Origin of the sequence: Pelagibacterium sp. (assembly GCF_035555455.1) — a bacterium.
Lineage (GTDB): Bacteria > Pseudomonadota > Alphaproteobacteria > Rhizobiales > Devosiaceae > Pelagibacterium.
Map to the genome: position 1 here is coordinate 1 of NZ_DATMGM010000006.1, position 103,178 is coordinate 103,178.

Here is a 103,178-nt window from a genome sequence, read left to right on the forward strand (position 1 = left end):
ATGGGCAAGGAAAAATTCAATCGCGGCAAACCGCACGTCAACATTGGCACGATTGGTCACGTTGACCACGGCAAGACGAGCCTGACTGCTGCGATCACCAAGGTTTTGGCCGAGAAGGGTGGCGCGACGTTTACGGCGTACGACAACATCGACCGTGCACCTGAAGAGAAGGCGCGCGGGATCACCATTTCGACCTCGCACGTGGAATATGAGACGGAAAACCGTCACTATGCGCACGTGGACTGCCCGGGTCACGCTGACTATGTGAAGAACATGATCACCGGTGCGGCGCAGATGGACGGCGCGATCCTTGTGGTTTCGGCCGCTGACGGCCCGATGCCGCAGACGCGCGAGCACATCCTGCTTGGCCGCCAGGTCGGTATTCCGGCGCTTGTGGTGTTCCTCAACAAGGTCGACCAGGTGGACGACGAGGAACTGCTTGAGCTGGTCGAGCTCGAAGTGCGCGAGCTGCTGAGCTCGTACGAATACCCCGGTGACGACATTCCGATCACCAAGGGTTCGGCGCTGATGGCGCTTGAAGACAAGCGTCCGGAAATCGGCCGCGATGCGGTTCTGGCGCTGATGGACACCGTGGATGCCTACATCCCGACCCCTGAGCGTCCCAAGGACCTGCCGTTCCTGATGCCGGTTGAAGACGTGTTCTCGATCTCGGGTCGCGGTACGGTTGTGACCGGTCGCGTCGAGCGCGGCATCATCAAGGTCGGTGAAGAAGTCGAGATCGTTGGGATCAAGCCGACGATGAAGACGACGGTGACCGGCGTTGAAATGTTCCGCAAGCTGCTCGATTCGGGCGAAGCTGGCGACAACATCGGTGCGCTGGTGCGTGGTGTGGATCGCACCCAGGTTGAGCGCGGCCAGGTGCTGTGCAAGCCGGGTTCTGTGACCCCGCACACCAAGTTCGAAGCCGAGGTCTATATCCTGACCAAGGAAGAGGGTGGCCGTCACACGCCGTTCTTTACCAACTACCGTCCGCAGTTCTACTTCCGCACGACCGACGTGACGGGTGTTGTGACGCTCAATGACGGTGTCGAGATGGTGATGCCCGGCGACAATGTTAAGATCAACGTCGAGCTGATCGTTCCGATCGCGATGGACGAAAAGCTGCGCTTCGCGATCCGCGAAGGCGGTCGTACCGTCGGCTCGGGCGTCGTGTCCAAAATCGTCGCATAATACGCGAAAACAAATGAGAGTGCGGTGCGCCTTAGCGCGCGCCGCGGTCCTTTTTTCGGGATAGAACACAATGAACGGTCAGAATATTCGCATCCGGCTCAAGGCGTTCGACCATCGCGTGCTCGACAATTCGACCCGCGAGATCGTCAACACGGCCAAGCGCACGGGCGCGCAGGTTCGCGGTCCCATTCCGCTGCCGACGCGAATTGACAAATACACCGTCAACCGGTCGCCTCACGTCAACAAGAAGAGCCGCGAGCAGTTTGAGATCCGGACGCATAAGCGCCTTCTCGACATCGTGGATCCGACGCCGCAGACGGTCGACGCCCTGATGAAGCTCGACCTCGCCGCCGGCGTGGACGTGGAAATCAAGCTCTAAGTCAAAGCGTATTCGACGTCTTTCGCTTTGGTGGGTCCTCTTGAAAAAATGACCCGGAAAGACGCGTAAAAAAGAGAAGGTAACAACCGATGCGTTCTGGATTGATCGCACAGAAGCTGGGAATGACCCGCATCTTCACAGATGACGGTGCTCATGTTCCCGTTACCGTCCTGGCGCTGCAGGGTTGCCAGGTGGTGGGCCAGCGGACGCAGGAAAAGGACGGCTACGTGGCGCTGCAGCTCGGCGCCGGTTCCGTCAAGGTCAAGAATGTGAACAAGGCCCAGCGCGGGCAATATGCCGCCGCCAAGGTGGAGCCGAAGCGCAAGGTCGTCGAGTTCCGTGTTAGCGAAGACAACCTGATCGAAGTCGGTGCTGAGCTTCAGGCAGACCACTTCATCGAAGGCCAGCTCGTGGACGTCACGGGTACTTCGATCGGTAAGGGTTTTGCGGGAGCGATGAAGCGCCACAACTTCGGTGGACTTCGGGCTTCGCACGGTGTGTCGATCTCGCACCGTTCGCATGGTTCGACCGGTAACAGCCAGGACCCCGGCAAGGTGTTCAAGGGCAAGAAGATGGCCGGTCACATGGGTGATGTTCGCGTTACGACGCAGAACGTCAAGATCGTGAAGACCGACGTTGAGCGTGGGCTGATCATGGTCCAGGGTTCGGTTCCGGGCGCCAAGGGCGGCTGGATCCAGATTCGCGACGCCGTCAAGAAGGCGGCGCCGGAAGGTGTTGCACGTCCCGGTTCGTTCAAGGCTGTCGCAGCTGCAAATGGGGAAAGTGCATAATGGAACTCCAGGTCACAACCCTTGAGGGTACTTCGGCCGGCAAGGTGACGCTCGACGAGACCGTTTTCGGTCTTGAGCCCCGCGCCGACCTCATCCAGCGCATGGTGCGGTATCAGCTGCTCAAGCGCATGGCCGGCACGCACGACGTCAAGAACCGTGCGGAAGTCGCTCTGACGGGCAAGAAGTCCGTTCGTCAGAAGGGCAGCGGCGGTGCGCGTCACGGCTCGCGGCGCGCCAACATCTTCCGTGGTGGTGGCCGTGCTTTCGGTCCGACCCCGCGCAGCCATGCGATCGATCTGCCCAAGAAGGTGAGGGCACTTGCCCTCAAGCATGCCCTGTCCGCCAAGGCGAAAGCCGGCGAACTGGTCATCCTCGACAAGGCGGTCGCCGATGCCCCCAAGACCAGCGCGCTGCGCGAGGTTTTCGGCAAGCTCGGCTTCAACAATGCGCTGATCATCGGCGGCAACGAACTGGACACCAATTTCGCGCTTGCAGCGCGCAATATTCCCCAGATCGACGTGCTTCCGGCCCAGGGCATCAACGTTTACGACATTCTGCGTCGTGAGAAGCTCGTCCTGACCCGGGATGCTCTCGCCGCGCTGGAGGGCCGGTTCCAATGAGCGCGCTCAAGCATTACGACATCATCCGCAATCCGGTCGTGACTGAAAAGTCCACGATGGCTTCGGAGCACGGCCAGGTCGTTTTCGACGTGGCGATCGATGCGACCAAGCCCGAGATCAAGGAAGCCGTCGAGGCTCTGTTCTCGGTCAAGGTCAAGGCGGTCAACACGATCGTGCGCAAGGGCAAGGTGAAGCGGTTCCGCAACATGCTCGGCACCCGCAAGGATGTCAAAAAGGCTATCGTCACGCTTGTTGACGGCCAGTCCATCGACATCTCGACCGGCTTGTAAGAAGGCGGGAAGGAAGAGTTCAAATGGCTTTGAAACATTATAATCCGAGCTCGCCAGGGCGCCGCCAGCTTGTCGGTATCGACCGTTCCGATCTGTGGAAGGGCAACCCGGTCAAGAAGCTGACTGAAGGCCTGAGCAAGTCCGGTGGTCGCAACAATCACGGGCGCACCACGGTGTACTCGCGTGGTGGCGGTCACAAGCGTCGCTATCGTCTGGTTGACTTCAAGCGTAACAAGTTTGACGTCGTCGGCACGATCGAGCGCCTCGAATACGACCCCAACCGCAGTGCCTTCATTGCGCTGGTGAACTACGAAGACGGTGAGCAGGCCTACATCCTTGCGCCGCAGCGCGTTGCTGCAGGGGACAAGGTGATTGCGTCGATGAATTCGGTCGACGTGAAGCCGGGCAACGCGATGCCGCTCGAAAAGATGCCGGTTGGCACGATCGTGCACAACATCGAGCTCAAGCCCAAGAAGGGCGGCCAGATGGCGCGCTCGGCGGGTGCTTATGCTCAGTATGTTGGCCGCGACTCGGGTTGGGCGATCCTTCGCCTCAACTCCGGTGAGCAGCGCCTTGTGCACGGCACCTGCATGGCGACCGTCGGTTCGGTTTCCAACCCCGAGCACTCCAACACCTCGATCGGCAAGGCCGGGCGTGCGCGTTGGCTGGGCCGTCGTCCGACTGTTCGTGGCGTTGCCATGAACCCGGTCGATCACCCGCATGGTGGTGGTGAGGGCCGGACCTCGGGTGGTCGTCACCCGGTTACGCCGTGGGGCAAGCCTACCAAGGGCAAGCGCACCCGCACCAATAAGGCGACGGACAAGTTCATCGTTCGCTCGCGGCACCTCAAGAAGGGCAGATAAGCTATGGCACGTTCCGTCTGGAAAGGCCCGTTTGTCGACGGGTATCTGCTGAAGAAGGCAGACAAGGTCCGGGAATCGGGCCGCAACGAAGTGATCAAGATCTGGAGCCGTCGCTCTACGATCCTGCCGCAGTTCGTTGGCCTTACCTTCGGCGTCTATAACGGTCAGAAGCATGTTCCGGTGAGCGTCACCGAAGACATGATCGGCCACAAGTTCGGTGAGTTCTCGCCCACGCGCACCTATTACGGGCACGCGGCCGACAAGAAGGCGAGGAGGAAGTAACCATGGGCAAGCAGAAGCGTGAGCGCACGCTCAAGGATACTGAGGCCAGAGCAGTGCTTCGCATGCTGCGGACCAGTCCGCAGAAGCTGAACCTGGTCGCTGCCCAGATCCGCGGCAAGAACGTGGATCGGGCCCTCGCGGAACTGGCTTTCTCGCGCAAGCGGATTGCCATTCCGGTCAGGAAGGCGCTGGAAAGCGCCATCGCCAACGCCGAGAACAACCACGGTCTGGACACCGATGCTCTTGTGGTATCGGAAGCCTTTGTCGGCAAGGCACTGGTCATGAAGCGCTTCAAGCCGCGGGCTCGCGGACGTGGCGCTCGCATCGAGAAGCCGTTCTCGCACCTGACCATTGTCGTCCGTGAAGTCGAGGAGGCCGTCTGATGGGCCAGAAAGTTAATCCGATCGGGCTTCGCCTCGGCATCAACCGCACCTGGGATTCCCGTTGGTACGCCAACAAGGGTGAGTACGGTTCGCTGCTGCAGGAAGACCTCAAGATTCGCGAAATGCTGGAGCAGGAGCTCAAGCAGGCCGCCGTTTCGAAGATCGTTATCGAGCGTCCGCACCGCAAGTGCCGCATCTCGATCCACTCGGCTCGTCCGGGCATCGTGATCGGCAAGAAGGGCGCGGATATCGAGAAGATCCGCAACAAGGTCAAGAAGTTCACCAACTCGGAAGTGCACATCAACATCGTTGAAGTGCGCAAGCCGGAAACCGATGCGACGCTGGTTGCACAGGGCATTGCCCAGCAGCTGGAACGCCGCGTTGCCTTCCGTCGGGCCATGAAGCGTGCCGTGCAGACGGCAATGCGGATGGGCGCGCAGGGCATTCGGGTGAACGTGGGTGGCCGTCTCGGCGGTGCGGATATCGCACGGACCGAGTGGTACCGCGAAGGCCGGGTTCCGCTTCACACTCTTCGTGCCGACATTGACTACGGTGTTGCCGAAGCCGAGACCACCTACGGGATCATTGGCATCAAGGTCTGGATCTTCAAGGGCGAGATCATGGAGCATGATCCGATGGCTCATGAACGTCGCGCTACCGAAGGTGGCGACTCCGGCGGTCAGGGTCGCCGCGGTCCGGCTGCGAGCTGATAGGACTATAAGAAATGCTGCAACCGAAACGTACAAAGTTCCGTAAGGCTCACAAGGGCCGGATCCATGGGGTCGCCAAAGGCGGCACCACCCTGAATTTTGGCGAATATGGCTTGAAGGCTCAGGAACCTGAGCGTATAAGCGCCCGCCAGATCGAGGCAGCACGCCGTGCGATGACTCGCTACATGAAGCGTGCTGGCCGTGTCTGGATCCGGGTATTCCCGGATTTGCCAGTGTCGTCCAAGCCGACTGAAGTCCGTATGGGTAAGGGCAAGGGGGCTCCAGAATTCTGGGCCGCTCGCGTCAAACCCGGTCGGGTGATGTTCGAAATCGACGGCGTAAGTGAAGAAGTTGCGCGTGAAGCTCTGCGTCTGGCGGCGATGAAGTTGCCGATCAAGACGCGGTTTGTCAGCCGCATTGCAGACTAAAGGACGTTTGAGCGATGAAGCCGAGCGACGTTAGGGCCAAGACGGTTGATGAACTCAAAGATGAGCTCGTGAGCCTGAAGAAAGAACAATTCAACCTGCGTTTCCAGCGCGCTACCCAGCAGCTGGAGAACACTTCGCAGGTCCGCAAGGTCCGCCGCAATATTGCGCGTGTGAAGACCGTGCTGGCCGAGAAGTCTGCGGCAGGCCAGTAAGGAGTCAGACATGCCCAAGCGTATCCTGCAGGGGACTGTGGTCTCCGACAAGAATGACAAGACGGTCGTGGTCAGCGTCGAACGCCGCTTCACCCACCCGATCCTGAAGAAGACCGTTCGCCGGTCCAAGAACTATCATGCCCATGACGAAGCCAATGTGGCCAAGGTTGGGGATATTGTTCAGATCGAAGAATGTGCTCCGATCTCAAGGAACAAGCGCTGGACGCTCGTGAGCCAGGCGTAAGCGCGAGCTAATAAAGAGATCAAGTGCCGTGCCGGCTGCCGGACGCGGACCAATGATAAAAGAAGGCAACCAGTCATGATTCAGATGCAAACAAATCTCGACGTGGCCGACAATTCGGGCGCCCGTCGTGTTATGTGCATCAAGGTGCTGGGCGGTTCGCATCGCAAGTATGCGTCTGTTGGCGACATCATCGTGGTGTCGGTCAAGGACGCGATCCCGCGCGGCCGCGTCAAGAAGGGCCAGGTGATGAAAGCAGTGGTGGTTCGCACCGCTTCCGATATCCGCCGCCCCGATGGCACCGTGATCCGTTTTGACCGCAATGCGGCGGTCATCATCAACAATAACAAGGAACCGATCGGCACGCGTATTTTTGGCCCGGTTCCTCGCGAGCTGCGCGCGAAAAATCACATGAAGATCATTTCGCTCGCGCCGGAGGTGCTGTAATGGCTGCCAAAATCAAGAAGGGCGATAAGGTCATCGTCCTCACTGGCAAGGACAAGGGCAAGACCGGGCAGGTGCTCCAGGTCATCCCTACCGAGACCCGTGCGATCGTTCAGGGCATCAATCTGGTCCGTCGCCATCAGCGGCAGACGGCCAGCCAGGATGGCGGAATCTTCACCAAGGAAGCTTCGATCCATCTGAGCAATATTGCGCTGCTCGACGCCAAGGACAACAAGCCGACCCGCGTCGGTTTCAAGATCGAAGACGGCGTGAAGAAGCGCGTCGCTAAGCGTTCCGGAGAAGTGATCGATGGCTGAGATCTATATTCCGCGCCTGCGTACCCATTATGACAACGTGGTGCGTGCCGGTCTCACCGAGACCTTCAACTATGCCAACCCGATGCAGATCCCGAAGCTTGAGAAGGTCGTTCTCAACATGGGCGTCGGGGAAGCGGTTGCGGATTCCAAGAAGGTGAAGGCCGCGCAGGCCGATCTTGAGAAGATCGCCGGCCAGAAGCCCGTGATCACTCATGCCCGTACGTCGATCGCAGGCTTCAAGCTGCGCGAAGGCATGCCGCTCGGGGTCAAGGTTACCCTGCGCGAAGCCCGTATGTACGAGTTTATCGATCGCCTGGTGAACGTCGCCCTGCCGCGCGTTCGCGACTTCCGGGGCCTGAACCCCAACAGCTTCGATGGCCGCGGTAACTTTGCCATGGGCATCAAGGAGCACATCGTGTTCCCCGAGATCAACTATGACCAGATCGATCAGGTCTGGGGCATGGACGTGATCGTCTGCACCACTGCACAGACCGATGATGAAGCGCGTGCGCTTCTCAAGGCGTTCAATTTCCCGTTCCGCCAGTAAGCGGATAACGGGAAGAGAGACGAAAGAGAGATTTGGATGGCTAAAGTTAGCTCCATCGAAAAGAACAAGCGGCGCGCCAAGCTCGCCAAGCAGTACGCTGAGAAGCGTGCCGCGCTCAAGGCGAAGACCCGGGACGAATCGCTCAGCTTTGAGGAGCGCTTTTCCGCTCAGCTCAAGCTGGCCGAACTGCCCCGCAATGCGTCGCCGGTCCGGGTTCGCAATCGCTGCGAAGTGTCGGGTCGCCCGCGCGGCTATTATCGCAAGCTGCGGTTGAGCCGTGTCGCGCTGCGTGAACTCGGTTCGATGGGCAAGATCCCTGGCCTGGTCAAGTCGAGCTGGTAAGGAAAAAACAAGATGACTATCATCGATCCGCTTGGCGATATGCTCACTCGTATCCGCAACGCGCAGATGCGTCGCCGTGATAACGTTCGTACGCCTGCGTCGAGCCTGCGCGCGAACGTGCTGGAGGTCCTCAAGACCGAAGGCTTCATCCGCGGTTATTCGGAAGTGACCGGCGAGACCGGCATGGCCGAGTTCAGCATCGAGCTCAAGTATTCGGATAGCCAGCCGGTGATCCGTGAATTGCAGCGGGTGTCCAAGCCCGGCCGTCGTGTGTACGCGTCGGTCAAGAACATTCCCGTAGTCGGCAATGGTCTGGGTGTTTCGATCCTCTCCACCCCCAAGGGTGTGATGGCGGATCACCAGGCACGTGCTGAAAATGTTGGCGGTGAGGTCCTCTGCCGCGTCTTCTAAGGCGCGAAGAGGAGACCCCACCAACTAGAAGACGAAAAGGCTAAGAAAATGTCGCGTATTGGCAAACAGCCGGTAGCCCCGGTCAGCGGCGTGACGGTTACGGTGGATGGCCAGACGGTCACTGCCAAGGGTTCGAAAGGCGAACTCTCGGTCGTGCTTGTTGATCTGGTCAAGCCCGAGATGACCGAAGAAGGGGTTCTCGTCACACCCGTCGACGAGAGTCGCGAGGCCCGTGCGGCCTGGGGGATGTCGCGGACCCTTGTGCACAATATCGTCGTCGGTGTTTCCACCGGGTTCGAGCGCAAGCTCGCAATCTCCGGCGTTGGCTATCGCGCCCAGATGCAGGGATCGGACCTCAAGCTGTCCCTGGGTTTCAGCCATGAAGTGATTTTCAAGGCTCCGGACGGGATCACGCTTGCATCTCCGACGCAGACCGAGATCATCGTCACCGGGATCGACAAGCAGCAGGTTGGCCAGGTCGCGGCCAACATTCGCGAGTTCCGGCCGCCGGAGCCCTATAAGGGCAAGGGTGTGCGTTATGCGGACGAAGTTATCGTCCGTAAGGAAGGCAAGAAGAAGTAAGGATTGGTCGAGATGGCTAAGCTTTCTGGTATCGAACGCCGCAAGATGCGTGTTCGCCGGGCATTGAAGGCCCGGGCCAACGGTCGTCCGCGCCTGTCGGTCTTCCGTTCGGAGAAAAATATTTCTGCGCAGATCATCGACGATGCGAATGGCGTGACGCTTGCGTCCGCTTCCTCGCTCGAAAAGGATCTCAAGATCGAAAATGGCGCCAATCAGGATGGCGCAGCCCAGATCGGCAAGGTGCTCGCTGAGCGTGCCACCAAGGCCGGCGTGGGCGAGGTCATTTTCGACCGCGGCGCATATCTTTTCCATGGTCGGGTCAAGGCCCTGGCCGATGCAGCCCGCGAGGGCGGGCTGAGCTTCTGACAAGCTCAGCCAGAACCGAAATTACGAAGAGCTGGTAACGATGAGAGACTTTCAAGAGCGCGACAGCGAGTTTGTAGATCGCCTGGTGCACATCAATCGCGTGGCCAAGGTTGTGAAGGGTGGCCGGCGGTTCGGTTTTGCCGCGCTCGTGGTCGTCGGTGATCAGAAGGGCCGGGTCGGCTTCGGCCATGGCAAGGCGCGCGAAGTGCCGGAAGCCATCCGCAAGGCCACGGAGCAGGCCAAGCGTCAGATGATCCGTGTTCCGCTGCGCGAAGCCCGTACCCTGCACCATGACGTTCATGGCCGCCACGGCGCTGGCAAGGTGATCCTGCGTACGGCTCCGGCCGGTACCGGTATCATCGCCGGTGGTCCGATGCGCGCTGTGTTCGAGACCCTTGGGATCAACGATATCGTGGCCAAGAGCCAGGGTTCGGCAAATCCCTACAACATGATCCGCGCCACGTTCGACGCTCTCAAGAATGTCGACAGCCCCCGTTCGGTGGCGGCCCGACGCGGCTTGAAGGTTTCCGAGCTGCAGGCCCGTCGCGGTGAAGCAGCCGTCGAGGCCTGATAGGCCGCGCGAGGAGAATGATTATGGCTAAGAAGACCATTACCGTAGAGCAGATCGGCTCGCCGATCCGCCGTCAGGCCGACCAGCGCGCTACGCTTATCGGGCTTGGGCTCAACAAGATGCATCGCCGCCGTGAGCTGGAGGATACGCCTTCGGTTCGTGGCATGATTTCCAAGGTCGGACACCTGGTCCGGATCGTGGACGAGAACTAGATTTTGCCTGGTAGCATTGCGGAACGGGCAACCGTCAACGCAATGCACCGAAAGGATTTGTCACATGAAACTCAATCAGATCGCTGACAAGCCCGGTGCCAATAAGACCAAGGTTCGCGTCGGACGTGGCCTCGGTTCGGGCCTTGGCAAGACCGGCGGCCGCGGCGTCAAGGGCCAGAAGTCCCGCTCCGGCGTGTCCATCAATGGCTTTGAAGGCGGGCAGATGCCGCTTCACATGCGCATGCCGAAGCGTGGCTTCAATAATGCGTTCGCCAAGAAGTGGAATGCCGTGCGTCTTGATCGCATCCAGACCTATATCGATAGCGGCAAGCTCGATGCCAAGGGTGTGGTGGATGTCAACGCGCTCGTCGCGGCTGGCGTGATCCGCCGGGCCAAGGACGGTGTCCGTCTGATCAATGGCGGCGAGTTCAAGGCCTCCAAGGTGACCTTCAAGGTCGATCACGCTTCTGCCGGCGCAATTGCCGCCGTTGAAGCGGTCGGCGGAAAAGTCGAAGTCACCGGCAAGCCGGTCGAAGCTGAATAATCGATTGCGACTTTGGAGCGCGCCCTGCAATCATCCCGTACCGTGGGGATTGCAAGAGGGCGCGCTCTGACTATATCTGAGCATTGTCTTGCATGACGACTCCGTCGAGGAGACGTACTAGGGACAATTCTTCGGACCATCGCGGTCCGGTCCTGCTCTACAAGCTACTTCAGAGGGAGCCGTCATGGCGTCTGCAGCCGAGCAATTGGCCCGTAATCTGAGTTTTTCCACCTTCTCCAAGGCCAAGGAACTTCAGAAGCGGATTTTATTTACTCTTGGCGCGCTGCTCGTTTATCGACTCGGCACCTATATTCCGATTCCGGGGATCGATCCGGACGCGTTCGCCTCGACGTTCCAGCAGGCGCAGGGTGGAATTTTCGGACTGTTCAACATGTTCGCCGGTGGCGCTGTCGAGCGCCTGGCGATCTTTGCGCTGAACCTCATTCCCTATATCACGGCCTCGATCGTCATCCAGGTGATGACAACGGCGTCGCCGCGCCTCGAAGCGCTGAAGAAGGAAGGGGAGAGCGGTCGCCGCAAGATCAACCAGTACACGCGCTATCTCACGGTCGTCTTCTGTGCGGTTCAGGCCTATGGCATTGCCATCGGGCTGGAGGCCAGCGAGGGCGTCGTCGCCGATCCGGGCTGGTTCTTCCGCATTTCGACCGTCATCACGCTGGTCGGTGGCACGATGTTCCTGATGTGGATCGGTGAGCAGATGACCGCGCGCGGTGTGGGTAACGGCATTTCGCTGATCATTTTCGCCGGTATTGTCGCCTCGCTGCCCGCCACTCTGGCCCAGACGCTGGAGTTGAGCCGCACGGGTGCATTGCCCACGCTGGCCGTGGTCGGCATCCTGGTCGGTGCTGTGGTGGTGATCACGGTGATCGTGTTCTTCGAGCGCGCCCAGCGGCGCCTTCTGATTCAGTATCCAAAGCGCCAGGTCGGCAACAAGATGTATCAGGGCGATACGTCCCACCTGCCGCTCAAGCTCAACACGGCTGGCGTTATTCCGGTGATTTTCGCCTCGTCGCTGCTGTTGCTTCCCGCGACGATCGCCACCTTCTCTGCACAGGGCGATGCGCCGGTGTGGTTGCAGTATATTTCTGCCGTGCTTGGACGCGGGCAGCCGCTCTATCTGGGGCTGTTTGCGGCGATGATCATCTTCTTCTCGTTCTTTTACACGTCGATCGTGTTCAATCCGACCGAGACGGCCGATAACCTCAAGCGCTCGGGTGGCTTTATCCCGGGCATCCGTCCGGGCGAACGGACCGCCCAGCATATCGACTATGTCCTCACGCGCGTCACCGTGGTTGGCGCGATCTATCTGACAGTGGTTGCCCTGATCCCTGAAGTGTTCCTGAGCCAGCTCAACATTTCGGCATTCCTCGGCGGCACGTCGCTGCTGATCATGGTCACGGTGACACTCGATACCGTCAGCCAGATTCAAAGCCATCTGATTGCGCAGCAATATGAGGGCATGGTCAAGAAATCGCGTCTAGGGGGACGCAGACGATGAGACTGGTACTATTGGGCCCTCCGGGCGCAGGCAAAGGAACGCAGGCGCAGATTTTGGTGGAGACCTATTCTATCCCGCAGCTTTCGACCGGCGACATGCTCCGGGCCGCTATTGCGCAGAAGACGCCCCTCGGCCTCGAAGCCAAGGCGATCGTCGATCGCGGAGATCTCGTGTCGGACGACATTGTTTCGGGCATTATTTCCGAACGCATGGATCAGGCCGATTGCGCTAATGGGTTTGTGCTCGACGGGTTTCCGCGCACTATCGCCCAGGCCGAAGCGCTGACCCATATGCTCGACCGCAAGGGTCTGCATCTGGATGCGGTGATCGAGATCAAGGCCGATCCCGACGTTCTCGTCGAGCGGATCATCAACCGTGCCAAGGAAAGCGGCGGGGCGCGGTCCGACGATAACGAAGAGGTGCTGCGCAAGCGTCTCGGCGTCTATACCGAGCAAACCGCCCCGCTGGTCAGTTTCTATGACACTCGGGGGCTGCTCAGGTCGGTGGATGGAATGGCACCGATCGAAGAGGTGACCGCTGCCATCAAGGCCGCGATACACCAGGATTAAGGGTTGGAGCTTGCGGACATGGTTGACTCCAGGCCCGTAAGCCCTTAGAACCGCGCCCAGTCTCAGAAATTTCGAGGGCTGGATTCGGTTCCTTCCGTAAAGAGAGGGGGATCGAATGCCGGTCCCTTGTTGTTGAACGACACAGGGCATTTGTGCCCTCATATCAAGGAGATCCAGCATGGCTCGTATTGCTGGCGTCAATATCCCGACGAACAAGCGCGTGATCATCGCGTTGCAGTACATTCACGGGATTGGGCCGAAAATGGCCTCGGAAATTTGCGAGAAAGTCAGCATCCCGGCCGAGCGCCGCGTGAATGAGCTGACTGACGCAGAAGTGATCCAGATCCGCGAAACCATCGACCGTGACTATCAGGTCGAGGGTGATCTGCGCCGTACGGTTGCCATGAACATCAAGCGTTTGATGGATCTGGGCAACTATCGTGGCCTGCGTCACCGTCGTGGTCTGCCGGTGCGCGGTCAGCGTACCCATACCAACGCACGTACCCGCAAGGGTCCGGCAAAGCCGATTGCAGGCAAGAAGAAATAAGCGGAAGCGGGGTGGCGAATGCGACGGGAAACCGTTTGGTGCATTCGCTATTCTTTTTCGCAAGGTGTAGCCGCTGGCATGACGGCGGCGCTAGATATCGACCAGAGGAAGTAAATGGCTAAAAGTGAAACAACCCGCGTTCGTCGTCGCGAGCGCAAGAATATCAGTGCTGGCGTTGCACACGTGAACGCCTCGTTCAACAACACCATGGTTACCATCACCGACGTGCAGGGCAACACGATTTCGTGGTCGTCCGCCGGAACGATGGGGTTCAAGGGCTCGCGCAAGTCGACGCCCTTTGCTGCCCAGATGGCCGCTGAAGATGCTGCCAAGAAGGCGCAGGAACACGGCATGAAGACCCTTGAGGTCGAAGTTCGCGGTCCGGGTTCGGGCCGTGAGTCTGCACTGCGGGCTCTCCAGGCCGCAGGTTTCACTGTTACTTCCATCCGGGACGTTACATCCATTCCGCATAATGGCTGCCGTCCGCGCAAGCGTCGTCGCGTCTAAGTGAATCGAACCCCGGCAGGGCCAGTCGGGGTTCGTTTACCGTTTGCGGCATGCGGCCGGGCAGGGCCGCGATTTTGAAAGGAAGTTGGACGTGATGATCCAGAAAAACTGGCAGGAACTGATTAAGCCGACCAAGCTCGACATCGTTCCGGGCAGCGATTCCGCGCGCATCGCCTCCGTGGTCGCCGAGCCGCTTGAACGCGGCTATGGCTTGACCCTGGGCAATACGTTGCGCCGTGTGCTGCTCTCGTCGTTGCAGGGTGCGGCCATTACCGCCATCCAGATCGATGGCGTCTTGCACGAGTTCTCGTCGATTCCGGGTGTGCGCGAGGACGTAACCGACCTCGTGCTGAACATCAAGGAAATCGCCATCAAGATGGAAGACGAGGGGCCCAAGCGCCTCACGCTTTCCAAGCAGGGGCCGGGTGCCGTTACGGCAAACGACATCAAGACCACCGGCGATATTGAAGTCCTCAACCCCGACCTCGTGATTTGCCATCTCGACGACGGCGCTGAAATCAATATCGAATTCACCGTCAACACCGGCAAGGGCTATGTGCCGGCGGACCGGAACAAGCCCGAGGATGCGCCGATTGGCTATATCGCCATCGATGCGCTGTTCTCGCCGGTCAAGCGGGTCTCTTACAAGGTCGAGAAGACCCGTGAGGGGCAGAACCTCGACTTTGACAAGCTGACCCTGCAGATCGAAACCAACGGCGCTGTGACGCCTGAGGATGCGCTGGCGTTTGCGGCGCGGATCGTTCAGGACCAGCTGTCGGTGTTCGTGAACTTCGAAGAGCCGACCAAGGAAAAGGCCGAGGATGCTACGCCGGAACTGGCGTTCAACCCCGCGCTGCTCAAGAAGGTCGACGAACTCGAACTGTCGGTGCGTTCGGCCAACTGTCTCAAGAACGACAACATCGTCTATATCGGCGATCTCATCCAGAAGACGGAAGCGGAGATGCTTCGCACGCCGAACTTCGGGCGCAAGTCGCTCAACGAGATCAAGGAAGTGCTGGCCCAGATGGGTCTGCATCTTGGGATGGATGTCAACAACTGGCCGCCTGAAAACATTGAAGACCTCGCCAAGCGTTACGAAGATCATTATTGATTTTCCGCTCGGATATCAGGAACTTAGGAGAGTACCATGCGCCACGGTAAAGCCGGCCGCAAACTGAACCGGACCTCTTCGCATCGCAAGGCGATGTTCAAGAACATGTCCGCTGCGCTTATCAAGCACGAGCAGATCGTGACCACTTTGCCCAAGGCAAAGGAACTGCGCCCGATCGTGGAAAAGCTGATCACGCTGGGCAAGCGCGGTGATCTGCACTCGCGCCGCCAGGCCATCGCCCAGATCGGCGATGAGGCCATGGCCAAGAAGTTGTTCGAAGTTCTCGGACCGCGCTACAAGGACCGCAACGGGGGCTATACCCGTGTTCTTAAAGCAGGATTCCGCCACGGCGATAACGCGCCGGTCGGTGTGATCGAGTTCGTGGACCGCGATGTGGATGCACGCGGGCAGGACTCGGGCCCGACTGCGGATTTCGTCCGCGAGAGCGAAACTGAAGCAGCATAAGCGCTTCAGACAGACATGAAAAAGGCGGCCTCCGAGCCGCCTTTTTTGTTGCCCGAAATCGGGGAAAACGCTCCGAACCTTTGGGTAAAATGTATGGAGTTAGTAAAAATCAGGCGCCAATTGCCTGTCAGATGGCCACAAAATCAACGGCTCGAATGGCCTTGGGCAAAAAAGTGGAAATTCAGTCCGGGCGATGGAGGTTCCACGCCGAATAGAGGGCGGCCAGCTCGTGCCGATCATGGCAGAAGACACAGGGGATGCCGAGGCTGAGAACGTGCTCGCGGGTGCCGCCTGCCTTGTTACGTGTTTTCCAGAGCCAGGCGATCATTTCCAGTTTGACCGAGTCATGGCCACCGGCAAGGCCGCCGGGCCGGCGGCGCGGGGAGAGGCTGCGCCGGACATAACGGAGCGTACGGATGAGGAGGGTGTCGTCGAGGACGATAATGCCGGTGGTGCGCTGAAGGCGCTTTGGCATCAAGATGGAATAGGAGCCGTCCATGATCCAGGCGGGCTGGCTAATAGCCGCATCATGAAGGGCGGCGAATTCGCTATCGGGACGCTGCTCCCAATCGGTATGGGGCAGGTGGCGAAGCCGGTCGAGATGGATCGCGGGAACACCAAGTTTGGCACCCAGCGCTTCGGCCAGGGTTGACTTGCCGGAATTGGTGGGGCCGAGCACCATGATGCGCGGCCCCAGAGTGTGCACCGGGGGATACCCCGCCATCAGACGAGGATATCGTCGACCCAATAGAGGTCGCGGCGGTCGAAGCCGTTGAACGGGGTGAGGGACGCCTGGGTGTAGGCACCCATCAGCCCGAACTCGATGTAATCGTCCTCGGCAATGGATTCGGGCAGGATGAAGCTCTGGGGCAGCATGTCGTAGCTGTCACAGGTGGGGCCGAAAATGGTGAAGCCCCAGCTTTCGCCGGTGAGGATGCGATCGCCGCGCCAGACGCGCAGCGGCGGCATGAACTCGACGATCATGGCCTCCATCAGCGAGCCATAGACGCCATCATTGAGATAGACGGACTGTTCGCCCCGCTGGTGCTTTACGCGCAGGAGCAGGGAGGTCGATCCGGTGACAAGGCCGCGACCGGGCTCGGCGATCAGTTGGGGTTTCGTCGACCCGAAGGTGTCGGCAACGGCTGTGCGAATGGTGTCGAAATAGACATCGAGCGGAGGCGCGGAACTGGACGGATAGGTGGCGGGGAAGCCGCCGCCGACATTGAGTCGGCCAAGTTCAATGCCCGAGGCCAGTGCGATGCGGCCAGCCGCTGCGATATGGCGCTCATAGGCATAGGCATCCTCGCACTGGCTGCCGACATGGAAGCACAGGGAGGTGGAATAGCCCATGGCCTTGGTCAGCGTGCAGATCGAGATCGCGCCATCTTCCATGACCCCGAACTTGGTGCCGAAATCGTAGGATTTGAGCGCCTTGCCGGCCTTGAAGCGCACGGTCACCTCGACGTCTTCCGAAGGGGGGATGACGGCAGCGAGCTGATCGAGCTGGGCCACGTGGTCGATGGTGAACGAGCGCACCCCGAATTCCTCATAGGCGCGGGCGATTTCGCGCCGCGACTTGATGGGGTTGTTGTAGTGCATGGTGGCACCGGGGGCGTATTGGTTGATGAGCGCCATTTCAGTATTGGACGCGACATCGTACGCCGTGAGCCCTTCACGGTGCATGATTTCAAGGATATGCGGGGACGGATTGGCCTTGACCGCATAGGTCAGAAGGCCATCGAAGCCCGATTTGAACGTGTCGATGGCGTTGACGAGAAGACGTTCGGAAAACAGGAAGCTGGGATTATCCGGCTCCTCTGCGGCAATCAGTTCAGCAGTGTTCGCATAGCGGCGAGACGGTGCACGACCCATTGACCTTGATACCTTGTACCGGGGGTTGAAAGCGCGGGTGTATAGGCTGCATTGCCCCCCTCTGCAATGCCCATTTATGCTGGACGAACTCCGGGGGCTGACGCGATGTTGAGCACGTTTGCGTATCCGACTCAACGGGGGGATGACGCAGACGGTTCCCTGATCGGGCATGTGGGGTGAATCGGAACCGGCAGAGCGGCCATCTTACCGGATTGTCACTTGATTGCGCGTTTTTGCAGCCTAGACTCCAGCGTCTGTTTTGCCGAACCGACCCTGGCCGGTCCTGTGCCCGATTTGCGGATGGTTGCCCATGTTTCGACAGATTCTCATAGCCCTTGTGATTGCCGCCGTGCCGCTGGCGGGTCATGCGCAGGCCGAGCGGCAGGTGCCCCAGAGCCAGGAACAGGTGCAGCTCTCCTATGCACCCATCGTGCGCGAGGTGGCTCCAGCCGTGGTCAATGTCTATGCCACGCGGGTGGAGCAACGCCGCACCAGTTTCGGCGATCCGTTCTTTGACCAGTTTTTCGGGCGCTCGCCCTTGTTCCAGCAGCGGCCCCAGACGTCGCAATCGCTTGGCTCGGGGGTGATCGTCGATGAAGCGGGGATGATCCTGACCAACAATCACGTGGTGGACGGAGCCACCGATATCCGCGTGGTGACCAATGACGGGCGGGAATATCCGGTACAACTGGTGCTGGCCGATGCGGCGACCGATCTGGCGGTGTTGCAGGTCAACGCGCCGGACATGCGGTTTCCGGTGGTGGAGTTCGCTGATTCCGATCTGCTCGAAGTCGGCGACCTTGTGCTCGCGATCGGCAATCCGTTCGGGGTGGGGCAATCGGTTTCGAGCGGGATCGTTTCGGCGCTGGCGCGCACCGGCATGGGCATCACCGATTATCAGTTTTTCATCCAGACCGACGCGGCGATCAACCCGGGCAATTCGGGTGGCGCGCTGGTGGATATGAACGGGCGGCTGATCGGGATCAATACCGCCATCTTCACCCGCTCGGGCGGCTCGCAGGGCATCGGCTTTGCCATTCCCTCCAACATGGCGCGGGTGATTGCCGTTGCGGGCGAGGGGGGCGGAGAGATCGTGCGCCCCTGGCTCGGGGCGCAGATGCAGATGCTGGATGGCGATCTGGCGGCGAGCCTGGGGCTGGCGACGCCCCGTGGCGCGCTGATCACCGATGTGGCACCCGACAGCCCGGCAGCCGAGGCGGGGCTTGCGCCCGGCGACGTGATTACCGCCATCGATGGGGTTGAGGTGCAGGACCCCGAGGCGCTGAACTATCGGGTGGCCACCAAGACGCTGGGGGCAACCGCTACTCTCGCCCTGTGGCGCAATGGGGCCGAGGCCACGGCTGATCTGGTGCTGGCCGCGCCGCCGCCCGCCAGCGATCGTCAGGTGACCATTGCGGGCAATACCCGCTTTGCCGGCACGGTGGCGGAAGAGCTGACCCCCGCGCGGGCACAGCAATTGGGGCTGGGCTTTTCGGCGCAGGGGGTGGCGGTGACCGACGTGCAGGCGGGGAGCCCCGCCGCAATGATGGGGTTGCGGGTGGGCGACGTGATCGTCTCGCTGAACGGCATGGAGATTCGTGATATTGAAACCTTCGAATCCGTTGCCAGCCAGCGGCCCCGTTCCTGGCAGATCATTCTGCAACGCGGCGGGCAGATCATCCGTTCTGTGGTGAGCGGCTGACGCCACAGCGCCGCCAAGAGAGGACCATGAGCGATCTTTTTTCCGATGGCCTGCCATCGTCGCGCCCGGTGGACGAGCCGGGCACCGACCGTCCGCTGGCCGACCGGTTGCGGCCCGCGACGCTCGATGAGGTGATCGGGCAGGCCCATATTCTGGGCCCGGAAGGCACGTTGCGGCGCATGCTGGCTTCGGGCCGCATGGGATCGCTGATCCTGTGGGGCCCGCCGGGGACCGGCAAGACCACCGTGGCGCGGCTCTTGGCCGACGCCGCCGATTATCGGTTCGAGCAGATTTCGGCGATTTTTTCCGGGGTGGCGGACCTGAAATAGGTGTTCGAGGCGGCGCGCATGGCGCGTCGGGCCGGGCAGCGCACGCTGTTGTTCGTCGATGAAATCCATCGCTTCAATCGGGCGCAGCAGGACAGCTTTCTGCCGGTGATGGAAGACGGCACCGTGGTGCTGGTGGGGGCGACCACCGAAAACCCCAGTTTCGAACTCAATGCGGCGCTGTTGAGCCGGGCGCAGGTGCTCAAATTCGGCAGCCTCGATCGCGACGATCTGGCCGCTTTGGCGGCGCGGGCCGAGGCAGAGCTGGGGCGCGAGCTGCCGCTCGATGCGGATGCGCGCGAGGTGCTGATCGGACTGGCCGATGGCGACGGCAGGGCATTGCTGGGGCTGGTGGAGGAAGTCGTCGCGGCGACGGCAGAGGACGAGGTGCTCGACCCCCAAGGGCTGGCGCGGCTGGTGCAACGGCGGGCCCCGATCTACGACAAGAGCCAGGATGGCCATTACAACCTGATTTCGGCGCTGCACAAATCGGTGCGCGGATCGGACCCGGATGCGGCGCTGTATTATTTCGCGCGCATGGTGGATGCGGGCGAGGACCCGATGTTTCTGGCGCGGCGGCTGATCCGCATGGCGGTCGAGGATATCGGCATGGCCGATCCGCAGGCGCTGCCGATCTCGATTGCCGCCAAGGACGCCTATCACATGCTCGGCTCGCCCGAGGGGGAGCTGGCGCTGGCCCAGGTGGCCGTGTATCTGGCGACGGCCCCCAAATCCAACGCGCTTTACAACGCCTATAACCGGGCGCTGGCGCTGGCGAAAAAAACCGGCTCGCCAACCCCGCCCATGGCGATTTTGAACGCGCCGACCAAGCTGATGAAATCGGAAGGGTATGGCGAGGGCTATATCTATGACCACGATACGCCGGAGGGGTTTTCCGGACAGGAATATTTTCCTGAAACGATCGGGCGACAGGATTTCTACCACCCGGTGGAGCGCGGCTTCGAGCGCGAGATCAAAAAGCGCATGGAGTATTTCGGCAAGCTCCGGGCGGCGAAACGCGGGGGGTAGGGGGAGGGGGGCGCGTCGTCCCGGACCGGAGCGACAGCGTAGCGATCGGCAGACACCGCGATTCTCCCCGGCGCTGCCGGTTACTGGATCCCGGATCAAGTCCGGGATGACAGGGGTGGGGGCAGAGGCACCTTTGAATCGACGCAGAGTTGCGCCATATTGGGTCCATGACATTGACGCTGGATATCTCCGAGAGCCTGAAGGCGCGCGTCGATGCGATTGCGCGGCGCTCGCGCCTATCCGCGTCTGAGGTGATCGCTGACGCTCTGGAGAATGGCTATTCTCTGGAATGGCAGGAACAGTATCTCGATCGGGTAGAGGCCGGCTTGGCTGCGGCGGACGCTGGGGACTTCGCCAGCGAAGATGATCTGGCGCGGGTTCGCAACAAGCATCGCTCCGGTTGATGCGGGTCCGGTGGACGCGACCGGCGCTGGCCGATCTCGAAGCCATCGGGGACCATATTGCAGCGGACAGCCCAGACGCCGCCTATCGCCTGATCAACGGGATTATCGATCGTGTGGACAGCATCCTTTCTGACGCACCCGCTGTGGGGCGGGAAGGCAGGGTGGGCGGCACGCGGGAACTGATCATGCCTAAAATGCCGTATATCGTCGTTTATCGCTTCGATGACAGTGTTGAGATTATCGCGGTCCGACATACAGCGCGCCGATGGCCGGAAACGTTCCGACGCTAAATGTCTCATGACGCTGGCCGCAATTCCCGCTAGAAGAGCCGCGAAAGAACGGGGTTTTTGTCGATGAGCGGCGTACAATTGCGGGAAGTGGCGCGGGATGAGGATGGGATGCGGCTGGACCGCTGGTTTTCCATCCATTTCGCGCAACTCAGTTTCGGACGGCTGCAGAAGCTTTTGCGGTCGGGGCAGGTGCGGGTCGATAGCGGTCGGGTGCAGACCAATACACGGCTGGCGGCGGGGCAGATGGTGCGGGTGCCGCCGCTGGGCGATGCGCCGGAGCCGCAAGTGCGCCAGCCGCGCATCAATGAAAAAGACGCCCAGTTCCTGCGCGACCTGATCCTTTATGAGGATGAGGAGGTGTATGTGTTCAACAAGCCCCACGGTCTGGCCGTGCAGGGCGGGTCGGGCACCAAGCGCCATCTGGATGGTATGCTCAAATCACTGCCCAACAAGAAGGGCGAGGCCCCGCGGCTGGTGCATCGGCTGGACCGGGATACGTCGGGGTGTGTGCTGGTGGCCAAGACACGGGCGGCGGCGAGCCATTTCGGCACTGTGTTCCGCTCGCGGTCGGCCCGCAAGATCTATTGGGCGGTGACGGTGGGCGTGCCAAATCCGCGCCAGGGCCGCATTTCATGCTTCATGGCGCGGCAGGCGACGCAGGATGGCGAGCAGATGGTCGTTGTCGAAAATGGTGTCGATGGCGCGCAGCATTCGGTGAGCTATTATTCGGTAACCGATACGGCGGCCAACCAGTTTGCCTGGGTAACCTTGAAGCCGGTAACCGGACGCACGCACCAGTTGCGGGTGCATATGATGGAACTGGGGACGCCGATCGTCGATGATCCGCGCTATAACCAGCTCGACAACTGGAACTGGGAGCGCCCGGACGATCTGGGACAAGGGCTGCATCTGCATGCGCGGCGGCTGGCACTGCCGTTGCGCAATGGCAAGCGGCTGGACGTGACCGCCCCGCTGCCGCCGCATATGCGCCAGACATTTGATGTGCTGGGGTTCAACGCCGACCAGTATGATGTGCAGGATTCCGATCCGGAAGAGGAGGGGTACTGATGCGGGACTTTCTCGAAGACGCCATCCAGCATCAGGATGCCGGGGCGGGGCGGGCGCAAAAGGACGCGCTGCGCGAACTGCCCAAGCGGTTTTATACCGATGTGGGGGTGACAGAGGCGGACGGGGCCTATGCGGTGACGCTGGACAACCGGCCCACCAAGACGCCGACCGGCAAGCCCGTGCGTGTCACCAGCGAGGCGCTGGCTGAGCAGATGCGGGCGGAATGGGCGGCGCAAGGCACCCATATCGACCCCGACCTGATGCCGCATGTCAAACTGATCAACTCGGCCACCGAAGGCGGCGCAGAGGCGCAGCCCGCGCTGGTTGACGAGGTCATCACCTATGCCGGCAACGACATGCTGCTCTATCGCGCCGATACGCCACGCGAACTGGTGGAGCGGCAGGAGCAGGTCTGGGACGATGTGCTGGTGCGGCTGGCGCGGCATTTTTCGGTGAGTTTTCAGCCAACGGTGGGGATCATCCACAAGGCGCAGGCGCCGGAGATGCTGGAGAGGCTGCGGGCGTCGCTGACAGAACTCGACTACCTTGCCGTGACCGCCATGGTGTCACTGACCGGGCTGACCGGCTCGGGGCTGCTGGCCATCGCGCTGCGCGAAGGGCTTATCGACCGCGACGCGGCTTGGGCGGCAGCGCATGTGGATGAAGACTACCAGATTTCGCTGTGGGGTGAGGATTTCGAAGCCTCGGAACGGCGCAAGCACCGCCGGACCGAATTCGACGCGGCGGTCAATGTGCTGGATGCTTTGAAATAGGCTGGAAATCCCCGGTCAGGGCGTCCAGCCCGGCAGGGCAATGGCCTGCTCAATCCAGCGTGTGAGAAGGGATTCGTCGAACGGGTCGGTCTCATAGACATCGAGCCAGCGGACATCCTGGCTGCGCTCGGTGCCGCCGGGCGGGATCGGATCGAGGGATTTTCCGTCGAAAAACGTGACCTTCACATATTTGGTGAAGACGTGAGTTGAAAGAAAGTAGCCCTTGCCGGGCGCGGCATAGAAGGGCGAATTCCAGCGCACGGCCTTTTGCACATCGGGAACCGTCTTTTCGATGAGGGTGTCGAGGCGCTTGCCGAAGCCGCTTTTCCACCCCGGCATGGCGGCGATATAGGCCTGCACCGGGGCATCGCCATCGGCCTTGGCGATCTGTGGATTGCCGCCCGAAAGCAGCACAACGGGCTTGTCGGGCGGTTGGGCCATGATCGCTCCTTATCTTGTCGTGCTTTTGCTTGCCTCAGCCTTCCGCCCGGACAACAGCCTTTTCGAGATTGGCCAGATGCTGGGTCCAGCCGGCGCGGGCGCCATGGAAGGCCTGCTTCTGCTCGGGCCCGAAGCCAACCTGCTCAACGCGTAGATGGGTGCCGTTGTCTGTCGGGGTGAGGGTGAAGGTCACCACGCTTCTGAGGTCAAAGGCGGGGTCGGAGTTTGGATGATTCCACGTGTAGGACAGGGATTGATGGGGATCGAGCGAGAGCACCTCGCAATCGACGCCGCCCCAATCACCGCTGAGGCGGAAATGTCGCCCGACCTCGGGCTGGAAGTCATTTTTCATCAGCCATTCGGCGATCATTTCCGACTGGGTGAGGGCGCGCCAGATCTTTTCCGGCGGATAGGCGATTTCCCGTTCGATGACGACGGAAAGTGCTTCGGGCTGGGGCTGGGTCATTGATCCATCCTTTCGAGGAGGTTTTCGAGGTTGTCCAACCGGCTTTCCCAGAACCCGGTCATCGAACTGGTCCAGTCGATCAGCGGGGCGAGCGCGCCGGGCCGGGCGCTGTAGTGGGTATTGCGGCCAGAGGGGCGGTCGAGCACCAGACCGGCCTGCCGCAGGACGCCAAGGTGGCGCGACACGACAGGCTGGGACACCCCCGCATGGGCGGTGAGCGCGGCGACCGTCTGCTCGCCCTCACGGCACAGCCGCTCAAAAATGGCGCGCCGTGTGGGATCGGCGAGGGTGCGAAACAGAAGGTCGGGCGTGGCGGACATCAATCGATACCTGACTGGCTATGCGTTTATTGATAGCCGGGCGGGTATGGATCGGTCAAGAAAAATGCGAATGACGGGATGAAAATTGAGTGGTGCTGCCAGATTGATTTGAACTGACAAGCAGTTAGGCGGGAGCGTTGAGCTTTCGATTCACCAGCCAGTCGGCGATATCAGGGGCAATCTCGCGCAAGGGATCAAGCACGAAAGCGCGTTCATGGGCGAGCGGATGGGGCAGGGTGAGCCGGTTGCTATCGAGCACCAGCCGGTCATAGGCGATGACGTCGATATCGATGATGCGCGGGCCCCAGCGCTCGCGACGCACCCGACCGATCTGCGCCTCCGTCGCAAGGCAGAGATCGAGCAGGTCGAGAGGGGACAGGTCGGTTTCGATCAGGATGGCGGCATTGTGAAAATCCGGCTGATCGGTCTTGCCCCAGGGCGGGGTGATCAGCATCGTGCTGCGCGCCACCAGGGTGATGTGGGGGTGATCAGCCAGAGTAGCGATGGCGAGATCGATCTGGCGGGCCGGGTCTTCGAGATTAGCGCCAAGGCTCAGCGCAGCGCGGGCCATCAGACCTGATCCCGCGTCCTGAGCATTTCGATGGCGGCTTCGCCCACGACGATGGGCAAGGGCGCTTCGGGCTTGCGCACGCGGATGCGAATCCAGTCGAGACGCTCGAAACGGGCAAACAGCTTTACGATGATATGGTGGCCCAGCGCTTCGATGAGCTTGAAGCGCTTTTCCTCGAAGGCGTCGCGCACCTCGTCATAGACATGGGCGTAGGAAATGGTCGATTCGACCTCATCGGTGAGGGCGGCTTCGCTCATATCGAGGCCAAGCTCCAGATCGATGCGGAAGCGCTGGCCGAGCTTGTTTTCTTCCAGCATCACCCCGTGATAGCCGTAAAAGGCGAGGCCGCTGAGGACGATCCGGTCCCGATTGGAAAAGTCAGCCATTTTCGGTACTCCCGCCGTTCGGGCCATAGAGCGTGGCAGCGGCGACGCGCAGGGCATCGCGGTTTTCCCGCACATCATGTACCCGGAAAATGTGGCCGCCTTTCAGGTAGCCGATGGTGGTTGTGGCGACGGTCGCCGCGACCCGCTCAGCGGGCGGCACGTCGAGCAGCTTGCCCAGCATGGATTTGCGCGAGGTGCCGACCAGAAGCGGAAAACCTAGCGCGTGCAGTTCATCGAGGCGGCGCAGCAGGGCGTAGTTTTCCGCAAGACTTTTGGCGAAGCCGAAGCCGGGATCGAGAATGATCTTTTCGCGGGCGATGCCGGCCTGGGTTGCGATGGCGATGGAAATATCCAGCCAGCGCTTCATCTCATCGATCAGATCGCGCGCGGTGTCGCGTTCGGTGTCCCAGTGCATGATGATGACCGGAGCCCCGTGATGGGCGGCGACAGCGGCGATCTCGGGATCGTGCTGGAGGCCGCGCACATCGTTGATGATCGATGCGCCGGCCTGCACCGCCTGATCGGCGACCAGAGCCTTGCTGGTGTCGATCGACACTGGCGTTTGCGAGCCTGACGCGGCGAGGGCATCAAGCACGGGCATGACGCGATCGAGCTCTTGCTGCACCGGAACCGGATCGGAGCCGGGGCGGGTGCTTTCGCCGCCGATATCGAGAATATCGGCGCCTTCGGCGACCATGGAGCGCGCCTGCGCGAGGGCTGTCTCGATGGTGGAATATGATCCGCCATCGGAAAAGCTGTCGGGGGTGACGTTGAGAATGCCCATGACGAGCGGAGTGCGGCCCAGCGAAAGGCTGGAGCCGCGCAACGGAACGTCATAGCGAAGATGGGTCACTGCACCGATCCGGCGGGAATGGCGTAGAGGTCATATTCGTCGGAATCGACCACCTTGACCGAGATCATATCGCCGGGTTTGACGCCGGAGGCGTCCTCGACGATGACGTTGCCGTCGATTTCGGGCGCATCCCATTGCGAGCGGGCGATGACCCGGTTTTCCTCGGGCTCGACATCATCGACCAGCACATCGATGGTGCGGCCAACCTTGCCGGCGAGGCGCTCGGCGGAGACGGTTTGCAGGGCCTCCATCAGGCGGCCATAGCGCTCCTGCTTTACCTCGTCGGGCACTTCGGGCAGGCCCAGATCATTGGCGCGGGCACCGGTCACCGGCTCATAGGGGAATGCACCGGCGCGATCGATCTTGGTCTCGCCGACCCAATCGAGCAGCATCTGGAAATCTTCTTCCGTCTCGCCGGGGAAGCCGACGATGAAGGTCGAGCGGATGGCGAGGTCGGGGCAGATTTCGCGCCAGCGGCGGATGCGATCGGCGGTCTTTTCCTGATTGGCCGGGCGGCGCATGGATTTGAGCACCTGCGGCGAGGCATGCTGGAAAGGGATATCGAGATAGGGCAGGATCACCCCATCGGCCATCAGCGGGATGACCTTGTCCACATGCGGATAGGGATAGACATAGTGCATCCGCACCCACGCGCCGAGCTGGCCAAGTTCTTCAGCCAGCGTCTGGAAGCGGGCTTCGACCTGGCGGCCGCGATAGGGGGAGGTGGCGTATTTGATATCGACGCCATAGGCCGAGGTGTCCTGGGAGATGACCATGATCTCCTTGACGCCTGCCTTGACCAGCCGTTCGGCCTCATAGAGCACCGAAGCGATGGGGCGCGAGACCAGATCACCGCGGATGGAAGGGATGATGCAGAAGGTGCAGCGATTGTTGCAACCCTCTGAAATCTTGAGATAAGCATAGTGGCGCGGGGTGAGGCGCAGGCCCTGTTCCGGCACCAGATCCACATAGGCGTTGGGCACGGGGGGAACCGCGGCGTGCACCGCTTCAACCACCGCCTCATATTGCTGCGCGCCGGAAATGGCCAGGACGCCGGGGTGGGTCTTGCGGATCAGCTCTTCCTCGCCACCCAGACACCCGGTGACGATGACGCGGCCGTTCTCGGTGATGGCCTCGCCGATGGCGTCGAGGCTTTCGGCCTTGGCGCTGTCGAGAAAGCCGCAGGTGTTGACGATCACCACATCCGCGCCCTCATAAGAGGGCGAGAAGCTATAGCCCTGCGCGCGCAGGGTGGTGAGGATGCGTTCGGAATCGACCAGTGCTTTGGGGCAGCCGAGGCTGACAAGTCCGATCTTGGGGGCGTTCTGCGGCGCGCTCATGGGCGGGCGTCACTTCCTTATCGATGGCGAAGTGCGAACGGCGCCGAACCGGGTTTCGGGCAGCGTCTCGTGGCACGATACTCGCATGAATGTGTGCGTTTCATAGCGAAAAGCGCGAAAAGGTCAATCTTTGCCCGCAGCACGGCAGGGCTGCGCAGGGGGCAGAGCCTATTGATTCGGGAGATTTATGCGCTGGAGGCGAAAAGGTCGCAGCCGCGCCCTATTCGGTCTTGCTCTCTGACACGGGATCGATCTTTGGCGCGTCCGGGTCGGGCACGAAGGTCGGGTCTTCCGCCGCCGGAGCAGGGGAGAGGGGTGGCGCGGGGGTGAGCGGAGCCGCTGACGCAGGCATCGCAGGTTCGGGTTCGGGCTCAGGCTCGAAGGAGTCGATTTCCTGATCGGCAAGTTCCTCGATCGCCTCGCGCACCTCGTCGATCAGCGACGCGGAGGGGCGGGCCGGGGTGATGTCGTCGGCCTCAGCGGCGTGGGTGCGGAAATAGACGATCACAGCTTCGCAGGCGATGCGCAGCACGGTGATGGCCAAAAGGCCGAATACGGCGATTTCCAGCAGGCCCCACAAGCCGTTGCCGAAGCCGAAGCGGAAGGTGGCGAACACATGATTGATCGCCCACAGAACGATGGAAGCGAGGCCGAGCAGGTAAACAATGGTCACCAGCCGCGGCGAAATGATCCGGCCCAGATTGAACAGGACATTGCCCGTGGCCAGCTTGCGCAGATCGTCGAACCGCATGTCGAGGTTTCCTCGCGTTCAGGAATCGCAAAATTTCGTGGGGCACCTTGTCGCGCTCACAGCGACGAGGCAACCCTTACCGGGCCAAAGTGCCGCTCGAAAGTGGATTTGAGCACCGAATCGACTTCGTGCAGGCTCACCAGATGGCCCAGATCCTCAAAGCTCGTCACCCCATGCTGGCTGATGCCGCAGGGGACGATGCCCGAATAATGGTCGAGGTCGGGGCTGACATTGAGCGAAATGCCGTGAAAGCTGACCCAGCGGGAAACGCGCACGCCAATGGCGGCGATCTTGTCTTCGGCGAAGGGGCCCTTTTCCGGCCGGCGCACCCAGACGCCGATGCGGCCATCGCGCTTTTCGCCAATGATATTGAAGGCGGCGAGGGTGTCGATCACCCAGTTTTCCAGCCCCGAGACGAGGCAGCGGATATCGCGTCCGCGCTCGCGCAGGTCGAGCATCACATAGACGACGCGCTGGCCCGGGCCGTGATAGGTGAACTGGCCGCCGCGCCCGGCCTCATAGACGGGAAAGCGGTCGGGAGTGAGCAGGTCGCCCGCTTTTGCTGAGGTGCCGGCGGTGTAGAGCGGGGGATGTTCGAGAAGCCATAGCGCCTCGCTCGCCTCGCCCGAAGCAATGGCCCTTGCGTGCTTTTGCATGGTGTCGAGGGCGGTGGGATAGGGCACCGGGGCATCGGCGATCACCCAGTGTGCGGGGCGCTGGTCGGCGCGCAGCAGTTTTGGGGCGCTCGTGCCCGGCGCGGTGCACTGAGCTGTTAACGCTTCACTAACCATGATGGGGCGATGCTCGCAGCCTGCGTCTGGGCGGCCAGGCTTGCCGCTGCGCGTTATCCCCATTCTGAGCCGGGTTATTCATGAATACGGTCGAAACCATCGAAGTCGATGTCTCCGTGGAACTGGGCGCTGCCATCCTGCCCATCCACCATCTGTTGCGGATGGGGCGGGGCGCGGTGATCGAACTGGACGCGTTTGAACACGATCCCATGCGCATTTACGCCAACAATACCCTCGTCGCCAAGGGCGAGGTGCAGGTGGATGACGGCCAACTCAATGTGGTGGTGACGCAAAAGGTGATCAAGCCCGCCTGAGTAGCGAAAGAGGGCGGATAAATTTTTATCCCCAGTTCTCGTAAATAGCCTCTTGAGGGACCGGGAACCATTTGCTACATGCAGCCTCGCTTCGTCCAGCGGACGCAAGCATTCCCCAGACAGTGCGGTCGTGGCGGAATTGGTAGACGCGCAGCGTTGAGGTCGCTGTGGGGTAACACCTGTGGAAGTTCGAGTCTTCTCGACCGCACCAAGTCTCTGGGTTCCTTGTGAAATCCCAAAGACATAAGCGATTTCAATGAGTTGTAGACGCCCGATCACTACAAAGGGCGCTACAAATGAATATCCTGATGACCAGCCTGACTAGAGCGAAAAACGGTGATTGGTTTGCCCGCAAAGGTATCCCAGCCGATGTTCGTGATTCCTATCAGCAGGCCTATGGTGTTCGCCAAGAGGAGCGCTTCAGGTCTCCCGCTGGAATTTCCCAATCCAAGGCCAAGATCGAATTTTCGGAATGGCTTGCAGAGATCGAGGGGCGAATCGGACGGCTCCGTGGTTCGCTCGCTGGGGAGGCGGAAGAGCTAACCCATCGGCAACTTCATGCCTTAGTTGGACGCTGGTACGATTGGTTCATCGCACAACATGAAGATGACCCGCTAACGCCGGACGCATGGAGCGATCTATACGAGCGGTACGAGGAGGTCCTGAGGGCCTTCGGCGGCAGCGGAGAAAACTCTTCTGAGACAGCGGAGCGTCAAGAAAACTTCGACCCACGCGAAACCGCGATTGTTCAAGGCCGTGTGCAGGAGCTAGGACAGGTACTCACTTTCCTTGCGCTGGAAGCTGTCACACTTACGCCCGCATCCCTTAGTGCCTTTGTGATCGCGGTAGGGGATGAACTCGGCGCTGTCTCAGCGCTGCTCAGGCGTAGAGCTGGTGGCGACTATCGCCCTGACCAGCGCCGAGAAAAGTTTCCCCAGCATTCCCCCCTTGGAAACTCTCAGGTGAAGACTTCGGGCTGGACGGCTTGGGAGGCCTTCGAAGCTTGGGTAATGGAGAGGAAGCCAGCTGCATCGACCGTTAATCGTTGGCGCGGTGTCTTTGAACACCTCAACACGTTTTTAGACGGTCGGGATATTGCCACCATGACGGGTGACGAGGCCGTGCGGTGGAAAGATGAACTGATGGCGGGAAGTCGGGAGGGCCGGACCGTTAACGAGGTTTGGCTGACGGCAGCGCGCCGAATCTTCAATTGGGTGAAAGACCAAAAGAGAATTCAGGAAAACCCGTTTGATGGCATCAGGTTGGCAGTAGCGCGAACTGGTCAGAGCAAGACTGAGTTTCGCGAAGAGGATGCGGAAGCGATTCTTAGGGCCAGTCTGACGTTGAATTCGAAGCGGATGGCACCCCACCTCAAAAAAGCAATCCGATGGGTGCCGTGGTTGTGTGCTTATACCGGCTCGCGCTCCGGTGAAATGACCCAGCTGCGCAGGGAGGATGTTGAGGAGCACAAGGACGGCTTCTGGATGCTGCACATTCGAACGGCGGCAGGGGCGGTCAAAGGCAATGTAGAGCGCACTGTGGTCCTCCACGAGCATCTTATTGAGCAGGGTTTCATCGAGTTTGTTCAGGCTTCCAAGCCGGGGCCACTCTTTTACGATGCTGCCATCGCCAAGGCTCAGAAGATCGTAGACCCTCTAAATCCACCTCGCCCTCTCTATGTGCAAACCCGTCAGAAACTCGCTGATTGGGTACGGAAGCTTGGCGTGAAGGACCCGGGGGTAGGGCCCAACCACGGCTGGCGGCATACCTTTAAGCGGAGAGCGGCAAGGGCCAAGATCGAGCAGCGTCTTCGGGACGCGTTTTGCGGTCACAGTGCTGGTCACGTAGGCGCGATTTATGAACTGCCCACGGTTGAGGACTTGGCCGAAGCAATCCGAGATTTTCCGCGCTACCCCGTCGAAGCGCCTAAGCGCTCCCGCTGAGTCCTCTGGTGGGCGCATAGGGCGGCTTTTGGCGCGGCGCGGGCTTACCCTGCCGTGGCCTCTCCATGACTCTGCGTGCCTTCCTGAGGGCTTCTGCGGCTTGTCCTGAGCTGCTCCCTCATGGTGCCCGATGACGGGCAACACCACCGCGACCAAAGAGGTTTTCCATGCGCGGTATCTATTTCTACATTGCCACCTTCATTCAGAACGGACGCACGGAAGGCTGGGACGTTGCGCGCGGGATAGTACGCCTCGACTGGCATCAGTTCTGCTACGATCACTACGCCCACTTCTTCGACGAAAAGATGCTCCGGGCCGTCTATCTCCGGCTGCCATTCACACGGTTCAGCACGTACATCGAATGGGTTGAGGTCAATGTGGGCTTTGGCCATGAGCGCCTCTCGCCGCATGACTGGGAATTCTACCTGGGCCGCATTCAGGGGTGTATTTCAGTGACGCCGAAGTGGAACGCTCCGGTGCAGTAGTTACCGCGTGGCACCGTGGGCGGGTGTTTTTCTCATAGTTACGAACAATAACCCCTCACCTAAGGCGACAGTGACGCGTTTCGAGCCAAGGATTACCCCCCACCTACAGCCACAGTAGCCGCGAAACCGGCCGCACTGTGTCGAATTCACTTTCGCGAAAACAAATCAGGGTCGTCCGATGGGGCGGCCCTTTTCCATTTTAAGGCCTGAAAATGACAAACCAGAAAACAATTGCCGATGACGCTGCAAGACCGCTGCAGCCCGCATCTTGGACGGAAACAAGCGGCGACGTAATCCTTCGCGTCCGCAGGGCCGTACTTGCCGATGCCCGCAGTCTGGCCCCACGGCTACGGGAGGCTGATGTGCAGGCGGTTATCGCAGCAGGAGCGACTGACCCGCTCTCGTCACTCATCTCCGGTCTGGGCGAAGCGGCTGACGCCTTCACGGTCGCAGACGGAGCTGACACGCCAATTATGATGTTCGGCGTGGTTCCTCACCCATTTATCCATGAGACGGGCCTGGTGTGGGCTCTGGCCTGTTCCCAGATCGATGCCCATCGACGCCTCCTTTTATCAGAAGCGCCGAAATGGATTGAGGCATTCCATCGGAAGTACCCACGCCTAGCCAACTACTTGGACGAGCGGAATACCCCATACCGGCGATGGCTTAGCCGGGTTGGCTTTACGTTCTCAGAGCCCGTTCCCGGTTTCGGTCCGGGACGCCTGCCATTCCTCCCCTTTGAGCGTATCCAGAATGGAGGCGAACATGTGTGAGCCACTGATGATGGTTTCGCTCGCGATTGGCGCGGCTCAGTCCGTGGTCCAATACGCTGGCGAGGTGCAAGCCTACAATGAACACGAGCAGTGCCGCTTAGACAACCGCAGGCGCGCCGAAGAAGATACCCGTCAGCAATACAACGCCAATCTCACCCGTGTTCTCCAAGAGCAGGACGCTATGGGGGCTGAGAAGGCTGCCGTATCACGTGATGCCCGCGCTGCCCGCGCAAGGGCCACTGTGGCGGCTGGAGAGAGCGGCGTATCGGGCCTGTCCGTTGATGCTCTCTTGCGGGACTTCTACGGGCAGGAAGGCGCTTACACTGACCGGCTGGACGAACAGGTCGAATGGACCACACGACAGCTTCAGTATGAGCAGCAAGGCATCCGCGCAGCGGGCGAAGGCAAAGCGAACGCCGTTCCGAAGGGGACCAAGCCCAGCTTCTTTGCCGCAGGTCTGCGCATCGCCGGGGCCGGTCTCGACTCCGTCAATTCCTATAACCGCATGACAGCAGGTGCCCGATGACCAACCGAGTAACTGGCCTGCGCCGGATGGGCGTTCAGTCCCCCGGTGATAAACCGAACAGTGGCCGCATACCGGCCCCCTCAGCTGGCGAGATGCGGGCCCCGAAGCTTACCCCTACGGCCCGCCCGGTGAGCACCTACGCGCGTCCTGAAGCTCCCCAACAGGGCAACGAACTGCTCGCCTTTGCGAACGCCTTGGCCACCATCAGTCCCTCGCTCAATAACTACCTCCAGGAGGAGGGCTCCCGGAAGCAACAGGAGATGGAGGACCTCGCCAATCGAAGGTTCGCCGGAATGAGCTTCGAAGAGGCCCAATCGGCAGTCGAGGCGGGCACCATACGGGAAATGGAAAACCCGTGGTTCCAAGCTGCCTTTATGAAACAGTATGGAGAGCGGCTCGCCTATCGTCGCATCAATGAGCTGACCCAAGCCTATGAGACCGACTTCGACAAGGTGGGCGGGGACCTCGATGAGTTCATCTCAACGGCCATGAGGGCCGACCTCGACCAGTACGGCGACAACCGGTTCTTTGTCTCCACTTACAATCAGCTCATGCAGAACTTCAATGCGAGGGCGCAAGCTGGTCAGGCAGAATATAAAACCGGGCTGATGGTCAACGAAACCCAAGGGGGTGTCTTCGATACCTTCCTCGGGATGACCCGTGAAATGCTCGCCGAGGGCTCAACCCCGGAAGAGGTCTTCAATGCCATTCGGGGCCGCTATGGCGAAAACCAGCAGATGCTCCATGTCTCGTTCAAGGACCAAGATGCGGAACTGCTCAGGGTCGCTTCAGCGCTGGCCGAAGAGGGCAATTACGAGATGGTTCAGGCCATCCTCAGGACACCTCGGAGGGGTGAGGACGGGACACAACTGGGGGCCTTGGGGGATAACCGAGACTTTGCCGCTGATGCCGCGAGGATATTGCGGCGGGCAGAAACGGTGATGTTCGACGCCAACCAGAGGGTGTCACTGGAGAAGTGGTTAGAGTTCTCAGACGCCGCCAATGATGGGCGGATGAACCGCGAGGAGCTTCTAGCGCACCATGAGGCCAACCCCGGTGCCTTCTCTGATGAACGTGTTCACGCGCTCATTAGGACCAATGACAATGCCGTTGAACAGGCACTAGAACAGCAGCGCCGCGAAACTGATCGCCTAGCTGACATCGCCGCTGCGCAGCATTCCGAGCGGTCTTTGCTGGAAGTCGGAATGGAGGCTGCAAAGGTCGGCAGGGCAGCATGGCTGGGCGATACGTCAGTTCTCACAGAGGCGGGCGGAGAACGCTCCATATCCGGCGACCAGTGGCGCAAGCTGGTGGCCAAGGAAATCGAAGACAGTCTGGAACGCGAAGTGGAGGCGGGCCGGAGCACCCCTGAGGAGGCATTCGGCAGGGAAGTTGAACTCTTATCGATCAACGGCCTGACCAACGAACGTTGGAGGAACATGCTCGCAGCCGCCCCGGTCTCGGCAACAGTATTCACAACCTCCGGCGGTGCATTGCCTGATAATCTCGCAGCATCGTTGGACCTCTATATGCGGCTCCATGCCTCCAATCCCCGCTTGCTGGCTAATCATATTGGAAACGAAACCAACATGGAGTTTTTCGAGGCGTACCGCATCGCCAGAACATTCATGGGACAGGACGAGGGACAGGCCATAGCTATTGCTCAGCAGGCCACCAATGACCCTGACCAGTTCCGTGGAGCTGCCTTCGCGCAGACTGCCCTGCAAATCGAGCAACAGGTGCAGGGGCTGGGCAGTGAATGGTGGCATGTTGGACCGATGAGAACCGACACCCGAAATGCTTATGCGGTCGGTACGGAAATATCTCGGATTGCCAACCTCTACGCCGCCCTCGGACTTCCTGCGGTGAACTCCGTGAAGGAGGCCAAAGAGCGGTTCGAGGCGACCCACACCAACATCAATGGGTGGTGGATTAACACCTCGGACAGGGAGCTCCCCCCTCGGTTCGGAGAATGGGCAGGAGACATGGTCAACACCTACGTGCAGGACTTCCCTGATGAAGGGTGGGACGCGGGTGAGCTTACGGTGGTCCCAGCGTCCAATGGCACCGGGGCGTGGATGATCGTTCATGGACTTACGGGAATGCCTGTGGAGGACGTTTCGCGGCGCTACTTCACGCTGGAAGACCTCACCGGTCACCAGCAAGCCCACGAACAAGCTCAGCAACTCCGCATTACGCGCACCACGAACGCGAGAAACGCTGCCCGCGAACAGGGGCTCAGCCCTTCGCCTGGACGTCCCGGCTTCTTCCAGAACCACACTGGCGTGTTCCGCGCCGAGTTCGATGAGGGAAGCGATGAGCCCACCCTCGTTCCTCTTGAGAGACCCCAAGGCCCACAGGGAACTTGGGACTGGACCGAGCCCGACTGGCCTAACACAACCCACCGATAAATCTTAATGGCCCCTGCGCTTCGGCGTGGGGGTTTTCTTTTGCTCGCTCAAGGGAATTTACGATGCAGCACAATCAATACCCAACGCCGCCTAATGGGCACCCTGAGGGCCCCGACGAAGCCATGTCAGGACGCGATACCGAAGTGTCCATTGAAGGCCGTCATTACGTTCTTGCCACTGATGGGGCCTGCAAGGGTAATCCCGGCACTGGCGGCTGGGGCGTGGTCATCCAGCTTCGGGAGGGGCTCACAGTCCTCCGGCAGCGCTGCCTTGCGGGGCAAGAGCTGTTTACCACCAACAATCGCATGGAACTCATGGGCCCCATTCGTGGACTGACCGGTCTCAAGGAAGCCATTCCAACGGTCGTGATCAGCGATAGCGAATATGTCGTGTTGGGCATGAGGGGCCGCCTAGAGCAATGGGAAGGCCAAAGGCTGGCGGAACTTCGGTGGTTCAGTGAAGAACCGCGATCTCTGGGAGGAACTGGACGCTCTTCAGCAGGGGCGCTCATCGCTGGAATGGCGCTGGGTGAAAGGCCACGCCCTGCACGGTCTTAATGAAACTGCCGATACGCTGGCTAGCAATGCCGCTCGTGGCGCGTACTTGGAGGGAGACAAGGCTATCAGGAAGGAGCACCCCACGTGGTTCAAGTGACGGAGGGCCCGGACGCCATAATCGGAGAAGAAGGCGTAGCGGCTGACATGCGTATGCTCGAAGCGTTACCGCCAGATGCCGGACCAGCTCCCGCACGAGTGCCACCCAGCGCCCTTATAGAGCTAGACATTTTCCAATCTCGCACAGCCATCAGCGGGTATCACGTCGATAGCCTTCTGCGCGGCCTACAGCACAATGCCGACCTAACCCCTGTACTCGCGTTGCGTCGCGGCGGGCGGCTCTTTCTAATCGATGGGAGGCACCGAAAGGCGGCATACGAGTCCGCTAAACGGCACGATGGCATTCCCGTGGAGATATTCACCGGGCCCATCGAAGCCGCCATTCTGGAGGGCCAGCGGCGCAACCAAATGCACACCCTGCCGATGACCAAAGACGAAAGGATGGATTGTGGTTGGAAATTTGTGAAGCTCGATGCGACCCGGCAATGCCGCTTCTCGCTTGCAACGATAATGGCCAGCGCGGGTATCGGACGCGGACAGGTCACCACTATGCGACGAGTGCTCCGAGACCTCGGGCCTGACGGCCATCAGCATATGCGCTGGAGAATGGCACTAAAGGCATACCAGAAGAAACCCAATCCCGATTACACCGAAGAGGATATTGAAACGATGCTCGATGCGGATGCCAGAGCACTGGCTGACAAGATGGTCCGCACCTTTGGGACGCGTTATGCGGACCGCCCAGAGGTCATGGTAAGGTTCATCGAATACTACACCGGAAGACGCGTTCAGGAGGTGAGCAGGTTGCTCCGGGAACGCAACCCCGTGTCTGACGAACTGGACGAAGACGAAGACTTCTAACCCGCAAAGGTGCCAATCGTTACGGGTGCCAAATTGGCACTTTTGAGCATGTTGTGGGTGTGGATGATGCGAACTTGCTATTCAGCTCCACACCCACGACACCTTGCGTAATTATTAGGCAGGCGCGCTACAGCCAGCATTCTGAGGCATTGAGAACAGCTACCTCGCCGCTCTACCCCTCACCTGACGAAGGGTACTGTTGATAGTCTCTTCAAGAAGCAGCAGCCCTCTCTCTCGGCCATCTCGCCGCTGATGAGACTACCCTGCTTCGGATGCAGGGAAGCGATAAACTAGGACGGGCGTGCTCCCGCATTCTGTCTGAAGATCAGGTTCGTACGGGACCGGTACGTACCGACAGAGGCTTGAGAAACCTGCTCATGACCTCCGAGAGTGGCCCCGCGCGGCGCTCTAGGCCGCAGAAGGAAGCCCATGTCTGACCTTAAAACTTTCAACTCCTCTGGCCTTGAGCTGCGCGTCCTGATGATCGAGGGCGAGCCGTGGTTCCTCGGGGCTGACATTCTTCATGTCCTTTATGGAAAGGCGGGAGGAGTCTCCCACGCCTACGATGTCATGGACGCAAGTGAGATTTCCAAAGTGAAACGGTCACACTTTGGGATGCGTGGAGGCAAGCCGCTCAACCTCATCTCCGAGTCCGGCCTCTACAAGCTCATCATGCGCTCGGACAAACCTGAGGCCCGCAAGTTCCAGGATTGGGTAACCCGTGAGGTCCTCCCGTCCATCCGGAAGACAGGCGGTTATCTCCTCAACGAGGAAGCACGGGACAGCGCAAGGGCGGATGATCGGTAGGGGAATGCCGCTGCCCGAGGGGTTCGCTCAGGTCTATATGTAGTAGGGGGTGCGGCAGCAATGACCATGCATGCGGTAGGTCAATTACCCCCCACATTAGGGGGACCCGGGGTTACATATACAGGGTACTGATGCGGTGTTTGTGGTGTCGTGAGCGGGTGCTGAGGGGTATTCACTCCCCCACCTTCCCACCGGTCAATTCTACTATAGACGCCCGATAGGTTACCTTTCTTCAGCTTTACCTGCCTTTGCTTTGAGATCGGCTTCCTTCGCATCCAGCCAATATCCAAACATCCTTCGTATCCGCCCACTCTTTAAGGTACGGATGTCGGAGAGGTAAATCGTGTTAGCCATAAACAACAGCATCAGAAGCCCGGCCATAAGCCAGGTAATTGAGGATGGTCTATAAGCGTTCAAGATGCCTCCAAGGACGACAAAAACAAGAACGAAATTGGCTATCGCTAACATAATTCGCATGATTTCCCCCGTAAGTGCCCCGAATGTTTTGTCGAAAATTTGCGAGAAGGCAAGATCATATAGCTGATCAGAGCGTCCCCCCGTGGGGTCGGTTGCGCTGCGCTACTCTGCACGATATGCAACTTCTATGCGTAGTATCTTCCCAACCATCGCGATGGCGCTTGCTCTCCAGCACACCGCTCAGGCGCAAGACTATGTACACGACTGGGCCATGGAGGCATCCTTCGGCCTGACCTGTGCAATTCAAGACGGGAGTGCCGAACGTATTCGTAGGTGGGCAGGGTATGCTGTCGCCATGACTGCGGTTATGGACGATGTTTATGAGGGGTACGTCTTCGGAGACACCTATACCAAGGCCTTGACACTCCTTGGCGTTGACGGTGCCGATTGCAGGGGTTTTCCAAAGGACCCACCCGTTTTTCCGTAAGCTGTTCTAACGCGCCTTAGGGCCATACCGAAACCCCCTAGCAATTCGTCCAACGATGCCCCAGCAATTCCGGGCGTATCCAAAGCCGCTTGACGATATACCGTAAACAACTGTATTCGGTATGCCATATCAAAATGAGGAGTGCCCACTATGACCAAGCGAGTTGCCCTCTATCTTCGCGTCTCTACTAACGAGCAAACCACCGATAATCAGCGCCGTGAGCTTGAGGCCGTTGCCCAACGGGCGGGGTGGGATGTGGTGGAGGTGTTCGAAGATGCTGGAGTGTCGGGGGCAAAGGGGCGCGATAAACGGCCAGCGTATGACGCCATGCTCAAGGCGGTGACGCGCCGCGAGGTGGATATGGTAGCAGCGTGGTCGGTGGACCGGCTGGGGCGCTCGATGCAGGACCTTACCGCGTTCTTAGGGGAACTGCATGGGCGTGGTGCTGACCTCTATCTTCACCAGCAGGCACTAGACACCACCACGCCCTCAGGTCGCGCGATGTTCGGCATGATGGCCGTGTTCGCTGAGTTCGAGCGGGCGATGATTGTGGAGCGGGTAAATGCTGGACTTGCGAGGGCTAAAGCACAGGGCAAGCGCCTAGGGCGCCCAGGGCATAGCGAGAAAATGGAAGCCAAAGTTCGGGAACTCCGCAGCCAGGGAATGGGCATCGTGAAGGTGGCCAAGGCCCTCGGAATTGGTGTCTCGGCAGTTCAGCGCATCGACAAGGCAGTAGCAGCGTGAGGTTCGCCGCAATTGCAATGCGTCTATCTGGCGGGGCGTGTCTATTGGTTTTGCCGAACATGACAAGGGGAAACGGCAATGGACCTTCAGGGTAATGGTGTTGTGAGTGGACCTGTTCGGGTCCGAGACCATTCCACCTTCCACGGCACCGTAATTGGGGGCGTCCTCGTGGAGGGGCAACTCACTCTTCATGGGTTGATCACGGGAGACCTAACGGTAATACCGGGAGGACAGGTCACTGTTCTTGGAACAGTCCGGGGAGCCGTGATCAACGAAGGCACGGCTCACATTCTAGGGACAGCGGGAGACGTTCGGGCCTCCTCCAGTAGCAGCACGGTTGTTGAACCGGGGGCGGTTATCCATTCTCGCAATGCCAGATCATAGGTAGCTGGGGCGAACTGTTTGGTACATGCACCCTGAAAATCGGGCCAAGAACTTTGACCGTAAAAGACTTAGCATACGCTCCCACATTGGATGCGGACCAGCACCCAACGCTCTACCATTACTGCTCCACCTCGACGTTCCTCTCAATTATTCAAAGGAAATGTCTGTGGCTGTCAGACGTGAACACGATGAACGATTTCGGGGAGGTCCATTGGGCCTACGATAGGTTCATCGAAGCAGCAAACGCAGTACTGGACCAAGTTGGCAGGGACTTCGTGGAACTGGTGGATGAGGTCATAAGCACTAGCCGGCTGCGTTTGCTACCCATGCTATGCGCGTTCTCGACGGACGGAGATGTTCTTAGCCAATGGCGCGCATACGCCGACGATGGCAGTGGAGTTGCTATAGGGTTTGATGCCAAAAAGGTGGGAACCCTTTCCATCCGTATCGCGCCCATTGAATACTCTAGGGAAAAGCAGGTGGAGCATTTTCGTACTTGGCTCCTCGCTGCTCATGAAGTTCACACAGACGTCCCCGAAAAAGAGAAGAAAAAGTTCCTTTTCGAGATGGGCACCTTCTTCTCGATGGATATGGCCTTCTACAAGAACCCGGCCTTTTCAGAGGAGAAGGAGGTTCGCATCCTGCGGGCTCTAGATGCACGAGTAAATGATCAGGGCCAATGGACTTTGACGGACAATGGAGGGTCCGGAGAGAGGGTGAGCAAGAAGAAGCTCCCGGTGCATTTTAGGGCTGCGCGAAATGGCGGTGTTGTTTCTTATATTGAGCTGCCTCTAAGCGGCTTAGGAGCGGAGGCGATAACGGAGATCGTCGTGGGGCCTAAGAGCTCGAATAGCGGGAACGAAATCTCTATGGCGCTCAATGCAGCTGGCTTTCGGAACGTACGCATTTCGGCAGTCCACTGCCACATATAGATGACGGTGCGGCAGCCTCGTAAAGGGGAAGGCATGGGTGACTCAATCAAGGGCGGTGCTAGGCCGCATCTCGGGAATAACGTGGCGGATCGAACCGCAGCATTGGCCCGCTCACTGGCTGGCAGTGCGCCGATTGCTGGTCCGTTCCTCGCGGAGCTGATTACGGCGGTCATTCCGAACCAGCGTTTGGACCGGGTAGAGGCGTTCCTGGCGCATCTCGCGGCAGAGCTTGATCGGCTTGGGGCTGCCTCCAAGATAAACCATGAGGGAAGCATCCCCCTTGTTGAGGAGGGTATCGCGCAAGCAGCCCGTGCTTTCACAGATGAGCGGAGGCAGTTTTTGGCGAGATGCGTGGCCAATGGCATTCACGCAGAAGAACTAGGGAAGCTCAAAGAGCTAAAAATCCTGCGCATCCTTGGAGAACTCGGAGATGATGACTTGTTGCTTCTGGATGCCAACAATGAGCGGCACGGCTGGACGAAGCTGGAGGCCATCCGTCCACCATTTGCTTCCCTAAGTGCCTCGGATGAGGCTCACATTCGCCATGAACTGTACCGAGCATCTTATCGCAAGCTAGAGGCCCTTGGGCTCCTGAATTTCAGTATGAGCAAAGGCGAGTATGACATGCCCCAATACGACCACGATGGGCAGTTGAAGGGGCATCACTATGTCAGCTCGCTCGGGCGAATGGTGCTGGCGCGGGTGGGGCTCACTGACGAAGAAGTTCAATCCGGCGCGCCTGCTTGACCATCGCTACAAACCCCGCTACAAATCCCCTCATCGGCGGGCGGAAAAACTCAATGAAATCAACGGTCGAGTGGCGAAATTGCTGTTTCTTCTCGACCGCACCATCTGCTCTCTTGTGAGGGCAATGATTCTCCAATTTGCTATCTCGGCCGTAGCGCGTGTCAGGTTCTGGCGTGCGCGGTTTAGCGTTTGAGTCCCGTCTTCCGGAACGGAAAAGGGGATGGCGTCGTTTTTCCTGATTGGGAGAACGGAGAGACGCGGTGGCGCCACGGGCAGTGTGGAAGGGTTCGATCAGGGTAGCGGAGGTGGTGTGTCCGGTGGCGATGTACACCGCGGCGTCCACGTCCGAACGCATCGCGCTGCATATGATCAACCGCAGGACGGGCCATCGGCTGCGCCGCCTTTATGTGGACGCCAAGAGCGGGAAGTCCGTCGAGCGCGAGGATCAAGTCAAGGGCTATGAAACCGGCGCCGGCAAATATGTAATTCTCGAACCGGATGAAGTCGCCGCGGTGGTTCCTGAAAGCGACAAGACGCTGGCGATAGAAGAATTTATCGACTGCAAGGCCATCGAGCCGACCTATTTCGACAAGCCGTACTACCTTTTGCCCTCCGATGAGGTGGCGCAGGAGACGTTCGTGCTCATCCGGGATGCGCTGCAAAAGCGCAAAGCCGCCGCCATCGCCCATGCGGTGCTGTTCCGGCGGGTGCGCGCGGTGCTGATCCGCGCGCATGGCAAGGGGCTGATCGCGACGACGCTTAACTTCGATTATGAGGTGCGTTCGGCCAAAGAGGCGTTCGAGGGCATTGCCAAGAGCAGGATCGATCCGGAAATGCTGGAACTGGCGCAGCACATCCTGCGGACCAAGGCAGGCACCTTCGCGCCGGAGACATTCGACGATCGTTACGAGGCGGCGCTGGCGGACCTGGTGAAGGCCAAGATCGAAGGGCGCAAAGTCATCCCGCTGCGCAGGCCGGAGCCGACCAAGAAGAACGATCTTCTGGAGGCGTTGCGGATGAGCGCAGGGGGAAAGGGCGACGGCGGTGGCGGGCGGAAGAAGGCGGGGTGAGGAGGGTGGCTGGGCATGGAGACTGGCCGGAAGCTCGGAGTGTACTGGATCCCGGATCAAGTCCGGGATGACGGGGGTGGGTGGGGCCGGCTGTGGGCAATAGTCTATCGTTCTTGGTCATCCTGAGCGAAGGTCCGGGATCCAGTATGCTCAGGGGTGCTTATTGAGGCTCAGCGCACCCCTCATCCCCAGCCCTTCTTCGTCTCAAATCGCTCCACTGGAGCGATTTGTGGCTGCGCCGTCGCCTCGAAGTCCCTCAAGGGGAGAAGGGGGCTCATGTGGCGGCGCTTGGGCCTTAAGCTCAGCTCAGCGCATAGCCCCTGCTGCTTGCGGAGGAGGAGGCTGCGTGTGGCAGCGCCTGCGCTTTCTTCCCTTCTCCCCTTGAGGGAGAAGGTGGCCGCGAAGCGGTCGGATGAGGGGTGTGCAGGTGTTTCGGGGGCGCATGCCATCTGTAGGAAACAGTCTCGCTGCCGGTTACTGGATCCCGAACCAAGTCCGGGATGACAGAGGTGGGTGGGGGCGGCTGCGGGCAATAGTCTATCGTTATTGGTCATCCTGCGCGAAGACCCGGGCTTCAGTATCTTCAGGGGTGTCTATTGAAGCTCAGCGCACCCCTCATCCCCGGCCTTCTTCGTCTCAAATCGCTCCACTGGAGCGATTTGTGGCTGCGCCATCGCCTCGAAGTCCCTCAAGGAGAGAAGGGGGCTCGTGTGGCGGCGCCTGGGCCTTAGGCTCAGTTCCGCTCCGCTCCGGAGGCGCGGGCGGAGGCGAAGGCTGAAAGGGGCTCAGTTAGCGTTTTGGTTTGTCCTTGCCCTTTTCTTCGAGGCTTTTTTTGAGGGCGGACATCAGGTCGATGACATTGCTGGCCGCTTGGGGGGCAGGGGTGTCGGCGGGCGGGGCGGTTTTGGATTTCTTTGGCTTTTTGGATTTGATGATGTCCAGCAGCCGATCCTGAACCGGGTCGCGGACCATGGACTCCGACCAGGGCACGGTGCGTGAGGCGACGAGACGTTCCACCATCTTGAGCAGTTTGGCGTCCGGCTTGTCGTCGGGAACCTCCTTGAAATAATCGGTTTCGTCGCGCACCTCATCGCCGAAGCGCAGGGTCCACAAGATGATGCCCGCATCCCAGGGCTGGAGCATGACGGCGCGCTCGCGATTTCCAAGGACGAGGCGGGAAATTCCCACCACATCGCTTTGCGCCATGGCTTCGCGGATGACCGAAAACGCCTCTTCGCCGACCTCATCGGCGGGCACAACGAAGTAAGGGCTATCGTAATAGACCCACTCGACGGCGTCGGACGGAACAAATTCGCCAATGTCGATGGTGCGGGTGCTTTCGAGCTGGACCGCATCGAGGTCGTCGTCTTCCAAAATCACATAGTCGTCTTCGGCCCGCTCATAACCCTTGGTCTGGTCGGCATCCTTGACGATCTTGCCCGAGACGGCATCGACATAACGGCTGGCGATGCGGTCGCCGGTTTTGCGGTTGAGGGTGTGGAAGCGCACCTTCGCGCTGGAGGTGACGGCAGGCGACAGCGTCACGGCACAGGTGACGAGGGAAAGTTTGAGATAGCCCTTCCAATAGGGTCGCGTTGCCACCTTGCGCCTCCGAAAGCCGGTCTCATGCAAACGCCGGAGGGGGCCGGGTGTTCCCGGAAAGGCTGGAAGCAGGCCGACCCGGGGAACGCCCCGGGCCGGTGCTCAAAACAGCGAAATGCAATCGAAACGCTCTTAGCGCTTGTGATCCTTGTCGGTGCGTTCGTGTCCGGACGCGGATTTTTGCGTCTGGCTGTGGCCGCCGGCGCTCTTTCCGGTCTGGGTTTCGCGTTTCTTGTCGTCGTGATCACGGGGGGTCTGGTTATTGGGCATAGCTTATTGCTCCACCATCACTGATGGCCGAACCGTTCGTCCATCTGGCCGGAAAACACCAGACAGAAGCCGTCGTTCCATCACATCGGACCCGGTGCGCGCGGAAGGCAGGATTTTCGCGGGTTCCTCGGACAAGTCCGTATCTCACAGGTTAGTCGGTGCCGAGGACAGGCGGCTATAGTGTCAGGGGGCGCGGGCGTGGCCCCGGGTGCCGGTCCAAAGTGTTGCACAATTGCAGCGGTGGACCGGCGACGTGGGAGAAAACCGAGGCGCAGCCGCAGATGGCGAAATTATGGTGAGAGAAGTTTTAACTCTTATGGTTAATCTTCGGTGCGTTGTTGATTCCACTGCTTGGGTAGCGAACGATGAGTATGAGCCGCCGCGGGTTCCTTGTGGGCCTTCCGCTTCTGCTGGCCGCGTGTTCCACAACCACACGCCCCACCACGTCGACAGTTTCCATGGTGAGCGCGTATGGTCCGGTCGCCGATGAGAAATTCCCGCTTCCCGGGCTGAATGCAAGGCTGATCCAGCCGCATCTGCGCCGGCAGGAAGTTGCGTATGACACCCGTCATCCCAAGGGATCGGTGGTGATCGATACACCGGAGCGGTACTTGTACTACGTGCTGGGCGAGGGGCGCGCCATACGCTACGGCGTTGGCGTGGGGCGCGAAGGGCTGGCCTTGCGCGGCAATGCCTATATCGGGCGCAAGGCCGAATGGCCGAGCTGGACGCCGACCGCCAACATGCTGCGGCGCGACCCGGAATTGAACGGACCCTACCGCAACGGTGTGCCGGGCGGTCCCAACAATCCGCTGGGAGCGCGGGCGCTGTATCTCTATCGCAACGGCAACGACACCATGTTCCGCATCCATGGCACCAATCAGCCCCAATCGATCGGGCTGGCGATGTCGTCCGGGTGTATCAGACTGATCAATCACGATGTCGTTGATCTCTATGAGCGCGTGAAATCGGGCGCGCAGGTTTACGTCATCCAAGCGTAAGACGCGGCGATCACGGAGTCTTTGAAACGGCCTTTCACTTCGCGGTGAGGGGCCGTTCTGTTTTGAAGGGGCGGCTGAGGAATTTGCTGTTGGGCACGCCGAAGCGCCAGGGCAGGTCAACGGCCTTGGTGATGCCAATGCGGGGACCGGTGACGAGCGGGCCCTCGACCGGCGCGGGAGCAAAGCTGAAGGGTGCGGTGCCAAGGTCGGTGCCATCGAGGCGGGCGTCGACAGCAAGGGCCTGGCTGAGACGACCGGGCCCGGCACAGAGCAGGCGCGGATCGTCCAGGCCGCGCCGGGCCGCCATCAGGTCGAGCCCTTGCGTGGGCACCAGCGCGCGGATCAGCACCGCGTGACCGGGACGGCAGACGAAATTGAGACACCAGTGGATGCCGTAGATGCGATAGACATAGACGGTGCCCGGCGGGCCGAACATGGCGCGGTTGCGTTTGGTGGGGCCACGAAAACTGTGGGACGCCGCTTCATTTGGGGCATAAGCCTCGGTTTCGACGATCCGGCCGCCGACGCCATCGACCAGCAGCATCGCGCCGACAAGCCGGCGGGCGACGGCAACGACATCATCGTCGAAATAACGCTCAAACGCAGGGGCAGGCTGGGCCATGCCACGCTGATAGCTCAGGCGTCGGCGATTGCAAAGCCGATCGTGGGAGAGATGCCGGCGAGGCGAACGGTGTTGCGGCCCTCGCGCTTGGCAGCGTAGAGGCGCTCATCGGCCTGTTGGAACAACTCTTCGAACTGGGCGCGGTTTTCAAAGACTACGCCCCCGACGCTGACGGTGAGGCGGTGGGCAAGTCCATCGGCGACGAAGGGAATGGTTTCGACGGAGCTCCGCAGTCGTTCGGCGACGATTTGTGCGCCGAGCCGGTCGACGCCCGGCAAAAAGACGCCGAATTCCTCGCCGCCGAGCCGCCCAACGGTGTCGCCGGTGCGGACCGAGGAGCGGATGGCGCGGGCAATCAGGGTAAGCGCAACGTCGCCATTGTGGTGGCCAAAGCGATCATTGACGTCCTTGAACCTGTCGGCGTCGATGACCAGTAGTGCGCCGCAGATGGTGCTGCCTTGGGGAACCAGGGCGTTGAGTCGGGCTTTTACGAGGGCGGTGAAGGCTCCGCGATTGAGGCAGCGGGTGAGGCCATCGGTGGCGGCGAGGACGCCCAGCGACCGGTTGACCGAGGCCAGTTCGCGCAGCTTGAGGGAAAAATAGAAAAAGAACGGCGTGGCAAGGCCGAGCGGCACGACGATGGCGGCGGAAAACGCCTCGCTGCGAACATCGGCGGTGAACCGGGCAAACGTCACGCTGTTATAGACCACGGCGACCAGCACGCAGAACAACGGGCCCAGCAGCGTCCAGGCCATGATGGTCACCCAGCCCTGTGCAGAATGCGCCGTCTTCATGCCTGCCTCCTTGTGGGCATGATGGTGCGCGCTGGTCGGATAAGGGGTGGCTTATTTAAGCCTGGGCAAAATTGCGTAGGCCCCACCATCAGGGTTGTGGAAATGACACCCCGGATATTGTAGGCAAAATTCGGTTTGGCCGACGAGTCGGCAACCGACAGGGAACGAGAGTTGCGATGGAATCACAAGCATCCGCCGCCCCGGTGACGGACCCGTCTTTCGAGAGCATTTATGACGCCGATGGGCAGTTGCGGCGCGATTGGACCGACGCGCTGCGGGCCGAACTTGAAGCCAGCGACACCGAGGCGCTGCGGGCGCGGATTGCGCCGCTGCATGAGTCGGAAACCGGCGATGTGATCGAGGCGCTGGCTCCTGATGAGCGGGTGCAGCTGGTTCTGCTGCTGGGCGACGCCTTCGACTTTCTGGCCCTCACCGAAGTCGATGAATCCGTTCGTATCGAATTGATGGACGAATTGCCCAATGCGCAGATCGCGCGCGGCATGGCCGATCTCGACAGTGACGACGCGGTCTATATTCTCGAAGACCTCGAAGAAGACGACCGCAATGAAATTCTGGAACAGATGCCGGCCTTCGAGCGGCTTTCGCTCAAGCGCAGCCTCGATTTTCCCGAGGATTCCGCCGGGCGGCGGATGCAGACCGAATTCATTGCCATTCCGCCGTTCTGGACGGTGGGGCAGACCATCGACTACCTGCGCACCAATGACGATCTGCCGGACGAATTCTATCAGATCTATGTGGTCGATCCGGGGTTCAACCTTTTGGGGACCATCCCGCTCGACCGCATTCTGCGTGTGCAGCGGGCGACGCGCATCGACGCCATCATGGAGGCGCAGGTACGCCAGATCGATGCCATGCTCGATCAGGAGGAAGCGGCGCACATCTTCGAGCGCTATGACGAGATCGAAGTGGCGGTGGTCGATGAAAGCAAGCGGCTGGTCGGGATCCTGACCATCGACGATATCGTCGACGTCATCAATGAAGAAGCCAATGAGGATATCCACCGGCTCGGCGGGGTCGGGGACGAGGATATTTCGCGCACGGTGCCCGGCGTGGTGCGCAGCCGTGCCACGTGGCTGCTGGTCAACCTCGGGACGGCAACGCTTGCGTCGGTGGTGATCGGGCTGTTCGATGATACGATCCAGCAAATGGTAGCGCTGGCGGTGCTGATGCCCATTGTCGCCTCAATGGGCGGGGTGGCCGGAACGCAGACCATGACGGTGACGGTGCGCGCCCTGTCGCAAAAGGAACTCGACAAGAACAACGCGCGGCGCCTGATCCGGCGCGAATTGCTGGTGGGGCTGACCAACGGGATGATCTTTGCCGTCCTGCTGGGGGCGATCACCGCGCTGCGGTTTGAAAACGTGGCGCTGGGGATCGTGATCGGCATGGCCATGGTGCTCAATATGCTGGTGGCCGGAGGGTGCGGCATCCTTATCCCCATGGCGCTGGAAAAGCTCAAAGTGGACCCGGCGGTGGCGTCCTCGACCTTTGTGATGACCCTGACCGATATCATTGGATTCATGGCATTTTTGTCGCTGGCGGGACTGTGGTTCGGGCTGTTTTGAGGATGCAATCCTGCCTCGGTTTCGGCGCAATCGCGCAATCGTGGCTCAAAAAAGGCTTGCGGAGCGGCGCTCATATCGTTAATCAGGCGTTATCGGTGGCAGGTGACGCAAGAAGGAACCGCCGCCGTGAGTGCAACAGGACAAGGAGCCTTGCATGCGTAGCCAATCCAAGGCCGTATGCTGGCGAGCCGCGAGCTGGACATTCGTCTGCCTCATCTCGCTCGGTTTCATCGTCTCGGTTGTCGCCGGTGCCTAGGGCCTTTCGGTGACAGACAGAGTCGGATAGGACAATGGGGTGCCCGGAAACGGTCACCCCATTTTCTTTTGTCCCGGACGATCATGCATATCATCAAGCTCTGTGTCGGTATTTCTTCGGTCGAGGAGCTGGCCGAGTGGCGGGCCCAGCGCCGGGCGCAGGGGCTTGGCCGATCTGACGGGCTCATCGTGCACCGGACCCGGATGATGCCCAAGCGCGCCGATGACATCATCGGCAAGGGCTCGCTGTATTGGGTGATGTCGGGGGCGGTGCGCTGCCGACAGCTGATCGTCGGGCTTGAAGCGGCGACCGACGCCGAGGGCCGCAAATGCTGCAACATGCTGCTCGACCCCGAACTGATCCGCACGGTTCCCTATCCCCGCCGTCCGTTTCAGGGCTGGCGCTATCTCGAAAGCAAGGATGCGCCGCCGGACCTGGCGCGGGCCGGCGAGGAAGAGCCGCCCGAGGGCATGGCCGAGGAACTGGCGCAACTGGGGCTGCTGTAGCCGCCAATCGCTGAGGGCTATTGCGCGCGTTAAAACCGTGGAACCGCCGGGTGGCCGACCCGTTGATTGGGGGCAACCAGCAACGGAGATGTGCCATGGACCCCAGAACAGACAACGGACTGCGCGCCCGCGATCTCGACCGGCGCGAAACCGGAAACCTGATCGGCAGCGACAAGGTGGAAGGGACAGCGGTTTACGGGCCCGGCGAAGAAAAGATCGGCAGCATCGAGCGGGTGATGATCGACAAGCCCAGCGGCAAGGTGGCCTATGCGGTGCTCAGCTTCGGGGGCTTTTTGGGCATTGGCGACGACCACTACCCCATCCCGTGGGCCAAACTGACCTATGATGAGAGCCTTGGCGGATATCGGACGGATATTTCCCGGGAAGACCTCGACGCCGCGCCCCGCTACGAATCCTCGGAGGATTTCGCGTGGGAAGACAAGGAGCGCGCCATGGATATCTACGCCTATTATGGGGTGCCGCCGTACTGGATCTGAAGGATCGAGCGCTGACGAATCACGAGGCCGGACGCCACGAGACGTTCGGCCATTCGTTTATAAAATCTAAATAAAATTCAATCTATGCTGGCGCAATGAGGGCAAATTCGCACTTGTTTCTGTGGTGCGAAGCACCCATCCTTGACCAAAGACCGGGGGGCGGTGTGGGGGCGGAGACAGTAAATGCAGCGAACCAACGCTCATGTGATCGTGCTTGGGAACGAGAAGGGCGGATCGGGGAAATCGACGACCGCTATCCATCTGGCGGTGCATCTGCTCTATGAGGGCTATCGGGTCGCCACCATCGATGCGGACAGCCGGCAACAGACCTTTACCGCCTATGTGCGCAACCGGCGCGACTGGGCGGCGGCCCATGGACTGACCGTCCCGCATCCGACCCATTTTCACCTGCCGCAGACCCGCTCGGATTCCGCCGATGAAAATGCGCGGCTCGAATTCGAGATGTTCCGGCAGGCGGTGGCCGAAGTGGAAGGCGAGGTCGATTATCTCATCATCGATACGCCCGGCTTCGATACGCATTTGTCGCGCATTGCCCATTCGCTGGCCGATACCCTGATCACCCCGCTCAATGACAGCCTGATCGACCTTGCCGTGCTGGCAAAGACCGATCCCGAGAGCGGCAAGCTGATCGAACTGAGTCATTACGCCAGGCTGGTGCAGCGGGCGCGGCGGGAACGCATGGCCATCGATGGGCGGACCATCGACTGGGTGCTGGTGCGCAACCGCATTTCGATGCTCAATTCGCGCAATACGCGGCTGGTGCAGGCCGGGCTGGAGAGCATTTCGCAGCGCGTGGGGTGCCGGGTGGCGGACGGAATCGCCGAACGGGTGATCTTTCGCTCGCTGTTTCCCATCGGCATGACCGTATTCGATCCGCTCGACGAGGCCATGCTGGGCGGGATGCCCACCATGAGCCATATCGGTGCGCGGCACGAATACCGCCAGCTGGTGGACGCGCTGCATCTGGGATTGCAGCCGCAGAGCCCACGGGCTGAGAGCAGCAAAAAAACCGATCGCGAGACCGAGGCCGTTCCGGTTTAGGCCTTTTCCAGGATTTCAGACCAGCAGCGATTGCGCGCCATCGATCCAGATGGGGGTTCCCGATATGTGGCGGGATGCGTCGGAGGCGAGGAAGCACACCAGATCGGCGATGTCCTCGGCCTTGCCCGGCTCGCCATCGGTGAGGGGGATTTCGCCTTCGGGAAAGATTGCCGGGACTTCGGCTTCATCCACATTGTGCCGTCTGGTGTTGTCCTCGATCTGGCTTTCGATCGCCCCCGGGCAGATGGCGTTGACGCGTATCCGGTGTTTGGCCAGTTCGAGCGCGGCCATTTTCGCAAAGGCCAACTGGCCGGCCTTGGTGGTCGCATAGGCGGATGCGCCCGCGCTGGTAAAGGTGCGGGTGCCGTTGATCGACGAGGTGATGATGATCGAGCCGCCCCGTGTCTTCATCAGCGGAATGGCATGATGGAGGGTGAGGAAGGTGCCACGCAGGTTGATGGCGTTGGTGTGGTCCCAGTCGGCGACGGACAGGTCCTCGATGGGTGCCCAAGTGCCGTTGATGCCGGCATTGGCAAAGACGATATCGAGGCGGCCAAAGGTTTCGGCGATCTGCTCGAAGGCGGCCTGCATTTCATCAGGGTTGGCAATGTCGGCGTACAGGGGCAGGGCGCGGCGGCCTAAGGCGCCGATTTTCGCGGCGACGGCATCAACCTGGCTCTGGGTGCGGCTCAGCACCGCGATATCGACGCCTTCGGCGGCAAGCTTGAGGGCGCTGGCCTTGCCCAGTCCCGATCCGCCACCGGTAATCAGTGCGATCTTTCCGTCCAGTGACATGCGCCACCTCCAAGCTCGCTACTTAGCTGGAAAACGCATCAAGGACGGCAACGTTCCGAGGGCAGGGCGGCGGGATCGGATCAGTCTTGGTGAGGCAGATACATACGCAGGGCGCGTTGGCCATTGGGGCCGAACACATCGACATCGATGGAGACGCGGGGCAGAACCATGCGCCGGGTTCGGGCCGAGATGGCCAGCACCACCGAGAGCATGTCGGAGACGCGGCGACCAACTGGCTTGCGCGGTTCCAGGCCCCGGGCCAGCGCGCGCAACGCGTCATCGCGAACGGCTTCCTCGGATGAGGCAAAGGGGGAGCGCGGTTCGAACCGGGCGAGATCGGAAAGGCGGGTCAGGTCGCTCATTGGGCTACTCCATACATGCGCCAATTTGCCGGAGACGGTTTCTTTGGAGCCTTGATGCAACGGGGCGCTCCAGCGTCTGGTTCCCGGAGCGGTCGCGTGATGGTCTCGATCGCTCCGGATGGGGTCTGTCTCGCGTGTTATCCTTGTACGGTCAGGCAGTTCATCGAGGCTGCCGAGAGGGCGTCGCAGGTGGTGCGGGCCTGGGTGCGGTCGGCAAAGCCTGCGAATCGGGCGCGGTAGAACGTGGTGCCGTTGCGCTCGAAGGTTTCGACATAGCCGCGCAGATTGGCCAGATGATCGTAGGTTTGCGTTGCTTCGCTCAGCATACGGTTGGCGTCATTCTCGGTATTGGCGGCGCCCACCTGCACCACCCAACCGCCGACCGGCGTGGTGGCCGCGCTTTGGGTGCTCATGGGATCGACGGCCAGACCTGCGGGGCGGGCAATCGGCGCGGGGGGAACGAGAACCTGTCCGGGTTGCAGGGTGCCGATGTCGGACGATGTGGGGCCGAGCTTCATGGTCTCGGCGATCCAGGCGCCAATCGGATCGTTGGCGGGATAGACCGGTTGATCGGCAGGCATGACGCCGGTGGCGACATAGGTGGCCTGATCGAGTGCGCTGTCGCCCGGGCGGGTCGGGATATCGGTGGCCGATACGACCTCGAAGGGAATGACTTCGGGTTGGGCAGGTGCAGCAGGCGTCGCCGCGGGTGCGATGGCAGCGACCTGCATGGCGGCCTGTTCGGGGGTGATGACCGGCAGCAGAGCGACCGGACGCGCCGGTGGCATGCGATTGAGCGGTACGGCGGCCCCGGCGGATGCGACCGCGATGCCGTTGCCGAGCAGGGCAGGGCGCGGAATCATGGCTTCGCGCCAGTAATCGCCCTGGCGCGCCTTGGGCAGATAGGTGCGAACCAGTTCGGCGACCCGGGCGTTACGCGCCGCGCCGGTGTTGAAACCGAGGCCGATGACGACCACATGGCGGTTGTTGGAACGCGCGGCGGTCATCAAATTGTAGCCCGAAGCGTTGATATAGCCGGTCTTGATACCATCGACACCATTCTGGCCGAGCAGGGCGTTGTGGTTGCCGTAGGTCTTGCCGCCATAGGTGAAGCTGCGGGTCTGGAAATATTCGTAATAGTGGGGGAAATGCAGATAAATGGCGCGGGCCAGGGTCGCCTGATCCGCCGCCGTGGTAACCTGGCCGCTGTCGGGAAGGCCAGAGGCGTTCTTGTAGGTGGTGCGGGTCATGCCCAGCGCACGGGCTGTCTGGGTCATGCGCTCGCCGAATTTGCTCTCGGTGCCGGAAATGTTTTCGCCAATGACGCGGGCGACGTCATTGGCCGAAAGGGTGACCAGCGCCTTGATGGCGTCCTCGACCTTGATGGTCGATCCGCGCTGCACGTAGAGTTTGGTGGGGACGGCGGCGGCGGCGTGGGCGGACACGGACAGCTTGCTATCGAGCCGGAGACGGCCAGCCTCAAGTTCCTGGAACAGGATATAGAGGGTCATCACCTTGGTCAGCGATGCGGGATAGCGCAGATCGTTGGCCTTGTCCTGATAGAGGACATTGCCGGTTTTGGCGTCGACGGCGATACCGGCAAAGGCACGCGGGACGCTTTGGGCAGAGGCCGGAGCCGCTACCGTCACAGCCGCTATGGCGGCGATGACCATTGCCAGGGCGAAACGTACAAAACGGACGCGCGCGGAATCGATACGCAGAAGGGTCGGCACCCGATACTCCAACTCTTTACTGGACCGGTACGAAAAACGCCGCACCGTTTACTCAACCTAGAGGCCGCAGGCGCCTTTCCCCCAAAGGCAGCCGCACGACCCGACTTTCGGGACGTTACCGGGGATGCGGTTACAAATAGGTAAAGTGCGTAAAACTTGAGCCAAATTTCTTTGGGGATGGTTCACAGCTCGTTGATCCGGTTTTCGCCCCTTAACATGGCCGGGATTTTGCCTACATAATGGAGCCATCCTGCCCTTCTCGAACTGGGATCTATATCTGTGAAGAAGCTTGTCTCTCCTCCTCGACATGACCTGCCCGGCGGAAACGGTCCGCGCGTGCAGTCTTTCGTGCCGCCGGCGGTCCGTGCGGGGCCGGAGGACGGAGACCGGGACGCGGACGGCCAGAGCGGAGTGGCCACCAAGACGCGGCCCAAAACGAAAAAGCCCAGTCTCTATCGGGTTCTGCTGCTCAACGACGATTACACGCCGATGGAATTCGTCGTGGCTATTCTGGAGCAGGTGTTCAACAAATCCCGCGAGGAGGCGACGCGCATCATGTTGCACGTCCATAATCAGGGTGTGGGGGAATGCGGTGTGTATCCGTTCGAGGTGGCCGAAACCAAGGTCACCCATGTGATGGATGCCGCCCGTCGCAATCAGCATCCGCTGCAATGCGTGATGGAAAAGCAATAGGATAGGACCAAGATGCCTTCATTCTCCCGAGGTCTGGAAAAATCACTGCATCAGGCCATGAATCTGGCGCGCGAGCGCAGCCATGAATTTGCGACGCTCGAACACCTTCTGCTCGCCTTGACCGGCGACCGCGACACCATTGCGGTCTTGACCGGGTGCGATGTCGATATCGAAGCCCTGCGCTCGGATCTGGAGGAATTCCTCGACGAGGAACTCGATAGCCTGATCGTGGCCAACGGCCAGGACGCCCGGCCAACGGCGGCGTTCCAGCGCGTGATTCAGCGCGCGGTGATTCACGTCCAGTCGTCAGGGCGCGAGGAAGTCACCGGGGCCAACGTGCTGGTGGCGATCTTTGCCGAGCGCGAAAGCCATGCGGCTTATTTCCTCGAACAGCAGGACATGACGCGTCTCGACGCGGTCAATTTCATTTCGCACGGCATCGCCAAATCCGGGCGCGGGACGGAACGCCCGGTGCGCGGCGCCGATGAGGGTGGTTCGGGCTTTACCGAGGAGCACGAGCGCGGCGGCGGCACGGGCGCGCAGCAGAACTCGGCCCTGGCCGAATTCTGCATCAACCTCAACGACAAGGCCAAGGCGGGCAAGATCGATCCGCTGATCGGGCGCGCGACCGAAATCGAGCGCACGATCCAGGTGTTGTGCCGCCGCTCGAAGAACAACCCGCTCTATGTGGGCGACCCCGGCGTGGGCAAGACCGCCATCGCCGAAGGTCTGGCGCGGCGCATCGTGGAAGGCGACGTTCCCGAAGTGCTGAAATCGGCGATCATCTACGCCCTCGACATGGGCTCGCTGCTGGCCGGCACCCGCTATCGCGGCGACTTTGAAGAACGCCTCAAGGCGATCATGAAGGAGCTTGAAAAGAAGGATAACGTCATCCTGTTCATCGACGAGATCCACACGGTGATCGGCGCCGGGGCGACCTCGGGCGGGGCGCTCGATGCCTCGAACCTGCTCAAGCCCGCGCTGGCTTCGGGTGCGATCCGCTGCATCGGTTCGACCACCTACAAGGAGTATCGCCAGTTCTTCGAAAAGGACCGGGCGCTGGTGCGCCGCTTCCAGAAGATCGACGTCAACGAGCCGACCATTCCTGACGCTATCGAGATCATGAAGGGTCTGCGTCCTTATTATGAGGACTACCACAAGCTCAAATATACCGACGATGCGATCACGGCGGCGGTCGAGCTTTCGGCGCGCTACATCAACGACCGAAAGCTGCCCGACAAGGCCATCGACGTTGTCGATGAAACCGGTGCACGGCAGATGCTGGTGGCCGAGGACAAGCGCAAGAAGCTGATCGGGGTTGAGGATATCGAGGCGACGGTGGCCACCATTGCGCGGATTCCGCCCAAATCGGTGTCCAAATCCGATACCGAATTGCTGAGCAGCCTTGAGACCAACCTCAAGCGCGTGGTGTTCGGGCAGGACAAGGCGATCGATGCGCTGGCGTCGGCAATCAAGCTGGCGCGGGCCGGGCTGCGTGAACCGGAAAAGCCGATCGGCTCGTATCTGTTCACCGGACCGACCGGCGTGGGCAAGACCGAAGTGGCCAAGCAGTTGGCCGATACGCTGGGCGTGGAACTGCTGCGCTTCGACATGTCCGAATATATGGAGCGTCACACCGTCTCGCGGCTGATCGGCGCGCCTCCGGGCTATGTCGGGTTCGATCAGGGTGGGCTGATGACCGACGGCATCGACCAGCATCCGCATTCGGTGCTGCTGCTCGACGAAATCGAGAAGGCCCATCCGGACCTGTTCAACATCCTGTTGCAGGTGATGGACCACGGCAAGCTGACCGACCATTCGGGCAAGCAGGTCGATTTCCGCAACGTCATCCTGATCATGACCTCGAACGTGGGCGCATCAGAACTGGCGAAGTCGCCGATCGGATTTGGTCGGGTGCGCCAGGAAGGCGATGATGAGGAAGCGATCAACCGGATGTTCACGCCGGAGTTCCGCAACCGGCTCGATGCGATCATCTCGTTCGCGCCGTTGCCGCCTTCGACGGTCAACCGGGTGGTGGAGAAGTTCATCCTCCAGCTCGAAGGCCAGCTTGCCGAGCGCGGCATCACCATCGAGCTGACGCCGGAAGCATCCGACTGGCTGGCGGTGCGCGGTTACGACGAGAAGATGGGGGCCCGGCCACTGGCGCGGGTGATCCAGGAATACGTCAAGAAGCCGCTGGCCGAGGAAGTGCTGTTTGGTCTCTTGCAAAAGGGCGGTTCGGTGAAGGTCACCGTGGTGGGCGAGGGCAGCGAGGCGCGCCTCGAACTGGTCTCCCTGCCACCGCGTCCGGCGCGGCCCAAGGCAATCACCGGCCCCAAGGGCGGCAAGAAGCCGACCCGCAAGGCCAAGCCGAAAAGCGCCGAACAGGACTCCTGACTGCGACATTTTATCCGGCGCCCCCTGGGGCGCCGGATTGCTTTTGCACTGGCGATGGCCTGATTTAATATGATAAACTCACTCATGTTAAATCAGGAGATTGACATGCACGTGTTGAAATCTGTCGCGACTGCCTTGGCTCTTGTCGCTTTCACGCTCCCCGCCGCCTTTGCCGCCGATCACCGGATCGAAATGCTCGACCAGGGCAGCGATGGCGAGTTCATGGTGTTCGAGCCCGCTTTCCTCAAGATCGAGCCGGGCGATACGGTGACCTTCGTGCCTACCGATGCCTACCACAATGCGGCGACCATCGAGGGCATGCTGCCCGACGGCGCCGAGGCCTTTGCCAGCCCGATGAGCGAGGAAGTGACCATCACCTTCGACGTGCCGGGCCTGTATGGCATCGAGTGCGAGCCCCATTACATGATGGGCATGGTGGCCATGATCGTCGTGGGCGACCCGGTCAATCTCGAAGCGGCCAAGGCCGTCGAGGTTCCAGAGGGCGCGCAGGATCGCATCAACGCGCTTTTTGCACAGGTTGAAGCACAGTAATCCCCAACCGGGCCCCAATCACCAGCCGGCCGCCGGACATCCCCGGCGGCTGGTTGTTTTTTGCGCGGTCAGCGCGCGGTTACGCACAGAATATCCCTGCAATCGTCCACAGGGTTTTCCACCCGCCGCCGCCTGATTGCGGGCACCGGCAGGACAATGGAAAAGGGCCCGTTGCCATAAAGGCAAACGGGGCCGCGAAACTGGGTGATTATAGACCAGAGCATTTCGCTTGCGCGGCCCTCCGGGTCCGAACCGCAAAAGTGGTGTCCACTTTTTCTAGAAACGCTCTAGCCTTACGTCTGATGAAGTGTTTCAGCGCCGCAGGACGAACACCAGGGCTGCGCCCAGGCAGACTCCAACCAGGGCCGGCAGGAGCACCGCGCCGAGGGGATACCCTGCGTCGCTGGCCTTGAGGCCGATCCAGATGACCGCCGCGAGCGTGGCGACCAGCATGATGATAGACAGCCCGCGACCGGGAAACGGTACGCCAAGGGCATTGTCTGGCTTCTGTGTGTTTTGGGCAATGTCAGTCATGCGAATCCCATACACCGATTGCCATCATGGCGTCCAGAGCCCAGATCGCTCATCCACGCGCCAATTCAGGACGTCACGGCTGGTTTGTTACAGTGGTGGAAGACGGGATTGGAGAGGGGGTGCCGGCACGGTTGGCGGTAAACCCCATCGCGACGAGAACGGCAGCGCCATACGCTGCCGTCAGCAGCCACAGCATTCCAATTTGAGGAATGACCTCCTGCACCGTAGCCCCCATCTGATTGATGCGGACCATGCCGGGAATGGCTGAGGTGCTGGGGGCGGCAAGCGCTATGGTCTGCACCCATTCGGGCAACATCTCCATGGGCCAGGCCACGCCGGAGAGAAAGAACAGTGGCATGCCGATGGCCATCATGGCGAGAATCGCCCATTCGCGTACGGGCAGGGCCATGGACAGCAAAAGCCCCAGAAAGATCGTCGACAGAATGAAGGGAATGCCAAGCGCAAACAGGTCCAGCAAGCCGCCAATGCGTGGCACCCCCAGAATCAGCGGCAGCAGCACCAGATAGGCGAGCATCCACACGCTGTAGAGCACACTATAGGCTGCAATCCGGGCGCTGAGCGTGATGAACGGCCGGGGGCCGCGATTGGAAGCTGCACCACCCGTATTGAGCAGAGCGACGCCGATCAGCAGGGTCTGCTGCAAAATCAACACCACCGAAGCCGGTACGACGTAGCTGGCATAACCGCCCTGCGGATTGAACAGGGGGACGGCACTGATTGTCATCGGCTGAACGCTGGCAGCGGCCATGGCGCCATTGCCTTGTGCAATCAGACGCCCGGCGCTGATCTCTGCGCCCATCTGCCGGGCAGCCGAGGTGATCGCCGTCATCGTTGAATTGTACAACAGGAAATAGCTGGCGTCGCCATAGGCGGCGATCGGAGCGGTGCGCCCCGCAAGGAGGTCGCGCTCGAAGAATTCGGGAATGACGGCAATTGCAAAGGCCTGCCGGTCCTGCAACGCGCGGGTAGCAGCGACCATGTCAGGCACTGAGCCAGCAATCATGACCGTGTCATAGCTATCGATCCGGCGCAGGAGTTCGCGGGAGGTAACGGAATTGTCCTGATCGACCACCACGATGGGCACTTCCCGCACGACTTCCCCCAGATAGGGCTGGGGATAGAGAACGCCATAAAGAATGATACCTATCACCATGACCGAGAACGCGGCGGGGTCCTTGAAGATGGACGAGAAGGCATCTGCGAAGGCTGTAAGCCAGGTTTTCATGCCGCTCTCTCCTCAAGGATGCGTTGGCGGGGTCTGCGCACAAACAGCATGACAGCGGCCAGCGCTACGGTAATCAAAGCCGCCCATCCAAGCGCACCAAGGGCAGACAGCGAGATATCGAGCGGGGCCCCGCGCAACATCTGGTCAACTCGCAGGTCCGTATACCAGGTGAGTGGCAGGAGCGCGCTCCACAGCGTGGCGAAGCCCCCCATCGCCAGACGGGGGAAGCTGATGCCGATGAAACCCAAGGCGGGGGCCGTGAGAATCCCGGCTGCGCCCAGCGCCATAGGAACCGTGGGGGCTGCCAGCCCGATGACAACGCCAATCATCTGATAGGCGAGGATGAACAACAGGCCGCCTGCCAGATAGAGCGGCATGCTGCCGTTGAACGGGGTTCCATAGACATAGAACAGCAACGCATCTCCGGCGGCCAGTACCGCCGCGAAAATCGCCGTGTAGGGCAGGAGTTTGCCGAGCATCGCCGGGACCATGCCGCCCCCCAGGCGTAACATGATCCACAGCCCGCCGGGCTTTTGCCTTTCCAGTGCCACAGCATAAGCAGTTGCCGCGCAGATGAATATTTGCAGCACGGCTGGCATCAGCGCCGCCAGAAGAAAATGGACATAATCGAGGGTGGGATTGAACAGGGGGCTTTGCTGCACGGGAATGGGATTGGCCGCTTCCATCGCCTGATGGACCGTCTCGCCCTGGCCGACGCGCATGGACACACCGATGCTCGCGCTCACATTGGCCAGCGCCGTTTGTACTCCACGGGCCACTGTGCTGCCGGGGGTCATGAACTGGTTGTTGTAGAACACCACCACTTCGGGACTGCGCCGGGCGCGTACATCGCGCTCAAGTTCGGCCGGAATGAGCACAACACCATAGGCCTTGCCGCTGAGCAGCAGCTGGCGCGCCTCGGCGAGTTCGAGCGGACGCTGGGCCACGGAAACTTCCGGCATGGCGTCCACCGCCTGTACGATCTGGCGCGAGAGGGCGCTGCGATCGAGGTCGACCACCGCGACCGGCAGATCAGTCGGCACTCCGACCCTGAATATCGATGCAAGCATCAGAAAGATCAGGATCGGAAAGACCAGAACGAAAAACCACAACGCGGGACGGCGGGCTATGCGGCGCACTTCGCGCCGCGCGACCAGCAGCCATCCGGTCTTGAGAGTTTGATCAGCGGCCTGCATGAGCTGCCGTCCAGTCGATGACAGCGCTCATGCCCGGACGAAGCCCGGCGAGGGGCGCGGCGGGACGGGCGCGGATCTGGAAGGTGCGCAGATCGAAATCGCCGGTGGCGCGGGTAGCCCGCCAGTTGGCATAAGACCCAAGGGCGCTGATCGATGTAACGTCGACTGCAACATCGGTTGCGCCGATCGCCGGGATATCGACCAGCAATGTATCACCAACCTCAAGGCCGCTCAGAAAATCTTCGCGCAGGTTGAAGGTCAGCCAGACGTCATCGAGATCGATGATCGACAGGAGCGGGGCACCGGCACCGGCGAGCGCGCCAACTTCTGCGACGCGGCTCACAACCTCGCCGGAGATCGGCGCGGAAACCGTCAACTCGCCTACATCGGTGCGAATCTGGTTGAGAGAGGCTTGTGCCTGCTGAACCTGGGCTTCGGCAACGGCGCGCTCCTGCGGGCTCGCACCATTCTCGGCGAGGGTCAGGTTGGCCCGTGATGCGGTAACCCCGGCCTGGGCGGCGGCGAGAGAGTTTTCAGCGCTTTCCAGCTGCTGCTGGGACGCAACGGAGCGCTCGGTCAGGGCGGCGAGACGGTCATAGGTTTGCTGGGCCAGTTCCAGATCGGCTTCGGCCTTGGCCAGTTCCGCCTGGCGCGCTTCGATGACTTCCGGGCGAGTGCTGTTGATCCGGTCGCGGTCAGCTTCTGCAACCCGTGCTGCCGCCTCGGCAGAGGCCAGACCTGCCATGAGCTGGGGGCTGTCGAGTTCGACCAGCACTGTACCGGCTTCTACCCGCTCGCCCTCATTGACATGAATGGAGGCAACCTGACCCGACGCGCGCGGCGCAATGTCGACCCGTGTGGCCTCGACCTCGCCCTGAACCAACACTGTGGCAGGAGCGAGAGAGGCCCATATGGACACAGCTGCAACGCCGGCGAGGGCAACGACAACGACGATAAGGGCGATTCTGGACTTCATGGTGATTATATCCTTGCTGTGGCTTGAACGTATGTCGCTTGATATCTTGATGTCAAGTGATATACATAGTGGCCAGGCCGGAGTTTAAAGACACATACCATGAGGCATGCACAAAGAAGGCGAGCAACGCGTGAGGCGCTTATCGACTCGGCAACCGCCGAAATCGCTGAGAGCGGAATTTCCGGCGCTTCGTTGCGCCGCATCACAAAACGGGCAGGTTATACGCAGGGGGCGTTCTATTCGAACTTTTCCACCGCCAACGACTTGTTCGAAGCGGTGCTGGAACAGCGTATGAGCAGCCGGATGGGCAAGATGGAAGCGATTTTGACCAGTGATGGTTCCCTCGAATCCGTCGTTGAGCGTCTTGAAGACTGGCTGAAATCGATGCAGCAGGACAAGGCAGGGATGCTGGTGATGCTGGAATTCCAGCTCCATGCCCTGCGGGACCCTGAATTTGGCGGGACTTACAATCGGATGCGCGCTGCGCAGCATGATCTGATCTCGCGGGCGATCGATACTCTTCGTGCCGAACGCGGGATCGAACTCAAGCTGCCCTCAACGATGATGGCCCTTGGATTTTCTGCATTATGGTCCGGCTTTGCCATGCAAGGCGACGGTGCCGGCGATGGTGACACCGACACCCTGATTGGCGCGTTTATCCGGGCTTTGATCTGATCGGGTCGATCAGAACGAAAGCCGCAAGCCGGTCGAGACCACATGCCGGTCAGTATCATAGACCGCGACGGTGGAATCCGTGCGCTGGTAATTGTAGCGAGCAAACAGATTCAGCCCATCCACGTCGAGAACGTCGAAATCGAGCCCGATGCTGAAATCGTGCCCGACATCGATTCGATCCTGCGGGAAAGCAATAGGGCTGGCGGCATAGAAATCCCGGGTGACCGAATAGCTCGCCGCCAGAGACAGAGTCTCGGTCAAGGGGCCGTCCAGCGAGAGGCGGGCGCCGATGCCCTTGAAACTGTGCATGGCGGCAGATTTTTCGGTAAAGTGCCCCAGAACAGCGGCGCCCAGTGTCCAGTCATTGCCAAGATCATAGACAAGGCCAAGCTGGGTCGAACCCTTTAGCGCATCCTTGTTCGTATCATGGGGAAAGGTCTCGAACCGCAAATCGGCACTGCCAACGATATCAAAGCGTTCATCCAGAGCCGTTCCACCCGATATTGCCAGGCCAGCGGTCACAGAGTGTGAGCCATTTGCGGCGAGGGTGTAGAGCAGGTCTGGGCCAAGGCTCAGGCTCCAGTCTTCACCGAGCAGGATATAGCGGCCCGAAAGGGCGATGCCTGCCTTGTCGTGATCATCCGACCATTGATCGTGAAGCGCAGCATCGATGCGCAGGTTGATCCGCCCGGCGCTGTCATTGGTGAACTGCTGCAACACACCATATTCGGCGGCGAGGCGGGTGAAGGCGGTGGCGCGCGCCCTCGATTCAGGAGACATGGTCAGTGGAATTGTGACGCCTCCGATCACGGCGTCGACAACGGAATGATAAGTCCCGTTGTTGACATTGCTGTCGAAGCCCCGCGTTAGCGAAACCGAGCCCCCAAAGCGCGGAGCATAGGTTTCCTGTACCGGGCTTTCGATTTCCTGTTCGGGGACCACCGCGACAATCACCGGGACCTGCGGCACGGTTATCGGTTCGGGAGCGAACAGAAACGCCTCGATATTGGCGATTTCCTCAATTCGAGCGCTCAGGATTTCGCTGTCGGGTTCGAGAACCAAAGCGCGGTTGAAATATTCCGCCGCCTCGCCCACCTTGCCTTGTTCCAGATGGCAATCGCCATAAAGCATCAGCGCAGGTACATATTCGGTTTCGGGCCCCGCTGCGATATCGAGCACCATGCATGATTCGATGGCCTGTCCTGCGGCAAGAAGTTCTGCTGCCAGCCTGATGGTCAGAAGATCGGGAGTCTCAGCGGCCGGGACAGACTGCTGGCCTAATGCGATTGTCGGGGCGCTTGCTGCACCTGCGGCCAGCGCCAGGGAAACGATAAAGGACTTCATGGGTTTGTCCGCGCAGCAGCGAACTCGCCGCCAGCATCGCCTGCTACCTCGTGTTCAATAAACCAGTCTCCCCCGATTTCCTGCCCATTTGGGCCGAAGAAGTAGCCTTTTCCCCCAAAGTTCGCGTCGTCGTCGCTATCAAATTCGACGCCGTCAAAAAATGACTCTGATTCCAGATACATATCGAAATATTCGGCTACGTAGTCCGGGTTGCCATAATAGCCTCCGACGTTGAGGGTGCCGACATTTCCAAAATTAAACTGCCCTGAAAACATAGGGTCTTCGTCAAGATTCAAGTTTAAATCAACGGTTCCGGTAATGTCATTTCCGCCGAAATCTTTGCCGCGAGCAATGCCGCTATACAGCCCTGCTCTCACACCAACGGCGTTGGCATAGGCAATGGACTCACCCGCAGAGTAATAGGGAAAGCGCGCGAAACGATCTTTCTCACGCTCATCTAGAAGGCGCGCAATATACTCGTTTTGAAGCGCCTGCCTGCGGGCGGCTTCGGCCTCGGCCCGTGACCGTTCGAGTGCAGCCGTCTGCTGTCGAAGGGCTTCCTGGAGTTGTCTGGCGCGCTCAGCGGCCTGCAACGCCGCCTGTTGGCGCGCCGTCTCGGCTGCCTGGCGGGCAGCCAGTTCCGCTGCCTGCCTTGCGCGCTGCATCGCTTCGAGTCGTAACCGCGCTTGCTCTTCAGCTTGCTGCTGCGCGGCACGGCTGGCTGCTTGTTGCTCAGTGATCAAATCGCGCAACTGCTCTTCTCGCTGCTGGTGCGTTTGCGCGCTATTGTGCGGGCCATCGGAGGCAGTCGCTTCACCACCAGCGTCAGGAGAAGGGGGCAGGCCCAGCAGCGCGCGCAGTGCTGCTTCAGTCACTATTGGTGTAGCGGCTCCAGCCATCTCGTCGATTATATTGCGCAAATTCGCCATGGCCGCTGGAGGCAACGCCCATGATTCGGTGTCGACATCCGCAAAGCTCGGACCTCCGATTGAGCCCGTCATCTCAGATATAATGGCTGCCAACAGTTCCGGCGCGAAAACGGGCTCTTGGCCAGCGGCAGGAAAGAATCCCATTTCGGCCAGCGCCTGGGCACGTTGGGAGGCGGCGTTTGGAGACGGTGGGTTCTGAGCTTCTCCGGCTGCAACTGAAATTGTGTATTGACCGGTGGCTGGATCTACCGCGACAAAGAAGTTGGTTCCGTGAGCCTGTGTGCTGACACAGGCTGTGCAAAGAAACAGCGCGTTGCGAAGTAATTTCATGATGAGGAGCCGCCCACTCTAAATGTGCGTTAGGTTTGACTGCTCTTCAAAGGAAATTCAAGACCAATTGCTCCATTAAAGCACGGAGGAATGGTAAGCGCTCTCTTTAGGTATTGGACTATATTCCAGCCGGCGATACGGGCGGCATCGCAGCAGCCCGTATCGCTGGGTTATGAATTAGCCGCAGGTGGGCCTGACGAGGTTGCCGATATCACTGACTTCAAGATTGAGGCGGTCGGGCCGGTAATCCTGTGTAACGGGCTGGCCCGGCGCGATCACCCGCACAGTGCCGGACGTGGCGATAGGCGATCCGCCGACCCGGACATCCTGCGCGGTGCTGCCGGTGACGGGCTGGCCGATCTTGTTCATCAAGGCCCCGGCGCCGCAATCGAGAGGCGGGGGGAGGGACGTATCGGGCGGGGTGATCGAACTCGAACAGGCGGCCAGAGCGAGGGTTGCCGAAAGCGAGACCGCAGCCAGCGCCAGTTTTTTTGGATAGATGAACATCATAACTCCTGTGTCCGGTGCGAGGAACAAATCCCAGCGCGTACCCTGACAACGAAAAAAGGCCGGGAAACGATCCCGGCCTTTTGGGTCATGGAAGGTGTCGGGCGCGCGCGCCGCGCTTGCGCCGGCCATCCCGGGCCCGGCGGAAATAGTAGGAATAGCCCTCCCGGGCGTCGCCGCGCAGGTCCTGATATATGCCCGATAGCATCAGTCCGAAATCGCGCAGGTTCTCGCGCCACTCAGGTTCGGGAGCCGATATCGCGGCGTGTATGCGCCGCGGCCGCTGCCGGATCAGAACCGAATCTTGTTTGTGGGCCATCAAAACCCCCGTGATCGTTACTCAATCGTTGCCAATATAAGCATGGTGAATGCAAGGACAATGTTCGGCGCTCGTCCCGTGTTCCACATTTTCATATGTGCGGGCCACCGGCTTTCAGACCTTTTGACCGTTCCATGGCAGGCTGAAATGGGATAGGGCCGTGCCAGCAAAGGCAAATTGCCTGGAAAAATCGCTGATCCTGCAGGCTGGGAGGAAAAGTTCATGCGCCAGATTATTCGTGTGGCGGCTCTTGCGGTTTTGGCTGCGCTGGCGGCAACGCCGACGCTGGCCCAGCGCACCGACATCGTCGTCGGCCTCGTTCTGGAACCGCCCCATCTCGACCCGACATCGCATGCGGCGGCGGCAATCGACGAGGTGGTCTATTCGAATCTGTTCGAAGGACTGACCCGCTTCGGCCCGGATGGCGATATCCTGCCGGGGCTGGCCCGCACCTGGGACATCTCCGAGGACGGGCTCGTCTATACCTTCCATCTGGCCGATGGGGTGACGTTCCACGATGGCAGCGCGATGACGGCTGACGATGTGGTGTTCTCCCTCGATCGCGCCCGGGCCGAAGATTCGATCAATGCCCAGAAGTTCCTGTTCGCCGATATCGAAGCCGTCGAAGCGGTCGATCCCCTGACCGTGGTGGTGACCCTCGACCAGCCCAACGGCAATTTCCCGTTCAACATGGCCTGGGGCGATGCGGTGATCGTGGCGCCCGACAGCGCCGACACCAATGCCACCAATCCGATCGGCACCGGCCCGTTCCGTTTCGTAAGCTGGCGGCAGGGCGACAGCGTGACACTCGCGCGCTACGAGGACTATTGGGGCGAGCCGGCGCTGCTCGACCGGGCCACGTTCCGCTTTATCGCCGACCCCACCGCCGCCTTTGCTGCCATGATGGCCGAGGACGTTGATGCGTTTCCCGTGTTCCCGGCCCCGGAGACTCTTTCGATCCTTGAAGCCGATCCGCGCTTCAAGGTGGTGGTTGGCACCACCGAAGGCGAAGTCATCCTCGCCATGAACAACCATCGCGAGCCTCTGGACAACATCCTTGTTCGCGAAGCCATTGCCCATGCCATCAACCGGCAGGACGTGATCGACGGGGCGATGTTCGGATACGGTACGCCGATCGGGACCCACTTCGCGCCGCATCATCCGGCCTATGTCGATCTGACGGCTCTGTCGGCCTATGATCCAGAGCTGTCGCGCGACCTGCTGGCGGAGGCCGGGGTCAGCAATCTGCGCCTGTCGCTGGCGCTGCCGCCGCCGGTCTATGCGCGGCGCGGTGGCGAGATCATTGCGGCGCAATTACGCGCGGTGGGCATCGAAACCGATATCGTGAACATCGAATGGGCCCAGTGGCTCGAACAGGTGTTCGGCAATGGCGATTTCGATCTGACGGTGATTGCCCATACAGAGCCGATGGATATCGAAATCTATGGCCGCGAGGACTATTATTTCGGCTATGGCGCGCCTGAGTTCCAAAAATTGTGGGACGAACTCAATCGCACCAGCGACACGGACGCGCGCAACGCATTGCTGGGGGATTTGCAACGCAACATCTCGGAAAACTACGTCAACGCCTATATCTTCCAGCTTGCCAAGGCAGGCGTGGAGCGGGTCGAACTCGAAGGGCTGTGGCTCAATGCGCCCACGCAGGCGACCGACCTGACCAAGGTGTACTGGGCCCGTTGATCGGCTCGGGGAGCAGGACGGCACCGTGCTGAGCTTCGTTCTGCGGCGCGCTTTCACGCTGGTGGCCACATTGATGGCCGCCAGCGTCGTCATTTTCTTTACGCTCGAAGTCCTTCCCGGCGATCCGGCGGCGTTCATGCTCGGGCTCAACGTTGCGCCGGAAGCACTGGCCGCGCTGCGGGAGCAATTGGGGCTCGATGCGCCCGTGCTATTGCGCTTCTGGCAGTGGGTGACGGGAATGCTGCAGGGCGATTTCGGCATCAGCTATACCTATCGGGTGCCGGTGGCCGGTCTGATTGCGGATCGGCTGCTGGTGTCGTTGCCGCTGGCGATCTATGCGCTGGCGCTGGCGGTTCTCGTCGGCATCCCGGTTGGCGTGCTCGCGGCGATCAAGCGCAACGGTCCGGTCGATACCGCGGCGATGGGCCTTGCCCAGATCGGCATCGCGCTTCCCAATTTCTGGTTCGCCATGCTGCTGGTGCTGCTGTTCTCGGTCACGCTGCGCTGGTTTTCCTCGGGCGGGTTTCCCGGGTGGGACGATCCCGGCGCAGCGATTGCTGCGTTGACTCTGCCGGCGGTGGCACTCGCCTTGCCGCAGGCAGCGATCCTTGCCCGCGTGATGCGGTCGAGCCTGCTCGACACGCTCGATGAAGATTATGTGCGCACGGCCCGCGCCAAGGGGCTGAGCCGAAGGCAGGCCTTGTGGCATCATGCCTTGCGCAATGCGCTGATCCCGGTGCTGACCATCATGGGCCTGCAGTTTTCCTTTCTGCTGGCCGGGGGGATCATCATCGAGAATGTCTTTTACCTGCCAGGCCTCGGACGGCTCGCCTTTCAGGCGATCACGGCGCGCGATCTGATCGTTGTCCGCTCGGTGGTGATGATCCTCGTCTTCGCGGTGGTGCTGGTCACCTTCCTTGTCGATCTGGGCTATGCGGCCATCGATCCGCGCCTGCGCCGGGGGCGGACATGAGCCATGCGATCAAAAACAGCCGGAAGCGCCGGTTGACGCCCAGCCTTGTCGCAGGCGCCGGGCTAAGCGGAGCTTTTGTCATCATGGCGCTGCTGTCCTTGGTGTGGACGCCGTTCGATGTCACACAACTTTCGGTCGGCTCGCGCCTCCTGCCACCCGGCGGAGAGCATTGGCTGGGCACCGACCATTTCGGTCGCGACATGTTTTCGATGATCCTTGTTGGCGCGCGCACCTCGATTGCCGTTGCGCTGATCGCGGTGGGGATGGGTATGGTGATCGGCGTGCCGCTGGGCTTGCTGGCAGCTGCCCGCTCGGGGTCGGTGCTCGACGATATCGTCATGCGCGGCAATGATCTGGTGTTCGCCTTTCCCGCGCTAATCATCGCCATTCTGATTACCGCTGTGTTCGGTCCCGGTGCGGTCAACGCGATTATCGCCATCGGTATTTTCAACATCCCGGTGTTTGCGCGGCTGACCCGTGGGGCGGCGCTTTCGATCTGGCAGCGCGAATTCATCATGGCGGCGCGGCTGGCGGGGAAGGGCAGGGTGCTGATTTCGCTTGAGCATATCCTGCCCAACATCACCAATATGCTGATCGTGCAGGGCACTATCCAGTTTTCGCTGGGTATTCTGGCTGAGGCCGGGCTGGCCTATGTCGGGCTTGGGGCGCAGCCGCCGCTGCCCAGCTGGGGGCGTATGCTGGCCGAGGCGCAGACGATGATCGCACTGGCCCCGCATGTAGCGCTGGTGCCCGGTCTTGCCATCGTTTTTGCCGTACTGGGGCTGAACCTGTTCGGTGACGGATTGCGCGATCTGTTCGATCCGCGTCTGCGGGGGGCGCGAGCATGAGTTTGCTGGCGCTGGACAGGCTGGGCCTTGTGATTGGCGATATACCAATCCTCTCTGACATAACGCTGCAGATCGCTGCCGGGGAAATCCTCGGTCTGGTCGGGGAGTCAGGCTCGGGAAAATCGCTCACCGCACTCTCGATCACCGGCCTGCTGCCTGCGGGTGCCCGGCGCTCAGGCGGCGTCGCGTTTGCGGGCCGCGATCTGGTGGCGGCGAGCGAGCGCGAGATGAACGCGGTGCGCGGCGACGAGATCGGGATGATCTTTCAAGAACCGATGACCGCGCTCAACCCCCTGATGACGATAGGCGATCAGGTGGCGGAAACGGTTCGCGTGCACCGCAAGCTGGGGCGACAGGAGGCTCGCGCGCTGGCCCGGACCACGCTGGAGCGGGTCGGGCTGCCGCCGGAGCACATTGCGCCCACCCGCTATCCCCATGAGCTGTCTGGGGGGCAACGCCAGCGGGTCGGCATCGCCATGGCAATTGCGCTGCGGCCCAAACTGCTGATCGCCGACGAGCCGACCACGGCGCTCGATGTCACCATCCAGGCCCAGATTCTCGACCTGCTGCAAAACCTGGTGCGCGAAGATGGCATGGCGCTGATGCTGATCACCCACGACCTCGCGGTGGTGGCGCAAATGGCCGATACGGTGGCGGTGATGCGGGACGGCAGGATTGTCGAGAGTGGGCCGGTGGCAAGGGTGATCGGCGCGCCCAGCCATGCCTATACCCGGCAATTGCTCGCCGCCAGCCAGCATGCGCCGCACCGGGAGCGGCATGGCGAAAGCCAAAAGCCCCTGCTGCGGGTCGAGGCGGCGGTCAGGGAATATGGGGTGGGGCGCACCCCCATTCTGGGGGCACGCAAGACCCTCCGCGCGCTGGACGGGGTGAGTCTTGCGATTTCCGCGGGCGAAAGCGTCGGCCTTGTCGGCGAAAGCGGCAGCGGGAAGTCAACTCTGGCCCGCGCTATTGTGGGCCTCGATCCGCTGACCTCCGGGGCAATCGAATTTTCCGGCCAGCCGGTACGCGCCGCCGGACGCGCCGCCCGTGAGCGGCTGCGCGACATGCAGATGGTGTTTCAGGACCCTTACGGATCGTTCGACCCCCGCCACAGGGTGTCCCGGCTGGTCGCCGAGCCGCTGCACCTGCTGGGCCCTGACGCGCCGCGCGGGGCGGAATTGCAGGCGAGGGTGGCGCAGGCGCTGGAGGCGGTTGGCATCGATCCGGGTTCGGCGGATCGCTATATCCACGAATTTTCCGGCGGTCAGCGGCAGCGCATCGCCATTGCCCGCGCCCTGATCGTCGAACCGGCGCTGATCGTGCTCGACGAAGCCGTTTCGGCGCTCGATGTGTCGATCCGCGCGCAGATCCTCGATCTGCTCGCCGAGATTTCCGGGCGCGCCTCTGTCGCCTATCTCTTCATCTCTCATGATCTCAACGTGGTCCGCGCCATCACCGACCGGGTGCTGGTGATGCGTGTGGGCAAGATCGTCGAAAGCGGGCCGACCGCGGACGTGCTCGACAGCCCCCAGCATCCCTATACGAAAACGCTGGTGGCGGCGGCCCCGCGTTTGCCCGGCACGGCTGGCTAAGCGCTTGCGTCGCCGGACGGGCGGCGCTATGGACCGGGCACGGACCGGCTCGAACCCAAGGGCAATTGAGGACATGGTGGATTATTCACGCCTGCGTCGAACGATGGTCGACAATCAGCTGCGCACCAGCGATATCACCGACTGGCGCATTCTCGATGCCATGAACCGGGTTCCTCGCGAACATTTCGTGCCCCGGCATCAGGTGCCTTTCGCCTATAGCGAAACGCAGATCGAGCTGTCTCCCGCCCGCGCGATGCCCAAACCGGCCGATTTTGCCCGGCTGGTGCAACTGGCCGACATCACCAGTCAGGACGTGGTGCTCGATATCGCTTGCGGCACCGGCTATTCGACTGCGGTGCTGTCCCTGCTCGCCAATGCCGTTGTGGCCGTTGAGAGCGACGCGAGCCTGGCTGGCAAGGCCAATGAACTGCTCACCGAACTCGATATCGGCAATGCGGCGGTGGTCGCTGGTCCCATCGAAGAAGGCGTGGCGCGCGAAGCGCCGTTCGATGTCATCATCCTCGAAGGTGCGGTGGACGCGGTTCCACCCGCGTTGTTCGACCAGTTGCGCGATGGTGGCAAGCTGGTGGCGGTGATCGGTGCGGGTAACGCGGCGGTGGCGCATCGCTATATCCGGTCCGGCAACGACGTCGCGGCAGTCACGTCGTTTAACGCCAGCCTGCCGGTCCTCGGCAGTTTCGCGCCCGCGCCGGCCTTCGTTTTTTAGGATTTTCAGACTCATCTGATCGCGGGTCACGCGGCACTTCGGAACGAGGTGGCGCTGACGCTTGCCATGTGTCTGAAATGACTCTCAGCGCGAAAACTGTTGCCGACTCACAACGACAGCAGGGTGTCAAACATTAAAATTTGGATAATATCCTGATTGGCGTTGAAAGCCCGGCGGCCCCACCATAGGTTGAGGCCGCGCTGGAGGCGATGTATAATGTTTAGAGTTTGCGTGTTGAGATTTGGCGCTGTTGCGCTGTTGGGTTTGGCGGCGACGGCGGTGCAGGCGGAAAGCCTGACATCGGCCATGACCTATGCCTATGAGAACAACCCTCAAATTGCTTCGTCTTTTCTGTCGGTGAGAGCGGCCCGCCAGGGTGTCCGCGCGGCGGAAGGCGCGTTGTTGCCGACCATTGGAGCGGCTGCGAGCGTCGGGCATACATGGTCAAACGTACCGACGCGCGGGGGCTTCAACGACAGCATCGGGCTTCAGTACGATCAGACGCTTTTCAATAACAATGCGTCCAGCGCTGCGATACAGGCCGCTGAGGCGACCTATGACGCCGCCGTTTATGGTTCCAAGAATACCGAGCAGAACGTCCTGCTTTCGGTGGTGCAGGCCTATGTGAATGTGGTCACCAACCGCCGGATTGTCGAAATCCGCCGCGAAAGCATCGGGTTCGTCGAAGCGCAGGTGCGCTCGGCCCGTGACCGGCTGGAGCTGGGCGAGGGGACCCGTCTCGACGTTTCGCAGGCCGACGCCCGGCTGGCACAATCATCGGCCTCCTATCAGGCAGCCATCAACAATCTGCGTACCAGCGAAGCCAATTATCAGCGCTGGGTGGGCCATGCCCCCGGCAATCTGTCGGGCGGGTATAATTATTCCAGCCTGCTGCCATCCTCGCTTGCAGCAGCGTTATCGCGGGCAACCACGGACCATCCGGCTTTGCTGGCCTCCGCTGCTCAGATTCGGGCTGCTCAGCACAGCTACGATGAAACGGTTTCGAGCTTTGGACCGAACCTGTCGCTGACTGGCCAGGTCGGTGCATCCGGCTTTACTGGCGGCGCGGTCGGGACGGAAGCGAGCGTGAGCCTGCGTCTTTCCATCCCGATCTATACGCCCAAGCGCGATCCGGCCATTGAAAGCGCCAATATCGGACAGATTCAGAGCCAGCTCGAAGGCCTGTCCAATCGCGATCAAATCGTTGAAGCCGTGCAGCAGGCCTGGTCGGGGATCGAGGCGATGACCGCCCAGATCGAATCGGCGACCGCTGCCGTTGCCGCCAGCCGTCTGGCGCTGCAGGCTGTCATCGACCAGAACGAATTGGGGCAGGCCACTACCCTTGACGTTCTCGACGCGCGGGCTTCTGTTGCCACTGTCGAAGAGGGGTTGATTACCGCACAGTCCCAGAGGACCATTGCGGCCTATTCTCTGATTGCGGCAATGGGCAGTCTCAGCGCTCAGGAGCTCGGCCTGCCGGTGCAGCCGCGCACGGCGGAAGGCGAGGTCGTGGTTCCGGTTGTGGCTCCGGCGCAAACCGATGCCTGGGGCAACCTACGGTAGAATACGGCATCGGCCGCTTTTCCGTGGATTATCGCCAAACCGGGCCGGAGACGCTCTTTCCGGCCGCAAAGGTCTCACGTTAAGGTATCGTAAAGCGAATCGGTGGCCACGCGCCACCGCCGCCCAGTACCGATCGGCCGAAGTGGCCATCGTGAGTTTTTGACACGTGTATCTTCAGATCGGCAGCAGTCTTCGCCCGGTCTGAAGAAGTTTAGAGCGGGGCAGACATGAACCAGCCGGCATCCAAAGAACCGACAATGGACGAAATCCTTTCGTCGATCCGGCAGATCATCGCCGATGACGACGAGGCGGCGGCGCACAAGATGCCCACCGTCAAGGCGGTTGCCCCCCGGCCAGTTCCTGTTGCGCCCGTGCCCGAACCCGCTCCTGCCGCCGTCGCCGCCCCGGACAACATCGACCCGTTCAGCGATGAAGACGACGAGGTCATGGTGCCGCTGGCGCTGTCGCCCGAACAGATCGTCGCCCCGGAACCGGACCCCGAACCGGTACTGGAGACTGTCGCGCCCGAGAGCGAAATGCCAGCACCGCTTGCGGAAGTCGCGGTCAGCGATCCGGTCCTTGCTGATGCGGTAGCGTTCGAAGAGGACCGTGACGAGGAGCCCCAAGCCGTGTCCCAGCCCGTGTCCCAGCCGCAGTGGGCAGCACAGCCCGCCCCAAAGGCCGCCAGCCTGGCCCAGGCCGCCCCGATGCCCGATCCCGATCTGAGCAGCGACCTCGCCGAGGAACTGCTTGAGCCCGCCACCACGGCGGCCCTGCGCGATACGCTGGGTCGGCTCAACATGCCCAAAGCCGCGCATGACATCGCTTTGGGCGACACCGCGCTGACCATCGAGGGCATGATCCGGGAGATGCTGCGGCCCATGCTCAAGGACTGGCTGGAGGAAAACCTGCCATCCATGGTAGAGCGGATCGTGGCGCAGGAAATCGAGCGGGTTTCGCGCGGCGGTTGACACCACCTCCGGGCTTGGCTTTACACATATCCGAACGACTTTCGTGACCCGCCTTGGAAAAGGGCGGGTCAGGCAATTCTGGCAGCGTGTTCGCGCAGCGGGCCGGGCGTTTGGCGTCCGGCACATCAATTGACAGGTATCGGCACAGATGATCGACAAGACCTACGAACCGTCTTCGGTTGAGGGGCGCATTTACGAGGCCTGGGAAAAGGCCGGGGCCTTCAAGGCCGGGGCAGGCAGCAAGCCCGGCGCGGAAAGCTATTCGGTGGTGATCCCGCCCCCGAACGTGACCGGATCGCTCCATATCGGCCACGCGCTCAACAACACCATTCAGGACGTGCTGGTGCGCTTCGAGCGTATGCGCGGCAAGAACGTTCTGTGGCAGCCGGGCATGGACCACGCGGGTATCGCCACCCAAATGGTTGTCGAGCGGCAGATGATGGAGCGGCAGGAGCCGACGCGCCGCGAAATCGGTCGCGAAAAATTCCTCGAAAAGGTGTGGGAGTGGAAAGCCGAAAGCGGCGGCACCATTCTCAACCAGCTCAAGCGCCTTGGTGCATCGTGCGACTGGTCGCGCGAGCGCTTCACCATGGACGAAGGACTGTCAGAAGCGGTTTTGCATGTCTTTGTCGACCTTTATCGCAAAGACCTGATCTATCGCGCCAAGCGCCTGGTGAACTGGGACCCGCATTTCGAGACGGCGATTTCCGACCTTGAGGTCGAAAATGTCGAAGTCAACGGGCACATGTGGCACTTCAAGTACCCGTTGGCCGGTGGCGAAACTTACACCTACATCGAAAAGGACGAAGACGGGAACGTCATCGTCGAGGAAGAGCGCGACTATATCTCGATCGCCACGACGCGTCCGGAAACCATGCTGGGCGATGGTGCTGTCGCGGTGCATCCCGATGACGAGCGTTACGCCCCCATCGTCGGCAAGATGTGTGAAATCCCGGTTGGCCCCAAGGAGCATCGCCGGCTGATCCCGATCATCACCGACGAATACCCCGATCCGGACTTCGGCTCGGGCGCGGTGAAAATTACCGGCGCGCACGATTTCAACGACTATGAAGTCGCCCGCCGTGGCAACATCCCGATGTATTCGCTGCTCGACACCAAGGCCCGCATGCGCGCCGATGGTGCGCCCTATGCCGAGCAGGCCAAGCTTGCCCAGGCGATTGCGGAAGGCACGATGGAGTTCAACGATTCCATCACCGGCGACATCAACGTCGTGCCCGATGAGTATCGCGGACTCGATCGGTATGAGGCGCGCGAGCGCATCGTCGCCGATATCGATGGCGAAGGCCTGATGATCCAGGTCGAAGACAAAAAGATCATGCAGCCGTTTGGCGATCGCTCCAAGGTCGTGATCGAGCCGTTCCTGACCGACCAGTGGTTTGTGAAGGCCGATGTGCTGGCCAAGCCGGCAATCGCGTCGGTGCGCGAGGGGCGGACCAAATTCGTGCCCAAGAGCTGGGAAAACACTTATTTCGCCTGGATGGAGAACATTCAGCCCTGGTGTATTTCGCGCCAGCTCTGGTGGGGACACCAGATTCCGGCCTGGTACGGTCCGGATGGCAAGGTGTTTGTCGATCACGACGCGGACGGCGCGCAAAAGGCCGCCGATGCCCATTATGGTCACGCGGTCGAGTTGACCCGCGATGAAGACGTGCTCGACACGTGGTTCTCATCGGGGCTGTGGCCGTTCTCGACCATGGGCTGGCCGCAGCAGACCGAGGAATTCAAGACCTATTACCCGACAGCAACGCTGGTCACCGGGTTTGACATCATCTTTTTCTGGGTGGCCCGGATGATGATGCTGGGGCTCGAATTCACCGGCCAGGAGCCGTTCGAAACCGTCTATGTGCACGCGCTGGTCCGGGACGAGAAGGGCCAGAAGATGTCGAAGTCGAAGGGCAACGTCATCGACCCGCTCGAACTGGTGGATGCCTATGGCGCCGACGCCACGCGCTTCACGCTGGCCGCGATGGCTGCACAGGGTCGCGATCTCAAGCTGGCGACCTCGCGGGTCGAGGGCTATCGCAACTTCGTCACCAAGCTCTGGAACGCGGCGCGTTTTCTGGAGATGAACGAATGCGTGCGGGTTGAGGGGTTCGATCCCAAGGCTGTGTCCAATTCGCTCAACCGCTGGATTGCAACGGCGACGGCCACGGCGGCAAAAGACGTGCAGCAGGCGATCGTGGATTACAAGTTCAACGAAGCTGCCAACCACGCCTATGATTTCGTGTGGGGCACGTTCTGCGACTGGTTCGTGGAACTGGCCAAGCCGATCCTGTCCGGCGACGATCTTGCCGCCAAGGCCGAAACGCGGGCAACCGCGGCCTGGGCGCTCGATCAGATCCTGGCGATCCTGCATCCGTTCATGCCGTTCGTCACCGAAGAGTTGTGGGAAGAAACCGGCAAGCGCGGTCCGGCCCGCACCCGGTTCCTGATGCTGTCGGAGTGGCCGGAACTCGATGCGGTGTCATATCCCGAAGCCTCGGCAGAGATCGATTGGCTGATTTCGGTGATTTCGGCCATTCGCTCGGTGCGGACCGAAATGAACGTGCCCGCCGGCGCCAAGGTGCCGCTGGTGGTGATCGGTGCGGGCGAGGGGACCGTCGCGAGGATTGGGGCGCATCGCCCCGCCATCGAGCGGCTGGCCCGGGTGTCCACCATCGATACCGCGACCGCCGTGCCGGGCAATTCCGCCCAGTTCGTCGTCGGCGAGGCCAGTTGGGCCCTGCCGCTGGCCGACCTGATCGATATCGGTGCAGAGCGCCAGCGTCTGTCCAAGGACGTCAAAAAGCTCGACGGGGAGATCGGTGGACTGGAGAAAAAGCTCGGCAATGAGCAGTTCCTGTCCAAGGCCCCGCAAGAGATCATCGCCGAACAGCAGGAGCGTCTTGCTGAAGCGAGGGCCCGCCGGGACAAGCTGGCCCTGGCGCTTGAAACCTTGCGGTGACCGTGGGTGTCGCGCCTTGTGATATTTATGCGACAGAGCTCGCAGAGTCGTGACCGCGCACGCTGCGGTCACCCTTTGCTAACGCCCGGCGTCACAATCTTACCCTAAACCGACCGGACAACGGTCGACGGTGGGCGGTTCCGGAACCAGGTGCGCAAGTGCCTGGCTCCGGAGAGCCAGTCCTGCCGCGTGATCCGATGCGTAACCGCATCGGGCGGAAGGGGAAGATGGCGGTCAACGGTGTTCAGTGCAGCAACAGAGGGGCTTTTGGGCCACGATTCGTGCTGCCCGTACTCCCGCCTCGGTCGCGCTTTATTGCGGACACAATGAACCGCTACGGTTTTTCCTATTCGCCGAAGGGTGCGCGTAAAGCGGACCGGACAGGGCGACACGGACCGCAGAGCAACCTCGCCACAGAGCGGGGCCAGCGAGCCGAAATAATAAAAAACAATAGAATGAACAACAGGGTGGCGGCAGATTCTCATTCTGCTCGCCAGACGGTAGAGTATTCCGGCCTTTTTGCACATGCGCATAGTTTCGCGCGGCCTGGCCGGAGCGTGAGAAGGTGTGTGATGCCCATGGTACGGAGTGCGGCGCTCGCTCTTGCTGCGGCCTGTTCAGCTTTGTTGGCGGCCAACCCGATGCCGGCCCATGCGCAGGGTGCGCTGGACGCGGCTCAGGAGTTGGCGCAGATGCTCGATGGCGCAAATGCCGTCGAGTTGAGCTCGGATAATCTGGTTTCCGCCCTTGAAGGCGCGGCCTCCACCGGCGAGCCCATCGCCTTGTGGCAGCTCGGAATCATGTATGAGACCGGCTCTGGCGTGGAAAAGGACCCGGCCAAGGCGTTCCAGTATTTTTCGCGTATCGCCAATGAGAATGCCGAGGCGCTGCCCAATTCCCTCGATGCCGATATCGTCGCCCAGTCCTTCCTCAAGATCGGTGACTATTATCTCTCGGGCCTGCCCAATGCGGGCATCCCGGAGAATAATGTCGAAGGCCAGCGGATGATCATCTATGCGGCCACCTATTTTGGCGATGCCGATGCGCAATACCGTCTCGGCATGCTCTATCTCGATCCCGAGGCGCAGGAACTCAATCCGTTGCTGGGCGCGCGCTGGCTGACTCTCGCTGCCCGCAAGGGCCATCCCGGCGCGCAGGCGCGTCTGGGCGATATGCTCGTGCATGGGGAAGGCATCGAGGCGCAGCCTGTCGAAGGGCTGATGTGGCTCAATATTGCCTATCGGGCCGCGCTGGGCACCTCTGATGAGGGCTGGATTCGCGATCTGACCGATGCGGCCATGGCGGCGGCGGAGCCTGTGCAGGCCGATGCGGCGCTGCAAGCCGCTGATTCCATCGGCGCGCAGTTCGCGCAGTTTTAGATCAAGCCGGGCGGCGTCCGGTTACGCCGCCTTGGAGAACCCCACCAGCGCGAAATCACCCTCGACCGGCACGTGATCGGATGGCTTGTCCCAGCCGCGTGTGTCCTTGTGAATGGTCACCCCATTCAGCCGGTCGGCGGCCTGCGGCGAGAGCAGCAGATGGTCGATGCGGATGCCCGCATTGCGCCGCCATGCCCCAGCCTGAAAATCCCAATAGGTAAAAGCCTGATCGCTGGTCGTGGCGCGCACCGCGTCGGTGAGGCCCAGATTGACCAGACGCCGCCATTTATCGAGGCTTTCGGGGCGGAACAGCGCATCGCCCCACCACGCCGCCGGGTCGTGGCAATCATGGCCGGTGGGAATCAGGTTGAAGTCGCCCATGACGATGAACGGCTCCTCATAGGCGAGGCGTTCTTCGACAAAGCTGTGCAGCCGGTCCATCCAACCAAGCTTATAGGGGAATTTGTCGCTATCGACCGGGTTTCCGTTGGGCAGGTAGATGTTGCACACTCGCACCACGCCGCCGTCCTCGGTGGAGAACACACCTTCGATCAGCCGTGCCTGCGGATCGTCATCGTCTCCCGGCAGCCCGCGATGGACCTCGTCGAACGGCAGCTTGGACAGCAGCGCGACGCCGTTAAACCCCTTCTGGCCGTGGGTTTCGACGTTATAGCCCCGCGCCTCGAACTCGGCGCGCGGAAACTTCTCGTCCATGCATTTGATTTCCTGCAGCCCGACGATATCGGGCTTGGTCTCGTCGAGCCAGGTCAGAACCGCGTGCAGGCGCGCATTGATGCCGTTGATGTTCCAGGTCGCGATTCGCATGGTCTGCCCTTAAATTAATAGAGGGGCGAGATTAGCGGGCCGGGGCGTGGGGATCAAACCGCAAAGCTGGTCCCGCAGCCGCAGGAGGCCACCACATTGGGGTTGCGGATCTGGAACGACTGGCCGATCAGGTCGTCCACAAAGTCGATTTCAGCGCCGCCCATGAATTCAAGGCTCATGGAATCGACATAGACGGTGGCGCCATCACGGGTCAGCACCACGTCATCATCGGCAGGAGCTTCGTTCACCAGATTGTATTCGTACTGAAAGCCGGAGCAGCCACCGCCGGCAACGGTGATGCGCAGAACCGTGCCCGGTTCTTCCTTGGCGACAATACGGTTGATCCGCTTTGCGGCGCGCTCTGTCAAAACGACGGTGTTTGATGCTACGGGGGTGTCGGTCATGACGCTGCCAGTTGTTCGAGACATAAGATCATGGCTGAACATAATATCGTAAGACGCCGATGAAAAGGGGCTCTCCCACATGAGTGATCAGCGGCCAGCCTATGCAGCCGACCCTTCGAGGACGCGCGGGCGCATTCAGCAACCCTCGGAAAGCCCGACTCGCAGTGAATTCCAGCGCGATCGCGACCGCATCATTCATTCGACGGCGTTCCGGCGGCTTCAGCACAAGACCCAGGTATTTTTGCATCATGAAGGCCATCATTTCCGCACCCGGCTCACCCATACGCTGGAAATGAGCCAGATCGCGCGCTCGATCGCCCGCGCGTTGCGTCTTGATGAGGACCTCGCCGAGGCCGTGGCGCTGGCCCATGATCTGGGGCACACCCCCTTCGGCCATGCAGGCGAGCGCGTTCTGGCCGAAAAGATGAAGGCGTGGGGCGGGTTCGATCACAATATCCAGGCCCTGCGCGTGGTGACGCTGCTGGAAAACCGCTATGCGAGCCATGATGGGCTGAACCTCACCTGGGAAACGCTCGAAGGCATTCTCAAGCACAACGGACCCGTCGTGGGTGGCACACAAGGTGTGTCCCATTGGGGGCAGGAGGTCGGTTCAGCGCTGGCCGAAATTCCCGCCAGCACCGACCTGATGCCTGAGACCTATGCCAGCCTCGAAGCCCAGGTCGCCGCCATTGCCGATGACATTGCTTACAATTCCCACGATATCGACGACGCGGCGCGGGCGGGCCTGATCTCCATCGATGATCTTGCCGAAATCCCGCTGGTCGGACCGATCGCAAGGGAGGTCATCGCGCTGTGGCCGGGGCTGGAGCGCGGGCGGCAAATCCATGAAGTGCAGCGGCGGCTGATCACCCGTTCGATTGAAAATGTCATCGCCGAGAGCACCGGCCGTATCGCTGCCGCAGCGCCCGCCAGTCCCGATGCAGTGCGGCAGGCCGGGCGCGCGCTGGTCGGGTTTTCGCCAGAGATGGCCGAGGCAGAAAAGGCGCTCAAGCAATTCCTGTTCGAGCGTGTTTATCGACACCCGAGCGTAATGGCGCCGGTCAAGCGCAGCGAAGAGGTGGTTGGGCGGCTGTTCGATGCCTATCTGGCGGGCGGTGATCTGCCCGGTCATTGGGGCATGTCGTACCGCAACGCCAGCGACGAGGCGGGCAGGGCGCGGATTGTCAGCGATTTCGTGGCGGGCATGACCGATCCTTTCGCGCTCGACGAATATGCGCGACTGTTTGACGAAAGGCCGGAATTCCGCTAACCCCGCACGCCTGTTCCCCGTTTGATTGACAGGTTTTCCGATGGATGTGTTTGCCCTGTTTGAAGGGCGCGTCGCCGATGCGCTGACCGCGAGTTTCCCCGAACTGGCCGACAATCGTGAAGTGATGGCCCGCGTGGTGGTCGAGCCGCCCCGGGACGCGTCGCACGGAGACCTTTCGACCAACGCTGCCATGGTGGTCGCCAAGCCGCTGGGCAAGAACCCGCGCGAGATTGCAACCGCGCTGGCCAGCCACTTTGCCGATGATCCCGATGTGGCCTCGGTCGATATCGCCGGGCCGGGCTTTCTCAATCTGCGGCTCAACCCCGGCGTGTGGCACAAGGTTCTGGCGACGATTGCCGAACAGGGCACGAATTTCGGCCGCGTCGATGTAGGCCACGGGGAAAAGGTCAACGTCGAATATGTTTCGGCCAACCCCACCGGCCCCATGCATGTGGGCCATACGCGCGGGGCGGTCTATGGCGATGCGCTGGCGTCGCTGCTGGCCTATGCCGGTTATGACGTCACCCGCGAATATTACATCAACGACGCCGGGTCCCAGGTCGATACTCTCGCCCGGTCGGCCTATCTGCGCTACCGCGAAGCGCTGGGCGAAACCATCGACATTCCCGCCGGGTATTATCCGGGGGATTATCTGGTTTCGGTCGGCGAGGCGCTGGTCGCAGAATTCGGCAACAGCCTTCTCGACAAGCCGGAATCCGTCTGGCTCGCTCCGGTCAAGCAGCACGCGCTCGCGGCGATGATGGAACTGATCCGCGAGGACCTCAAAAAGCTCAACATCGAGCACGAGGTGTTCTTTTCTGAAAAGACCCTGCACGGGCCGGATGGCGAAATCGAACAGACGCTGGCATGGCTGCGCCAGGAAGGGTTGGTCTATGAAGGCCGGCTGGAGCCGCCAAAGGGCAAGACCCCCGAGGATTGGGAAGACCGCGAGCAGACGCTGTTCCGCGCCTCTCAGTTCGGGGACGATGTGGATCGTCCGCTGGTCAAATCCGATGGCAGCTACACCTATTTCGCCGCTGATATCGCCTATCACCGCAACAAGGTTCTACGCGGCTTCACCACGCTGATCGACGTGCTGGGTGCCGACCATTCCGGCTATGCCAAGCGCATCGAGGCGGCGGTAAAGGCCGTTTCCGGTGGCAAGGCCGTGGCCGACGTTCGCTTCTGCCAGCTGGTCAAACTGCTGCGTAACGGCGAGCCGGTGAAAATGAGTAAGCGCTCCGGTGACTTGGTGACGCTTGCTGATGTTGTGGATGAAGTTGGCGTCGATGCGACCCGCTTCATGCTGCTGTTCCGCCGCAATGACGCGCCGCTCGATTTCGACTTTGCGCTGGTCAAGGAACAGACCCGGGATAACCCGGTGTTCTACGTCCAGTATGCCCACGCCCGGGCCTACTCCGTGTTCCGCAACGCCGCGCGCGATCTGCCCGATGCAGATTTGTCGGAAGCGGCGCTCAAGACCGCGTCCCTCGACCGGCTTTCGACGCCCGACGAGATCGAACTTATCCGCATGCTCGGGTCATGGCCGCGCCAGATCACCGCTGCGGCGCGGGCGCACGAACCGCACCGGATCGCGTTCTATCTGCATGATCTGGCAGCGCAGTTTCATGGTTTCTGGGGCAAGGGCAAGGACGATCCGGCCTTACGCTTTGTTAACCAGGCTGACCCGACACTGACGCTGGCCCGACTCGCGCTTGTGGATGGCGTCAGGCGGGTTTTGCGCAATGGTCTTGAGCTGTTGGGCGTTTCCGCGCCGGAAGAGCTTTCATAATTACGGCGCATTGCTGTGAACAAGTGCGGGCACAAATTCGCACAAAAGGGCAAGTCTAAGCCAAAAAATATCGGGGCACTGCTCTATGGACACGACCAAGCAAAACCAGCCGACGTCCGGGCAGGACTCTGACGATCTGATCGCTGAACTGGCGCGGCTGGTCGCCCAGGACGCGCGCAACACCTCCGCCCAGAGCGAAGCGTATAAGCGGGAAGAGCCCCGCTTTGCGCCCGAGCCCGAGCCACAGGCTGCCGCAGACGAGCATCAGGATGCGCCCTATATCGAGGCAACGGAGCCTACCCCCGATCGCCGTGATGACCTGCCGGGCTTCGATTTCAGCTTTGCGCGCGAGGACGAACAGGCTCCGGTCGCGACCGATGATGCCGACCCGATCGCCCATCTGATCGCCGATGCGGAAGTGGAGGCTTATGATCGCGATCTGGCCGAAGAGCCCCAATGGCATCCCGAGCCCGCCCCCGAGCCGGTTGTTTTCGAGGCCAGCTATTCGCCCCGGGTAGAACAGCCGCGTTTTGATGAATTTCCTTCCGCGCTGGAACCTGAACAGCCCGCCGCACCTGCTTCCTATGGGCATGACAGTGATCCGCTGCGCGAGATCGAAGCCCTGATAGGGGAGGCGGCACGGGTCGATCCGATTGCCGAGCCTGCAATGCCGCCGGGCCGCCGGGTGAAGTCGAGCTATCTCGATGACAGCACCCGCAAGGGCGCGGTCGATGCCGCCGAGAGCGCCATTCTGGCGGCGGCAGCGGCGACCGGGGCCTCCGTGCGGCGCATGGAACCCGAAGCCGCGCCGGTTGAGCCCCGCCCGACCCCTGCGCCCGCACCACAGCCTGAGCCTTATGTGGAGACGCCGCGGGCCAGCACCGACCGCATTCCCGATCCGCTATTCGCGACGCCGGCCAGCGAGCCGATGGCGGATGAGGGCGATTATGAAGAGTTCGAGGCCGATCCGTCCTCTGAAACCGGTCGGGTCCGCCGCCGGATGTCCGGGTTCGTGCTGCCGGTCGTTGGTGGCGTGGCCATTGTCGCCGTGATCGCCGGAGCTTATTTCGCGTTCTTTTCCGGCCCGAACGACTCTGGCGAAGCGCCGCTTCTGACCGCCGATGCCCAGCCGCTCAAACAGGATGTCGAGCCCAGCCGATCCGAGAGCGCAGCCAGCGAGTCCGTTGTTTTCAGCGAGATCGAGGGCAACACCGCGCGCCCGGAAGACGAGGCCCTGGTGTCGCGTGATCAGACCGATGGCGCGACCGGAGCCCAGATCGCGCAGGTGCTCGCTCCGGAAGAGGGGGAAACCGCCCTCGTCAACCGCCCGGTCCGCACCGTCACGGTGCGTCCGGATGGAACGATTGTCACCGCCGCGGACGACAGTGTCGCGGGTTCCAACGTTCTGCCCGTCGATCGCCCCAATGTTCCCGCGGTGCCCAACAGCACTCTGACCGCCGACCCCATCGGCGAAGCCATTGCGCAGGCGATGTCCGGCGATACGGCCTTTGCGGCTGCTCCTGAAACGCAGGTTGCTGCCCTTGATCCGACACCTCTCGCGGCAGAAACTTCTGCCCCGGTGACCGATGCCACCGCACCGCAGCCGGTCGCGCGCCCTGCGGGCCTGTCTGCGGCTCCTGCACCTGCCGCGCCCGCTACAACAACGGCGCTCGCCACTGAACCAACCCAGCCCGCTGCCGCATCGTCGGCCCCCGCAGCCTGGGTGCAATTGTCGTCCCAGCGCAGCGAAGAGGTCGCCAGGGCCGGGATGGCCGAATTGCAGACCCGCTATGGCGCATTGTTCAACGGTGTGGCGCTGGAAGTCAGCCGCGTCGATCTGGGCGATCGCGGTGTGTATTACCGGGTCCGTCTGCCGCAAACCAGTCTGGCTGAGGCCAACGCGACCTGCGGGGCCATTCAGGGGCAGGGCGGTGACTGCTTCGTGCTCAACAACTGATCTGTGCGGCGGTTTCCCGCCTTGACGGCGCACGGGGGAGTGGCAATGCTGCTCTCCTTTCCAGGGCTTGCCAGCGGCGGGACATGGCCGAAACTTCTGACCTATGGTTCGATGAAAAGCCCGAAAGGGCCGAGACGGATGCCGTCCTGCACGTCGATGTCGGCGGGTATGAGGGCCCGCTCGATCTGCTGCTCGACCTCGCGCGCAAGCAAAAGGTCGATCTCTCCGGTATTTCCGTCCTCGCCCTTGCCGAGCAATATCTGGCGTTCATCGAAACCATCCGCCAGCAGCGCATCGAGATTGCCGCCGATTATCTGGTGATGGCCGCCTGGCTCGCCTATCTCAAAAGTCGGCTGATGGTGCCGCGGCAGTCCGATGACGAAGAGCCCAGCGGCGAGGAAATGGCCGCCTTGCTCCAGTTCCGCCTTGCCCGGCTCGAAGCCATGCGCGATGCGGCGGGGCACCTGTTCGACCGGGCAAGGCTGGGGCGCGATATCTTTGCGCGCGGCATGCCAGAGCCGGTTTCGATCACCCGCCATGCCCTTTGGGAAGCCGATCTCTATCAATTGCTGCGGGCGTATGCCGCCCAGCGCGAGCGCGGCATTCCGGCGGAATATTCGCCTTATCAGCGCACCGTCTGGGCCTTGCAGGAGGCACGTGAAATTCTGGAACGGCTGATCGGGCAGAGTTACGAATGGGTGGCGCTCGACACCTATCTTGCGCAATATCTGGCGCGGCCCGAAGAACGCGCGACCGCGATGGCGTCGAGCTTCACGGCGTCGCTGGAACTTGTCCGGCTGGGGCAGGTGGAATTGCGCCAGCACGAGGCTTTTGCCCCGCTGATGCTGCGGCGGCGTCCGGGGACGCGCTCGGATGAATGATGTCAGGGGCGGCATGTCCGAAGTAAAAAATCGCAATCTGCGCATTCTCGAAGCGCTGCTGTTCGCGTCCGAGGAGCCAGTCGATCTGCAGGAGATCCGGCCCTTCCTTTCGGATGGCGCTGATATCGATGCCCTGATCGATGATTTGCAGGCCCGCTATGCCGGGCGCGGCATCAATCTCGTCCAGCGCGGCTCGAAATGGGCTTTCCGCACGGCGGATGACTTGAGTTTTCTGTTGCGGCGCGAGGAAAGCGAGGCTCGGCCCCTGTCGCGGGCGGCGCTGGAAACCCTCGCGATCATTGCCTATCACCAGCCGGTGACCCGCGCCGAAATCGAGGAAGTGCGCGGCGTCTCGATCTCGCGCGGCACGCTCGACGTGCTCATGGAAGCGGGGTGGGTGCGCATGCGCGGCCGGCGGCGTACGCCCGGGCGTCCGGTGACCTATGGGACCACCGATGCGTTTCTCGATCATTTCGGGCTGGAAACGCTGGGCGATCTGCCCGGGCTGGAGGAATTGAAGGGTGCCGGTCTGCTCTCCAGCCGGGTGCCCGCCAGCTTTCAGGTGCCGATGCCGTTTGACGGGCCGCACCATGAGGACGAGGACCCGCTCGAACCCGACGATCTGGGGCTCGCCGAGCCGGAAACCGAGGATTGACATTTTCCACGTGCGCTGGTGCCCCATTTGTGATCAATGGGCCGCATAACCAGGCGGCGCATCCTTGTTTTCGCCGCCAATAGTCAATATCTGTGATTGCCAGTAAATTCGCCTTCGGCCGGCGGCAGCCGGACCGATTCTTAGGAGGTTTGAGTATGAATCCAGGACCCTGGGGACTTCTGATCATTGCTATCGTCGTGCTGCTGTTGTTCGGACGCGGCAAGATTTCCGGCCTGATGGGCGAAGTCGCCGGCGGCATCAAGGCGTTCCGCAAGGGAATGGCCGAAGAAGAGACGCCGGAAGAAAAGCCCGTCGCCACCATCGATCAGAAGGCCGCCTCTCCCGAGCCGCTCGATCCGGTCAAGAGCACGACCAGCAAGGACGCCTAAGGGCGTCTGGACTGAGCTCGCAGATAGGAACTAGACCCTGATGCTTGGCCTTGGCTGGAGCGAAATGCTCGTCATCGGCATTGTGGCGCTTGTCGTTGTCGGCCCGAAGGATTTGCCGGTGATGATGCGCAACATTGGCCGCATGATGGGCACTGTTCGCCGCATGAGTAATGAATTCCGCCGTGAAATCGACAAGGCGATTGCAGCGGATGAAATTCGCGAAGCCCGCAAGGCCATTTCAGATCCGCTGAAGCAGACGACCGAAGAGATCACCCGCGAGTTCAACGCCATCCGCGATGGCAAGGTCGAACCGACCGGGCGACTCAAGCCAGCCGATCCGGCCAAGGAAAGCGTGGTCGACGAGATCAATGCCATAGCCGGTATCAAGGCAGCCGCCCCTGCGGCGGCGGCAGTTTCTGCTTCCGCCGCATCGTCAACGCTCAAGGCAACCGCAATGCCAGATGAGCCGGTGGCGGAGGAGGCTTCTCTCGCAGTTGCCCCAGAGGCTGCCCCGAAAGCAACGCCTCGAACACGGGCGGCGAGGGCTGGCACCGCCACGACGGCCAAAACCCCTGCGCGCAGGAAGGCCGCAAGCGATGCGGCAGCGCCGGCAGCGGAAAAAGCCACCAAGGCGACCCCCAAAAAGCCCGCCGCCAAAAAGCCTGCGGCCAAGAAGCCTGCAACCTCAAAATCCGCGCCCAGCACTGCTGATGGGGCAAAATCGGCGCCCAAGGCACCCAGGCCCAAGCCCAAGTCTCCTGCACCGAAGTCATCCGCGCCTAAATCGCCCAAGCCTGAAACCAGCGCCGCCGCGCCGAAAAACGCTCCATCGAAGCGCGCGCCCGAGGCCGCTTCTGCCGATGGGGAGAGCTGATCGATGGCAGACAAGACCAAAAAGGCCGGGTCCTCCTCGTCCGAGGATGAACTCAAGGGCAGTGAAGCCCCGCTCATCGAGCACCTGATCGAGCTGCGCCAGCGGTTGATCTACTCGATCATCGCTCTGGCGGTGCTGTTTATCCTGTGTTTTTTCGTCGCCGACCACATCTATAATTTCCTGCTGGGCCCGTTCATCGCGGCTGCGGGAAGCCCCGAGGCGGTCCGGCTGATCTATACGGCACCGCAGGAGTTTTTCTTCACGAAGCTCTCGGTGGCGCTGTTTGCCGCGATCTTTCTCGCCTTTCCGGTCATCGCCTCGCAGATTTACGCCTTTGTCGCGCCGGGATTGTACAAGAACGAGCGGATGGCGTTCCTGCCCTATCTGATTGCCACTCCGATCTGTTTTTTGATCGGTGCCGCCGTCGTTTATTATGGCGTGATGCCACTGGCTCTGGGCTTTTTCCTCGGGATGCAGCAGGTCGATCCCACCGGCGTCAGTATCGAGATGGTGACGAGGGTTTCAGAATATCTGAGCCTGATCATGACCTTGCTTCTGGCGTTCGGGGTTTGCTTTCAGATGCCGGTCATCCTTACCCTTCTGGCGCAGGTCGGCCTGATCGGCGTGGACAATCTCAAGACGTGGCGTCGCTATGCGATCGTCGCCATCGTGATCGTCGCCGCCTTCCTCACGCCGCCCGACCCGATTTCCCAGATCGGTCTGGCGATCCCGCTTCTGCTGCTTTACGAGCTGTCGGTCATTGCCGTCCGCATCGTTGAAAAGCGGCGGCTGGCCCGCGAAGCACAATTGGCACAGGAGCTGGAGACCTAAGGTCGGGTCTTCAGCTTGTTTTCGCCATGAGCCAGGCCATTCTTGAGTTTTCCGGCTGTCTCGGCTAGGCACTGATCCGCTCTTCCTTTTCAAGCGGACCCGCCCGACATGTTCGATATCAAATGGATTTCTGCCAATCCTGAGGCTTTTGACGCAGCGTTGCAGACGCGCGGGGTCGAACCGGCTTCGGCATCGCTGATCGCGCTCGACGACCAGCGCCGCTCGGTGGTGGCCGAACTCAATGCCGTTCAGGAGCAGCGCAACGCGGCCTCCAAGCAGATCGGGCAGGCCAAGGCGCAAAAGGACGAGGCGCGGGCAGGGGCTCTGATGGCCGAAGTCGCCGGTCTCAAGGATACGCTCGGAGCGCTGGAGCAGCGCGAAAGAACGCTGACTGAAGACATCCGCGCCGCGCTCTCTGTTCTCCCCAATCTTCCCGCCGCCGGTGTTCCGGTGGGGGCGGACGAGGCCGATAACGTTCTCTATTTCCGCGCCAACGAATCTGACGCGACCCGACCCGCCAAGCCGGAATTTTCCTTTGAGCCAAAGGAACATTACGAGTTGGGCGAGGCCATTGGCGGCATGGATTTCGAAACCGCAGCCAAGCTGTCGGGAAGCCGGTTCGTCGTGCTCAAGGGGCAGGTCGCCCGGCTCGAACGCGCCATCGGCCAGTTCATGCTCGACCTTCAGGTCAATGAGCATGGTTATACCGAGGCGCTGCCGCCCCTTCTGGTGCGCGACGAGGCCATGTATGGCACCGGGCAATTGCCCAAATTCGATGGCGACTTTTTCTTTGCCGGTCACGGAGACGGGCGGCTTGCGCTGATCCCCACCGCCGAAGTGCCTTTGACCAATTTCGTGCGCGAATCGATCCTCTCCGGGGATGAATTACCCCTGCGCCTCACGGCGCTCACGCCGTGTTTTCGCTCCGAAGCCGGGTCGGCGGGGCGCGACACGCGCGGCATGCTGCGCCAGCACCAGTTCAACAAGGTCGAAATGGTGTCGATCACCACGCCGGAGCATTCGGCGGACGAGCATGAGCGTATGCTGGCCTGTGCCGAAGAGGTGCTCAAGCGCCTCGGTATCCACTATCGCGTCATGCAGTTGTGCACCGGCGATATGGGGTTCAGCGCCCAGCGAACCTACGATATCGAGGCCTGGCTGCCCGGCCAGAACACCTACCGCGAAATATCCTCGGTGTCGGTCTGTGGCGATTTTCAGGCCCGGCGCATGGACGCGCGCTATCGCGACGCCGATGGCAAGCCCAAATTCGTCCACACCCTCAACGGATCGGGCGTCGCCGTGGGTCGTGCGCTGATTGCGGTGATGGAGAACTATCAGAATGAAGATGGGTCGATCACCATCCCTGACGCTCTTCGCCCCTATATGGGCGGTGTTGAAAAGATCGGCGGATGAAGAAAAATCCCCGCATCCTGCTGACCAATGACGATGGCGTCGACGCGCCGGGCCTTGCTATCCTGCTCGATATCGCGCGGGAATTGTCCGACGATGTCTGGGTTGTGGCCCCCGATGCCAACCAGAGCGGCACCGGGCACCGGTTTACGCTCGGCTATGAGGTCGAGCTCGATCAGCGCGGCGAGCGCATTTATGCGCTCAACGGCACCCCCGCCGATTGCGTCGTTGCCGGGATGACCCACCTGCTCAAGGATCGCCGCCCCGATATCGTCCTTTCGGGAATCAATCGCGGGCAGAATCTGGGTGACATCGTCCACTGCTCGGGCACTGCGGCCGGAGCGAGGGAAGGGGCCTTGCAAGGGGCAATCGGCATCGCGCTGAGCCAGTCCATGGATTACGACCATGGCCGCGACGAGATCGACTGGGCCTGTGCCGCAGCCCTCGGGGCGCAGGCGATCCGGGCCATTCTCGATGTGTTCGACAACAGCGATACCTATTTCAACGTCAATTTCCCGATCAGCGCCCCCGAGGATATCACCGGCATTCGCCTTGTTCCGCATCAGCGTTTCGCGCGCTCGCCGTTCGAGTTGTACGCCAGCGACAACCCCGGCAAGCATTTTGTGACCATCCTGCAAACGCCCAAACCTCTGGACGCCGACGCTGATTTCCATATCCTGCATGAGGACAACGCGATCACGGTGACGCCGCTCATGCTGCAACAGACCGATATGGACTTTGTGAACCGGTTCGGTGGCCGGTTGCCCTTCGAGGGTCCGGGGCGGACATGAGCGAAGGCGGGCCCGGCGCAACCGATTACTGGGAAGCGCGGGCCGGCCTGATTCTCAACCTGCGCCAGCAGGGCATCACCGATCCCCGGATTCTGCTCGCCTTTGAAACGGTTCCCCATGAACTGTTCATTCCCGACGAATATCTGGCCTATGCCTATCGCGAATCGTCGCTGCCTATCGGCTGCGGCCAATCGATCACCGCGCCCGCGATCGTCGCGCAATTGCTGGCCCCGCTCGCCCCGCATGGCGTCAACAAGGTGCTCGAAATCGGCACCGGCTCGGGCTATTCGGCGGCGCTTCTGGCCCGCATGGCGCGGCGTGTCTTCACCGTGGAAAAATATCGCTCCCTCGCCGCCCAGGCGCAGGCACGCTGGCAGGGGGCGGGGATCACCAACATCATCGGGCTCACCGATGATGGCCTCAACGGCCTTGAGCAGCAGGCGCCCTTTGAGCGTATCCTCCTGACCGGCTCGGTGTCCGAAGTGCCCGAAGAGCTGATCGATCAGCTTGCTGATGGCGGGATTGCCGTCATGGCGGTCGGCGCGCCTGCCGACAAGCAGTCGATCATCCGCATCGAGCGCGTCGAGGACAGTTTTCTGGAAACCGAGTTGGGGCTGGTGCGGCTGTCGCCTTTGAGTCCCGGGCGTTCGCGCACTTTATAACCCGGTTTCGCCCGGCTTTAAGGTCGTCTTTACCTTAACAAGTTTACTTTGCCGTCATTGAGTAAATGAGTTGACGGGCCTTTTCCCATGACCATGAGCGTACCTGGTTACAATCTGCGCAGCGCCGGCTCCGCCCTTGCGATGAGCGTCGCGGCCCTGGTGTTGGCAGGGTGTTCCTCCATGGGGTCTTTCGGTGGCGATCCTACTGTTACGGGAGCGACTTCGCGCATGGGGGGCGCCGTGGTCGGCCAGGCCATGCCGCAATATATCCCGCCTGCCAATATCGGCGGGGGCGTGGCCATGATGTCTCCGGGCGGTCCGGCCCTGATCGATCGCACCACCGCAGCGCCCATGGGTGGGCAGTCGGCCGTCGTCTCACAAGATCTTCCAGCCTTGCAGCCATCAGTAACGAGTACCCAAGCCATGCCTGCACAAACCGCCGCCGTGACCGCGCCTTCGCCGGTCCTCAATCAGCCTGCGCCGGGGGCTGCTCCCCAGCTTGCCGTCGTTGAAGGCAATACCTACAGGCACACCATTGCCTCGGGCGAGTCGCTCTATACGATCGCCCGGCGCTATGATGTCAGCGCCACCGATATCATCGCCGCCAACAACATCACCGCCCCGGACCGCATCCGGGTGGGGCAGGCGCTCGTCATTCCGGGCCGCCCCGATCTTCTTGCCCAGCGCAGCCAGACCCAGCAGGTCGCAGCGCTGCCCGATGCAGGCACTTTGACCACGCCTTCGGGCACACCGGTCACCCAGCCCGCCCCGGTGGCGCAAACCCCGGCTCCTGCGCCAGAGGCGCCGACCCAGGTCGCCAATGCCCAGCCGCAGCAGCCCACTCCGGCTGCCACCGCATCGGTGACCAGCGACAAGTTCCGCTGGCCGCTCTCCGGACGGGTCATCACCGATTTTGCCGCATCCCGTGGCACCGGCATCAACATCGAAGCGCCGGAAGGCACGTCGGTCCGCGCCGCTGAAAATGGCGAGGTGATCTATGTCGGCAATGCCGTGGAAGGATATGGCAACCTGGTGCTGGTCAAGCACGACAACGGTTTTGTCTCCGCCTATGCCCACCTCAACACCATCGGTGTGGTCAAGGGCGACAAGGTCTCGCGCGGCGATGCCATCGGCACCGTGGGCATGACCGGTTCCGTCACCCGTCCGCAACTGCATTTCGAACTGCGCAAGGGTGCGACCCCGGTCGATCCGATGCCGATGCTGGCCGGTTAGGACCCAGATACTGGAAGCGCAGCCAAGTTTGAGGCCGGTTCGAAAGAGCCGGCCCTTTTTTGCTTGGGACGGCTGCGCATCCCTCATCCGATCGCTTCGCGGCCACCTTCTCCCTCAAGGGGAGAAGGGCGGGGATGAGGGATGCTCTGAGTGTCAACGGGCACCGCGGAGCATACTGGTTCCCGGGTCTTCGCCCGGGATGACCAAAAACGACAGGCTGTCGCCCGCTGCCGTCCCCTATCCCCAACGCTGTCATCCCGGACTTGATCCGGGATCCAGTAACCGGCAGCGGACCTGTATTCCACAAGCGATGAGCGCTTTCACCCCCCGGCCAACTACCCGATCGCCTTGCCCTTTTCCCCCGCAAGGTGGCGGACAAATTGAATGGCGACCCGACCCGAGCGCGACCCGCGCGTTGCCGACCATTCGATCGCTTTGGCCCGCAATTCGTCGTCATCGACCTCGATGCCGTAATGGGTCACGTAATTGCGCACCATGGCCAGGTAGGTGTCCTGATCGCAATTGTGAAAGCCCAGCCACAGGCCGAACCGGTCCGACAGCGACACCTTTTCCTCGATCGCTTCGCCCGGATTGATCGCGGTCGCCCGTTCGTTGTCGATCATGTCGCGCGGCATCAGGTGGCGACGGTTCGAGGTGGCGTAAAACAGCGTATTGGCCGGACGGCCTTCGAGCCCGCCATCGAGCACGGATTTCAGCGCCTTGTAGCTGGCGTCATCACCATCGAAACTCAGATCGTCGCAATAGATGATGAAGCGTTCCGGGCGCTCCACCACAAATCGCAGCAGGCCGGGCAGGGTGGCGATGTCTTCGCGCGCGATTTCAATGAGGATCAGCCGTCCGATATCAGGATCGGCAAGTCCGCCGATATGGGCGTGGATGGCTTTCACCATCGAGCTTTTGCCCATGCCGCGCGCGCCCCACAACAGGGCGTTGTTGGCCCCGTGCCCCCGGGCGAACGCCAGCGTATTGTCGAGCAGGATGTCCCGCAGATGGGAAACCCCTTCGAGCAATTCGAGCGGAACCCGGTTGACGTTGCGCACGGGAACGAGGACATGATCACTGCCGTCCCAGAGATAGGCGTCGATTCCATCTTCGATTCTGGCCGTGGCCCGGGTCGTCCCGGCCAGTGTATCGAGGGCATGCGCGATCCGTTCGAGCGCCGCGCCGATACGGGAGTTCTGATCGATGTTTTCCACTGGAGAATGGTCCCTGAAACTGCCCGATAAGCTTTGCGTTTCATCGGGCCCGCTAGTATAGTCCGCGCGATTTTTCGGCAGGAAAATGATCTGCCCAAAACCGCGAAAGCCCTATATGGGACATCGTTTCCTGCTTTGACAAGCAGCCGCTATGGAGTGTCTTGATGTTTATTACCCCCGCTTATGCCCAAGGAGCGGCTGCGCCGTCCGGAATGGATTTCGTTTCCAGCTTTATTCCCATCATCCTGCTGATCGCCATTTTCTGGTTCCTGATTTTCCGTCCGCAGCAGAAGCGGATGAAGGCGCAACAGGCCATGCTCGCTGCCGTCAAGCGCGGTGATACCATCGTCACCAATGGCGGTGTCGTCGGCAAGGTGACCAAGGCCGTCGAAGGCGAAGATCTCGAAGTCGAGATCGCGCAAGGGGTCAAGATCAAGGTCGTGCGGGCGATGATCGCCGATGTGAGGACCAAGTCCGAGCCCGTCAACGACAACAAATAGACGCGCCAAACGGTGTTCGCGAGGCACGCTGTCTCGCGATTCTATCTCCGGTATCGCCGGCGCGCCCGCTTGTGGAGCGGCGCCGGCGCTATCGCCTTTGAAGGACTATACAAATGAAGTTTCCGTCGTTGCGGCCCGTGCTCATCGTCCTCGTCGCGCTGGTCAGCATTGTGGCTGCGCTGCCGAGTTTCCTCAGTGAGGATGCGCGCGCCCGCTTGCCGGACTTCATGCCAAAGGAAGGTGTCGTTCTCGGGCTCGACCTTCAGGGTGGCTCGCATCTGCTGTTGCAGGTCAATCGCGACGATATCGTCCAGGGCCGGCTTGGCGATATCAGGCGCGAAGCCCGCGGACTGCTCATCGATGCCGAAATCGGCAGCCTGATCACCACCAGCGGCACGTCGCTCGATGTGGAGCTGACCGATCCGAGCCAGCTCGATCGGGCGCGCACGGTTCTCGCCCCGCTGTCGCGGATGATCGAGGGCTCGCTGCTTCAGGCGGGAACGACCCCCGAAACGCAAATCACCACCACCGGTGGCCGCATTCGCATCACCTTGACCGAGGAAGCGATTTCGAGCCGCATGTCCTCGCTGGTCAGCCAGTCGCTGGAAGTCATCCGCAATCGTATCGACGAAGTGGGCACCACCGAGCCGATCATCCAGCGCCAGGGCGATGACCGTATTCTGGTACAGGTTCCCGGCTTTGGGGATTCCGAGCGCCTCAAGGAGCTGATCAGCCAGACGGCGCGCCTGACCTTCCATCTGGTTTATCCCTCCATGTCGGCGGCGCAGGCCCAGGCACAGGGTTTGCCTGCCGGCACCATGATCGTTCCGAGCGCCGACGGGTTCGACGAATTGTTGTACGAAGACGTGGCGCTGGGCGGCGAACAGCTCGTCGATGCGCAGCCGTCTTTCGACCAGAATGGCCGCTCGGTCGTTACCTTCCGGTTCAACACCCAGGGTGCGCTGACCTTTGGCGAGATCACCTCCCAGAACGTCGGCAGGCGCTTTGCCATCGTGCTCGACGATCAGGTGATCACCGCTCCCACAATCCAGCAGCCGATCACCGGCGGGACGGGGCAGATTTCGGGCACCTTCACCTCCGAAACGGCCAGCGACCTGGCGGTGCTGCTGCGGGCCGGTGCGCTGCCGGCGACCCTCGACGTCATCGAGGAGCGTACCGTCGATGCGAGCCTTGGCGCCGACTCCATTCAGGCCGGCCTCACCGCCGGTATCGTTGCCGCCGGGCTGGTGCTGGTGTTCATGGTCATGGCCTATGGGCTGTGGGGCGTGTTCGCCAATATCTCGCTGATCCTCAACATCGTCATGATCTTTGCAGCGCTCTCGCTGCTCGGCGCGACGCTGACGCTGCCCGGTATTGCCGGCATCGTGCTCACCATCGGCATGGCGGTCGACGCCAACGTGCTCATCTATGAGCGCATGCGCGAGGAACAGCGGGCAGGGCGCTCGCCCATTCAGGCGATCAATGCGGGCTTTTCGCGCGCGTGGTCGACGATCATCGACTCCCACCTCACCCAGCTCATTACCGCCATCGTCCTTTACTTCCTCGGCTCCGGCCCGGTGCAGGGCTTTGCCATCACGCTGGGTCTGGGCATCCTGACTTCGCTGTTCACCTCCTACACGGTAACCCGTTTCTTCGTGGATATCTGGTTCAAGATCGTCCGCCCGAAAGTGCTGAAAATCCAGCACTTCCGGTTCATCCCGGACGGAACCAAAATTCCGTTCATGAAGATCTCGCGCTATGTGATCGCGTTCTCCATCGTCGCGACCATCGCCTCGCTCGGCACTGCCTATTTCAAGGGATTCAATCTGGGCATCGACTTTGTCGGTGGCACCGCGATCGAAATCCAGCATCAGGGCGGCCCCGCCGATGTGGGCGAAGTCCGTGCGCTGCTCAACAACCTCGATCTGGGGGAAATCCAGGTTCAGGGCTTTGGTACGCCGGAAGACGTTCTGGTCCGCGTGCAGGCGCAAGAGGGCGGCGAGGATGCCGACCAGCGCGCCGTGCAGCAGATCACCGAGGCGTTGGCCACAGAGAATTACGAAATCCGCCGCGCCGAAGCGGTGAGCGGCACGGTTTCTGGCGAGTTGGCCTTAGCGGGCACCATCGCGGTGATCGTCGCGCTGGGGGCCATCCTCATCTATATCTGGGTGCGGTTCGAGTGGCAGTTCGCCCTGGCCGCCGTCACCACCACCAGCCATGACGTGATCATGACCATCGGGTTGTTCTCGATCACCGGGCTGGAGTTCAACCTGACCTCCATCGCGGCGGTTCTGACCCTGGTGGGGATATCGCTCAACGAAACCGTCGTCATTGCCGACCGTATCCGGGAAAACCTGGGCAAGCACCGACGAATGCCGCTGCCCGAGCTGATCGACCTGTCGATCAACCAGACCATCGTACGGACCTCGCTGACCCAGTTCACATTGCTGCTCGCGCTGTTCCCGCTGGTGTTCTTCGGGGGCGAGGTGATCCGCAGCTTCACCATCGCCATGACGTTCGGCAGCTTTGTCGGGATGTATTCCTCGATCATCGTCAGCGGCCCCGTCCTGATCAATTTCGGGCTCAAGCCGCGCGCCGAACCCGGGAACCCCAATGACAAGGTCAACAGCAGCGGCGCCAGCGTCTGAGGGGTAACCTGATGACCTTCGAAGCAGGGCAGGGGCATTACCCCTATCAAGCCGGGATCGATGCCTATGGCGATGGCGGCTTCCGCTTTGCCGACATGTCGCATCGCGGTTCGATGATCTGCCTGCCTTCGGGGATGTATGCGTGGGATGTCGCTGTGCCCGGCGACATCTCGCTGGCCTCGCTGTCCCGCGCGATGGACCACGCCGACCAGATCGACGTGCTGCTGATCGGCACCGGCCCCGACATCGCCCCGCTGCCCCGCGTCATCCGCGAGGCCTTCCGGGAACGACAGGTGATCGTCGAGGCCGTCGCCACCGGCAGTGCCGTGCGTACCTATAATGTGCTGATGGCTGAAAACCGGGCAGTTGGCGCGGCGCTGATCAGCGTGGAGAAGGCCCGCTAGATGGGTGAAGACTCGGCGCTTGTCGTCACACTGCTGCGCGACTTGGATGGCGATCGCTATGCCGCCAGCCTTGTCCTGCCTGCTGGCCAGCGCGCTGCCATCCAGTCCATCTTTGCCTTTTCCGCCGAAGTCGCTGCCATCCGCGAGCGGGTGAGCGAGCCCGCGCCCGGTGAAATCCGGTTGCAATGGTGGGTCGACGCCATCGAGGGTAAGGGACACGGTGCGGTCGCCAGCAATCCAGTCGCCGGGGCGCTGCTCGAAACGCTGCAACAATACGCGCTTCCCGCCGGCCCGCTGATCCGCCTGCTCGCCGCGCGCCGGTTCGATCTTTATCACGACGCCATGCCCGATATCGGCCAGTTTGAAGGCTATGCGGGCGAGACGGTTTCGGTGCTGTACCAATATGCCGCCATGATCCTTGCCGGTGGTCCGGCTGAAGCGGCGGCCGATGCTGCAGGCCATCTGGGCGTGGCACAGGCGCTGGCGGGCCATCTGCGCGCCTTCGGCTACAACGCCGCGCGCGGGCAGCTTTTCCTGCCGCTGTCGATCTTCACCGCGCATGGCGTCCGCGAAGCCGATATCCATGCGGGCATCGCCAGTGCCGGATTGACCGCAGCGCTCGGGCAGATCACTGAGCTGGCCCGTGACCATGCCGCCAAGGCGCGCACAGCCATAGATAAGCTCGATTCCGATCTCAAACCCGCCTTTGCCAGTCTTGCACTGGTCGATGCCGATCTGCGCATGATCCACAGCGTGGCCGACGCGCCGTTTGCCGCCCCTCGGATGCCAGCGCCCTTTGGCAGGCTGTGGGCGGTCATCTGGTGGATGCTGCGGCACGCACGATAGCGCGATTAGGGGGAAGCCCATGGCCCGGTTTAGCGATCAGCTCAGACAGTTTGCTCCCGACATGGTCGAGACGGTGCGCCGCTTTCCCGTGCCCGCGCTGTTCATCCTCGCCGCCACGATACTCGGCCTGGCGCTGATCAATGAGGTCATTGTCGCCGATCCCGACGATTTCTGGGCCCGCCTCATGGCCGGGCTGTTCATCGGCGCCGCCGCTTCCACCGGCACCACCCTGTTTCTTGAACGGCGCACACTATCTGCCCCAATGCGCGCCATCGCCATCTGGGCAACGGCCATCGTGTCGTTTGCCCTGTTGCAGATTGATAACACCGCGCTGATCTTTCCTTATCCTCTGCCGGTTGTGGCCCTGTTATGGCTGGCGCTGTCCCCCTCGCTTCGGCGCCGCCCGGAGGGAGAGGGGCTGTTCTGGTGGACCAATGCGCTCGCCATTCCCACGGCGATCATTGCTCTGGCCATCGGAGCGATCATCACGCTGGGCCTGTTCGCCATCGACTGGTCGCTGTCACGCCTGTTCGGCGCGAATATCTACTGGATTTTCGAGCAATGGCTGATCCCGGCGGTCTGGCTGCTGCTCATTCCGCTCTACTGGCTCTCGACCGTGCCGCCCATCGACGGGTTTCGCCCCGCAGCGCTCAACCGGGCTCAGGACATTCCGTCGTGGCCGATCGCTGCCATCGGCCATTTCGTCCTGATCCCGTTCACGCTGGTCTATGCCGCCATCCTGCATGCCTATGCCATCCAGATCGCGCTGGCTGGTGCGCTGCCCGACGGCATTATCGGAGTGATGGTCATCGGATATCAGCTTGCGGGTCTCATGACCTGGCTGCTGGTCTATCCCGCCTTCATGCGCGACAAGGCGCTGGTGCGGCTGTTCCGCCGCATCTGGTTCTGGGTCAGCATTATCCCGCTTGCGCTCTTGGCCCTGGCGATCTGGGAGCGGTTCGCCGCCTATGGTCTGACCCCGCGCCGGGTGCTCTTGATCGCCTTTGCCTTATGGGCCGGTACCCTGTGCCTTATCTTCCTATGGAAGCGCGGCCGCGCCGATATCCGCCTGATCCCCGGCCTCGCCGCCATACTGCTGGCTCTATTGTCGCTCGGTCCGATCTCGCCCGAAGGGCTTTCGCGCTGGCAGCAGACCAATCGCCTTGCGACTCTGCTGACCGGGGCCGCCACCGACACCGGCTTTGTCTGGCAGCCGCAGAACGAACGCGCCGCCCGCGCGGCGTTCGATTATCTGGTCTCCGACGCCCGCAGCAGCGCTCCCGTGGCCGATCTGGTCGATCGTCTGGGGCTCGACGTCGATGCCGATCGCGCTAATTCAAATGCGCTGCGCGCGGCCCTCGGCCTGTCCGGCCCGCGCCTGCTCGAACGCGATACCATCACCTACACCCAGCTTTCCAGCACCACCCCTGCCGAAGCCATCGACCTGCGGTCGACGCCCTATTATCTGGGCTGGGGCAATATTTTCGAGCGCCAGATCAATCCGCCCTTGTCGGGGTTTGCTGTGTTCCTCGACGGCTCTGTCCTCACGATCACTGCCCCATCGGGTGAGGTCGCGACTGCCGATCTTCTGGACTGGATGGAACGCCAGGACGATTCCGAAATCCTCGACGCGAAGTTGTCCGTCGCGCTGGGTGAGGGCGCGCTCACCGTCCTGATCCAGGAGTTCTCCGCCATGACCCGCTCCGACGGCGACCTCCCCACCACCCGCGTCCAGCGGTTGCAAATCGTCCTGTTTTCATCCCACCCCGCCTCGTCGGCGGTTGAGCCTGAGGCAGGGGAAACGCCCCTGCCTTAGCGCGCAACCTCTTTCACCCACGCACTTCGCCCATACCTCAGCGCTGTCATCCCGGACCTGATCCGGGATCCAGTACCCGGCAGCGCTGCGACTCTTTCCTCAGCCTTCACCAAACGAGCCCCCTTCTCCCCTGGTGGGAGAAGGGCCGGGGATGAGGGGGGCGCTGAGGTCCAGCGCGCGCACTGCTGAAAGAAGACGCTCAGCGCGCCCTCATCCGACCGCTTCGCGGCCACCTTCTCCCACGAGGGGAGAAGGGAAGAAAGAGAGCGGCGCGCCATCACCCACGCACTTCGCCCACAGCCCCCAGCGCTGTCATCCCGGACTTGATCCGGGATCCAGTACCCGGCAGGGCTGCGGCTCTTTCTCCAGCCTTTACCCGACGAGCTCCCTTCTCCCCTCGTGGGACTTCGAGGCGATGGCGCAGCCACAAATCGCTCCAGTGGAGCGATTTGAGACGAAGAAGGGACGGGGATGAGGGGGCGCTGAGTTTCTACCCCCACCTCAGAGCATACTGGTTCCCGGGTCTTCGCCCGGGATGACGTTGGTGGGTGTAGGCTGGTCGCGAACAAACATCCGCACGCCCGCTTCGCAGCCACCAAGGAAAGCAGAATGCAGCACAGCCATCACCCACGCACTTCGCCCACACCCGCAGCGCTGTCATCCCGGACCTGATCCGGGATCCAGTAACCGGCAGCGCCGCGACTCTTTCCCCAGCCTTTACCCGACGAGCCCCTTCTCCCCTCGTGGGACTTCGAGGCGATGGCGCAGCCACAAATCGCTCCAGTGGAGCGATTTGTGACGAAGAAGGGTCGGGGATGAGGGGGCGCTGAGTTTACACCCCCGCCTCAGAGCATACTGGATCCCGGGTCTTCGCCCGGGATGACGCTGGTGGATGTGGGCTGGTCGCGAACAAACATCCGCACGCCCGCTTCGCAGCCACCAAGGAAAGCAGAATGCAGCACAGCCATCATCCACGCACTTCGCCCATCCCCCCAGCGCTGTCATCCCGGACTTGATCCGGGATCCAGTAACCGGCAGCGCTTCTTGGGCTCGCTGTGCTGCCAACGCAAGCACCCCTCACACCCAGGCGGCAAGGTCCTCCAGCGCCCGCGTGGTGATTGCCTTTTTCTTGGCTTTTGCCTTGTCCGGCCCGCGCCAGCGACCGACCAGCCCTTCGGGCTTTCTGATTTCTACCGGCGGGAACAGGCCGAAATTGACGTTCATGGGCTGGAAGCTTCGGGCGCCGGAATAGGATTCGGCTTCCATATGGCCCCCGGTGATATGGGCGATGAGCGCGCCAAACGCCGTCGTTTCCGGCGGCAGGGTCAGCGTTTCGCCCTTCGCTTCAGCAGCCGAAAGCCGCCCGCACACCAGCCCCATGGCCGCGCTTTCCACATAACCCTCGACGCCGGTGATCTGTCCGGCAAACCGCAGGCGCGGGTCGGCCTTGAGGCGCAGGTCAGGGCGCAGAACTTTGGGGGAGTCGAGGAACGTGTTGCGATGCAGGCCGCCAAGCCGCGCGAATTGCGCATTCTCAAGGCCCGGGATCAGGCGGAAAATTTCGGCCTGGCTGCGATAGCGCATCTTGGTCTGGAAGCCGACCATGTTCCACAGCGTGCCCAGCGCATTGTCCTGGCGCAGCTGGACGATCGCGTGGGGTTTAGTCTCAGGATCGCGCGGGTTGGTGAGGCCCACCGGCTTCATCGGGCCGTGGCGCAGGGTTTCGCGCCCGCGTTCCGCCATCACCTCAATGGGCAGGCAGCCGTCGAAATAGGGCACCAGCTCCCAATCCTTGAACTCATGCAGCGGCGCTTCGAGCAGGGCATCGATGAAGCGGTTATACTGCTCCTCGTTCATCGGGCAGTTGAGATAATCGGCCCCGGTGCCCATCGGCCCGGCCTTGTCGTAGCGCGACTGGGCCCAGACGATGTCGTGATCGATACTGTCATGGTGGATGATCGGCGCGATGGCGTCGAAAAACGCCAGGGCATCGGCGCCGGTCAGCTCGGCAATGGCATCGGCCAGAGCGGGCGAGGTGAGAGGGCCGGTCGCGATGATCACATTGTCCCACTCGGCGGGCGGCAAGCCCGCCACTTCCTCGCGCTCGATGGTGATGCGCGGGTGCTGTTCGAGAGCCTCTGTAACCGAGTCGGAAAACGCCACGCGATCAACGGCCAGCGCCCCGCCCGCGGGCAGGGCGTGCTTGTCGGCACAGGCCATGATCAGCGAATTGGCGCGCCGCATTTCTTCGTGCAGCAGGCCGACAGCGTTGTGTTCGTGATCGTCAGAGCGGAAACTGTTGGAGCAGACCAGTTCGGCCAGCCCTTCGGTATGGTGGGCGTCGGTGCGCGTCGTGGGGCGCATTTCGTGCAGGATGACATCAACGTCGGCATGGGCTGCCTGCCAGGCCGCTTCCGAACCCGCCAACCCGCCACCAATTACATGTACAACAGCCATTCCACCATCCAATTCGATGAGATCAGGGCTTGGCTATAGCCGATAAACGCCGCGCTATCCAACCGCAGCGTACCGCGCAAATGGTCGCGAACCATGGCGCTACGGGGAACGTAACCCCGAGAATCAAAAAGGCATCCGGTTCAGGGATGCCTTTTTCGCGTTTCGACTTTGGAGGTCGTAAAAAACTCAGAGCTGGCTGGCATGATCGCGGGCGATACGTTCAATGTCGCCGCGGGTAATGCCGAGGTCATTCAGTTCACGATTGCCAAGAGCGCTGAGCTCACGCACCGTCTGCTGATAGGCCGACCACTTCCGGAATGTCTTGCGAATACCCATTTGTCTTCTCCTTTGGTTTGATGATCTTCATATACCAATTCATACTCGACTTAAGTAGTAGGGATTAGGCATTCCGGCCATGCACACCATGCATGGCTTGCCGATCGATCCCTGCATATCGGGTCGGATGAGGCGCTGAAGATTCGCGCAAAGGCGCGCTGGCCGGGCCGATAATGGCGGGCCAGCGCGGACGCAGGTTTATTGGGCGGCGCTCATGCGCAGGGGGCGACGCTCCATCACCTCCTTGAGGAACCGTCCGGTGTAGGAGCGCGGGTTTTCCGCGACCTCTTCGGGCGTCCCGATCGCCACGATCTCTCCGCCGCCATCGCCGCCTTCCGGCCCCAGATCGATGATCCAGTCGGCGGTCTTGATGACTTCGAGATTGTGCTCGATGACGATCACCGTATTGCCCGTATCCACCAGTTCCTGCAGCACTTCGAGCAGCTTTGCCACGTCGTGGAAATGCAGGCCGGTGGTGGGCTCGTCGAGCACGTAGAGCGTGCGCCCGGTGGCGCGCTTGGACAGTTCCTTGGCCAGCTTCACCCGCTGGGCTTCGCCGCCCGACAGCGTGGTCGCCTGCTGGCCGATCTTCACATAGCCCAATCCCACCCGTTGCAGGGTCACCAGCTTGTCGCGGATGGCGGGGACCGCCGAAAAGAACTCGACGCCTTCATCTACAGTGAGATTGAGCACATCGGAAATCGATTTGCCCTTGAACTGCACTTCAAGCGTTTCGCGATTGTATCGCTGCCCCTTGCACACATCGCAGGTGACATAGACGTCCGGCAGGAAGTGCATTTCGATCTTGATCACGCCATCGCCCTGACAGGCCTCGCAGCGGCCGCCCTTGACGTTGAACGAGAACCGTCCCGGTGCATAGCCGCGTGCCTTGGCCTCGGGCATGTTGGCAAACCACTCGCGGATATGGGTGAAAGCCCCTGTATATGTTGCGGGATTTGAACGTGGCGTCCGCCCGATCGGGCTCTGGTCGATGTCGATGACCTTGTCGAGAAATTCCAGCCCGGTGAGGCTTTCATGCGGTGCCGGATGCACCCGAGCGCCGTTCAGCCGCCGGGCGATGGCCTGATACAGGGTCTCGATGGTCAGCGTGGATTTGCCGCCCCCCGACACT

Annotated in this window: 114 protein-coding genes, 1 tRNA gene and 2 pseudogenes; 83 read left to right on the forward strand and 34 right to left on the reverse strand. The window is 61.4% G+C overall.

Annotated features, from left to right (window positions below):
- The 28 genes from tuf (at position 1) to rplQ (ending at position 15,444) form a co-directional block, all read left to right on the forward strand.
- Positions 1-1,191, forward strand: coding sequence for an elongation factor Tu (gene tuf / locus VNS12_RS00530; protein ID WP_325485884.1), 1,191 nt, complete (start codon positions 1-3; stop codon positions 1,189-1,191).
- Between the two features lie 70 nt (positions 1,192-1,261).
- Positions 1,262-1,570, forward strand: a complete 309-nt coding sequence (gene rpsJ / locus VNS12_RS00535; protein WP_325485885.1) for a 30S ribosomal protein S10 — start codon at positions 1,262-1,264, stop codon at positions 1,568-1,570.
- An 89-nt stretch (positions 1,571-1,659) separates the two neighbouring features.
- Positions 1,660-2,361, forward strand: coding sequence for a 50S ribosomal protein L3 (gene rplC / locus VNS12_RS00540; RefSeq protein ID WP_325485886.1), 702 nt, complete (start codon positions 1,660-1,662; stop codon positions 2,359-2,361).
- Positions 2,361-2,981, forward strand: coding sequence for a 50S ribosomal protein L4 (rplD, locus tag VNS12_RS00545; RefSeq protein WP_325485887.1), 621 nt, complete (start codon positions 2,361-2,363; stop codon positions 2,979-2,981). Before rplC ends, rplD begins: the two co-directional genes overlap by 1 nt.
- Entirely contained in the window at positions 2,978-3,271 is a 294-nt protein-coding gene (locus VNS12_RS00550) for a 50S ribosomal protein L23 (protein ID WP_325485888.1), read from the forward strand. The genes rplD and VNS12_RS00550 overlap by 4 nt, the downstream gene beginning before the upstream one ends.
- A 23-nt stretch (positions 3,272-3,294) precedes the next feature.
- Entirely contained in the window at positions 3,295-4,134 is an 840-nt protein-coding gene (rplB, locus tag VNS12_RS00555; protein WP_325485889.1) for a 50S ribosomal protein L2, read from the forward strand.
- A gap of 3 nt (positions 4,135-4,137) precedes the next feature.
- Entirely contained in the window at positions 4,138-4,416 is a 279-nt protein-coding gene (gene rpsS, locus VNS12_RS00560) for a 30S ribosomal protein S19 (RefSeq protein ID WP_325485890.1), read from the forward strand.
- Positions 4,417-4,418: 2 nt separating this feature from the next.
- Positions 4,419-4,799, forward strand: coding sequence for a 50S ribosomal protein L22 (gene rplV / locus VNS12_RS00565; protein WP_325485891.1), 381 nt, complete (start codon positions 4,419-4,421; stop codon positions 4,797-4,799).
- A complete protein-coding gene (gene rpsC / locus VNS12_RS00570) occupies positions 4,799-5,509 on the forward strand; it encodes a 30S ribosomal protein S3 (RefSeq protein ID WP_325485892.1) in 711 nt (236 codons plus the stop codon). Before rplV ends, rpsC begins: the two co-directional genes overlap by 1 nt.
- 14 nt (positions 5,510-5,523) lie before the next feature.
- A complete protein-coding gene (gene rplP, locus VNS12_RS00575; RefSeq protein ID WP_325485893.1) occupies positions 5,524-5,937 on the forward strand; it encodes a 50S ribosomal protein L16 in 414 nt (137 codons plus the stop codon).
- A 14-nt stretch (positions 5,938-5,951) separates the two neighbouring features.
- Positions 5,952-6,149, forward strand: coding sequence for a 50S ribosomal protein L29 (gene rpmC, locus VNS12_RS00580; RefSeq protein ID WP_325485894.1), 198 nt, complete (start codon positions 5,952-5,954; stop codon positions 6,147-6,149).
- Between the two features lie 10 nt (positions 6,150-6,159).
- A complete protein-coding gene (gene rpsQ / locus VNS12_RS00585; protein ID WP_325485895.1) occupies positions 6,160-6,393 on the forward strand; it encodes a 30S ribosomal protein S17 in 234 nt (77 codons plus the stop codon).
- A gap of 75 nt (positions 6,394-6,468) precedes the next feature.
- On the forward strand, positions 6,469-6,837 hold the full coding sequence (gene rplN / locus VNS12_RS00590; protein ID WP_114644921.1) for a 50S ribosomal protein L14: 369 nt from the start codon (positions 6,469-6,471) through the stop codon (positions 6,835-6,837).
- A complete protein-coding gene (rplX, locus tag VNS12_RS00595; RefSeq protein WP_325485896.1) occupies positions 6,837-7,151 on the forward strand; it encodes a 50S ribosomal protein L24 in 315 nt (104 codons plus the stop codon). Before rplN ends, rplX begins: the two co-directional genes overlap by 1 nt.
- Positions 7,144-7,698 carry a 50S ribosomal protein L5 gene (gene rplE, locus VNS12_RS00600; protein WP_325485897.1) on the forward strand — a complete coding sequence of 185 codons (555 nt, stop codon included), beginning with the start codon at positions 7,144-7,146 and terminating at the stop codon, positions 7,696-7,698. Before rplX ends, rplE begins: the two co-directional genes overlap by 8 nt.
- Before the next feature lie 36 nt (positions 7,699-7,734).
- Positions 7,735-8,040, forward strand: coding sequence for a 30S ribosomal protein S14 (rpsN, locus tag VNS12_RS00605; RefSeq protein WP_325485898.1), 306 nt, complete (start codon positions 7,735-7,737; stop codon positions 8,038-8,040).
- A 12-nt stretch (positions 8,041-8,052) separates the two neighbouring features.
- Positions 8,053-8,451 (forward strand): 30S ribosomal protein S8, encoded by a 399-nt coding sequence (gene rpsH, locus VNS12_RS00610; RefSeq protein ID WP_325485899.1) that lies wholly within the window; start codon positions 8,053-8,055, stop codon positions 8,449-8,451.
- 48 nt (positions 8,452-8,499) lie between these two features.
- Positions 8,500-9,033 (forward strand): 50S ribosomal protein L6, encoded by a 534-nt coding sequence (gene rplF, locus VNS12_RS00615; RefSeq protein ID WP_325485900.1) that lies wholly within the window; start codon positions 8,500-8,502, stop codon positions 9,031-9,033.
- A 12-nt stretch (positions 9,034-9,045) separates the two neighbouring features.
- Positions 9,046-9,399 carry a 50S ribosomal protein L18 gene (gene rplR / locus VNS12_RS00620; protein ID WP_325485901.1) on the forward strand — a complete coding sequence of 118 codons (354 nt, stop codon included), beginning with the start codon at positions 9,046-9,048 and terminating at the stop codon, positions 9,397-9,399.
- 40 nt (positions 9,400-9,439) lie between these two features.
- Positions 9,440-9,970 carry a 30S ribosomal protein S5 gene (rpsE, locus tag VNS12_RS00625; RefSeq protein WP_325485902.1) on the forward strand — a complete coding sequence of 177 codons (531 nt, stop codon included), beginning with the start codon at positions 9,440-9,442 and terminating at the stop codon, positions 9,968-9,970.
- A gap of 23 nt (positions 9,971-9,993) precedes the next feature.
- Complete coding sequence (gene rpmD, locus VNS12_RS00630; RefSeq protein ID WP_325485903.1) at positions 9,994-10,182, forward strand: 50S ribosomal protein L30; 189 nt, start codon at positions 9,994-9,996, stop codon at positions 10,180-10,182.
- 64 nt (positions 10,183-10,246) lie between these two features.
- Positions 10,247-10,726, forward strand: a complete 480-nt coding sequence (gene rplO, locus VNS12_RS00635; RefSeq protein ID WP_325485904.1) for a 50S ribosomal protein L15 — start codon at positions 10,247-10,249, stop codon at positions 10,724-10,726.
- A gap of 184 nt (positions 10,727-10,910) precedes the next feature.
- On the forward strand, positions 10,911-12,245 hold the full coding sequence (gene secY / locus VNS12_RS00640; RefSeq protein WP_325485905.1) for a preprotein translocase subunit SecY: 1,335 nt from the start codon (positions 10,911-10,913) through the stop codon (positions 12,243-12,245).
- The gene (locus tag VNS12_RS00645) at positions 12,242-12,814 is read left to right on the forward strand and encodes an adenylate kinase (RefSeq protein ID WP_325485906.1); all 573 of its coding nucleotides are present in this window, start codon (positions 12,242-12,244) and stop codon (positions 12,812-12,814) included. The genes secY and VNS12_RS00645 overlap by 4 nt, the downstream gene beginning before the upstream one ends.
- A 178-nt stretch (positions 12,815-12,992) precedes the next feature.
- The gene (gene rpsM, locus VNS12_RS00650; RefSeq protein ID WP_325485907.1) at positions 12,993-13,361 is read left to right on the forward strand and encodes a 30S ribosomal protein S13; all 369 of its coding nucleotides are present in this window, start codon (positions 12,993-12,995) and stop codon (positions 13,359-13,361) included.
- A gap of 114 nt (positions 13,362-13,475) precedes the next feature.
- On the forward strand, positions 13,476-13,868 hold the full coding sequence (gene rpsK, locus VNS12_RS00655) for a 30S ribosomal protein S11 (RefSeq protein WP_325485908.1): 393 nt from the start codon (positions 13,476-13,478) through the stop codon (positions 13,866-13,868).
- Between the two features lie 94 nt (positions 13,869-13,962).
- Positions 13,963-14,979, forward strand: coding sequence for a DNA-directed RNA polymerase subunit alpha (locus VNS12_RS00660; RefSeq protein WP_325485993.1), 1,017 nt, complete (start codon positions 13,963-13,965; stop codon positions 14,977-14,979).
- A 36-nt stretch (positions 14,980-15,015) separates the two neighbouring features.
- Positions 15,016-15,444 carry a 50S ribosomal protein L17 gene (gene rplQ / locus VNS12_RS00665; RefSeq protein WP_325485909.1) on the forward strand — a complete coding sequence of 143 codons (429 nt, stop codon included), beginning with the start codon at positions 15,016-15,018 and terminating at the stop codon, positions 15,442-15,444.
- A gap of 181 nt (positions 15,445-15,625) precedes the next feature.
- Here rplQ and VNS12_RS00670 read toward each other — a convergent pair whose 3' ends face one another.
- Positions 15,626-16,168 carry a P-loop NTPase family protein gene (locus VNS12_RS00670; RefSeq protein WP_325485910.1) on the reverse strand — a complete coding sequence of 181 codons (543 nt, stop codon included), beginning with the start codon at positions 16,166-16,168 and terminating at the stop codon, positions 15,626-15,628.
- The gene (locus VNS12_RS00675) at positions 16,168-17,319 is read right to left on the reverse strand and encodes a type III PLP-dependent enzyme domain-containing protein (protein WP_325485911.1); all 1,152 of its coding nucleotides are present in this window, start codon (positions 17,317-17,319) and stop codon (positions 16,168-16,170) included. Before VNS12_RS00675 ends, VNS12_RS00670 begins: the two co-directional genes overlap by 1 nt.
- A gap of 310 nt (positions 17,320-17,629) precedes the next feature.
- On the opposite strand from VNS12_RS00675, the gene VNS12_RS00680 reads away from it, so the two are divergent.
- The 6 genes and pseudogenes from VNS12_RS00680 to VNS12_RS00705 all read left to right on the forward strand — a co-directional run bounded on the left by VNS12_RS00680 (position 17,630) and on the right by VNS12_RS00705 (position 22,911).
- The gene (locus tag VNS12_RS00680; RefSeq protein WP_325485912.1) at positions 17,630-19,021 is read left to right on the forward strand and encodes a DegQ family serine endoprotease; all 1,392 of its coding nucleotides are present in this window, start codon (positions 17,630-17,632) and stop codon (positions 19,019-19,021) included.
- 26 nt (positions 19,022-19,047) lie between these two features.
- Positions 19,048-20,376 (forward strand): annotated as a pseudogene (locus tag VNS12_RS00685) (replication-associated recombination protein A).
- Positions 20,377-20,543: 167 nt separating this feature from the next.
- Positions 20,544-20,780, forward strand: a complete 237-nt coding sequence (locus tag VNS12_RS00690) for a ribbon-helix-helix protein, CopG family (protein WP_325485913.1) — start codon at positions 20,544-20,546, stop codon at positions 20,778-20,780.
- Positions 20,780-21,070 (forward strand): type II toxin-antitoxin system RelE/ParE family toxin, encoded by a 291-nt coding sequence (locus tag VNS12_RS00695; RefSeq protein WP_325485914.1) that lies wholly within the window; start codon positions 20,780-20,782, stop codon positions 21,068-21,070. Before VNS12_RS00690 ends, VNS12_RS00695 begins: the two co-directional genes overlap by 1 nt.
- Before the next feature lie 63 nt (positions 21,071-21,133).
- Positions 21,134-22,138, forward strand: a complete 1,005-nt coding sequence (locus VNS12_RS00700; RefSeq protein ID WP_325485915.1) for an RluA family pseudouridine synthase — start codon at positions 21,134-21,136, stop codon at positions 22,136-22,138.
- Positions 22,138-22,911, forward strand: coding sequence for an ATP12 family chaperone protein (locus VNS12_RS00705; RefSeq protein ID WP_325485916.1), 774 nt, complete (start codon positions 22,138-22,140; stop codon positions 22,909-22,911). Before VNS12_RS00700 ends, VNS12_RS00705 begins: the two co-directional genes overlap by 1 nt.
- Positions 22,912-22,926: 15 nt before the next feature.
- Here VNS12_RS00705 and VNS12_RS00710 read toward each other — a convergent pair whose 3' ends face one another.
- The 9 genes from VNS12_RS00710 to lipB form a co-directional block, all read right to left on the reverse strand.
- The gene (locus VNS12_RS00710; RefSeq protein ID WP_325485917.1) at positions 22,927-23,352 is read right to left on the reverse strand and encodes a DUF1801 domain-containing protein; all 426 of its coding nucleotides are present in this window, start codon (positions 23,350-23,352) and stop codon (positions 22,927-22,929) included.
- Positions 23,353-23,386: 34 nt separating this feature from the next.
- Complete coding sequence (locus tag VNS12_RS00715; protein ID WP_325485918.1) at positions 23,387-23,818, reverse strand: SRPBCC family protein; 432 nt, start codon at positions 23,816-23,818, stop codon at positions 23,387-23,389.
- Positions 23,815-24,138 (reverse strand): ArsR/SmtB family transcription factor, encoded by a 324-nt coding sequence (locus VNS12_RS00720; RefSeq protein ID WP_325485919.1) that lies wholly within the window; start codon positions 24,136-24,138, stop codon positions 23,815-23,817. The genes VNS12_RS00715 and VNS12_RS00720 overlap by 4 nt, the downstream gene beginning before the upstream one ends.
- A gap of 124 nt (positions 24,139-24,262) precedes the next feature.
- On the reverse strand, positions 24,263-24,709 hold the full coding sequence (folK, locus tag VNS12_RS00725; protein ID WP_325485920.1) for a 2-amino-4-hydroxy-6-hydroxymethyldihydropteridine diphosphokinase: 447 nt from the start codon (positions 24,707-24,709) through the stop codon (positions 24,263-24,265).
- Positions 24,709-25,095 (reverse strand): dihydroneopterin aldolase, encoded by a 387-nt coding sequence (folB, locus tag VNS12_RS00730; protein WP_325485921.1) that lies wholly within the window; start codon positions 25,093-25,095, stop codon positions 24,709-24,711. Before folB ends, folK begins: the two co-directional genes overlap by 1 nt.
- The gene (gene folP, locus VNS12_RS00735) at positions 25,088-25,948 is read right to left on the reverse strand and encodes a dihydropteroate synthase (protein ID WP_325485922.1); all 861 of its coding nucleotides are present in this window, start codon (positions 25,946-25,948) and stop codon (positions 25,088-25,090) included. The genes folB and folP overlap by 8 nt, the downstream gene beginning before the upstream one ends.
- The gene (rimO, locus tag VNS12_RS00740; RefSeq protein ID WP_325485923.1) at positions 25,945-27,288 is read right to left on the reverse strand and encodes a 30S ribosomal protein S12 methylthiotransferase RimO; all 1,344 of its coding nucleotides are present in this window, start codon (positions 27,286-27,288) and stop codon (positions 25,945-25,947) included. Before rimO ends, folP begins: the two co-directional genes overlap by 4 nt.
- A gap of 220 nt (positions 27,289-27,508) precedes the next feature.
- The gene (locus VNS12_RS00745; RefSeq protein WP_325485924.1) at positions 27,509-28,039 is read right to left on the reverse strand and encodes a DUF4282 domain-containing protein; all 531 of its coding nucleotides are present in this window, start codon (positions 28,037-28,039) and stop codon (positions 27,509-27,511) included.
- Between the two features lie 56 nt (positions 28,040-28,095).
- Positions 28,096-28,830 (reverse strand): lipoyl(octanoyl) transferase LipB, encoded by a 735-nt coding sequence (gene lipB / locus VNS12_RS00750; protein ID WP_325485925.1) that lies wholly within the window; start codon positions 28,828-28,830, stop codon positions 28,096-28,098.
- A gap of 80 nt (positions 28,831-28,910) precedes the next feature.
- Between lipB and VNS12_RS00755 the strand changes: the two genes are divergently transcribed.
- The 4 genes from VNS12_RS00755 to VNS12_RS00770 all read left to right on the forward strand — a co-directional run bounded on the left by VNS12_RS00755 (position 28,911) and on the right by VNS12_RS00770 (position 31,572).
- The gene (locus VNS12_RS00755; RefSeq protein WP_325485926.1) at positions 28,911-29,144 is read left to right on the forward strand and encodes a FliM/FliN family flagellar motor switch protein; all 234 of its coding nucleotides are present in this window, start codon (positions 28,911-28,913) and stop codon (positions 29,142-29,144) included.
- Between the two features lie 124 nt (positions 29,145-29,268).
- Positions 29,269-29,355 (forward strand) — tRNA-Leu (locus VNS12_RS00760).
- Between the two features lie 85 nt (positions 29,356-29,440).
- On the forward strand, positions 29,441-31,087 hold the full coding sequence (locus VNS12_RS00765; protein WP_325485927.1) for a hypothetical protein: 1,647 nt from the start codon (positions 29,441-29,443) through the stop codon (positions 31,085-31,087).
- 167 nt (positions 31,088-31,254) lie between these two features.
- Complete coding sequence (locus VNS12_RS00770; protein ID WP_325485928.1) at positions 31,255-31,572, forward strand: hypothetical protein; 318 nt, start codon at positions 31,255-31,257, stop codon at positions 31,570-31,572.
- A 404-nt stretch (positions 31,573-31,976) separates the two neighbouring features.
- On the opposite strand, the gene VNS12_RS00775 is transcribed toward VNS12_RS00770, so the two are convergent.
- Positions 31,977-32,129 carry a hypothetical protein gene (locus VNS12_RS00775; RefSeq protein ID WP_325485929.1) on the reverse strand — a complete coding sequence of 51 codons (153 nt, stop codon included), beginning with the start codon at positions 32,127-32,129 and terminating at the stop codon, positions 31,977-31,979.
- A 208-nt stretch (positions 32,130-32,337) separates the two neighbouring features.
- On the opposite strand from VNS12_RS00775, the gene VNS12_RS00780 reads away from it, so the two are divergent.
- From VNS12_RS00780 to VNS12_RS00805, 6 genes are all read left to right on the forward strand, one after another.
- Entirely contained in the window at positions 32,338-32,871 is a 534-nt protein-coding gene (locus VNS12_RS00780) for a virion core protein, T7 gp14 family (protein WP_325485930.1), read from the forward strand.
- A 128-nt stretch (positions 32,872-32,999) separates the two neighbouring features.
- Positions 33,000-35,282 (forward strand): hypothetical protein, encoded by a 2,283-nt coding sequence (locus VNS12_RS00785; RefSeq protein WP_325485931.1) that lies wholly within the window; start codon positions 33,000-33,002, stop codon positions 35,280-35,282.
- 62 nt (positions 35,283-35,344) lie between these two features.
- Positions 35,345-35,839, forward strand: coding sequence for an RNase H family protein (locus tag VNS12_RS00790; RefSeq protein ID WP_325485932.1), 495 nt, complete (start codon positions 35,345-35,347; stop codon positions 35,837-35,839).
- Complete coding sequence (locus tag VNS12_RS00795) at positions 35,766-35,936, forward strand: RNase H family protein (protein WP_325485994.1); 171 nt, start codon at positions 35,766-35,768, stop codon at positions 35,934-35,936. The genes VNS12_RS00790 and VNS12_RS00795 overlap by 74 nt, the downstream gene beginning before the upstream one ends.
- A 47-nt stretch (positions 35,937-35,983) precedes the next feature.
- Entirely contained in the window at positions 35,984-36,757 is a 774-nt protein-coding gene (locus VNS12_RS00800; RefSeq protein WP_325485933.1) for a hypothetical protein, read from the forward strand.
- Between the two features lie 429 nt (positions 36,758-37,186).
- On the forward strand, positions 37,187-37,564 hold the full coding sequence (locus VNS12_RS00805; protein WP_325485934.1) for a BRO-N domain-containing protein: 378 nt from the start codon (positions 37,187-37,189) through the stop codon (positions 37,562-37,564).
- A 222-nt stretch (positions 37,565-37,786) separates the two neighbouring features.
- On the opposite strand, the gene VNS12_RS00810 is transcribed toward VNS12_RS00805, so the two are convergent.
- Positions 37,787-38,041 (reverse strand): hypothetical protein, encoded by a 255-nt coding sequence (locus VNS12_RS00810; protein WP_325485935.1) that lies wholly within the window; start codon positions 38,039-38,041, stop codon positions 37,787-37,789.
- A 577-nt stretch (positions 38,042-38,618) separates the two neighbouring features.
- Between VNS12_RS00810 and VNS12_RS00815 the strand changes: the two genes are divergently transcribed.
- The 4 genes from VNS12_RS00815 to ku (VNS12_RS00830) all read left to right on the forward strand — a co-directional run bounded on the left by VNS12_RS00815 (position 38,619) and on the right by ku (VNS12_RS00830) (position 42,345).
- A complete protein-coding gene (locus VNS12_RS00815; RefSeq protein ID WP_325485936.1) occupies positions 38,619-39,212 on the forward strand; it encodes a recombinase family protein in 594 nt (197 codons plus the stop codon).
- Positions 39,213-39,649: 437 nt separating this feature from the next.
- Positions 39,650-40,528, forward strand: coding sequence for a DUF2971 domain-containing protein (locus tag VNS12_RS00820; protein ID WP_325485937.1), 879 nt, complete (start codon positions 39,650-39,652; stop codon positions 40,526-40,528).
- A 33-nt stretch (positions 40,529-40,561) separates the two neighbouring features.
- Positions 40,562-41,275 (forward strand): hypothetical protein, encoded by a 714-nt coding sequence (locus VNS12_RS00825; RefSeq protein ID WP_325485938.1) that lies wholly within the window; start codon positions 40,562-40,564, stop codon positions 41,273-41,275.
- 260 nt (positions 41,276-41,535) lie between these two features.
- Positions 41,536-42,345 (forward strand): non-homologous end joining protein Ku, encoded by an 810-nt coding sequence (ku, locus tag VNS12_RS00830; RefSeq protein ID WP_325485939.1) that lies wholly within the window; start codon positions 41,536-41,538, stop codon positions 42,343-42,345.
- Between the two features lie 789 nt (positions 42,346-43,134).
- Here ku (VNS12_RS00830) and ku (VNS12_RS00835) read toward each other — a convergent pair.
- Together ku (VNS12_RS00835) and VNS12_RS00840 are read right to left on the reverse strand one after the other, a co-directional pair.
- The gene (gene ku / locus VNS12_RS00835) at positions 43,135-43,947 is read right to left on the reverse strand and encodes a non-homologous end joining protein Ku (protein WP_325485940.1); all 813 of its coding nucleotides are present in this window, start codon (positions 43,945-43,947) and stop codon (positions 43,135-43,137) included.
- 132 nt (positions 43,948-44,079) lie between these two features.
- A complete protein-coding gene (locus VNS12_RS00840; protein WP_325485941.1) occupies positions 44,080-44,217 on the reverse strand; it encodes a hypothetical protein in 138 nt (45 codons plus the stop codon).
- Between the two features lie 365 nt (positions 44,218-44,582).
- Between VNS12_RS00840 and VNS12_RS00845 the strand changes: the two genes are divergently transcribed.
- Positions 44,583-45,218: a L,D-transpeptidase gene (locus VNS12_RS00845; protein WP_325485942.1), complete on the forward strand. Its 636-nt coding sequence runs from the start codon at positions 44,583-44,585 to the stop codon at positions 45,216-45,218.
- 34 nt (positions 45,219-45,252) lie between these two features.
- Here the strand turns inward: VNS12_RS00845 and VNS12_RS00850 are convergent, their stop codons facing one another.
- Together VNS12_RS00850 and VNS12_RS00855 are read right to left on the reverse strand one after the other, a co-directional pair.
- Positions 45,253-45,840: a DNA-3-methyladenine glycosylase gene (locus tag VNS12_RS00850; RefSeq protein ID WP_325485943.1), complete on the reverse strand. Its 588-nt coding sequence runs from the start codon at positions 45,838-45,840 to the stop codon at positions 45,253-45,255.
- Between the two features lie 14 nt (positions 45,841-45,854).
- Positions 45,855-46,634, reverse strand: a complete 780-nt coding sequence (locus tag VNS12_RS00855; protein ID WP_325485944.1) for a GGDEF domain-containing protein — start codon at positions 46,632-46,634, stop codon at positions 45,855-45,857.
- A 176-nt stretch (positions 46,635-46,810) separates the two neighbouring features.
- On the opposite strand from VNS12_RS00855, the gene mgtE reads away from it, so the two are divergent.
- From mgtE to VNS12_RS00875, 4 genes are all read left to right on the forward strand, one after another.
- On the forward strand, positions 46,811-48,220 hold the full coding sequence (gene mgtE / locus VNS12_RS00860) for a magnesium transporter (protein WP_325485945.1): 1,410 nt from the start codon (positions 46,811-46,813) through the stop codon (positions 48,218-48,220).
- A gap of 339 nt (positions 48,221-48,559) precedes the next feature.
- Positions 48,560-48,982, forward strand: coding sequence for a DUF1489 family protein (locus tag VNS12_RS00865; protein ID WP_325485946.1), 423 nt, complete (start codon positions 48,560-48,562; stop codon positions 48,980-48,982).
- 95 nt (positions 48,983-49,077) lie between these two features.
- Positions 49,078-49,479, forward strand: coding sequence for a PRC-barrel domain-containing protein (locus tag VNS12_RS00870; protein ID WP_325485947.1), 402 nt, complete (start codon positions 49,078-49,080; stop codon positions 49,477-49,479).
- 183 nt (positions 49,480-49,662) lie between these two features.
- On the forward strand, positions 49,663-50,541 hold the full coding sequence (locus tag VNS12_RS00875; RefSeq protein ID WP_325485948.1) for a division plane positioning ATPase MipZ: 879 nt from the start codon (positions 49,663-49,665) through the stop codon (positions 50,539-50,541).
- Between the two features lie 15 nt (positions 50,542-50,556).
- On the opposite strand, the gene VNS12_RS00880 is transcribed toward VNS12_RS00875, so the two are convergent.
- The 3 genes from VNS12_RS00880 to VNS12_RS00890 all read right to left on the reverse strand — a co-directional run bounded on the left by VNS12_RS00880 (position 50,557) and on the right by VNS12_RS00890 (position 53,431).
- Positions 50,557-51,336, reverse strand: a complete 780-nt coding sequence (locus VNS12_RS00880; protein ID WP_325485949.1) for an SDR family oxidoreductase — start codon at positions 51,334-51,336, stop codon at positions 50,557-50,559.
- An 80-nt stretch (positions 51,337-51,416) separates the two neighbouring features.
- A complete protein-coding gene (locus VNS12_RS00885; protein ID WP_325485950.1) occupies positions 51,417-51,698 on the reverse strand; it encodes a hypothetical protein in 282 nt (93 codons plus the stop codon).
- A 137-nt stretch (positions 51,699-51,835) separates the two neighbouring features.
- Positions 51,836-53,431, reverse strand: coding sequence for a D-alanyl-D-alanine carboxypeptidase (locus tag VNS12_RS00890; protein ID WP_325485951.1), 1,596 nt, complete (start codon positions 53,429-53,431; stop codon positions 51,836-51,838).
- A 336-nt stretch (positions 53,432-53,767) separates the two neighbouring features.
- Between VNS12_RS00890 and clpS the strand changes: the two genes are divergently transcribed.
- The 3 genes from clpS (at position 53,768) to VNS12_RS00905 (ending at position 57,073) form a co-directional block, all read left to right on the forward strand.
- Positions 53,768-54,124: an ATP-dependent Clp protease adapter ClpS gene (gene clpS, locus VNS12_RS00895; protein WP_325485952.1), complete on the forward strand. Its 357-nt coding sequence runs from the start codon at positions 53,768-53,770 to the stop codon at positions 54,122-54,124.
- A gap of 12 nt (positions 54,125-54,136) precedes the next feature.
- A complete protein-coding gene (gene clpA / locus VNS12_RS00900; RefSeq protein WP_325485953.1) occupies positions 54,137-56,521 on the forward strand; it encodes an ATP-dependent Clp protease ATP-binding subunit ClpA in 2,385 nt (794 codons plus the stop codon).
- Positions 56,522-56,626: 105 nt separating this feature from the next.
- Positions 56,627-57,073, forward strand: a complete 447-nt coding sequence (locus tag VNS12_RS00905; protein WP_325485954.1) for a pseudoazurin — start codon at positions 56,627-56,629, stop codon at positions 57,071-57,073.
- Positions 57,074-57,385: 312 nt separating this feature from the next.
- Here VNS12_RS00905 and VNS12_RS00910 read toward each other — a convergent pair whose 3' ends face one another.
- The 4 genes from VNS12_RS00910 to VNS12_RS00925 all read right to left on the reverse strand — a co-directional run bounded on the left by VNS12_RS00910 (position 57,386) and on the right by VNS12_RS00925 (position 61,025).
- Positions 57,386-57,607, reverse strand: coding sequence for a hypothetical protein (locus VNS12_RS00910; protein WP_325485955.1), 222 nt, complete (start codon positions 57,605-57,607; stop codon positions 57,386-57,388).
- Between the two features lie 73 nt (positions 57,608-57,680).
- Positions 57,681-58,853: an ABC transporter permease gene (locus VNS12_RS00915; protein ID WP_325485956.1), complete on the reverse strand. Its 1,173-nt coding sequence runs from the start codon at positions 58,851-58,853 to the stop codon at positions 57,681-57,683.
- Complete coding sequence (locus VNS12_RS00920) at positions 58,850-60,049, reverse strand: ABC transporter permease (protein ID WP_325485957.1); 1,200 nt, start codon at positions 60,047-60,049, stop codon at positions 58,850-58,852. The genes VNS12_RS00915 and VNS12_RS00920 overlap by 4 nt, the downstream gene beginning before the upstream one ends.
- Positions 60,036-61,025 (reverse strand): HlyD family secretion protein, encoded by a 990-nt coding sequence (locus VNS12_RS00925; RefSeq protein WP_325485958.1) that lies wholly within the window; start codon positions 61,023-61,025, stop codon positions 60,036-60,038. The genes VNS12_RS00920 and VNS12_RS00925 overlap by 14 nt, the downstream gene beginning before the upstream one ends.
- A gap of 99 nt (positions 61,026-61,124) precedes the next feature.
- Between VNS12_RS00925 and VNS12_RS00930 the strand changes: the two genes are divergently transcribed.
- On the forward strand, positions 61,125-61,700 hold the full coding sequence (locus tag VNS12_RS00930; RefSeq protein WP_325485959.1) for a TetR/AcrR family transcriptional regulator: 576 nt from the start codon (positions 61,125-61,127) through the stop codon (positions 61,698-61,700).
- A gap of 9 nt (positions 61,701-61,709) precedes the next feature.
- On the opposite strand, the gene VNS12_RS00935 is transcribed toward VNS12_RS00930, so the two are convergent.
- From VNS12_RS00935 to VNS12_RS00950, 4 genes are all read right to left on the reverse strand, one after another.
- The gene (locus VNS12_RS00935; RefSeq protein ID WP_325485960.1) at positions 61,710-63,044 is read right to left on the reverse strand and encodes a DUF2860 family protein; all 1,335 of its coding nucleotides are present in this window, start codon (positions 63,042-63,044) and stop codon (positions 61,710-61,712) included.
- Complete coding sequence (locus VNS12_RS00940) at positions 63,041-64,303, reverse strand: HupA family protein (RefSeq protein WP_325485961.1); 1,263 nt, start codon at positions 64,301-64,303, stop codon at positions 63,041-63,043. The genes VNS12_RS00935 and VNS12_RS00940 overlap by 4 nt, the downstream gene beginning before the upstream one ends.
- A gap of 177 nt (positions 64,304-64,480) precedes the next feature.
- Positions 64,481-64,813, reverse strand: coding sequence for an I78 family peptidase inhibitor (locus tag VNS12_RS00945; protein WP_325485962.1), 333 nt, complete (start codon positions 64,811-64,813; stop codon positions 64,481-64,483).
- Positions 64,814-64,898: 85 nt separating this feature from the next.
- The gene (locus VNS12_RS00950) at positions 64,899-65,129 is read right to left on the reverse strand and encodes a hypothetical protein (RefSeq protein ID WP_325485963.1); all 231 of its coding nucleotides are present in this window, start codon (positions 65,127-65,129) and stop codon (positions 64,899-64,901) included.
- Positions 65,130-65,351: 222 nt separating this feature from the next.
- Between VNS12_RS00950 and VNS12_RS00955 the strand changes: the two genes are divergently transcribed.
- The 9 genes from VNS12_RS00955 to VNS12_RS00995 all read left to right on the forward strand — a co-directional run bounded on the left by VNS12_RS00955 (position 65,352) and on the right by VNS12_RS00995 (position 77,848).
- Positions 65,352-66,830, forward strand: coding sequence for an ABC transporter substrate-binding protein (locus VNS12_RS00955; RefSeq protein WP_325485964.1), 1,479 nt, complete (start codon positions 65,352-65,354; stop codon positions 66,828-66,830).
- Positions 66,831-66,855: 25 nt separating this feature from the next.
- Entirely contained in the window at positions 66,856-67,803 is a 948-nt protein-coding gene (locus VNS12_RS00960; RefSeq protein WP_325485965.1) for an ABC transporter permease, read from the forward strand.
- Positions 67,800-68,651, forward strand: a complete 852-nt coding sequence (locus tag VNS12_RS00965) for an ABC transporter permease (RefSeq protein WP_414693035.1) — start codon at positions 67,800-67,802, stop codon at positions 68,649-68,651. Before VNS12_RS00960 ends, VNS12_RS00965 begins: the two co-directional genes overlap by 4 nt.
- Positions 68,648-70,243, forward strand: a complete 1,596-nt coding sequence (locus VNS12_RS00970; protein ID WP_325485966.1) for an ABC transporter ATP-binding protein — start codon at positions 68,648-68,650, stop codon at positions 70,241-70,243. The genes VNS12_RS00965 and VNS12_RS00970 overlap by 4 nt, the downstream gene beginning before the upstream one ends.
- A gap of 28 nt (positions 70,244-70,271) precedes the next feature.
- Complete coding sequence (locus VNS12_RS00975; RefSeq protein ID WP_325485967.1) at positions 70,272-70,970, forward strand: protein-L-isoaspartate O-methyltransferase family protein; 699 nt, start codon at positions 70,272-70,274, stop codon at positions 70,968-70,970.
- A 234-nt stretch (positions 70,971-71,204) separates the two neighbouring features.
- Positions 71,205-72,533: a TolC family outer membrane protein gene (locus VNS12_RS00980; RefSeq protein ID WP_325485968.1), complete on the forward strand. Its 1,329-nt coding sequence runs from the start codon at positions 71,205-71,207 to the stop codon at positions 72,531-72,533.
- 257 nt (positions 72,534-72,790) lie between these two features.
- Complete coding sequence (locus VNS12_RS00985; RefSeq protein WP_325485969.1) at positions 72,791-73,504, forward strand: DUF2497 domain-containing protein; 714 nt, start codon at positions 72,791-72,793, stop codon at positions 73,502-73,504.
- Between the two features lie 148 nt (positions 73,505-73,652).
- Entirely contained in the window at positions 73,653-76,469 is a 2,817-nt protein-coding gene (locus tag VNS12_RS00990; protein WP_325485970.1) for a valine--tRNA ligase, read from the forward strand.
- Between the two features lie 572 nt (positions 76,470-77,041).
- A complete protein-coding gene (locus VNS12_RS00995) occupies positions 77,042-77,848 on the forward strand; it encodes a tetratricopeptide repeat protein (RefSeq protein WP_325485971.1) in 807 nt (268 codons plus the stop codon).
- Between the two features lie 21 nt (positions 77,849-77,869).
- Here the strand turns inward: VNS12_RS00995 and xth are convergent, their stop codons facing one another.
- Both xth and VNS12_RS01005 read right to left on the reverse strand, forming a co-directional pair.
- The gene (gene xth / locus VNS12_RS01000; protein WP_325485972.1) at positions 77,870-78,673 is read right to left on the reverse strand and encodes an exodeoxyribonuclease III; all 804 of its coding nucleotides are present in this window, start codon (positions 78,671-78,673) and stop codon (positions 77,870-77,872) included.
- Positions 78,674-78,726: 53 nt separating this feature from the next.
- Positions 78,727-79,077 (reverse strand): HesB/IscA family protein, encoded by a 351-nt coding sequence (locus tag VNS12_RS01005; RefSeq protein ID WP_325485973.1) that lies wholly within the window; start codon positions 79,075-79,077, stop codon positions 78,727-78,729.
- Between the two features lie 70 nt (positions 79,078-79,147).
- Here VNS12_RS01005 and VNS12_RS01010 point away from each other — a divergent pair.
- The 12 genes and pseudogenes from VNS12_RS01010 to VNS12_RS01065 all read left to right on the forward strand — a co-directional run.
- Positions 79,148-80,347: pseudogene (locus tag VNS12_RS01010) on the forward strand (deoxyguanosinetriphosphate triphosphohydrolase); the annotation flags it as partial.
- A 40-nt stretch (positions 80,348-80,387) separates the two neighbouring features.
- The gene (gene argS / locus VNS12_RS01015; protein WP_325485974.1) at positions 80,388-82,139 is read left to right on the forward strand and encodes an arginine--tRNA ligase; all 1,752 of its coding nucleotides are present in this window, start codon (positions 80,388-80,390) and stop codon (positions 82,137-82,139) included.
- A gap of 85 nt (positions 82,140-82,224) precedes the next feature.
- A complete protein-coding gene (locus VNS12_RS01020; protein ID WP_325485975.1) occupies positions 82,225-84,096 on the forward strand; it encodes an SPOR domain-containing protein in 1,872 nt (623 codons plus the stop codon).
- Between the two features lie 83 nt (positions 84,097-84,179).
- A complete protein-coding gene (locus VNS12_RS01025) occupies positions 84,180-84,977 on the forward strand; it encodes a segregation and condensation protein A (protein ID WP_325485976.1) in 798 nt (265 codons plus the stop codon).
- Positions 84,978-84,990: 13 nt separating this feature from the next.
- Positions 84,991-85,632, forward strand: a complete 642-nt coding sequence (scpB, locus tag VNS12_RS01030; protein WP_325485977.1) for an SMC-Scp complex subunit ScpB — start codon at positions 84,991-84,993, stop codon at positions 85,630-85,632.
- Between the two features lie 155 nt (positions 85,633-85,787).
- Positions 85,788-86,021, forward strand: a complete 234-nt coding sequence (gene tatA / locus VNS12_RS01035; RefSeq protein WP_325485978.1) for a twin-arginine translocase TatA/TatE family subunit — start codon at positions 85,788-85,790, stop codon at positions 86,019-86,021.
- A gap of 40 nt (positions 86,022-86,061) precedes the next feature.
- On the forward strand, positions 86,062-86,895 hold the full coding sequence (gene tatB, locus VNS12_RS01040; RefSeq protein WP_325485979.1) for a Sec-independent protein translocase protein TatB: 834 nt from the start codon (positions 86,062-86,064) through the stop codon (positions 86,893-86,895).
- Positions 86,896-86,898: 3 nt separating this feature from the next.
- Complete coding sequence (tatC, locus tag VNS12_RS01045; RefSeq protein ID WP_325485980.1) at positions 86,899-87,726, forward strand: twin-arginine translocase subunit TatC; 828 nt, start codon at positions 86,899-86,901, stop codon at positions 87,724-87,726.
- Between the two features lie 108 nt (positions 87,727-87,834).
- The gene (serS, locus tag VNS12_RS01050; protein ID WP_325485981.1) at positions 87,835-89,139 is read left to right on the forward strand and encodes a serine--tRNA ligase; all 1,305 of its coding nucleotides are present in this window, start codon (positions 87,835-87,837) and stop codon (positions 89,137-89,139) included.
- The gene (gene surE / locus VNS12_RS01055) at positions 89,136-89,927 is read left to right on the forward strand and encodes a 5'/3'-nucleotidase SurE (protein WP_325485982.1); all 792 of its coding nucleotides are present in this window, start codon (positions 89,136-89,138) and stop codon (positions 89,925-89,927) included. Before serS ends, surE begins: the two co-directional genes overlap by 4 nt.
- The gene (locus tag VNS12_RS01060; protein WP_325485983.1) at positions 89,924-90,589 is read left to right on the forward strand and encodes a protein-L-isoaspartate(D-aspartate) O-methyltransferase; all 666 of its coding nucleotides are present in this window, start codon (positions 89,924-89,926) and stop codon (positions 90,587-90,589) included. The genes surE and VNS12_RS01060 overlap by 4 nt, the downstream gene beginning before the upstream one ends.
- A gap of 93 nt (positions 90,590-90,682) precedes the next feature.
- Positions 90,683-91,822 carry a peptidoglycan DD-metalloendopeptidase family protein gene (locus VNS12_RS01065; RefSeq protein WP_325485984.1) on the forward strand — a complete coding sequence of 380 codons (1,140 nt, stop codon included), beginning with the start codon at positions 90,683-90,685 and terminating at the stop codon, positions 91,820-91,822.
- Between the two features lie 335 nt (positions 91,823-92,157).
- On the opposite strand, the gene VNS12_RS01070 is transcribed toward VNS12_RS01065, so the two are convergent.
- Positions 92,158-93,039 carry an ATP-binding protein gene (locus tag VNS12_RS01070; RefSeq protein ID WP_325485985.1) on the reverse strand — a complete coding sequence of 294 codons (882 nt, stop codon included), beginning with the start codon at positions 93,037-93,039 and terminating at the stop codon, positions 92,158-92,160.
- A 164-nt stretch (positions 93,040-93,203) separates the two neighbouring features.
- Here VNS12_RS01070 and yajC point away from each other — a divergent pair, with 164 nt between their 5' ends.
- From yajC to VNS12_RS01095, 5 genes are all read left to right on the forward strand, one after another.
- Positions 93,204-93,539, forward strand: coding sequence for a preprotein translocase subunit YajC (yajC, locus tag VNS12_RS01075; protein WP_325485986.1), 336 nt, complete (start codon positions 93,204-93,206; stop codon positions 93,537-93,539).
- 113 nt (positions 93,540-93,652) lie between these two features.
- A complete protein-coding gene (gene secD / locus VNS12_RS01080) occupies positions 93,653-96,187 on the forward strand; it encodes a protein translocase subunit SecD (protein WP_325485987.1) in 2,535 nt (844 codons plus the stop codon).
- An 11-nt stretch (positions 96,188-96,198) separates the two neighbouring features.
- Positions 96,199-96,591 (forward strand): Mth938-like domain-containing protein, encoded by a 393-nt coding sequence (locus VNS12_RS01085; protein WP_325485988.1) that lies wholly within the window; start codon positions 96,199-96,201, stop codon positions 96,589-96,591.
- A complete protein-coding gene (locus VNS12_RS01090) occupies positions 96,592-97,437 on the forward strand; it encodes a phytoene/squalene synthase family protein (protein ID WP_325485989.1) in 846 nt (281 codons plus the stop codon).
- A 19-nt stretch (positions 97,438-97,456) separates the two neighbouring features.
- Positions 97,457-99,253 carry a DUF4153 domain-containing protein gene (locus VNS12_RS01095; protein WP_325485990.1) on the forward strand — a complete coding sequence of 599 codons (1,797 nt, stop codon included), beginning with the start codon at positions 97,457-97,459 and terminating at the stop codon, positions 99,251-99,253.
- Between the two features lie 1,077 nt (positions 99,254-100,330).
- Here the strand turns inward: VNS12_RS01095 and trmFO are convergent.
- The 3 genes from trmFO to VNS12_RS01110 form a co-directional block, all read right to left on the reverse strand.
- On the reverse strand, positions 100,331-101,710 hold the full coding sequence (trmFO, locus tag VNS12_RS01100) for a methylenetetrahydrofolate--tRNA-(uracil(54)-C(5))-methyltransferase (FADH(2)-oxidizing) TrmFO (protein WP_325485991.1): 1,380 nt from the start codon (positions 101,708-101,710) through the stop codon (positions 100,331-100,333).
- Positions 101,711-101,896: 186 nt separating this feature from the next.
- Positions 101,897-102,046: a DUF1127 domain-containing protein gene (locus tag VNS12_RS01105; RefSeq protein ID WP_325485992.1), complete on the reverse strand. Its 150-nt coding sequence runs from the start codon at positions 102,044-102,046 to the stop codon at positions 101,897-101,899.
- Positions 102,047-102,244: 198 nt separating this feature from the next.
- Positions 102,245-103,178, reverse strand: a 934-nt coding sequence (locus VNS12_RS01110; protein ID WP_414693037.1) for an ATP-binding cassette domain-containing protein, incomplete at its 5' end; no start/stop codon positions are given.

Excerpts from the sequence above, each read along its gene's own strand:
- tuf (WP_325485884.1), top strand. The coding sequence starts at position 1 with ATGGGCAAGGAAAAATTCAATCGCGGCAAACCGCACGTCAACATTGGC.
- rpsJ (WP_325485885.1), top strand. The coding sequence starts at position 1,262 with ATGAACGGTCAGAATATTCGCATCCGGCTCAAGGCGTTCGACCATCGC.
- rplC (WP_325485886.1), top strand. The coding sequence starts at position 1,660 with ATGCGTTCTGGATTGATCGCACAGAAGCTGGGAATGACCCGCATCTTC.
- rplD (WP_325485887.1), top strand. The coding sequence starts at position 2,361 with ATGGAACTCCAGGTCACAACCCTTGAGGGTACTTCGGCCGGCAAGGTG.
- VNS12_RS00550 (WP_325485888.1), top strand. The coding sequence starts at position 2,978 with ATGAGCGCGCTCAAGCATTACGACATCATCCGCAATCCGGTCGTGACT.
- rplB (WP_325485889.1), top strand. The coding sequence starts at position 3,295 with ATGGCTTTGAAACATTATAATCCGAGCTCGCCAGGGCGCCGCCAGCTT.
- rpsS (WP_325485890.1), top strand. The coding sequence starts at position 4,138 with ATGGCACGTTCCGTCTGGAAAGGCCCGTTTGTCGACGGGTATCTGCTG.
- rplV (WP_325485891.1), top strand. The coding sequence starts at position 4,419 with ATGGGCAAGCAGAAGCGTGAGCGCACGCTCAAGGATACTGAGGCCAGA.
- rpsC (WP_325485892.1), top strand. The coding sequence starts at position 4,799 with ATGGGCCAGAAAGTTAATCCGATCGGGCTTCGCCTCGGCATCAACCGC.
- rplP (WP_325485893.1), top strand. The coding sequence starts at position 5,524 with ATGCTGCAACCGAAACGTACAAAGTTCCGTAAGGCTCACAAGGGCCGG.
- rpmC (WP_325485894.1), top strand. The coding sequence starts at position 5,952 with ATGAAGCCGAGCGACGTTAGGGCCAAGACGGTTGATGAACTCAAAGAT.
- rpsQ (WP_325485895.1), top strand. The coding sequence starts at position 6,160 with ATGCCCAAGCGTATCCTGCAGGGGACTGTGGTCTCCGACAAGAATGAC.
- rplN (WP_114644921.1), top strand. The coding sequence starts at position 6,469 with ATGATTCAGATGCAAACAAATCTCGACGTGGCCGACAATTCGGGCGCC.
- rplX (WP_325485896.1), top strand. The coding sequence starts at position 6,837 with ATGGCTGCCAAAATCAAGAAGGGCGATAAGGTCATCGTCCTCACTGGC.
- rplE (WP_325485897.1), top strand. The coding sequence starts at position 7,144 with ATGGCTGAGATCTATATTCCGCGCCTGCGTACCCATTATGACAACGTG.
- rpsN (WP_325485898.1), top strand. The coding sequence starts at position 7,735 with ATGGCTAAAGTTAGCTCCATCGAAAAGAACAAGCGGCGCGCCAAGCTC.
- rpsH (WP_325485899.1), top strand. The coding sequence starts at position 8,053 with ATGACTATCATCGATCCGCTTGGCGATATGCTCACTCGTATCCGCAAC.
- rplF (WP_325485900.1), top strand. The coding sequence starts at position 8,500 with ATGTCGCGTATTGGCAAACAGCCGGTAGCCCCGGTCAGCGGCGTGACG.
- rplR (WP_325485901.1), top strand. The coding sequence starts at position 9,046 with ATGGCTAAGCTTTCTGGTATCGAACGCCGCAAGATGCGTGTTCGCCGG.
- rpsE (WP_325485902.1), top strand. The coding sequence starts at position 9,440 with ATGAGAGACTTTCAAGAGCGCGACAGCGAGTTTGTAGATCGCCTGGTG.
- rpmD (WP_325485903.1), top strand. The coding sequence starts at position 9,994 with ATGGCTAAGAAGACCATTACCGTAGAGCAGATCGGCTCGCCGATCCGC.
- rplO (WP_325485904.1), top strand. The coding sequence starts at position 10,247 with ATGAAACTCAATCAGATCGCTGACAAGCCCGGTGCCAATAAGACCAAG.
- secY (WP_325485905.1), top strand. The coding sequence starts at position 10,911 with ATGGCGTCTGCAGCCGAGCAATTGGCCCGTAATCTGAGTTTTTCCACC.
- VNS12_RS00645 (WP_325485906.1), top strand. The coding sequence starts at position 12,242 with ATGAGACTGGTACTATTGGGCCCTCCGGGCGCAGGCAAAGGAACGCAG.
- rpsM (WP_325485907.1), top strand. The coding sequence starts at position 12,993 with ATGGCTCGTATTGCTGGCGTCAATATCCCGACGAACAAGCGCGTGATC.
- rpsK (WP_325485908.1), top strand. The coding sequence starts at position 13,476 with ATGGCTAAAAGTGAAACAACCCGCGTTCGTCGTCGCGAGCGCAAGAAT.
- VNS12_RS00660 (WP_325485993.1), top strand. The coding sequence starts at position 13,963 with ATGATCCAGAAAAACTGGCAGGAACTGATTAAGCCGACCAAGCTCGAC.
- rplQ (WP_325485909.1), top strand. The coding sequence starts at position 15,016 with ATGCGCCACGGTAAAGCCGGCCGCAAACTGAACCGGACCTCTTCGCAT.
- VNS12_RS00670 (WP_325485910.1), bottom strand. The coding sequence starts at position 16,168 with ATGGCGGGGTATCCCCCGGTGCACACTCTGGGGCCGCGCATCATGGTG.
- VNS12_RS00675 (WP_325485911.1), bottom strand. The coding sequence starts at position 17,319 with ATGGGTCGTGCACCGTCTCGCCGCTATGCGAACACTGCTGAACTGATT.
- VNS12_RS00680 (WP_325485912.1), top strand. The coding sequence starts at position 17,630 with ATGTTTCGACAGATTCTCATAGCCCTTGTGATTGCCGCCGTGCCGCTG.
- VNS12_RS00690 (WP_325485913.1), top strand. The coding sequence starts at position 20,544 with ATGACATTGACGCTGGATATCTCCGAGAGCCTGAAGGCGCGCGTCGAT.
- VNS12_RS00695 (WP_325485914.1), top strand. The coding sequence starts at position 20,780 with ATGCGGGTCCGGTGGACGCGACCGGCGCTGGCCGATCTCGAAGCCATC.
- VNS12_RS00700 (WP_325485915.1), top strand. The coding sequence starts at position 21,134 with ATGAGCGGCGTACAATTGCGGGAAGTGGCGCGGGATGAGGATGGGATG.
- VNS12_RS00705 (WP_325485916.1), top strand. The coding sequence starts at position 22,138 with ATGCGGGACTTTCTCGAAGACGCCATCCAGCATCAGGATGCCGGGGCG.
- VNS12_RS00710 (WP_325485917.1), bottom strand. The coding sequence starts at position 23,352 with ATGGCCCAACCGCCCGACAAGCCCGTTGTGCTGCTTTCGGGCGGCAAT.
- VNS12_RS00715 (WP_325485918.1), bottom strand. The coding sequence starts at position 23,818 with ATGACCCAGCCCCAGCCCGAAGCACTTTCCGTCGTCATCGAACGGGAA.
- VNS12_RS00720 (WP_325485919.1), bottom strand. The coding sequence starts at position 24,138 with ATGTCCGCCACGCCCGACCTTCTGTTTCGCACCCTCGCCGATCCCACA.
- folK (WP_325485920.1), bottom strand. The coding sequence starts at position 24,709 with ATGGCCCGCGCTGCGCTGAGCCTTGGCGCTAATCTCGAAGACCCGGCC.
- folB (WP_325485921.1), bottom strand. The coding sequence starts at position 25,095 with ATGGCTGACTTTTCCAATCGGGACCGGATCGTCCTCAGCGGCCTCGCC.
- rimO (WP_325485923.1), bottom strand. The coding sequence starts at position 27,288 with ATGAGCGCGCCGCAGAACGCCCCCAAGATCGGACTTGTCAGCCTCGGC.
- VNS12_RS00745 (WP_325485924.1), bottom strand. The coding sequence starts at position 28,039 with ATGCGGTTCGACGATCTGCGCAAGCTGGCCACGGGCAATGTCCTGTTC.
- lipB (WP_325485925.1), bottom strand. The coding sequence starts at position 28,830 with ATGGTTAGTGAAGCGTTAACAGCTCAGTGCACCGCGCCGGGCACGAGC.
- VNS12_RS00755 (WP_325485926.1), top strand. The coding sequence starts at position 28,911 with ATGAATACGGTCGAAACCATCGAAGTCGATGTCTCCGTGGAACTGGGC.
- VNS12_RS00765 (WP_325485927.1), top strand. The coding sequence starts at position 29,441 with ATGAATATCCTGATGACCAGCCTGACTAGAGCGAAAAACGGTGATTGG.
- VNS12_RS00770 (WP_325485928.1), top strand. The coding sequence starts at position 31,255 with ATGCGCGGTATCTATTTCTACATTGCCACCTTCATTCAGAACGGACGC.
- VNS12_RS00775 (WP_325485929.1), bottom strand. The coding sequence starts at position 32,129 with ATGGGCATCGATCTGGGAACAGGCCAGAGCCCACACCAGGCCCGTCTC.
- VNS12_RS00780 (WP_325485930.1), top strand. The coding sequence starts at position 32,338 with ATGTGTGAGCCACTGATGATGGTTTCGCTCGCGATTGGCGCGGCTCAG.
- VNS12_RS00790 (WP_325485932.1), top strand. The coding sequence starts at position 35,345 with ATGCAGCACAATCAATACCCAACGCCGCCTAATGGGCACCCTGAGGGC.
- VNS12_RS00800 (WP_325485933.1), top strand. The coding sequence starts at position 35,984 with ATGCGTATGCTCGAAGCGTTACCGCCAGATGCCGGACCAGCTCCCGCA.
- VNS12_RS00805 (WP_325485934.1), top strand. The coding sequence starts at position 37,187 with ATGTCTGACCTTAAAACTTTCAACTCCTCTGGCCTTGAGCTGCGCGTC.
- VNS12_RS00810 (WP_325485935.1), bottom strand. The coding sequence starts at position 38,041 with ATGCGAATTATGTTAGCGATAGCCAATTTCGTTCTTGTTTTTGTCGTC.
- VNS12_RS00815 (WP_325485936.1), top strand. The coding sequence starts at position 38,619 with ATGACCAAGCGAGTTGCCCTCTATCTTCGCGTCTCTACTAACGAGCAA.
- VNS12_RS00825 (WP_325485938.1), top strand. The coding sequence starts at position 40,562 with ATGGGTGACTCAATCAAGGGCGGTGCTAGGCCGCATCTCGGGAATAAC.
- VNS12_RS00840 (WP_325485941.1), bottom strand. The coding sequence starts at position 44,217 with ATGCCCAATAACCAGACCCCCCGTGATCACGACGACAAGAAACGCGAA.
- VNS12_RS00845 (WP_325485942.1), top strand. The coding sequence starts at position 44,583 with ATGAGTATGAGCCGCCGCGGGTTCCTTGTGGGCCTTCCGCTTCTGCTG.
- VNS12_RS00850 (WP_325485943.1), bottom strand. The coding sequence starts at position 45,840 with ATGGCCCAGCCTGCCCCTGCGTTTGAGCGTTATTTCGACGATGATGTC.
- VNS12_RS00855 (WP_325485944.1), bottom strand. The coding sequence starts at position 46,634 with ATGAAGACGGCGCATTCTGCACAGGGCTGGGTGACCATCATGGCCTGG.
- mgtE (WP_325485945.1), top strand. The coding sequence starts at position 46,811 with ATGGAATCACAAGCATCCGCCGCCCCGGTGACGGACCCGTCTTTCGAG.
- VNS12_RS00865 (WP_325485946.1), top strand. The coding sequence starts at position 48,560 with ATGCATATCATCAAGCTCTGTGTCGGTATTTCTTCGGTCGAGGAGCTG.
- VNS12_RS00870 (WP_325485947.1), top strand. The coding sequence starts at position 49,078 with ATGGACCCCAGAACAGACAACGGACTGCGCGCCCGCGATCTCGACCGG.
- VNS12_RS00875 (WP_325485948.1), top strand. The coding sequence starts at position 49,663 with ATGCAGCGAACCAACGCTCATGTGATCGTGCTTGGGAACGAGAAGGGC.
- VNS12_RS00880 (WP_325485949.1), bottom strand. The coding sequence starts at position 51,336 with ATGTCACTGGACGGAAAGATCGCACTGATTACCGGTGGCGGATCGGGA.
- VNS12_RS00885 (WP_325485950.1), bottom strand. The coding sequence starts at position 51,698 with ATGAGCGACCTGACCCGCCTTTCCGATCTCGCCCGGTTCGAACCGCGC.
- clpA (WP_325485953.1), top strand. The coding sequence starts at position 54,137 with ATGCCTTCATTCTCCCGAGGTCTGGAAAAATCACTGCATCAGGCCATG.
- VNS12_RS00905 (WP_325485954.1), top strand. The coding sequence starts at position 56,627 with ATGCACGTGTTGAAATCTGTCGCGACTGCCTTGGCTCTTGTCGCTTTC.
- VNS12_RS00910 (WP_325485955.1), bottom strand. The coding sequence starts at position 57,607 with ATGACTGACATTGCCCAAAACACACAGAAGCCAGACAATGCCCTTGGC.
- VNS12_RS00915 (WP_325485956.1), bottom strand. The coding sequence starts at position 58,853 with ATGAAAACCTGGCTTACAGCCTTCGCAGATGCCTTCTCGTCCATCTTC.
- VNS12_RS00920 (WP_325485957.1), bottom strand. The coding sequence starts at position 60,049 with ATGCAGGCCGCTGATCAAACTCTCAAGACCGGATGGCTGCTGGTCGCG.
- VNS12_RS00925 (WP_325485958.1), bottom strand. The coding sequence starts at position 61,025 with ATGAAGTCCAGAATCGCCCTTATCGTCGTTGTCGTTGCCCTCGCCGGC.
- VNS12_RS00930 (WP_325485959.1), top strand. The coding sequence starts at position 61,125 with ATGAGGCATGCACAAAGAAGGCGAGCAACGCGTGAGGCGCTTATCGAC.
- VNS12_RS00935 (WP_325485960.1), bottom strand. The coding sequence starts at position 63,044 with ATGAAGTCCTTTATCGTTTCCCTGGCGCTGGCCGCAGGTGCAGCAAGC.
- VNS12_RS00940 (WP_325485961.1), bottom strand. The coding sequence starts at position 64,303 with ATGAAATTACTTCGCAACGCGCTGTTTCTTTGCACAGCCTGTGTCAGC.
- VNS12_RS00945 (WP_325485962.1), bottom strand. The coding sequence starts at position 64,813 with ATGATGTTCATCTATCCAAAAAAACTGGCGCTGGCTGCGGTCTCGCTT.
- VNS12_RS00950 (WP_325485963.1), bottom strand. The coding sequence starts at position 65,129 with ATGGCCCACAAACAAGATTCGGTTCTGATCCGGCAGCGGCCGCGGCGC.
- VNS12_RS00955 (WP_325485964.1), top strand. The coding sequence starts at position 65,352 with ATGCGCCAGATTATTCGTGTGGCGGCTCTTGCGGTTTTGGCTGCGCTG.
- VNS12_RS00965 (WP_414693035.1), top strand. The coding sequence starts at position 67,800 with ATGAGCCATGCGATCAAAAACAGCCGGAAGCGCCGGTTGACGCCCAGC.
- VNS12_RS00970 (WP_325485966.1), top strand. The coding sequence starts at position 68,648 with ATGAGTTTGCTGGCGCTGGACAGGCTGGGCCTTGTGATTGGCGATATA.
- VNS12_RS00975 (WP_325485967.1), top strand. The coding sequence starts at position 70,272 with ATGGACCGGGCACGGACCGGCTCGAACCCAAGGGCAATTGAGGACATG.
- VNS12_RS00985 (WP_325485969.1), top strand. The coding sequence starts at position 72,791 with ATGGACGAAATCCTTTCGTCGATCCGGCAGATCATCGCCGATGACGAC.
- VNS12_RS00990 (WP_325485970.1), top strand. The coding sequence starts at position 73,653 with ATGATCGACAAGACCTACGAACCGTCTTCGGTTGAGGGGCGCATTTAC.
- VNS12_RS00995 (WP_325485971.1), top strand. The coding sequence starts at position 77,042 with ATGCCCATGGTACGGAGTGCGGCGCTCGCTCTTGCTGCGGCCTGTTCA.
- xth (WP_325485972.1), bottom strand. The coding sequence starts at position 78,673 with ATGCGAATCGCGACCTGGAACATCAACGGCATCAATGCGCGCCTGCAC.
- VNS12_RS01005 (WP_325485973.1), bottom strand. The coding sequence starts at position 79,077 with ATGACCGACACCCCCGTAGCATCAAACACCGTCGTTTTGACAGAGCGC.
- argS (WP_325485974.1), top strand. The coding sequence starts at position 80,388 with ATGGATGTGTTTGCCCTGTTTGAAGGGCGCGTCGCCGATGCGCTGACC.
- VNS12_RS01020 (WP_325485975.1), top strand. The coding sequence starts at position 82,225 with ATGGACACGACCAAGCAAAACCAGCCGACGTCCGGGCAGGACTCTGAC.
- VNS12_RS01025 (WP_325485976.1), top strand. The coding sequence starts at position 84,180 with ATGGCCGAAACTTCTGACCTATGGTTCGATGAAAAGCCCGAAAGGGCC.
- scpB (WP_325485977.1), top strand. The coding sequence starts at position 84,991 with ATGTCCGAAGTAAAAAATCGCAATCTGCGCATTCTCGAAGCGCTGCTG.
- tatA (WP_325485978.1), top strand. The coding sequence starts at position 85,788 with ATGAATCCAGGACCCTGGGGACTTCTGATCATTGCTATCGTCGTGCTG.
- tatB (WP_325485979.1), top strand. The coding sequence starts at position 86,062 with ATGCTTGGCCTTGGCTGGAGCGAAATGCTCGTCATCGGCATTGTGGCG.
- tatC (WP_325485980.1), top strand. The coding sequence starts at position 86,899 with ATGGCAGACAAGACCAAAAAGGCCGGGTCCTCCTCGTCCGAGGATGAA.
- serS (WP_325485981.1), top strand. The coding sequence starts at position 87,835 with ATGTTCGATATCAAATGGATTTCTGCCAATCCTGAGGCTTTTGACGCA.
- surE (WP_325485982.1), top strand. The coding sequence starts at position 89,136 with ATGAAGAAAAATCCCCGCATCCTGCTGACCAATGACGATGGCGTCGAC.
- VNS12_RS01060 (WP_325485983.1), top strand. The coding sequence starts at position 89,924 with ATGAGCGAAGGCGGGCCCGGCGCAACCGATTACTGGGAAGCGCGGGCC.
- VNS12_RS01065 (WP_325485984.1), top strand. The coding sequence starts at position 90,683 with ATGAGCGTACCTGGTTACAATCTGCGCAGCGCCGGCTCCGCCCTTGCG.
- yajC (WP_325485986.1), top strand. The coding sequence starts at position 93,204 with ATGTTTATTACCCCCGCTTATGCCCAAGGAGCGGCTGCGCCGTCCGGA.
- secD (WP_325485987.1), top strand. The coding sequence starts at position 93,653 with ATGAAGTTTCCGTCGTTGCGGCCCGTGCTCATCGTCCTCGTCGCGCTG.
- VNS12_RS01085 (WP_325485988.1), top strand. The coding sequence starts at position 96,199 with ATGACCTTCGAAGCAGGGCAGGGGCATTACCCCTATCAAGCCGGGATC.
- VNS12_RS01090 (WP_325485989.1), top strand. The coding sequence starts at position 96,592 with ATGGGTGAAGACTCGGCGCTTGTCGTCACACTGCTGCGCGACTTGGAT.
- VNS12_RS01095 (WP_325485990.1), top strand. The coding sequence starts at position 97,457 with ATGGCCCGGTTTAGCGATCAGCTCAGACAGTTTGCTCCCGACATGGTC.
- trmFO (WP_325485991.1), bottom strand. The coding sequence starts at position 101,710 with ATGGCTGTTGTACATGTAATTGGTGGCGGGTTGGCGGGTTCGGAAGCG.
- VNS12_RS01105 (WP_325485992.1), bottom strand. The coding sequence starts at position 102,046 with ATGGGTATTCGCAAGACATTCCGGAAGTGGTCGGCCTATCAGCAGACG.